The 110,785-nt window shown below is 60.9% G+C and carries 107 protein-coding genes and 2 pseudogenes (2 of these 109 only partly in view); 50 read left to right on the forward strand and 59 right to left on the reverse strand.

Annotated elements, in window-relative coordinates; genetic code table 11:
• Positions 1 to 148, forward strand: partial view of an ATP-binding protein gene (locus tag ACUUL3_RS15170; protein ID WP_448552765.1) — the end only. 1,625 nt of this gene lie to the left of the window's left edge; 148 of the gene's 1,773 nt are visible here — the last part of the coding sequence; its start codon lies beyond the left edge, outside the window; it ends in the stop codon at positions 146 to 148.
• Between the two features lie 66 nt (positions 149 to 214).
• Positions 215 to 2,293: a response regulator gene (locus ACUUL3_RS15175; protein WP_448552767.1), complete on the forward strand. Its 2,079-nt coding sequence runs from the start codon at positions 215 to 217 to the stop codon at positions 2,291 to 2,293.
• Between the two features lie 63 nt (positions 2,294 to 2,356).
• Here the strand turns inward: ACUUL3_RS15175 and ACUUL3_RS15180 are convergent, their stop codons facing one another.
• Complete coding sequence (locus ACUUL3_RS15180; RefSeq protein WP_448552769.1) at positions 2,357 to 2,926, reverse strand: chemotaxis protein CheW; 570 nt, start codon at positions 2,924 to 2,926, stop codon at positions 2,357 to 2,359.
• 237 nt (positions 2,927 to 3,163) lie between these two features.
• Here ACUUL3_RS15180 and ACUUL3_RS15185 point away from each other — a divergent pair, with 237 nt between their 5' ends.
• Positions 3,164 to 3,457 carry a hypothetical protein gene (locus ACUUL3_RS15185; protein WP_448552771.1) on the forward strand — a complete coding sequence of 98 codons (294 nt, stop codon included), beginning with the start codon at positions 3,164 to 3,166 and terminating at the stop codon, positions 3,455 to 3,457.
• 29 nt (positions 3,458 to 3,486) lie between these two features.
• On the opposite strand, the gene ACUUL3_RS15190 is transcribed toward ACUUL3_RS15185, so the two are convergent.
• Positions 3,487 to 4,164, reverse strand: a complete 678-nt coding sequence (locus ACUUL3_RS15190) for a response regulator (RefSeq protein ID WP_448552772.1) — start codon at positions 4,162 to 4,164, stop codon at positions 3,487 to 3,489.
• 356 nt (positions 4,165 to 4,520) lie between these two features.
• Between ACUUL3_RS15190 and ACUUL3_RS15195 the strand changes: the two genes are divergently transcribed.
• A complete protein-coding gene (locus ACUUL3_RS15195; protein ID WP_448552774.1) occupies positions 4,521 to 5,090 on the forward strand; it encodes a manganese efflux pump MntP in 570 nt (189 codons plus the stop codon).
• Between the two features lie 113 nt (positions 5,091 to 5,203).
• On the forward strand, positions 5,204 to 5,602 hold the full coding sequence (locus tag ACUUL3_RS15200; RefSeq protein WP_448552776.1) for a hypothetical protein: 399 nt from the start codon (positions 5,204 to 5,206) through the stop codon (positions 5,600 to 5,602).
• An 88-nt stretch (positions 5,603 to 5,690) separates the two neighbouring features.
• Here the strand turns inward: ACUUL3_RS15200 and ACUUL3_RS15205 are convergent, their stop codons facing one another.
• Together ACUUL3_RS15205 and ACUUL3_RS15210 are read right to left on the reverse strand one after the other, a co-directional pair.
• A complete protein-coding gene (locus tag ACUUL3_RS15205; protein WP_448552778.1) occupies positions 5,691 to 5,987 on the reverse strand; it encodes a hypothetical protein in 297 nt (98 codons plus the stop codon).
• On the reverse strand, positions 5,977 to 6,273 hold the full coding sequence (locus ACUUL3_RS15210) for an AbrB/MazE/SpoVT family DNA-binding domain-containing protein (RefSeq protein ID WP_448552780.1): 297 nt from the start codon (positions 6,271 to 6,273) through the stop codon (positions 5,977 to 5,979). Before ACUUL3_RS15210 ends, ACUUL3_RS15205 begins: the two co-directional genes overlap by 11 nt.
• 389 nt (positions 6,274 to 6,662) lie before the next feature.
• On the opposite strand from ACUUL3_RS15210, the gene thiC reads away from it, so the two are divergent.
• Genes thiC through ACUUL3_RS15225 form a run of 3 tightly spaced genes read left to right on the forward strand, consistent with a single transcriptional unit; the run spans position 6,663 to position 8,989 of the window.
• Positions 6,663 to 7,961, forward strand: a complete 1,299-nt coding sequence (gene thiC, locus ACUUL3_RS15215; protein WP_448552782.1) for a phosphomethylpyrimidine synthase ThiC — start codon at positions 6,663 to 6,665, stop codon at positions 7,959 to 7,961.
• A 24-nt stretch (positions 7,962 to 7,985) separates the two neighbouring features.
• On the forward strand, positions 7,986 to 8,318 hold the full coding sequence (locus ACUUL3_RS15220; protein ID WP_448552784.1) for a hypothetical protein: 333 nt from the start codon (positions 7,986 to 7,988) through the stop codon (positions 8,316 to 8,318).
• A gap of 26 nt (positions 8,319 to 8,344) precedes the next feature.
• On the forward strand, positions 8,345 to 8,989 hold the full coding sequence (locus ACUUL3_RS15225; RefSeq protein ID WP_448552786.1) for an endonuclease III domain-containing protein: 645 nt from the start codon (positions 8,345 to 8,347) through the stop codon (positions 8,987 to 8,989).
• Here the strand turns inward: ACUUL3_RS15225 and ACUUL3_RS15230 are convergent.
• A complete protein-coding gene (locus ACUUL3_RS15230) occupies positions 8,967 to 9,779 on the reverse strand; it encodes an RNA methyltransferase (protein WP_448552787.1) in 813 nt (270 codons plus the stop codon). The two genes, ACUUL3_RS15225 and ACUUL3_RS15230, sit on opposite strands and share 23 nt — an antisense overlap.
• Entirely contained in the window at positions 9,776 to 11,944 is a 2,169-nt protein-coding gene (rnr, locus tag ACUUL3_RS15235; RefSeq protein ID WP_448552789.1) for a ribonuclease R, read from the reverse strand. Before rnr ends, ACUUL3_RS15230 begins: the two co-directional genes overlap by 4 nt.
• A 425-nt stretch (positions 11,945 to 12,369) precedes the next feature.
• Between rnr and ACUUL3_RS15240 the strand changes: the two genes are divergently transcribed.
• Together ACUUL3_RS15240 and ACUUL3_RS15245 are read left to right on the forward strand one after the other, a co-directional pair.
• The gene (locus tag ACUUL3_RS15240) at positions 12,370 to 14,484 is read left to right on the forward strand and encodes an HD domain-containing protein (protein ID WP_448552791.1); all 2,115 of its coding nucleotides are present in this window, start codon (positions 12,370 to 12,372) and stop codon (positions 14,482 to 14,484) included.
• Positions 14,485 to 14,570: 86 nt separating this feature from the next.
• Positions 14,571 to 15,446 (forward strand): alpha/beta fold hydrolase, encoded by an 876-nt coding sequence (locus ACUUL3_RS15245; protein ID WP_448552793.1) that lies wholly within the window; start codon positions 14,571 to 14,573, stop codon positions 15,444 to 15,446.
• Between the two features lie 96 nt (positions 15,447 to 15,542).
• Here ACUUL3_RS15245 and ACUUL3_RS15250 read toward each other — a convergent pair whose 3' ends face one another.
• Entirely contained in the window at positions 15,543 to 16,232 is a 690-nt protein-coding gene (locus tag ACUUL3_RS15250) for a Crp/Fnr family transcriptional regulator (RefSeq protein ID WP_448552795.1), read from the reverse strand.
• Positions 16,233 to 16,235: 3 nt separating this feature from the next.
• Entirely contained in the window at positions 16,236 to 17,006 is a 771-nt protein-coding gene (locus ACUUL3_RS15255) for a 4'-phosphopantetheinyl transferase family protein (RefSeq protein ID WP_448552797.1), read from the reverse strand.
• Between the two features lie 90 nt (positions 17,007 to 17,096).
• Between ACUUL3_RS15255 and ACUUL3_RS15260 the strand changes: the two genes are divergently transcribed.
• Positions 17,097 to 17,669 (forward strand): CvpA family protein, encoded by a 573-nt coding sequence (locus ACUUL3_RS15260; RefSeq protein WP_448552799.1) that lies wholly within the window; start codon positions 17,097 to 17,099, stop codon positions 17,667 to 17,669.
• Here ACUUL3_RS15260 and ACUUL3_RS15265 read toward each other — a convergent pair.
• Positions 17,604 to 18,302: a TIGR04283 family arsenosugar biosynthesis glycosyltransferase gene (locus ACUUL3_RS15265; protein ID WP_448552801.1), complete on the reverse strand. Its 699-nt coding sequence runs from the start codon at positions 18,300 to 18,302 to the stop codon at positions 17,604 to 17,606. The genes ACUUL3_RS15260 and ACUUL3_RS15265 overlap by 66 nt on opposite strands.
• Positions 18,247 to 18,876 (reverse strand): TIGR04282 family arsenosugar biosynthesis glycosyltransferase, encoded by a 630-nt coding sequence (locus tag ACUUL3_RS15270; RefSeq protein ID WP_448552803.1) that lies wholly within the window; start codon positions 18,874 to 18,876, stop codon positions 18,247 to 18,249. The genes ACUUL3_RS15265 and ACUUL3_RS15270 overlap by 56 nt, the downstream gene beginning before the upstream one ends.
• Positions 18,877 to 18,977: 101 nt before the next feature.
• On the opposite strand from ACUUL3_RS15270, the gene ACUUL3_RS15275 reads away from it, so the two are divergent.
• Both ACUUL3_RS15275 and ACUUL3_RS15280 read left to right on the forward strand, forming a co-directional pair.
• Positions 18,978 to 19,751, forward strand: coding sequence for a UPF0280 family protein (locus tag ACUUL3_RS15275; protein WP_448552805.1), 774 nt, complete (start codon positions 18,978 to 18,980; stop codon positions 19,749 to 19,751).
• Between the two features lie 154 nt (positions 19,752 to 19,905).
• A complete protein-coding gene (locus ACUUL3_RS15280; protein WP_448552807.1) occupies positions 19,906 to 20,970 on the forward strand; it encodes a VCBS repeat-containing protein in 1,065 nt (354 codons plus the stop codon).
• 167 nt (positions 20,971 to 21,137) lie between these two features.
• Here ACUUL3_RS15280 and ACUUL3_RS15285 read toward each other — a convergent pair whose 3' ends face one another.
• Positions 21,138 to 22,253 (reverse strand): sensor histidine kinase, encoded by a 1,116-nt coding sequence (locus ACUUL3_RS15285; protein WP_448552809.1) that lies wholly within the window; start codon positions 22,251 to 22,253, stop codon positions 21,138 to 21,140.
• 257 nt (positions 22,254 to 22,510) lie between these two features.
• Between ACUUL3_RS15285 and ACUUL3_RS15290 the strand changes: the two genes are divergently transcribed.
• Positions 22,511 to 23,110: an FmdE family protein gene (locus ACUUL3_RS15290; protein WP_448552811.1), complete on the forward strand. Its 600-nt coding sequence runs from the start codon at positions 22,511 to 22,513 to the stop codon at positions 23,108 to 23,110.
• Positions 23,111 to 23,116: 6 nt separating this feature from the next.
• On the opposite strand, the gene ACUUL3_RS15295 is transcribed toward ACUUL3_RS15290, so the two are convergent.
• From ACUUL3_RS15295 to ACUUL3_RS15305, 3 genes are read right to left on the reverse strand one after another with little or no spacing between them, the layout of a single operon-like run.
• Entirely contained in the window at positions 23,117 to 25,219 is a 2,103-nt protein-coding gene (locus tag ACUUL3_RS15295) for a hypothetical protein (RefSeq protein ID WP_448552813.1), read from the reverse strand.
• Positions 25,220 to 25,240: 21 nt separating this feature from the next.
• The gene (locus tag ACUUL3_RS15300) at positions 25,241 to 26,404 is read right to left on the reverse strand and encodes a tetratricopeptide repeat protein (protein ID WP_448552815.1); all 1,164 of its coding nucleotides are present in this window, start codon (positions 26,402 to 26,404) and stop codon (positions 25,241 to 25,243) included.
• A gap of 35 nt (positions 26,405 to 26,439) precedes the next feature.
• Positions 26,440 to 27,699 (reverse strand): ATP-binding protein, encoded by a 1,260-nt coding sequence (locus tag ACUUL3_RS15305; protein ID WP_448552817.1) that lies wholly within the window; start codon positions 27,697 to 27,699, stop codon positions 26,440 to 26,442.
• A gap of 545 nt (positions 27,700 to 28,244) precedes the next feature.
• Between ACUUL3_RS15305 and sul2 the strand changes: the two genes are divergently transcribed.
• Both sul2 and ACUUL3_RS15315 read left to right on the forward strand, forming a co-directional pair.
• Complete coding sequence (sul2, locus tag ACUUL3_RS15310; RefSeq protein WP_001043260.1) at positions 28,245 to 29,060, forward strand: sulfonamide-resistant dihydropteroate synthase Sul2; 816 nt, start codon at positions 28,245 to 28,247, stop codon at positions 29,058 to 29,060.
• Between the two features lie 86 nt (positions 29,061 to 29,146).
• Positions 29,147 to 29,389: pseudogene (locus ACUUL3_RS15315) on the forward strand (phosphoglucosamine mutase); the annotation flags it as partial.
• Between the two features lie 235 nt (positions 29,390 to 29,624).
• Here ACUUL3_RS15315 and ACUUL3_RS15320 read toward each other — a convergent pair.
• The 3 genes from ACUUL3_RS15320 to ACUUL3_RS15330 form a co-directional block, all read right to left on the reverse strand.
• Entirely contained in the window at positions 29,625 to 31,118 is a 1,494-nt protein-coding gene (locus ACUUL3_RS15320; RefSeq protein WP_001120888.1) for an IS91-like element ISCR2 family transposase, read from the reverse strand.
• Between the two features lie 210 nt (positions 31,119 to 31,328).
• Positions 31,329 to 31,553: a hypothetical protein gene (locus ACUUL3_RS15325; RefSeq protein ID WP_000743213.1), complete on the reverse strand. Its 225-nt coding sequence runs from the start codon at positions 31,551 to 31,553 to the stop codon at positions 31,329 to 31,331.
• Positions 31,550 to 32,287 carry a recombinase family protein gene (locus ACUUL3_RS15330; RefSeq protein WP_001366550.1) on the reverse strand — a complete coding sequence of 246 codons (738 nt, stop codon included), beginning with the start codon at positions 32,285 to 32,287 and terminating at the stop codon, positions 31,550 to 31,552. Before ACUUL3_RS15330 ends, ACUUL3_RS15325 begins: the two co-directional genes overlap by 4 nt.
• Positions 32,288 to 32,434: 147 nt before the next feature.
• On the opposite strand from ACUUL3_RS15330, the gene ACUUL3_RS15335 reads away from it, so the two are divergent.
• The 5 genes from ACUUL3_RS15335 (at position 32,435) to ACUUL3_RS15355 (ending at position 35,416) form a co-directional block, all read left to right on the forward strand.
• Complete coding sequence (locus ACUUL3_RS15335; RefSeq protein ID WP_000447876.1) at positions 32,435 to 32,767, forward strand: ArsR/SmtB family transcription factor; 333 nt, start codon at positions 32,435 to 32,437, stop codon at positions 32,765 to 32,767.
• Positions 32,764 to 33,531 carry an arsenical resistance protein ArsH gene (arsH, locus tag ACUUL3_RS15340; RefSeq protein ID WP_001239389.1) on the forward strand — a complete coding sequence of 256 codons (768 nt, stop codon included), beginning with the start codon at positions 32,764 to 32,766 and terminating at the stop codon, positions 33,529 to 33,531. The genes ACUUL3_RS15335 and arsH overlap by 4 nt, the downstream gene beginning before the upstream one ends.
• Positions 33,528 to 34,034, forward strand: coding sequence for an arsenate reductase ArsC (locus tag ACUUL3_RS15345; RefSeq protein WP_000140066.1), 507 nt, complete (start codon positions 33,528 to 33,530; stop codon positions 34,032 to 34,034). The genes arsH and ACUUL3_RS15345 overlap by 4 nt, the downstream gene beginning before the upstream one ends.
• A complete protein-coding gene (arsB, locus tag ACUUL3_RS15350; RefSeq protein WP_001272375.1) occupies positions 34,031 to 35,098 on the forward strand; it encodes an ACR3 family arsenite efflux transporter in 1,068 nt (355 codons plus the stop codon). Before ACUUL3_RS15345 ends, arsB begins: the two co-directional genes overlap by 4 nt.
• Before the next feature lie 114 nt (positions 35,099 to 35,212).
• Positions 35,213 to 35,416 carry a hypothetical protein gene (locus ACUUL3_RS15355; RefSeq protein WP_000131871.1) on the forward strand — a complete coding sequence of 68 codons (204 nt, stop codon included), beginning with the start codon at positions 35,213 to 35,215 and terminating at the stop codon, positions 35,414 to 35,416.
• 36 nt (positions 35,417 to 35,452) lie between these two features.
• Here ACUUL3_RS15355 and ACUUL3_RS15360 read toward each other — a convergent pair whose 3' ends face one another.
• The 13 genes from ACUUL3_RS15360 to ACUUL3_RS15420 all read right to left on the reverse strand — a co-directional run bounded on the left by ACUUL3_RS15360 (position 35,453) and on the right by ACUUL3_RS15420 (position 47,618).
• On the reverse strand, positions 35,453 to 35,677 hold the full coding sequence (locus ACUUL3_RS15360) for a type I toxin-antitoxin system ptaRNA1 family toxin (protein WP_000211355.1): 225 nt from the start codon (positions 35,675 to 35,677) through the stop codon (positions 35,453 to 35,455).
• Between the two features lie 63 nt (positions 35,678 to 35,740).
• Positions 35,741 to 35,989, reverse strand: coding sequence for a hypothetical protein (locus tag ACUUL3_RS15365; RefSeq protein ID WP_000213809.1), 249 nt, complete (start codon positions 35,987 to 35,989; stop codon positions 35,741 to 35,743).
• A 4-nt stretch (positions 35,990 to 35,993) separates the two neighbouring features.
• Positions 35,994 to 37,421 carry a P-type conjugative transfer protein TrbL gene (gene trbL, locus ACUUL3_RS15370; protein WP_001405816.1) on the reverse strand — a complete coding sequence of 476 codons (1,428 nt, stop codon included), beginning with the start codon at positions 37,419 to 37,421 and terminating at the stop codon, positions 35,994 to 35,996.
• A 10-nt stretch (positions 37,422 to 37,431) separates the two neighbouring features.
• On the reverse strand, positions 37,432 to 37,668 hold the full coding sequence (trbK, locus tag ACUUL3_RS15375) for an entry exclusion lipoprotein TrbK (protein WP_000718002.1): 237 nt from the start codon (positions 37,666 to 37,668) through the stop codon (positions 37,432 to 37,434).
• 12 nt (positions 37,669 to 37,680) lie between these two features.
• Entirely contained in the window at positions 37,681 to 38,460 is a 780-nt protein-coding gene (trbJ, locus tag ACUUL3_RS15380) for a P-type conjugative transfer protein TrbJ (RefSeq protein ID WP_000836966.1), read from the reverse strand.
• A gap of 140 nt (positions 38,461 to 38,600) precedes the next feature.
• On the reverse strand, positions 38,601 to 38,789 hold the full coding sequence (locus tag ACUUL3_RS15385) for a FitA-like ribbon-helix-helix domain-containing protein (protein WP_000024442.1): 189 nt from the start codon (positions 38,787 to 38,789) through the stop codon (positions 38,601 to 38,603).
• A gap of 1,032 nt (positions 38,790 to 39,821) precedes the next feature.
• The gene (gene repC, locus ACUUL3_RS15390) at positions 39,822 to 40,703 is read right to left on the reverse strand and encodes a replication protein C, IncQ-type (protein WP_000743064.1); all 882 of its coding nucleotides are present in this window, start codon (positions 40,701 to 40,703) and stop codon (positions 39,822 to 39,824) included.
• Positions 40,690 to 41,517 carry a helicase RepA family protein gene (locus ACUUL3_RS15395; protein ID WP_001162384.1) on the reverse strand — a complete coding sequence of 276 codons (828 nt, stop codon included), beginning with the start codon at positions 41,515 to 41,517 and terminating at the stop codon, positions 40,690 to 40,692. Before ACUUL3_RS15395 ends, repC begins: the two co-directional genes overlap by 14 nt.
• Positions 41,518 to 41,521: 4 nt before the next feature.
• Positions 41,522 to 41,743, reverse strand: a complete 222-nt coding sequence (locus ACUUL3_RS15400; protein ID WP_001179606.1) for a helix-turn-helix transcriptional regulator — start codon at positions 41,741 to 41,743, stop codon at positions 41,522 to 41,524.
• A gap of 147 nt (positions 41,744 to 41,890) precedes the next feature.
• The gene (locus tag ACUUL3_RS15405; protein WP_000954590.1) at positions 41,891 to 43,093 is read right to left on the reverse strand and encodes a tyrosine-type recombinase/integrase; all 1,203 of its coding nucleotides are present in this window, start codon (positions 43,091 to 43,093) and stop codon (positions 41,891 to 41,893) included.
• A gap of 304 nt (positions 43,094 to 43,397) precedes the next feature.
• Positions 43,398 to 44,969, reverse strand: coding sequence for a glutamine-hydrolyzing GMP synthase (gene guaA, locus ACUUL3_RS15410; RefSeq protein WP_448552829.1), 1,572 nt, complete (start codon positions 44,967 to 44,969; stop codon positions 43,398 to 43,400).
• A gap of 61 nt (positions 44,970 to 45,030) precedes the next feature.
• Positions 45,031 to 46,491: an IMP dehydrogenase gene (gene guaB, locus ACUUL3_RS15415; RefSeq protein ID WP_448552831.1), complete on the reverse strand. Its 1,461-nt coding sequence runs from the start codon at positions 46,489 to 46,491 to the stop codon at positions 45,031 to 45,033.
• 173 nt (positions 46,492 to 46,664) lie between these two features.
• Positions 46,665 to 47,618, reverse strand: a complete 954-nt coding sequence (locus ACUUL3_RS15420) for a Ppx/GppA phosphatase family protein (protein WP_448552833.1) — start codon at positions 47,616 to 47,618, stop codon at positions 46,665 to 46,667.
• 108 nt (positions 47,619 to 47,726) lie between these two features.
• Here ACUUL3_RS15420 and ACUUL3_RS15425 point away from each other — a divergent pair, with 108 nt between their 5' ends.
• Positions 47,727 to 48,335: an L-threonylcarbamoyladenylate synthase gene (locus ACUUL3_RS15425; RefSeq protein ID WP_448552835.1), complete on the forward strand. Its 609-nt coding sequence runs from the start codon at positions 47,727 to 47,729 to the stop codon at positions 48,333 to 48,335.
• Between the two features lie 63 nt (positions 48,336 to 48,398).
• Here the strand turns inward: ACUUL3_RS15425 and ACUUL3_RS15430 are convergent, their stop codons facing one another.
• The 6 genes from ACUUL3_RS15430 to ACUUL3_RS15455 form a co-directional block, all read right to left on the reverse strand.
• Complete coding sequence (locus ACUUL3_RS15430) at positions 48,399 to 48,686, reverse strand: HU family DNA-binding protein (protein WP_448552837.1); 288 nt, start codon at positions 48,684 to 48,686, stop codon at positions 48,399 to 48,401.
• A gap of 15 nt (positions 48,687 to 48,701) precedes the next feature.
• Complete coding sequence (gene sppA / locus ACUUL3_RS15435; protein ID WP_448552839.1) at positions 48,702 to 49,622, reverse strand: signal peptide peptidase SppA; 921 nt, start codon at positions 49,620 to 49,622, stop codon at positions 48,702 to 48,704.
• A 30-nt stretch (positions 49,623 to 49,652) separates the two neighbouring features.
• Complete coding sequence (locus ACUUL3_RS15440) at positions 49,653 to 51,302, reverse strand: 30S ribosomal protein S1 (RefSeq protein WP_448552841.1); 1,650 nt, start codon at positions 51,300 to 51,302, stop codon at positions 49,653 to 49,655.
• A gap of 372 nt (positions 51,303 to 51,674) precedes the next feature.
• Entirely contained in the window at positions 51,675 to 52,613 is a 939-nt protein-coding gene (locus ACUUL3_RS15445; RefSeq protein WP_448552843.1) for a diguanylate cyclase domain-containing protein, read from the reverse strand.
• On the reverse strand, positions 52,579 to 53,010 hold the full coding sequence (locus tag ACUUL3_RS15450) for an NUDIX domain-containing protein (RefSeq protein ID WP_448552845.1): 432 nt from the start codon (positions 53,008 to 53,010) through the stop codon (positions 52,579 to 52,581). Before ACUUL3_RS15450 ends, ACUUL3_RS15445 begins: the two co-directional genes overlap by 35 nt.
• Positions 53,011 to 53,052: 42 nt before the next feature.
• Positions 53,053 to 53,640, reverse strand: a complete 588-nt coding sequence (locus tag ACUUL3_RS15455) for a 5' nucleotidase, NT5C type (RefSeq protein ID WP_448552847.1) — start codon at positions 53,638 to 53,640, stop codon at positions 53,053 to 53,055.
• 238 nt (positions 53,641 to 53,878) lie between these two features.
• Between ACUUL3_RS15455 and ACUUL3_RS15460 the strand changes: the two genes are divergently transcribed.
• The 5 genes from ACUUL3_RS15460 (at position 53,879) to ACUUL3_RS15480 (ending at position 58,775) form a co-directional block, all read left to right on the forward strand.
• The gene (locus ACUUL3_RS15460) at positions 53,879 to 54,856 is read left to right on the forward strand and encodes an NAD(P)H-dependent flavin oxidoreductase (protein WP_448552848.1); all 978 of its coding nucleotides are present in this window, start codon (positions 53,879 to 53,881) and stop codon (positions 54,854 to 54,856) included.
• A gap of 41 nt (positions 54,857 to 54,897) precedes the next feature.
• Positions 54,898 to 56,217, forward strand: coding sequence for a polynucleotide adenylyltransferase PcnB (pcnB, locus tag ACUUL3_RS15465; protein WP_448552850.1), 1,320 nt, complete (start codon positions 54,898 to 54,900; stop codon positions 56,215 to 56,217).
• 83 nt (positions 56,218 to 56,300) lie between these two features.
• Positions 56,301 to 57,224 carry a biotin synthase BioB gene (gene bioB, locus ACUUL3_RS15470; protein WP_448552851.1) on the forward strand — a complete coding sequence of 308 codons (924 nt, stop codon included), beginning with the start codon at positions 56,301 to 56,303 and terminating at the stop codon, positions 57,222 to 57,224.
• On the forward strand, positions 57,212 to 58,375 hold the full coding sequence (gene bioF / locus ACUUL3_RS15475; protein WP_448552853.1) for an 8-amino-7-oxononanoate synthase: 1,164 nt from the start codon (positions 57,212 to 57,214) through the stop codon (positions 58,373 to 58,375). Before bioB ends, bioF begins: the two co-directional genes overlap by 13 nt.
• 85 nt (positions 58,376 to 58,460) lie before the next feature.
• Complete coding sequence (locus ACUUL3_RS15480; RefSeq protein WP_448552855.1) at positions 58,461 to 58,775, forward strand: hypothetical protein; 315 nt, start codon at positions 58,461 to 58,463, stop codon at positions 58,773 to 58,775.
• Between the two features lie 369 nt (positions 58,776 to 59,144).
• Here ACUUL3_RS15480 and ACUUL3_RS15485 read toward each other — a convergent pair whose 3' ends face one another.
• The 7 genes from ACUUL3_RS15485 to ACUUL3_RS15515 form a co-directional block, all read right to left on the reverse strand.
• Positions 59,145 to 62,291, reverse strand: a complete 3,147-nt coding sequence (locus ACUUL3_RS15485) for an efflux RND transporter permease subunit (protein WP_448552857.1) — start codon at positions 62,289 to 62,291, stop codon at positions 59,145 to 59,147.
• A complete protein-coding gene (locus ACUUL3_RS15490) occupies positions 62,288 to 63,466 on the reverse strand; it encodes an efflux RND transporter periplasmic adaptor subunit (protein ID WP_448552859.1) in 1,179 nt (392 codons plus the stop codon). Before ACUUL3_RS15490 ends, ACUUL3_RS15485 begins: the two co-directional genes overlap by 4 nt.
• Positions 63,463 to 64,890, reverse strand: coding sequence for an efflux transporter outer membrane subunit (locus ACUUL3_RS15495; protein ID WP_448552860.1), 1,428 nt, complete (start codon positions 64,888 to 64,890; stop codon positions 63,463 to 63,465). The genes ACUUL3_RS15490 and ACUUL3_RS15495 overlap by 4 nt, the downstream gene beginning before the upstream one ends.
• Positions 64,887 to 65,519, reverse strand: a complete 633-nt coding sequence (locus ACUUL3_RS15500; RefSeq protein WP_448552863.1) for a TetR/AcrR family transcriptional regulator — start codon at positions 65,517 to 65,519, stop codon at positions 64,887 to 64,889. Before ACUUL3_RS15500 ends, ACUUL3_RS15495 begins: the two co-directional genes overlap by 4 nt.
• Before the next feature lie 164 nt (positions 65,520 to 65,683).
• Positions 65,684 to 66,517, reverse strand: coding sequence for a bifunctional DNA-formamidopyrimidine glycosylase/DNA-(apurinic or apyrimidinic site) lyase (gene mutM / locus ACUUL3_RS15505; protein ID WP_448552865.1), 834 nt, complete (start codon positions 66,515 to 66,517; stop codon positions 65,684 to 65,686).
• A 38-nt stretch (positions 66,518 to 66,555) separates the two neighbouring features.
• The gene (locus ACUUL3_RS15510; RefSeq protein WP_448552867.1) at positions 66,556 to 67,236 is read right to left on the reverse strand and encodes a TVP38/TMEM64 family protein; all 681 of its coding nucleotides are present in this window, start codon (positions 67,234 to 67,236) and stop codon (positions 66,556 to 66,558) included.
• A gap of 11 nt (positions 67,237 to 67,247) precedes the next feature.
• On the reverse strand, positions 67,248 to 70,427 hold the full coding sequence (locus tag ACUUL3_RS15515; protein WP_448552869.1) for a DUF5714 domain-containing protein: 3,180 nt from the start codon (positions 70,425 to 70,427) through the stop codon (positions 67,248 to 67,250).
• A gap of 216 nt (positions 70,428 to 70,643) precedes the next feature.
• Between ACUUL3_RS15515 and ACUUL3_RS15520 the strand changes: the two genes are divergently transcribed.
• From ACUUL3_RS15520 to ACUUL3_RS15565, 10 genes are all read left to right on the forward strand, one after another.
• Complete coding sequence (locus ACUUL3_RS15520; protein ID WP_448552870.1) at positions 70,644 to 71,285, forward strand: 5-formyltetrahydrofolate cyclo-ligase; 642 nt, start codon at positions 70,644 to 70,646, stop codon at positions 71,283 to 71,285.
• Positions 71,261 to 72,307, forward strand: coding sequence for a histone deacetylase family protein (locus ACUUL3_RS15525; RefSeq protein WP_448552872.1), 1,047 nt, complete (start codon positions 71,261 to 71,263; stop codon positions 72,305 to 72,307). The genes ACUUL3_RS15520 and ACUUL3_RS15525 overlap by 25 nt, the downstream gene beginning before the upstream one ends.
• A 102-nt stretch (positions 72,308 to 72,409) precedes the next feature.
• The gene (locus ACUUL3_RS15530; RefSeq protein ID WP_448552874.1) at positions 72,410 to 73,468 is read left to right on the forward strand and encodes an HD domain-containing phosphohydrolase; all 1,059 of its coding nucleotides are present in this window, start codon (positions 72,410 to 72,412) and stop codon (positions 73,466 to 73,468) included.
• A gap of 166 nt (positions 73,469 to 73,634) precedes the next feature.
• On the forward strand, positions 73,635 to 73,919 hold the full coding sequence (gene gatC, locus ACUUL3_RS15535) for an Asp-tRNA(Asn)/Glu-tRNA(Gln) amidotransferase subunit GatC (protein WP_448552876.1): 285 nt from the start codon (positions 73,635 to 73,637) through the stop codon (positions 73,917 to 73,919).
• A 176-nt stretch (positions 73,920 to 74,095) separates the two neighbouring features.
• Positions 74,096 to 75,553, forward strand: a complete 1,458-nt coding sequence (gene gatA, locus ACUUL3_RS15540) for an Asp-tRNA(Asn)/Glu-tRNA(Gln) amidotransferase subunit GatA (protein WP_448552877.1) — start codon at positions 74,096 to 74,098, stop codon at positions 75,551 to 75,553.
• A gap of 69 nt (positions 75,554 to 75,622) precedes the next feature.
• On the forward strand, positions 75,623 to 76,726 hold the full coding sequence (gene hisC, locus ACUUL3_RS15545; RefSeq protein WP_448552879.1) for a histidinol-phosphate transaminase: 1,104 nt from the start codon (positions 75,623 to 75,625) through the stop codon (positions 76,724 to 76,726).
• A complete protein-coding gene (gene cmk / locus ACUUL3_RS15550) occupies positions 76,719 to 77,399 on the forward strand; it encodes a (d)CMP kinase (protein ID WP_448552881.1) in 681 nt (226 codons plus the stop codon). Before hisC ends, cmk begins: the two co-directional genes overlap by 8 nt.
• 29 nt (positions 77,400 to 77,428) lie before the next feature.
• Positions 77,429 to 77,779, forward strand: a complete 351-nt coding sequence (locus ACUUL3_RS15555) for a PilZ domain-containing protein (protein WP_448552883.1) — start codon at positions 77,429 to 77,431, stop codon at positions 77,777 to 77,779.
• Positions 77,780 to 77,815: 36 nt separating this feature from the next.
• A complete protein-coding gene (gene yedF / locus ACUUL3_RS15560) occupies positions 77,816 to 78,430 on the forward strand; it encodes a sulfurtransferase-like selenium metabolism protein YedF (RefSeq protein ID WP_448552885.1) in 615 nt (204 codons plus the stop codon).
• A gap of 110 nt (positions 78,431 to 78,540) precedes the next feature.
• Positions 78,541 to 79,695: an aminotransferase class V-fold PLP-dependent enzyme gene (locus tag ACUUL3_RS15565; protein ID WP_448552887.1), complete on the forward strand. Its 1,155-nt coding sequence runs from the start codon at positions 78,541 to 78,543 to the stop codon at positions 79,693 to 79,695.
• A 67-nt stretch (positions 79,696 to 79,762) separates the two neighbouring features.
• Here ACUUL3_RS15565 and ACUUL3_RS15570 read toward each other — a convergent pair whose 3' ends face one another.
• From ACUUL3_RS15570 to ACUUL3_RS15580, 3 genes are all read right to left on the reverse strand, one after another.
• Positions 79,763 to 79,966, reverse strand: coding sequence for a hypothetical protein (locus ACUUL3_RS15570; protein WP_448552889.1), 204 nt, complete (start codon positions 79,964 to 79,966; stop codon positions 79,763 to 79,765).
• A gap of 144 nt (positions 79,967 to 80,110) precedes the next feature.
• Positions 80,111 to 81,283, reverse strand: a complete 1,173-nt coding sequence (locus ACUUL3_RS15575; RefSeq protein ID WP_448552891.1) for a hypothetical protein — start codon at positions 81,281 to 81,283, stop codon at positions 80,111 to 80,113.
• A gap of 21 nt (positions 81,284 to 81,304) precedes the next feature.
• Positions 81,305 to 82,468 (reverse strand): hypothetical protein, encoded by a 1,164-nt coding sequence (locus ACUUL3_RS15580; protein ID WP_448552893.1) that lies wholly within the window; start codon positions 82,466 to 82,468, stop codon positions 81,305 to 81,307.
• Positions 82,469 to 82,731: 263 nt separating this feature from the next.
• Here ACUUL3_RS15580 and ACUUL3_RS15585 point away from each other — a divergent pair, with 263 nt between their 5' ends.
• Positions 82,732 to 83,169, forward strand: a complete 438-nt coding sequence (locus tag ACUUL3_RS15585; RefSeq protein ID WP_448552895.1) for a rhodanese-like domain-containing protein — start codon at positions 82,732 to 82,734, stop codon at positions 83,167 to 83,169.
• A gap of 58 nt (positions 83,170 to 83,227) precedes the next feature.
• Here ACUUL3_RS15585 and ACUUL3_RS15590 read toward each other — a convergent pair whose 3' ends face one another.
• On the reverse strand, positions 83,228 to 83,641 hold the full coding sequence (locus tag ACUUL3_RS15590; protein WP_448552897.1) for a hypothetical protein: 414 nt from the start codon (positions 83,639 to 83,641) through the stop codon (positions 83,228 to 83,230).
• Positions 83,642 to 83,827: 186 nt separating this feature from the next.
• Here ACUUL3_RS15590 and ACUUL3_RS15595 point away from each other — a divergent pair, with 186 nt between their 5' ends.
• The 4 genes from ACUUL3_RS15595 to ACUUL3_RS15610 all read left to right on the forward strand — a co-directional run bounded on the left by ACUUL3_RS15595 (position 83,828) and on the right by ACUUL3_RS15610 (position 86,678).
• Positions 83,828 to 84,085, forward strand: a complete 258-nt coding sequence (locus tag ACUUL3_RS15595; RefSeq protein ID WP_448552899.1) for a glutaredoxin family protein — start codon at positions 83,828 to 83,830, stop codon at positions 84,083 to 84,085.
• A gap of 3 nt (positions 84,086 to 84,088) precedes the next feature.
• Positions 84,089 to 84,430, forward strand: coding sequence for a ferredoxin-thioredoxin reductase catalytic domain-containing protein (locus ACUUL3_RS15600; RefSeq protein ID WP_448552900.1), 342 nt, complete (start codon positions 84,089 to 84,091; stop codon positions 84,428 to 84,430).
• A gap of 20 nt (positions 84,431 to 84,450) precedes the next feature.
• Complete coding sequence (locus ACUUL3_RS15605) at positions 84,451 to 84,690, forward strand: hypothetical protein (RefSeq protein WP_448552902.1); 240 nt, start codon at positions 84,451 to 84,453, stop codon at positions 84,688 to 84,690.
• Positions 84,691 to 84,866: 176 nt separating this feature from the next.
• Positions 84,867 to 86,678 (forward strand): methyl-accepting chemotaxis protein, encoded by a 1,812-nt coding sequence (locus tag ACUUL3_RS15610; RefSeq protein ID WP_448552904.1) that lies wholly within the window; start codon positions 84,867 to 84,869, stop codon positions 86,676 to 86,678.
• Positions 86,679 to 86,702: 24 nt separating this feature from the next.
• Here ACUUL3_RS15610 and ACUUL3_RS15615 read toward each other — a convergent pair whose 3' ends face one another.
• Genes ACUUL3_RS15615 through ACUUL3_RS15630 form a run of 4 tightly spaced genes read right to left on the reverse strand, consistent with a single transcriptional unit; the run spans position 86,703 to position 90,757 of the window.
• A complete protein-coding gene (locus tag ACUUL3_RS15615; RefSeq protein ID WP_448552906.1) occupies positions 86,703 to 88,100 on the reverse strand; it encodes a glycosyltransferase family 2 protein in 1,398 nt (465 codons plus the stop codon).
• The gene (locus tag ACUUL3_RS15620; RefSeq protein WP_448552908.1) at positions 88,097 to 89,170 is read right to left on the reverse strand and encodes a HEAT repeat domain-containing protein; all 1,074 of its coding nucleotides are present in this window, start codon (positions 89,168 to 89,170) and stop codon (positions 88,097 to 88,099) included. The genes ACUUL3_RS15615 and ACUUL3_RS15620 overlap by 4 nt, the downstream gene beginning before the upstream one ends.
• On the reverse strand, positions 89,148 to 90,377 hold the full coding sequence (locus ACUUL3_RS15625; RefSeq protein ID WP_448552910.1) for a YaiO family outer membrane beta-barrel protein: 1,230 nt from the start codon (positions 90,375 to 90,377) through the stop codon (positions 89,148 to 89,150). Before ACUUL3_RS15625 ends, ACUUL3_RS15620 begins: the two co-directional genes overlap by 23 nt.
• Positions 90,374 to 90,757, reverse strand: coding sequence for a response regulator transcription factor (locus ACUUL3_RS15630; RefSeq protein ID WP_448552912.1), 384 nt, complete (start codon positions 90,755 to 90,757; stop codon positions 90,374 to 90,376). The genes ACUUL3_RS15625 and ACUUL3_RS15630 overlap by 4 nt, the downstream gene beginning before the upstream one ends.
• Before the next feature lie 342 nt (positions 90,758 to 91,099).
• Between ACUUL3_RS15630 and ACUUL3_RS15635 the strand changes: the two are divergent.
• The 3 genes and pseudogenes from ACUUL3_RS15635 to ACUUL3_RS15645 all read left to right on the forward strand — a co-directional run.
• Positions 91,100 to 91,237 (forward strand): annotated as a pseudogene (locus ACUUL3_RS15635) (hypothetical protein); the annotation flags it as partial.
• A gap of 137 nt (positions 91,238 to 91,374) precedes the next feature.
• Positions 91,375 to 92,775 carry a pyruvate kinase gene (pyk, locus tag ACUUL3_RS15640; RefSeq protein ID WP_448552914.1) on the forward strand — a complete coding sequence of 467 codons (1,401 nt, stop codon included), beginning with the start codon at positions 91,375 to 91,377 and terminating at the stop codon, positions 92,773 to 92,775.
• Positions 92,776 to 92,828: 53 nt separating this feature from the next.
• Positions 92,829 to 93,500 (forward strand): hypothetical protein, encoded by a 672-nt coding sequence (locus ACUUL3_RS15645; RefSeq protein ID WP_448552916.1) that lies wholly within the window; start codon positions 92,829 to 92,831, stop codon positions 93,498 to 93,500.
• A gap of 68 nt (positions 93,501 to 93,568) precedes the next feature.
• Here the strand turns inward: ACUUL3_RS15645 and ACUUL3_RS15650 are convergent, their stop codons facing one another.
• The 6 genes from ACUUL3_RS15650 to ACUUL3_RS15675 form a co-directional block, all read right to left on the reverse strand.
• Positions 93,569 to 96,172 (reverse strand): PAS domain-containing hybrid sensor histidine kinase/response regulator, encoded by a 2,604-nt coding sequence (locus ACUUL3_RS15650; protein ID WP_448552918.1) that lies wholly within the window; start codon positions 96,170 to 96,172, stop codon positions 93,569 to 93,571.
• A gap of 233 nt (positions 96,173 to 96,405) precedes the next feature.
• On the reverse strand, positions 96,406 to 98,937 hold the full coding sequence (gene acnB, locus ACUUL3_RS15655; RefSeq protein ID WP_448552920.1) for a bifunctional aconitate hydratase 2/2-methylisocitrate dehydratase: 2,532 nt from the start codon (positions 98,935 to 98,937) through the stop codon (positions 96,406 to 96,408).
• 189 nt (positions 98,938 to 99,126) lie between these two features.
• Complete coding sequence (locus tag ACUUL3_RS15660; protein ID WP_448552922.1) at positions 99,127 to 99,912, reverse strand: carbonic anhydrase; 786 nt, start codon at positions 99,910 to 99,912, stop codon at positions 99,127 to 99,129.
• 208 nt (positions 99,913 to 100,120) lie between these two features.
• Positions 100,121 to 101,890 (reverse strand): ATP-dependent zinc metalloprotease FtsH, encoded by a 1,770-nt coding sequence (gene ftsH / locus ACUUL3_RS15665; protein ID WP_448552924.1) that lies wholly within the window; start codon positions 101,888 to 101,890, stop codon positions 100,121 to 100,123.
• Positions 101,891 to 101,952: 62 nt separating this feature from the next.
• Complete coding sequence (locus tag ACUUL3_RS15670) at positions 101,953 to 102,372, reverse strand: MerR family transcriptional regulator (RefSeq protein WP_448552926.1); 420 nt, start codon at positions 102,370 to 102,372, stop codon at positions 101,953 to 101,955.
• 27 nt (positions 102,373 to 102,399) lie between these two features.
• A complete protein-coding gene (locus ACUUL3_RS15675) occupies positions 102,400 to 102,606 on the reverse strand; it encodes a hypothetical protein (protein ID WP_448552928.1) in 207 nt (68 codons plus the stop codon).
• Between the two features lie 293 nt (positions 102,607 to 102,899).
• Here ACUUL3_RS15675 and ACUUL3_RS15680 point away from each other — a divergent pair, with 293 nt between their 5' ends.
• Positions 102,900 to 103,595 carry a YkgJ family cysteine cluster protein gene (locus tag ACUUL3_RS15680; RefSeq protein WP_448552930.1) on the forward strand — a complete coding sequence of 232 codons (696 nt, stop codon included), beginning with the start codon at positions 102,900 to 102,902 and terminating at the stop codon, positions 103,593 to 103,595.
• Positions 103,596 to 103,819: 224 nt separating this feature from the next.
• Here ACUUL3_RS15680 and ACUUL3_RS15685 read toward each other — a convergent pair whose 3' ends face one another.
• A complete protein-coding gene (locus ACUUL3_RS15685; protein ID WP_448552932.1) occupies positions 103,820 to 104,515 on the reverse strand; it encodes an XTP/dITP diphosphatase in 696 nt (231 codons plus the stop codon).
• Between the two features lie 229 nt (positions 104,516 to 104,744).
• On the opposite strand from ACUUL3_RS15685, the gene ACUUL3_RS15690 reads away from it, so the two are divergent.
• The 4 genes from ACUUL3_RS15690 (at position 104,745) to ACUUL3_RS15705 (ending at position 108,637) form a co-directional block, all read left to right on the forward strand.
• A complete protein-coding gene (locus tag ACUUL3_RS15690) occupies positions 104,745 to 105,359 on the forward strand; it encodes a CBS domain-containing protein (RefSeq protein ID WP_448552934.1) in 615 nt (204 codons plus the stop codon).
• Positions 105,356 to 105,892, forward strand: coding sequence for an HPP family protein (locus ACUUL3_RS15695; protein ID WP_448552936.1), 537 nt, complete (start codon positions 105,356 to 105,358; stop codon positions 105,890 to 105,892). The genes ACUUL3_RS15690 and ACUUL3_RS15695 overlap by 4 nt, the downstream gene beginning before the upstream one ends.
• A gap of 179 nt (positions 105,893 to 106,071) precedes the next feature.
• Complete coding sequence (locus ACUUL3_RS15700) at positions 106,072 to 107,316, forward strand: glycine/sarcosine/betaine reductase component B subunit (protein ID WP_448552938.1); 1,245 nt, start codon at positions 106,072 to 106,074, stop codon at positions 107,314 to 107,316.
• A 1-nt stretch (position 107,317) separates the two neighbouring features.
• A complete protein-coding gene (locus ACUUL3_RS15705; protein WP_448552940.1) occupies positions 107,318 to 108,637 on the forward strand; it encodes a glycine/betaine/sarcosine/D-proline family reductase selenoprotein B in 1,320 nt (439 codons plus the stop codon).
• A gap of 66 nt (positions 108,638 to 108,703) precedes the next feature.
• On the opposite strand, the gene ACUUL3_RS15710 is transcribed toward ACUUL3_RS15705, so the two are convergent.
• A protein-coding gene (locus ACUUL3_RS15710) for a PAS domain S-box protein (RefSeq protein WP_448552942.1) crosses the window boundary here: on the reverse strand, positions 108,704 to 110,785 show its 3' portion. The gene runs 870 nt beyond the window's last position; 2,082 of the gene's 2,952 nt are visible here — the last part of the coding sequence; the start codon falls outside the window, past its right edge; its stop codon occupies positions 108,704 to 108,706.

The following is a 110,785-nucleotide window of genomic DNA, read 5'->3' on the forward strand; positions in this document are numbered from 1 at the left end:
GGAGCGGGGCAGCGGCTTCGGTTTGCATTCCTGTGCCAACTACATGATTGCCAACAACGGCTTCATCGAGGCGGAAAGCGAAGGACCTGACAAAGGAGCGCGTTTCAGCGCAGTGTTGCCTGCCGCGGCTTCGCCGGGGCAGGATTAAGGAGTAGAGCCGGGGCCGGGGGCCGGACGGCGGAAAACGGAGCGGAGCAGGGCAATGACACGGAACATGACGCAGCAACATCTGCGGATTCTGGTAATCGACGATGACCGGGATGTCTGGAAGGCATACCGGTTGGTTTTAACGCCGGAAACAGAGTCTTCCGGCGCTTCCGCCGAGAAGATCAGCCGGCTTCTTTCTCCGGGGAGCGAAGACGATCCGGCGGCGGCGAATTTTTTTCTTTCCTTTGCGGCGCAGGGACAGGAAGGCTTCGCCATGGTCGAGGAGGCGGTGCGCAAGAACGAACCCTTTGCCCTGGCCTTCGTCGATGTCCGGATGCCGCCCGGCTGGGACGGAATGGAGACGGCAAGAAGAATCCGCGCCCAGGACCCGGAGATCGAGCTGGTCATTGTCACGGCCTATTCCGATCATAGTATTGAGGAGATTGTCCGGGCGGTGGGGTCGTCGGAAAAACTGCTTTTTCTGCGCAAGCCCTTCGACCCCGACGAACTCCGGCAGCTCGCCCTTTCGCTCACGGCCAAATGGTATCTCTCCCGGCTGGCCGAACAGCAGCGCAGGGAGTTGCTCGCCTCGGAACATCGCTTCCGTTCCCTGGTGGAAACCACCAGCGATTTTGTCTGGGAGGTTGACCGCGAAGGCCGCTTTTCCTACTGCTCCCCGGTGAGCCGCGATCTGTACGGCTATGCCCCGGAAGAACTCCTGGGCAGGCATTTTTATGAAGTGCTGGCCGCCCCGGAAAACAAGGAGTCGCTCCGCCGCCTTTTTGCCGAGTGCGTTTCCGCCGGCAGCCGTTGCCAGGCCCTGGAGCGGCCCTTTCTCACCAGGGATGGGGCGAGGATCATCGTCGAGTCGAGCGGAGCGCCGGTTTTCGACGGCAGCGGCCAGGTCTGCGGCTATCGCGGCATCGACCGGGATATCACGGCCCGCAAGGCCAACGAGGAGGAGCGGCAACGTCTGGAAGACCGGTACCGGCAGGCCCAGAAGCTGGAAGCGCTGGGCACCCTGGCCGGCGGCATCGCCCATGACCTGAATAATATCCTGACCCCGATCATCGCCTATGCCGAGCTGGGCAAGATGCAGACCGAGAACAATCATGATCTGCACGGCAAGTTCGAGACCATCGAACACTGCAGCCAGCGGGCGGCGGAGCTGATCCGGCGCATTCTTTCCTTTGCCCGGAAACAGAAAATCGAGGTGCGGCCCCTTGATCTGCGGCAGTCGATTCAGGAATTCACCAAGATGCTGCGCAGGCTTATTCGCGAGGATATCACCCTCTCCACCGTGCTTCCGGAAAAATTGTGGACCGTCCTGGCGGATCGCAGCCAGATGGAGCAGGTGCTCGTCAATCTGGTGGTCAACGCCAGGGACGCCATGGAGGATGGCGGCGAGATCGTGATCAGTGCGGAAAACAGAAGTGTCGCGGCGAAGACGCTCTACGATGTGGATTTACGGGAGATTTGCGGTGATTTTGTCGTGCTCGCGGTCTGCGATCAGGGCTGCGGCATTGAGCCCAAAAAAATGGCCATGGTCTTTGATCCCTTTTTTACCACCAAGGAGGTGGGCAAGGGTACCGGGCTCGGGCTGGCCACGGTGCATGGCATTGTCGTCCAGCACGGCGGCCATATCCTTGTGGAATCCGAGGTGGGCAAAGGCAGCAGTTTCAAGATTTTTCTGCCGAAGAGCGAGGATGCCGTCGCGGCGGAAAGGGGTGCGCCCGCCTCCCCCAAACTTCAGAAGGGAACGGAAAGCATTCTCCTGGTGGAGGATGACGCCGAAGTGCTGCTGGTTCTCTCCGCAACCCTGGAAGACGTCGGCTACAGGGTGCTGCCGGCGGTGAACGGGCAGGCGGCTCTGGAGATTTTTGCCGAGCAGGGCCAGGACATCGATCTGCTCGTGACCGATCTGATCATGCCGGGCCTGGGAGGCAAGGCCTTGAGCGGGATGATCCGGGCGCGGCGGCCCGGGCTGCCGGTTCTCTATATGACCGGCTACGCCTTTGATGTGGCCACCTCGGCCCTGGAGGAGGAGCGGGGCTCCATTCTGCTGCAAAAGCCGTTTTCCCTTGATCATCTTACCAGGGTGGTGCGGGAGCTGCTCGATTCCTCCCGACAGGCGGCGATGGCATGAGAAGGGGGTCTGGAGCGGATTGCCGCGGCGGTTTTTTCCGGACACGGCATTTCCGGCGTTTTTCTAAAAAGCGCCGCTGAGCGCCACGGCTTCTTCGCTGTGCATGAGGCGGTCGATATCGAGGAGCAGGGTGACGCCCTCGCTCAACTTGGCCATGCCGAGCAGACACTGGCTGTCGGCGGCGACGCCGAATTTTAGCGGCTCCTCCACCTCCTGCTCCCTGACGTTTGCCACCTCGGACACCGAATCGACGATGATCCCCACCAGACGGGAGCCGTCCGCCCCGGAGAGCTCCACGACGATGATACAGGTGCGCGCGTCGTAAGCGACGCTTTCCATGCCGAACTTGCCGCGCATGTCCATGACCGGGATCACCTTGCCCCGCAGATTGATGACCCCTCTGTAGAAGAGCGGCATGTTGGGCAGTTCGTGGATTGCCATCAGGCCGATGATTTCCCGGACCTTGAGGATGCCGAGGCCGTAACGCTCCCTGCCCAGGTTGAAAATGAGGTATTTTCCTTCCCGGCTTGCCAGGTGCTGCCCAGCTTCCCGGTCGATTTCCCGCGCCTCCGTCCTGCGCATGGTGCCGGCGTCTTCTCCAGGGAGATTTTTCAATTGCGGATCAAGCGCCATGGTGCCACCTCCTGCTCACACTATAGAGGAAGAATGCTCTTTGGACAAGGAAGGAGAAATTGCCAATAAATTCTGTGGAATTGGGCTATTAGCATAAGAGCGGCACAGCAATGCGTCGCCGGATTGCACCGGTTCTGGACGAGCCAGGCAATTCGTGGGTGGCCAAGGGCTTCTTTGGCCTGTTCCGGAGAGCGGAGAGCCTTTGGCGGCCGGCGCCGAGCCGGAAGGAGGGGAGGGATGGGTTGTTGTCGCAGCCGGCCGCCGCGCGGCCGGCCGGAAAGAAGGGCGATCCTGTCGCGGAAAATGATCGGGCCGGTACGCTGGCTGGCCCTGCTGAATCTGCTTGGCAACAGCGCCTTTGTTCTGAGCCGTTTTCGGCAGCTTTCCGCCATTCTCCTTTTTGCCTGCGCCATTCATCTGCTCCTGATCTGGAGCCTGCTGGCGGAATGTCGGCGGAGTAGCGCCGCGCATCTGGCCCGGGAAAAAGGGGAGAGGGCGGCGAAAAACAGGGGCGGCGGCCGCCCGGACTGAAACAGGGGCGGCCGCCCGGCGAAAGGCTGTTAGCCTGCCTTCACCAGGCCGGTGCGGATGGCGAATTTGACCAGTTCCGCGGTGGAATGCATGTTGAGCTTGTTCATGATCCGTTCCCGGTGCCGGGAAATGGTTTTGGGACTTAAATTGAGAATTTCCCCGATTCTCGGGGTGGTGTTGCCTTCCGCCACCAGCTCCAGGACTTCCCGTTCCCGCAGGGTCAGGACATCAAGGCCGGTCTTGTCTTCCCCGCCCGGGCTCCCCTGGCTCTGGCTGGCCAGCACCGTATAATCCTCCAGGAGCCAGCGGGCCAGGGCGGGCAGGAGATGGACATTGCCGGCCGCCACCGAGCGGATGGCGGCGACCAGCTCGTCCGCAGCGGCCTCCTTGGTGATATAGCCCTTGGCTCCTGCCTGCAGCATCTGGAAAAAATATTGCTTGTCTTCGTGGACGGTGAGGGCGAGCACGGCTGACTCCGGATTGGCTGCCGCCAGCTTTTTCGTGGCCTCAAAGCCGTCCATCAGGGGCATGCTGATATCCATCACCACCACGTCGGGTTTGAGCTGTGCGACTTTCGCCAGGGCCTCAATGCCGTTGCCGGCCTCTCCGACCACCTGAAAGTCGGGTTCTGTTTCAAGCAGGGATTTCAGGCCAGTCCTGACCATCTCGTGGTCGTCGACAAGCACGATTTTAATTTTTGCAGCCATTAAAAAAAACCTCTCTTCTTCCTTGTATCGTTATCCTGCCGTCGCCTTTTCCTCGGGCCGGCGGCAGGGACGCTGTCCGCGGCGTTTTCCGCCTGCGTTGGAGCCGCTTGCCTTGGGCAAGGGATCACGCTGCCATCGGTTTTGGGGGAAAGTGGTCAGCCTGGCCCGGCAACCCGTAGGTAATGATACCAAACCCGCGGCGGTTTATCCCCTATGTTTTTTGTCGCAGGGGCCATTTTCTCGCAGGTGCCGGCAAGGGGTTTTCCCTTGCCAGTCCGCGAAAAAGATGGTCAAGTGCCGCTGTTTTCTTCAATTCCCGATGAACAGGCAGCGCAACCATTTCCCTTTCGTCCCTTATGGAATTCACCACGATCCTCCTCATCGCTCTTGCCCTGGCGGTGGATGCCTTTGCCGTGGCGCTCGCCGCCGGGGTCAGCCTGTGCCAGGTAAATTTCCGGCAACTCTTCCGGCTGGCCTGGCATTTCGGCTTCTTCCAGGCGGGGATGAATGTTCTCGGCTGGTTTGGCGGGCTGACGGTGCGAACCCTCATCGAAAGCGTGGACCACTGGATCGCCTTCGCGCTGCTGGCCTTTGTCGGCATCAAGATGATCATCGAGGCGGTCCGGGAGGAAAAGGAGGAGGGCGAGGGGAGCGACCCGACCCGTGGCCGCATGCTGATCACCCTCTCCGTCGCCACCAGCATCGATTCCCTGGCCGTGGGCTTAAGTTTTGCCGTCCTCAAGATCAGCGTCTGGTTCCCGGCGTTGATCATCGGCATTGTCGCCTCTCTGCTTACCGCGGTCGGTCTCAGGCTGGGCTGCCTGCTCGGGGCGGCCTCCCGGCTCGGGGCGAGGGCGGAGATCGTCGGCGGCCTGGTTCTTCTTGCCATCGGCTTTAAAATTCTTCACGAACACGGGGTTTTCTGACCGCAATCATCGCTGCGGAACACCTCCGGCCGAATCGTGTTATCGATTTCAAGCCGCTGGGCAATGACAACGACACGAAGGTGCTGGCCGTCGCTTTCATCCTGAATTGCATCATGCGTCAGTTGAATCGCGCGCTGGCGATCAAGAACGGCATCCAGCCTTTGCAGATGGTCCTGTTCGTTGATGAGGCACACTTGCTGTTGCCGAAGGAAGGAAAGTCCGGCCTACTCGGCTCTTTGGCTCGACAAGGGCGTTCTTGGGGGTTTCCGGTTTGGCTGGCTTCGCAAGATGCGGATGCCTTCCTCACCAAGGGGGCGAACGCTACCGACTTCGCCGAGTGCGGCATTCACTTTTCTCCGCAGACGCTCTCTGAAAACGAACAGAAAAAAGTACTCGGCCAAACTTTGCATAAGACCTTGCAGCGAGGTGAAGCTGTCCTTCGGCTATCGGGCAAGCTGTACACTGGCACCGCGCGTCAACTCTGGAAAGACAATGGAATTTTGCAAGAGTAGTCTGCCCGGCCGCATTGGAGAGCAGAAGGGGACCTTGTTGGTTGACTAACTCGTTCCGTCTGCTGTTGTGGGAAAGGGGGCAATGCCATCACCGCCGGTAAGCCTTGTCGTGCTGGACGTGGAGGCTGACCAGCACCAGGGTAGGCCCTTGGCGTAAACAGGCAATTGCTCTGGTCGCGCTTCCGAGGCGCAGAGAGTAGAGCTGTTCGCCGGAAGCGGGTTCGATCATGCCATGCAGCTTCTCGAAATTGAGGCCGGGGTAGCTCCAGAGTTGCGGCAGGTCGAGGGAGTGAAGAAGCTGGAGCAGCTTGGCTGCAGCCTTGCGGATGGGCAACTCGGCGGCCATGACTGCCTCGTCGAAGGCGGGGCGGACCTCAATCCTCACCAGCCCACCTCTTGGCGATGGATTCCGCCTGGTCCGGGGTGTCAACCTCAACGGAAGGGCGCGGGTCGGCCAGGGAAGCGGCAATGGCCTCTTTGCTTTCGGTGGTCCACGCCCACATCTGGTGTTTTGGTATCGCTTCTACCGGGATCAGCATGATTCGGCCATCCTCCATAACCTCCAAATCGATAGCATCTCCTGGTTGGATGCCAAGGGAAGGGGGTAAGGTGATGCGGCGTCTGGCGTCTGCTTGTACCAACATGGCTGGTTTCTCCTCTTTTATTATCATATAATATAATACATGGTTTCATTCGGGGCAATACCCATTTACCCCTTTGTGGATTTGGTGTTGATTCGTTGAGGCAAATATCCGGCGCAGAGCGCCTGGCGTTGGTCTCCCGGTTCGGGGCGAGGGCGGAGATCGTCGGCGGCCTGGTTCTTCTTGCCATCGGCTTTAAAATTCTTCACGAACACGGGGTGTTATATCCGCCTCCTGCCAGTTTTCTTTTACATTGCATTCTGCCTGTGCCGCTGGTAAAATTTCCAGTTTTTAGGGAAGCTCTTCCTTGAGAGCAAAAGCAAAACGACTTGCGCACGAACAGAGGAATGCCTGCAAGGACATAACCAGCCGCCCGCGCTTTTTGCCGTCGGGCTGTCGCTTACCGGAGATGATTGCGAATGAGTATTCGAGAAGATGCCCTCAACAACACCATGACCCCCCTCTTTGCCGACTGTGCCGCCACGGAGGGCGTCACTCCGGAATTTCTCATGCAGGGCGTGGCCCGGGGCAACATCTGCATTCCGAAGAACAAGAATCATAACTTCGCAAAGATCATGGCCGTTGGCAAGGGGCTCTCCACCAAGGTCAACGCCAATATCGGCTCCTCCCGGGATTATCCGGAGGTGGAACAGGAACTGCAGAAGCTCTGCGTCTGCCTCAAGGCCGGCGCCGATACGGTGATGGATCTGTCCATGGGCGGCGAGCTCGACGCCATCCGTCGGGAAATCCTCAGGAACTGCCCGATCCCCCTGGGAACCGTGCCCATCTATCAGTCCATCGCCGAGGTTGTGGAAAAGCAGAAAAAAAAGATCGGCGAGGTTTCGGTTGACCAGATGTTCAAGGTCATCGAGCAGCAGGCCGAAGACGGGGTCGATTTCATGACCATCCATTGCGGCATCACCAGAAGCACCCTGGAGCGGGTCCGCAATCACCAGCGCCTCATGGGCGTGGTCAGCCGCGGCGGCTCATTCACCATTGAGTGGATGAGCTACAATGGCAAGGAAAATCCCATGTACGAACGGTTTGACGACCTCCTTGCCATCCTGAAGGAACATGAGGTGACCTTGAGCCTTGGCGACGGCATCCGGCCGGGCTGCCTGGCGGACGCCACCGACCGCGGGCAGGTGCAGGAACTCATCCATCTTGGCGAGCTGACCCAGCGGGCCTGGGAGGCCGGGGTGCAGGTGATGATCGAAGGGCCTGGCCACATGCCCCTCAACCAGATCGAAGCGAATATCCTTCTTCAGAAGCGCCTCTGCCACGACGCGCCCTTTTATGTGCTGGGGCCGCTGGTCACCGATATCGCCCCGGGCTACGATCATATCACCGGTGCCATCGGCGGAGCCATTGCCGGGGCGGCCGGCGCCGACTTTCTCTGTTATGTGACGCCGGCCGAACACCTCAAGCTGCCCAGCGCCGCGGACGTGCATGAGGGAATCATGGCCTCCCGCATCGCCGCCCATGCCGCGGATATCGCCAAGGGCTTGCCCGGGGCCATCGAAAAGGATCATGCCATGGCCGAGCGCCGCAACCGCCTGGACTGGAAAGGCCAGATCGAGCTGTCCATCGATCCGGACAAGGCAAGACGTTATCGGGAAGAGGGGAGTTCTTACAAGGGCGATGCCTGCAGCATGTGCGGCTCCTACTGCGCCATCAAGGTATACAAGCAGGCCACCGCGCCGGATCGGCTCAAGTAATCAGCAGGGGAGGGGAGTGCCGCCATGACCGAATTCATCGGGACGATCGTCGATTTTATCAACAACACCAATGTGCCCCAGCAGTTCCGCGAGGTGGACGCCCAGGGGCTTTTCACCAATGGCTGGTTCCTGGGCCCCTTTATCGCCTTTATCTGCTACAACCTCTACAAGCAGGCGAGCAACACCCTGGTGATGACCGGCCTGGCCCTTGGCCTCTGGCTCTTTACCGGCAGCCCCTACATGGAAGGGCTCATCGTCAAGGGCGAGCTCCAGCTCGATAAGGTTCTGCCGGTGGCCATTGTCTTTGTCGTTGCCATTGCCATTGCCGTTTACTTTCTCTTCATGCGCGGGGACTGAGGTTCCTGCCGGATTCCTCCGCTACCGTGGCCAACCGCATTTTTGAAATCCATGAGGCGCTCTTCGCCCATTTCGGCCCCCAGCACTGGTGGCCCGGGGATGATCCCTTCGAGGTGATGATCGGCGCGGTGCTCACCCAGAACACCAGCTGGCGCAATGTCAGCACCGCCATCGCCGCCCTCAAGGAAGAGCAGCTCCTGAGCTTTGCGGCCATGGAGGCCCTGCCGGTCGAGGCGCTTGCCTGGAAAATCAAATCTTCGGGGTATTACAATCAGAAAGCCAAACGGCTCAAAGGGTTGCTGGCCGCCATCCGGCAGGAAAGCGGCGACCTCGAAACCTTTTTTGCCGCCCCCCCCTACACGCTGAGGGAAAGGTTGCTGGCCATCAAGGGGATCGGTCCGGAAACCGCGGATTCCATCTGCCTCTATGCGGCGCAAAAGCCCTTCTTCGTGGTGGATGCCTATACCTACCGCATCCTTTTCCGGCACAGCCTCATCGCCGAAGATGCGGGCTACGAGGAGATCCAGGCGCTGTTCATGGACAACCTGCCGACGGATACCCAGCTTTTTAACGAGTACCACGCCCTCCTGGTCCGCCTCGGCAAGGAGTACTGCAAGAAATCGACGCCCCTCTGCGGGGGCTGCCCGCTCAATCACCTGCGCCAGGACTAACCTCCTTCCGGCCCGGGTTGGGGCCGCCGGCGTCCCGCCTGCTTTCCCGCCAGAGCAGCTGCCGGCAAAAGCCGCGGATGATACGGATCTCCTTTGACCTCAGGCCCAGGCGCCCCAGAAACTGACGGATGCTCTGCATCCAGTAGTCGTCTTCCCTGTTTTTCAGAAAACCCACGGCCAGAAGTACCTCTTCCACATGGGCATACATCGCCTCAAGCTCGCCCTTTGCCGCCTGTCTCGGCCTGGCGGCCAACTCGCCGGCGGCCAGCTCCTCAAGCAGGCTGTAGTGCAGTTCATGACAGAGAATGGCCACGGCCTGGGCCAGGTTCAGGGAAGAGAAGTCGGCGGTGGGGATGGTGGTCACCTGATTGCAGTACCTGAGATCCTCGCTGGCCAGGCCGCTGTCTTCCGGACCAAAGAGCAGGGCCACCCGGTTTTTCGCAAGCTGCGGTTTCACCTCCGCCATGATCTGGCGCGGGCTTTTGCAGGTGGAACGTTTCCGCCCCTGCCGGGCCGAGGTGCCGATCACCCAGGCGAAGGGGGCAAGGGCCTCGGAGAGATCGTCGTAGCGCTCGATGGCGTCGATGAGGTGCGCGGCGTTATGGGTGGCAAGCCTGAGCATTTTCTCCCGTTCCGGCATCTCCGGAGCCACCAGGATAAGCCCGCCGATCCCCATGTTCATGGCGGTGCGCGCCGCCGAGCCGACATTTTCGGCAAACTTGGGCCGTACCATGACGATGGCCGCATTGGCCATGAGCTTTTTCGCCGCTTCCGGCGCCTCCTGTCTCATGGCGCCTTGGGTTCCCGTTCCTGTTTGGCGATGATGCTGAAATTGATGCGCCGGCGCGGTACCTCGACACTGGTCAGCCGCACCTGCACCAGATCGCCGAGCTGGAAGATTTTGCCGCTTCTCTGGCCGAGCAGGCGATGGCGCCGCTCCTCAAGCTGGTAGTAATCATCCTTCATCTCGGTGATGGGCACGGCGCCGTTGACAAAGACATCGATCAGCTCGATGAAGAGCCCGAAGGAGGTAACTCCGGAGACAATGGCATTGAACGTTTCGCCGATCTTGTCCGCCATGAAGTGAACCTGCAGTCGCTCCACCATCTCCCGTTCGGCATCCACCGCCACCCGCTCCCGCTTGGAAAGAAAGGTGCCGGCCTCCTCGCTGGAGACGGAGGTGCTGCCGGCCGCCGGGGCTTTCGCCGGGCCGCGGCTGAGGCTGGCGGCCAGGGCCCGATGCACCATGAGGTCCGGGTAGCGACGGATCGGCGAGGTGAAGTGGGTGTAATGGGTGGCGGCCAGGCCGAAATGGCCGACATTGTTGGGAGAATAACGGGCCTGCTGCATGGTGCGCAGCAGGAGGTTGCTGATGATATACTCCTGGGGCTGGCCCGCGACCAGGGTCAGGACCCGGCCGAACCACTGGGGGGAGCCGCCGCCGTCATCGACCTTGAGCCCCATGCTCCGGGCAAACTCGGTGAATTCCGCGACTTTGAGGGTGTCCGGCGGCTCGTGGATCCGATAGAGGCTGTCGATCCTGCCGGCGGCCAGGGTTTCCGCCACCGCCTCGTTGGCGGCCAGCATGAATTCCTCGATAAGTTTGTGGGCCTGGTTGCGCTCTGAGCGGATGATGTTGTCGACGCTGTTCTCTTCGCCAAGCACCACAAAGGGCTCCGGGATTTCAAAGCCGATGCTCCCCCGCTTCAGCCGCCGTTTTTCGAGGAGCAGGGCGAGCTGACCCATGCGCTCCAGGTCCGTCACCATGTCGGCGTACCGCTCCCGCACCGCTTCCTCCCGGTCCGCCAGAATCTGCTTGACGATGGTGTAGGTGAGGCGATGGCGGCTCCGGATGATGCTCTTCATGAAGTGCTTGCCCACCCGCTCGCCGTCCTGGTCAAAATCAAGGACCGCGGTGAAGGTGTAGCGGTCCTGGTGGGGCACCAGGCTGCAGAGATCGTTGGAAAGGCGTTCCGGCAGCATGGGCACCACCCGGGTGGGGAAATAGACGCTGGTGCCGCGCTGGTAGGCATCCAGATCCACCGGACTGCCCGGCCGGACATAGTGGCTGACGTCGGCAATGGAGACATAGAGGCGAAAGCCGCCGTCCTTGCGCGTCTCGATGGCCACCGCGTCGTCAAAGTCGCGGGCCGTTTCGCCGTCGATGGTGACATGGGCCACATTCCGCAGATCGGTGCGGCCGGCGGCAAGCTCCACCGTGCCGTCCAGGGTCTCGACCTGCCGGTTCACCTGCGGGGGGAAGAGATGGGGCAGTTCGAATTTGCGGATGACCATTTCGGTCTGCACCTGTAGATTCCTGGGGTCGCCGAGCACCTCGAGGACGATGCCGTCCAGGTTGCGCTGACCCGCGGCAAAGGAGGTCACCTCGGCCAGGACGGCATCGCCGTTCTTAGCCCCTTTGCTGTCTTCCCTGCGGATGACCAGATTGTATGGAAAGCGGCTGTCCTCGGGAATCACCAGCCCCTTGACGCCGCCGGCCATGTAAGTGCCGACCAGGCGGGTGGTGGCCCGGCTCAGCACCTTGATCACCCGGCCTTCATGGCGGTCGCGCCGCCGGCTGACCAGCTGGATGAGCACCCTGTCCCCGTGCGCCGCGCCACCAAGCCAGCCGGGCGGGATGAAAACGTCCTGGCTGATGGCGAGTTCGGCCGGGGCATTCTCGACGGTGACGAAACCGAAGCCGCGGGGATTCACGGAGAGCGGCCCTTGCAGCAGTTCGGTGGTTTTGCGGAGGCTGTAGGTTTCCTGCCGGCAGGAGAGCAGTTTGCGCCGGCAGAGATCCTCAAGGGTTCCCAGCAGGGCGGACCGCTGATTCCTGGGCAGCTCCAGAGCCTGGAAAATATCCTTCAGGGCCAGGGGCATGGCCGCGCCGTGGAGCTGGGCGAGGATATCCCCCTCCAGGCGACTGGCGCCTTCCTGTCTGGTCGCGCGCATCTCCCGACCGGCCTCCGGGACACCTCTGCCCGGACCCGGCCTGCCTTTTTTCTGTCTGTGCACTACTCTTCTCCGTGTCAAGGGTGTGCTTCTCCTTTAGAGGGGGTTCCTGGGAAAGACCGCGAGCCCTGCCGGGAATGGGCTATTTTCTGGGCATAGAGAAAAATGATTGCATAAAAGCGCAGCATTGCCTTAACTTCACTGGAGAACCGGGAAAAGGCCCCCTGGGCCGTTCTCCTGGCCAGTCACTCTGATTGTACCTTAATTGCCGCGACTGAGCATCCATGATTTCCATCCCGTCCCTGCGAAAGCAAGATGGTCCCGCAAGGGAGGTGGCTGGTGAATGTTTGCAGGCAGAAGCAAGAGACGAGAGGCAGTGCCCTGATTCGCGGGGCATTGCGACGGAAAGAGAGAAACGCCGCCCCATGGCCGCAGCCAAAAAATTTAACATAGCCGCATACTGCCAGCATATGGAGCGGTTTCTCGGCGGCCAGGAAGGCCCGGCCAAGGTCTTCTGGGAGGCGCTCTCCTTTGCGGTCTCCGCCCATCAGGACCAGCGGCGGAAATCCGGCGAGGCTTATGTGAGCCACCCCCTGCAGGTGGCGCAGATCCTGGTGGAGGAGCTGGAGATCCGCGACCCGGAGCTGCTGGCGGCGGCGGTGCTCCACGACACCGTGGAGGATGTGCCCGAGGTGACCAGCGAGGTGATCGGCGGCATATTCGGCAAAAATATCGAAGTTTTTGTCGATGCCTGCACCAAGATCACCCATTTTTCCGGCGACAAGCAGACTTTTTACAAGCTGGTCCACCGCAAGCTCTTCTCCGGCGCGGCGGCGCATCTCGAGGTGATGCTGATCAAGCTGGCCGATCGGCTGCACAACCTGCGGACCATGGAGTCCATGCCCAAGCACAAGCGGCAGAAGATCGCCGAGGAAACCCTGGACATCTATGCGCCCCTGGCCCGGGTCATGGGGCTGTACGGCATGAAGCGCGAGCTTTACAATCTCGCCCTGATGTACAAGTTTCCCCGCCAGAGCCAGAAGGTGCTGGCGATGATCAACAAGCTCAAGGACAGCGAGGAGGTTCTCGCCATCAAGCGGAACCTTGAGGAAAAGATGAAGGAAGCGTGGATCACCCACGAAATCCGCATCAAGCCCAAGGGCCTCTGGGCCTACTATGACCCGGCCCAGAAAGTGCTGCACAAAGTCATCGACAACCCCCTGGAATTCATCATCGTCACCAACGATATCCAGACCTGTTACCGGATCCTGGGGGTCATCAACCAGAATTATCCGCCCATCCCCCGCACCATCCGCGATTTCATCGCCAACCCCAAGACCACCGGCTACCAGAGCCTGCACGTTCGCGCCAACATCAAGGGGCGCAACTACCTGTTCAAGATCCGCATCGCCGAGATGACCACCTCCTCGCGCACCGGCCTGGTGCGCGAGTGGTTCGTCCACAAGAAGGTGCCCAGCGGCTTCGAGGTGGAGCTGCGCGAGATGCTGGACATCCTGGGAACGGATGAGGATCTCTCCTACCGGGACATGATCGCGGCCAGCGGCAAGAAGTCGCTTTATACCTACACCCCCAAGGGCGATCCCATCGAGCTTCCCAAGAACAGCATCGTCCTGGATTTCGCCTTCAAGGTCCATACCGATGTGGGCAAGCGCTGCATCCGGGCCATTATCGGCAACCGCCAGGTGGAGCCGGATGCCGTTCTCGAGGATGGCGATCAGGTGCGGATTATCTCCCAGAAGGAGCCGGTCCATTTCCAGCCGGAAATCCAGCAGCGCTGCCAGACCCCCAAGGCCCGCGCGGAACTCTCCAAGCTTTTCCGGCTGCGGCGGGAGGCACTCTCCCACCGGATCGGCCAGTCCATCATCCGCCAGGAGCTGAAACGCTACGGCCTGCCCTACGACATCCTGGAAAAGGAGGGCATGGAAAGCATCATGATCTATTTCGGGGTGAAGGATCTGGATGCGCTGTTTCTGGCGGTGGGGGAAGGAAGGCTGCGCCTGCGCGAGCTTGTCTTCGAGATCAAAAACGGCCTCTATGTGGGTCGGGAAACCCTGCAGCCTCCCACCGGCAGCCTGAACCGCATCGAACTCACCGATCTTGATCCGGCCTGCATCAAGCTCTCCCGCTGCTGCAATCCGATCCCCTCGGAAAAGGGGCTCTACGGGCTGCTCAGCGAGCGGGGGCTCTCCATCCACCACAAGGAGTGCGCCACCATTCCGTCCCTGAAGATCCAGCGGGAAGACGTGGTGGAGGTGCGCTGGCGCCTCAAGGAGACCCGGGTGAGCAAGCAGCAGACCATTCTCATTCTGGAGGCGCCCTCCCGCAACCGGGTGCTGATGATGCTCGGGGTGGCGCCCGAGGAGATGAAGATCGCCGAGATCGACCGCCTCTCGCCCCAGGAGTCGCGGACCTCGGCCTGGCAGATTTCCTTCCGGGTGGACACCCTGCAGGGGCTCAAGAACATCCTCGGCCACATCGCCAAGACCGGCATGGCCTTCGAGTTCGGCCTGGAGCTGTAGGGAGCTTTCGGCCTCCCATGGTCAGAGGTCGGGATGCTTGCGGTTTCCGGAATTGTGCGTTTTTTCACATAACGGCAGGAGATGAGATGAAGACGGCAAAGAATATCGCAACCACAGTGATTCACCTCGTTCTGGCGGCCCTGCTCGCGGGATGCGGCGCTCTCCAAAACATCGACAGGGAACAGGTCGCCACGGTCAACTCGGCCGACGGCAGCGCCATCAGTTACGGGGTGCGCGGCCGGGGCGATGTCGCCATTGTTTTTATCCATTGCTGGACCTGCAATCACGAGTTCTGGCAGCCGCAGATCGAGTACTTTGCCGAGAACCACCGGGTCGCCTGGCTCGATCTGGCCGGCCACGGCGCCTCCGGCAGCAACCGCCGCCTCTATACCATGGAGGCCTTTGGCCAGGATGTCGCCGCGGTGGTCACGGCCATGGGGAATGAACAGGTTATCCTGGTCGGCCACTCCATGGGCGGGCCGGTCGCCGTCGAGGCGGCAAAACTACTCGGCGACAGAGTCATGGGAATCGTCGGGGTCGACACCTTTTACACGCCATCGGCCATCCACACCCTGACGGAAGAGCAGGCCGCCGGGTTCATCAAGCCGTTTGCGGAAAATTTCGCCGGGGCCACGGAACAGATGGTGCGCTCCATGTTTCCCCCCAATGCCGATCCGGCCGTGGTGGATTCGATTCTCAAGCGGATATGTGCCGCGAACCAGGAAATGGGCCTCAGCGCCATGCAGGAAATCTTCCGCTGGCACGCCGCGAATGTCCCCGCCACCCTGGACCGGTTTGCCGACAGGCTCCGCAACATCAACGGCGCTCCCACGGGCCAGGAAACCCCGCTGCACCAGAGCGTGGTGCTGATCCCCGGGGTGGGGCACTTCGTGGCCCAGGAAAAACCCGACGCCTTCAACAAGGCCCTGGACGCGATCATCCGCGACCTGCGCCGGCAATAGGAAAGAGAGCTGAAAACAGCCGGCAGCCCCGCGGCCCGGGGTTCACCCGAGGGCAGCTTCGGTGAATTTTGAGGACCGGTTGCTTTTCATAGGAGCTCACTGATCCGTCAGCTTCTCACCCATGGCCAGGTCGGCGAGGCCGTCCCGGTCCAGGAGGGTGATCTGGGGGCCGTCGATGCCGATCAGCCCCTGCTTGCCGAGCTTGGTGAGAATCCGGGAAAGGGTTTCCGGGATGGTGCCCAGCAGGCTGGCCAGCTGGGCCTTGCCGATGTTGAGCTTCACGGTCTCCGCTTCGCCCTGCTGCTCGCTGAGGAAGAGCAGGTGCGCGGCAAGCCTGCCCGGCACCTCCTTGAGGGAGAGATCCTCGATCATGTGGGCGAATTTTTTGAGTCGCATGGAAAGGGCCGCCATCATGTTCATGGCCAGGGACGGGTTTTTCCGGATCAGTTCGGTGAAGGCGCGGCGCGGGATGAAAATGACCCTGCTTTTTTCCAGCGCCAGGGCATGGGCAGGGAAGGTCGAACCGGTAAAGACCGCAGCCTCGGCAAAAGGCTCGCCCGGCCCGAAGATGTGGAGAATCTGCTCCTTGCCGTCCACGGAAAGCTTGTAGATCTTGACCAGCCCCTCCATGACCACGAAAAAGCCGCTGCCGGCGTCGCCTTCGGCAAAGATGGCCTGCCCCCGCTTGTAATCCTGCAAGGTCATGATCATGGCCAGTTCATCATACTGCGGGGCGGTAAGCCCGCTGAAGAGCGGCACGGTTTTCAGGAATTTCAAGAGTTCCATCTGCTACTCCATAACGGTTGTCGGCAAGGCGGTGAGTGCCCAGGCCAGACCCTGCTCCAGCCAGGCATAGACAGTGATTTCTGCCGGCAGCCGGCCTTCCTTCCGGCCCGGCAGCAAGGCCAGCAGGAATGGCGCTTCAGGCGTGCCCGCGCCCTGGCGCACCGCAAAAAAACGCGTCTCCAGCAGGCCGGGCAGGGGGGCGCCCCCCGCCATCTTGCGGAGCGCCTCCTTGGCCGCCCAGAGGAGGGTGAGGGCTCCTGCCTCGCCGGTGAGCGGCAGGATTTCCCGGCCCAGAAGCTCTTCTTCTTTTTCGGCGAGAAAGCGGCCGCGCACGGCGCGGATTTTTGGCGTGATCAGCTGGAGATCGAGGCCGCATGAGGTTTCCGCCGCCATGGCTCCGGCAAGGGGGCCGCTGTGGGAGATGGAGAGAAAGAGGGCCGGGTGGCTCCGGGCGAACGGCTTGCCATCTGCCGCCGCCGCGATGATGATCCGCGGCCAGGCAGGCTCCGCGCCGCCCAGAAGGCGGGCCACCGCCCATTTGGCGGCCAGGCGGCCGCCAAACCATTCCCGCCGCCGTTTTTCCAGGGAAAAGCGGGCGAGCGTCGCTTCTTCCTCGCCGCAGAGAAACCGCCCTTCACCGCCGGGATACCTGCCGGCCGGCAAGAGGGCGGACACCTGCGCGAGGGAAACCGCCGCCAAGGCGAAACGGGGGCTGGCGGGAAGCGCCCCGGCTCCGGCAGGCGCCGCCTGAATAAAGGGGCAGGAGTGATTCATTTCCGGATCACCAGTGGAAAATGCTTGCCCTTGCCGGCAAGTTTTTGTAAGCCTGAACCATTATTATCCATTGAAACTCCGGAAAGAACCATGACTGCACTCGACCTCGGCGCCATCGCCATCGTTCTCATCTTTCTCGTCCGCGGCATCTGGGTGGGGTTTGTCCGGCAGCTGGCCTCCCTGGCCGGCCTGGTGCTGGGATTTTTCATCGCCGGCCGGTATTATGAAAAATTCAGCCCGGTGCTCGCTTCCTTCATCGCTTCGCCGCAGATCCGTTTTCTTATAACCTATACGCTGCTTTTTCTCGCGGTCTTTCTGGTCGTCATCGCCATGGGTTTTGTATTGAAAAAGGTCATGACCATTTCCCTGATGGACTGGTTCGATCGGCTCCTGGGCGGAATTTTCGGCCTGGGCAAAGCGTTTTTCCTCGTCACCGTCGCTTTCATGCTGCTCTCCTCGGTTCTGGACGGCTCAAACCCCGTGCTGAGCAAATCGTTTTCCGCCCACTATCTGAGACAAAGCGCGGGCTTTTTCCGTTCCTATATCACGGATCAGGATCTCAAGAGCCGGCTGCTGCCCAGGGAGCCGGCCATTTCCTTACCGGTTCTTGCCGTACCAGCGGGCAAGACGCCAGGGGCTGGCGCCGGCAAGATAGCCAAGTAAGATCGTCTGGTTGATGAGGGTGGCGCGCAACAGCCCCAGCCGTTGCCAGCGTCGGGCCGAGGTCACGGCCGCGGCCGGCAGCAGGATGAGCTTGCCGAGCCCGCGGAGTCGCCGCACCAGATCAATGTCCTCAAGCAAAGGGATCTCCTTGTAGCCGCCAACCGTCCGGAACAGCTCCGCGCTCAGAAAAAGAGCCTGGTCGCCATAGGGGAGTTGCAGGCAGCCGGCCCGCCAGTTGGTGAGGCGTTCGAGCAGGCGGAAACGCCAGCCCGCCCCGGGAACGGCGAAGCGGAAGGCGCCGGCGGCAACGCCTGGCCGCGCAAGGCCGCTGCTCACCAGCTCCGGGAAATTCTCCGGCAGGCTGGTGTCGGCGTGCAGAAAGAGCAGGATCCGGCCGCTGGCGGCGGCTGCCCCGGCATTGAGCTGAACGCCCCGACCGGCCGGCGCACTCAACACCCGCGCCCCTGCCTTCCCGGCCAGCGCCACGGTCCGGTCCGCGCTGCCGCCATCCACCACCAGCACTTCAAGGCCGGGCCGGCCCGCAAGCTGGGCGAGGGTGCGGGCAATGGTTCCTTCCTCATTGAGGGTGGGGATAATCACGGAAATGTCGCAGGTCTTCCGGTCGGTCAACATCAACGAGCTGCTCCAGGAGGCGGATTTTCAGGTTTAAGGCCTTTGCCCGGCAGAGGGTCTTGGTCAGCACCTCGCCGCTTCCCCAGGGAATGGCGTGAAAAAGCTCGGCCCATGGCCGGGTAAGGCCGACGAGGTAGTAGCCGCCGTCCGCGGCAGGGCCCAGGACCAGATCGGCCTGAGTCAGGGCGGCAAAGGCCTCGGCCAGGATCTTCGGGTCAAGCCCCGGGCAGTCGGCCCCGATGATCACCACCTGTTCCGCCCCTTCGGCAAAGGCCGCGGCAAAGGCCGCCTGCAACCGTTCGCCGAGGCTGTTTCCCTCCTGGGGCCGGCAGGGGAGGCGGCCGGCAAGCCACTGTTCCATGCGGTCCCGGTCGCCGCCGGCAAAGCGGATTTCTCCGGCAACCGGGGAAGCGGCCAGAAAACGGCGCATCTGCGCCACCGCCCGCTCGGTGAGGCGGCGGTGCAGGGTCGCCGCCCCTTCAGGGCCAAGGGCCGGGATCAGGCGGGTTTTGGCCCGGCCCGCTTCCGGGTAGCGGGTGAAAAGCACGAGTTTTGCCTGGGTTACCTTGGTCATGCCGCGAAAAACGCCAGGCGGCGATCGGTCTTGCCGTCCGCCCCGGGCTCAGATATAATGGGCCTTTGCCTAAAAAACATCCTTCACCATACCAGCCTCCCGTGACCGCCAAAAGAAAAAAAAATCGCTCCGCCCCCACCCCGGCCTCCTACCGGAAGCGAACCTATCGCAACCTGGGCGAGCAGGGGAACCTGGCCAGCTTTCTCGTCACGGTGCGGGAAACCGACCTGCAGATCCTTGCCTCGCAAGCCATGGAGGAAACCGCCTACGAGCGGGTATTTCATTATCGCGCACAGTTGGAGAGCTATCTGGGCGAGCATCCTCAATTTCTGGCCAGTCTGCGGCCGTTGCCCCTTGATGCCACGGCGCCGGCTCTGGTGAAAAGCATGCTCCGGGCGGGGCAGGCGGCCGAGGTCGGGCCCATGGCCGCGGTGGCCGGGGCAATCGCCGAGTATGTGGGCAGGGATCTGCTTGCCGCGGGAGCCGCCGAGGTGGTGGTGGAAAACGGCGGCGATATCTATCTGGCCAGGAAGGAGGAGAGCGTCATCGGCATCTTTGCCGGCCCCTCGCCGCTCAGCAAGAAAATCGGCCTGAAGATCCCCGCCGGCCTCATGCCCCTTGGCGTCTGTACCTCCTCCGGCACCGTGGGCCACTCCTTGAGCCTCGGCGAGGCGGATTCCGTCACCGTCCTGGCGGCCGACACCTCCCTGGCCGATGCGGTGGCAACCCGTCTCGGCAACGAGGTTTCCCCCGGCCGCGGTCTGGACGGCGTTCTGGCCATTGCCAGGGCCATCCCCGGCCTGCTCGGGGTGGTGATCATCCGTGGCGAAGATCTGGGCGCCTGGGGAGCGGTGGAGCTTGTCCCGCTTGCCTGAAGAGGCGCGGCGGCGCGCCTGTCTCCCGTTATTTTTCTTAATTTTTTCCTGCCGGGACCGAAAAGTATCGTATGGGGAATGGCGCGGCTATTTTTCGCGCGCGGATTTTTTTTTGCAGACCGGTCTGGCGGTTGCAAGGGAACGGGAGAGAACCATGAAAATCGTGGATGCCAGCATCAGTCTGGCCTGCCAGCACGGATTTCGGCAGGAAGAGAGCAGGGAAGAGTCGTTCCGATTCTGGCGGGGAAACGAGCGGCCCGATTTTTCCGGGGAGGCAAGGGGGGAGGCCGGCGGGGAGGGCGTTCTGGTGCGGATTTCTCCCGAGGCCCTGGTCCGGAAAAAACAGGAGCTGCTGCCGGCGGCGCCTGGCCAGGAGACTTCGGAAGCCGCTCTGCCGGGTGAGGATCCGAAACTTGCCGTCATGCGCCTTATTCTTGAAACCCTCACCGGCAAAAAGATCCGGATCGTGAGTTTCTCTCCCGGCACTTCCGGGGCGACCTCAGCGGCAGGCGCCGCTGCGGGCGCGGAAAGCGTCGGGCCTCCCCGGCAGGGATGGGGCCTGGAATATGACCTCGTGGAGCGTTTCAGCGAAGAAGAGACCATGCGGTTTTCCGCGGTGGGCCAGGTGCGCGGCGCGGACGGCAGGGCCATGGATTTTCAGCTCGCTCTGGTCATGGAGCGGCAATTTGCGCAGGAAACCGGCATCCATCTGCGGGCCGGCGATGCCCTGCTGCTTGACCCCCTGGCCATCAACTTCGCAGGGAATGCCGCGGAGTTGAGTGATATGCGGGTATCTTTTGATCTGGACGGGGACGGCCGGAAAGAAGAGATCTCCTTTCTCGGCCAGGGCAGCGGTTTCCTTGCCCTTGACCGCAATGGGGACGGGATTGTCAACAATGGCCTTGAGCTGTTCGGCCCGGCAAGCGGCCGGGGCTTTTCCGAGCTTGCCCGGCTGGACGGCGACGCCAACGGCTGGCTTGACGAAAACGATCCCCGCCATGCGGACCTGCGCGTCTGGATGAAGGATGCGGCAGGCGCGGATCATCTCTACTCCCTGGCGGAAAAAAATGTCGGCGCCATTTTTCTCGGGGCCGTCATGACCCCATTTTCTCTGAAATCCGAGGGAAACGCCTTGCTGGGCCGGATCAGGGAGAGTTCGATCTTTCTTGCCGAAACCGGCGGAGCAGGAACGGTGCAGGAAATAGATCTCGCGGTTTAGCCGAGAATCAAAAGGCCAGTTTTCATGTTTTCCAATGGCCCTCTGTGCCGACTTCCAAGCAGTTCCGTCAAGTTCCGCCGGGACGATCTCCGCGTGTTGCCGGGTTCTTTTGGCGTGACGCCTTGCCAGGCTGAGGGCGGCGGAGCGGCCGTTTCCCGGGCGTTCCTTCAGGTGGCGGGCAGGCTGAAGATGAACTGGGCGCCCTTCCCGGGCGTCGAGGTGACGGTGAGCTCTCCGTTGTGGGCCTGGGCCACGGTCTGGCCCAGGCTCAAGCCCAAGCCGATCCCGGAAACCGAGGCCTGTGTCGATCCGAGGGGGGCCTGGGCCCCCTTGGTTGTGAAAAAGGGGTCGAAGATCTTGTTGAGAAGCTCCGGGGCGATGCCGCAGCCGTTGTCGGCGACCCGCACAAACACCCGGTCGGCCATCACCCCGGTTTCAACGAAAATCTTGCGGGGATTTTTTCCCAGGGTGGCGTGCTGGGCGTTGTTGATCAGATTCATGATCAACTGCCTGGTCAGGCCGAAGTTGAGGACTGCCTCGCAGGGGGACGGGAAATGGGTTTCCACCTCGATCCCCTCCCGATCCAACTCTTTCCGGCAGAAGGAGAGGGCGTCCCGCGCCGTCTCGGTGAGGCTGCCCACGGAAAACCCCCATTTTGCGCTCTGATCGCTGAAGGCGGAAAGCTCCCGGACGATTTCGGTGCCGCGTTTGGCGAATTTTTTCACCTGTTCCAGCTCTTCCCTGGCCTGGGCCGGCAATTTCTTATGGGTCAGGGCCATCTGCGCGTAGCCGAGGATGCCGACATTGATGTTGTTGAACTGGTGGGCAATGCCGGCGACCAGATGGCCCAGGGCCACCAGCCGTTCGGTGCGCTGCAGCTGCTCCTCCACCTGGCGTCGCGCCGCCATGGCCTCATGGTACTGAAAGGCGTTGCGCACCGCCAGCCGCAGTTCCCGGTTGTCCTGCCACGGTTTGGTTATATAGCGCCAGACCGCCTCATCGCTCACCGCCTCCATGATGCTGTCGATATCGAGATAGGCGGTGAAGATCATGCCGATAAAGGTGTGGTTCCTGGCGCGGGCGTGATGGAGAAATTCAAGGCCGTTCATGCCGGGCATGCGCAGATCGCTGACAATGACCTGGGGGAGATCCTCCTCAACCAGGGCCAGGGCTTCCTCGCCGTTTGAGGCGAGGAGGAGGTCGTAATCCTCATTGGCAAAGGCCCGTTCAATGGTTTTCAGGATAACCGGGTTGTCGTCAACAAAGAGCACGGTATGGCGCATGCATGGTCCTTTTTGTCCGGCCGGGGAAATCTCCCGGAGCTGGGCGCTGCCATTCCCGCGGTGTGGGGTTTTGCAGACTGCCTGGCCTGAGATATGCGGATATAGTAATTGGATACAATGGAAAAAGAAGGATTGTCAAGGGATTGAACGCCTTTTGCCCCGGGAGTTTTGTCTTGACAGGTGGTTCGCGGCCGCGTTAAGCCTGGGAACGGAGAGGCGTTCTTTTTTGGGTTATCCATGCGTTAGGAGGAGTGGGGATGGAGCAGGATTCCTTTGCCGAAGCGGTCCGCTTTCATGGCCATGTCTGTCCGGGCCTGGCCCTGGGGTTTCGCGCCGCCGAGGTGGCGCTGGTCGAATTGGGCATCGCGCGGGCCCATGACGAGGAACTTGTCGCCGTCTGCGAAAACAGATCCTGTGCCGTTGATGCCATTCAGGTCGTCACCGGCTGTACCGCCGGCAAGGGCAATCTGCTGTTCGACGACCTCGGCAAACAGGTCTATACCTTTATCAAACGGCAAACCGGGGAAGCGGTGCGCCTTGCCGTGATCTGGGAGGCCTCGCCGGAAAGCGCGGAAATGCAGGAGGCGTGGGCGAGGTTTTCCCGGGGAGAGGCCGGGCCGGAGGTCATGCGCCTGATCAGGGCCCGCAAGGCGGAGAAGGTCAAGGAGATTCGCGCGGCAGCGCCGCAGACCCTCTTCCGCATCAGCCGCGGCAAGGGGCCGGTGCCTGAGGCGGCAAAGGTGTATGCCAGTGTGCGCTGCGAGCGATGCGGGGAAAAGGTCATGGAGCCGATGCTTTGCCTGAAGGCAGGGCAACGGCTCTGCATCCCCTGCGGCAGGGAGCCGGAAGCGGGGTAGGGTCGCTCAGTTCTCCATCATCTGCCAGAGGGTCTGGGCCAGGGCCAGAAACGGGGCCAGCAGGAGGGTGACGACAAGCAGGGCCTGCTTCTGCACCGAGGGGTTTTTTATCAGTTCAATGAGGCCGGCGAAATCAGTGCCGGCCAGCCAGAAGGCCAGAATCGGGACAAGGACCGCGCCGCAACCGAGGAGGATTGCCTCGGCAATCAGGAGCCTGCGTCCAAAAAGCTTGGCCCCGTCGAAAAAAATCTTTACCCAGCCCATTCTGACCGCAAGCGGTTTGAGCAGGTCAAAGCTTGTCCGGATCTGTTCCATCATTTCCTGGATGTTCCTGAACAACTGGCCGTGCATGTTCCGCTCGGCCTGTTTTTCGATCTCGTTGAGCCTGTCCCGGTCCGCCTGCAGCTCTTGCTGAAAATCCTGGAAAAAACGCTGGTAGGGGTAATTTTTCCAAAAGAGACGATAGGCCTCCCAGGTCGTCACCAGCTTGTCGATCTGGGCCTTCATCTCGTCGAGTTTGTTTTCCTGCAGTCGGTAACAGGCGTGCAGCAGGCTGCGCGCTTTATGGGCCACATCGAGATTGTCGAAATAGCTGCCCCGTTCAAACTGCTTTTCAAGACCGGCAAGATCCGCGAGAAAAGAGCGCAGCTCTTCCTGGTCTTCCGTGAACCAGGTGGCGAGATCCGCGCAGACCGCGCGCGCTTTGCCCAGTTGTTCCTCCGCCTCCTGCCGCTGGATCTGCTGGTGGGCGAGGAGGGCATCTTCGATCTGTCCGGCGATGGGAAGCAGCTGCGGGTCCATGAGGGCGGCCAAAAAAAGTTCTTTCTGGTCGGCAAAGAGGATCCTGAGCTGCCGCACCCCTTTTTCGCCCATGTCCCGCTGCGACATGAGCTGCAGCCGTCGGTAGAGCGCCTCGGGAAGATCGCGGCGAAGGGAAAAGACATTGTCCAGAGCGTGCTCGGCCTTCCAGGAATCTTCGTGCAGGGCGAAATAGCGTGACTGCAGGAGGGAGATATAGATCTTCTCCTTGTCGGAGTTGGCCATCAGCTGGGCGCTTTCCAGGAAATGGCCCATGTCGCTGTCCCGTTCCAGCTCCAGAGCGACAAAGGCGCGGCCGATGGTGGCGTAAAACTGGCGGCCCTTGGGGCGGCGGCACTCCTCGACGAAAAGCTCCTCGGCCTGGTTGTGCTGCCCTACCCGCAGGCAGTCAAGACCCATGTGCAGACCGTGGCTGTCCACGGAAAGCGTATCGGGCTTGGCCAACTCATCCCAGTTCGAGTAGGTGGTAAAGGCGATATTCCAAAGGAATCTGAGCTGGAAGGTGCGGTTGAGGTCAAAGTAGGAAACATAGACCTGCAGCAGCGGGTTCTGGCGGAGCTGGGAGGGGGTCAGGCCGGCGGCCAGGATGCTGTTCAGCTTCTCCTGGGCGGACATGGCCCTGGCAAAGAGTTCGGTAAAGTGTTCCAGGGGCAGATAGCCGGCCAGGAGAATGCCCTGGGTGGACATGGTCAGCATCTTGCTGGGGCAGCCGGCCGGTTTATGGCCGGTCATGCCGCAATAAAAACAGGGTCTGAGCTTGCCGGCGATGGGCAGGCCGCGGTGGGGAAACAAGGGCTCGCCGCGCAGGGGGACGGCTTCCGAGAGGGTAAGCAGAGACAAGCCGTTGTCCGCTTCGGCGAATGAATGGGCCGGCAGCGCGTCGCTGGTTGCCAATTGCGTCCATTGCAGCTTGAGGGGGCGCGTCACATAGGTCTGCTCGGGCTGGAGAAGATCCCAGAAGTTTGCTCCGGCCTCATGCATGGGACCCGGCAGATCGCCTGATTTTTCAAGGTGCAGCACGATCTGCAGCGGCACAGGCCCCAAGGCTTTCTGCCACTGATACTCCCTCTTGACATGGGCCAGCCCCTGGGCAAGGGCGTTCAGCGCCGCCGGCAGGGTGTCGAAATGAAAAAGGAGCAACTCCTCGCTGCTGGCCGCGCCTTCTTCTCCCATGCCCTGCAGGAGGTTACGCAGGTCCGCGCAGAGAGAGGCCCAATGTTCGGCGAGAATGTTTTCGCCCTGGTAGCGGAGGGGGTGAACAGCCAGTAAGATGGAATTGCTTGCGGCCATGGGCGGCGATGGACCCTCCGGTTAAGTGCATTTGGCGAGAATTTCCCTGGCCTCTTTGTGGCCGGGGTCGATGCGGAGCAGTTTCGCCGCAAACTTGTCGGCCCGCATGGGCATCTTCATGGCAAGATAGGATTGGGCCAGGACCAGGAGCAGTTCGATATCCTCGCTGAACTTGTCCGCGGCTTTTTCCAGCATCTTGACCGCCTCGGGGAGGTCGCCCGCTCGCACCAGGGCGATACCGATTTTTTTGTGCAGATAAAACCGCTCGGGGTCGGCCTTGAGCACCTCCCGGTAGGTTTTGGTCGCCAGGTCGGCCAGGCCGAATTGGTTGCAGGTGTCGGCAATGTCTTCCTTGAAGTCGATATCGTCGTTCTTGGTTTTCAGCACCAGCCGCAGCACCTTTTCCGCCTCGGGCAGCTGATTCTTTTTCAAAAGGATCTTGGCGAAGTTCAAGGCCCGGTCGGAATGGCGCGGGCTGATCTCCATGGCCCGGTTGAAATTCTCCAGGGCCTTTTCCACCTTGCCCTGCCGATAGTAGATCTGGCCCAGGGCATGGTAGGAGCTCACGTCGAGCCGGTTGATATCCGTGGCCTTTTCAAAACAGAGCTGTCCCTTTTTCAGGTCCCCTTTCTTGACAAAGAGGCGGCCAAGCTCCCGGTAGGGCCGGGAGGAGCGGTCGTTGAGCTTGGAGGCCTCCATGGCCGCGGCGATGGCGCCGTCGATATCCCCCTTTTCCTCAAGGGTGCGCGCCTGCAGCAGATTCCGGGTAAAGGGGGAAGGATTGTTGATCTGTTCGAGAAGCTCGTTGACCTTCTGCTCCAGGGTGGCGGTGACAAAGGGTTTGGTCATGTAGGCGTCAACATCGTGCTCTGCCGCCTCTGCCACGATATCCATGTTTGCTTCCGCCGTGATCATCAGAAAGGGGATGTCGCGCAGTTTCTTGGAGGAGCGGACCAGATTCAGGAGCGCGGTGCCCGACATGTAGGGCATATTGTAGTCGCAGATGATGAAATCAATGGCCACGTTCTCTTCCTGGAGGAGTTTCCAGGCGTCGCGGCCATTGGCTGCTTCGTAAAAATCCCTGCCATAGTGGACGAGCTTCAGCATGGCCTTGACCGAACGGCGCATGTTGTCGATGTCGTCCACGATGAGAAAAGTCATGTCCTTTGGTGCTTTCAGCTTCATGCGTTCCTGTCCAGGTTGCGTTCGTCTCAGCAGGCTTAGAGGGGGAGGGTGAAGTAAAAACGGGATCCCTGTCCCGGTTCGCTTTCCACCCCGATCCTGCCCCGATGGATCTCCACGGCCAGACGGCAGAAGTAGAGGCCCAGGCCGGTGCCGACCAGAGCGTCCTGCTTGTCGGAGATGCGGGCGTATTTTTCAAAAATGGTCCGCTGTTTTTCCCGGGGGATGCCGGGGCCCTCATCTTGGACATGGAATTCCAGCTGTCTTTTCCCGGGCACCTGCTTGCAGCCGAAGCGGATGGTGGTGCCTGCCGCGGCATATCCCAAGGCATTGGTGAGGAGATTCTGCAGGACCCGCAGGATCAGAATGCGGTCCAGCTCGATCCGGGGCAGATTTTCACCCTCCTCGCAGACCAGGGTGATGTTCTTGATGGTGGCCATTCCCTTGATGCCGCTCAGGCACTCGGCCAGCATGGGAGCCGGCGAGACGATCTCCTTGATGGGGGTGAGCTTGCCATCCTCTATCTTGCCGATGGTGACCAGATTCGAAACCATGCGCACCGCCCGGTCGCAGCCCATCTGCGCCGACTGCAGAAACTCCTTGGGCTCCTCGCCAACCATATAGGAAAGGATGTCCAGGTTGGCCACCACCTCGGAAAGGGGGCCCTTGAGGTCGTGGATCAGCATCCGGGAGAGTTCGCCGCGCAAAGTCTCCTGCCGCCGCAGTTCCTGGTTGCGTTTCCGCAGGGTCTGCTGCTGTTTGCGGAGTTCCTTCTGGAGATTTTCCTGGACCAGCAGGGAGAGGATGACGCTGCTGAAGTCGAAGAGACGGGTGATGTCTTCCTTGAGCAGGTCGCGCTCGCCGATTTTGTCCGTGGCATTGATGACGCCGACGACCTTGCCCTTGTGCAGCACCGGCACCGAAAGCAGAGAGTTTTTCTTATAGCTGCCGCGGCATTGTCCGCCAAAGCGCTTATCTTTGCAGATGTCCTTGATGAACAGCGGTTCCTGGTTTCTGGCGACCCAGGTGGCGACCGAAGTTCCCTGTTCGATGTTCTGGGCAAGGCCGATGAGCTCGGGCCTGCTGGCGGCATGGACCACCAGGTATTTTTTGCGTTCCAGCACCATGATGGAGCCCTGCTCCACCTTGAGATAGGCGAGAATAATGGAGAGAACCTTGCCCATCCTGGCCTTGTAGGCCAAATGTTTGTCATTGATGACCGCGGCGATCTGCGAAAAACTGTCAAGAAGCCGGTTGGCCAGTTCAAGATCCTGTATTTTTTCCCGGGCAGCGGTCACAGCGGTTCCTTTTTGGATGCGGGTTCATCGGCAACAACGCGGGTCTTTTCGCAACAGCGCATATTGGCAATAGTACCATAAAAAAAAGCAGTGGTGCAAAGAGCAAGCGCCGGGCGGCAAATTTTGTCTCCATGGATGGGACGCGGCCGGGAGGGCGAGGGAAAACGGCACAGGGGGTGGGAAACGGAGAGGGCAGCTGGCGCATGGCCCGCCGCCCCGGTCATGAGCGGGGAATGGGTTATTCCCACTCTATTGTAAACAAGACATTTTTATCTTTTATATTCAATGGCTTATTTTCCTGCTAATTGGTAATACCATGAAAAATACCATGCTCAGAAAAGGCTTAACAATATTTTGAAAAATTGCCTACTGAGCGCTGCCGCACAGCTCCATAGGCCGCTTTCCTGGCTTTGCTTCCAGATGTATGCTATTCTGCTCCTGCAGCTAATGGATCACCGCAAACAGGTTACTCGCCTGGGGATTCCCTTTCGACCCGAGCATCCGTATGAGACTCATGCTCGATTATTATTATTATAGAAGCCCCCATGAATAAATCGCTCATCATTTTCGGCATCGTCAACATAACCTCGGACAGTTTCTCCGATGGAGGCCGGTATCTGGCGCCAGACGCAGCCATTGCGCAGGCGCGTAAGCTGATGGCCGAGGGGGCAGATGTGATCGACCTCGGTCCGGCATCCAGCAATCCCGACGCCGCGCCTGTTTCGTCCGACACAGAAATCGCGCGTATCGCGCCGGTGCTGGACGCGCTCAAGGCAGATGGCATTCCCGTCTCGCTCGACAGTTATCAACCCGCGACGCAAGCCTATGCCTTGTCGCGTGGTGTGGCCTATCTCAATGATATTCGCGGTTTTCCAGACGCTGCGTTCTATCCGCAATTGGCGAAATCATCTGCCAAACTCGTCGTTATGCATTCGGTGCAAGACGGGCAGGCAGATCGGCGCGAGGCACCCGCTGGCGACATCATGGATCACATTGCGGCGTTCTTTGACGCGCGCATCGCGGCGCTGACGGGTGCCGGTATCAAACGCAACCGCCTTGTCCTTGATCCCGGCATGGGGTTTTTTCTGGGGGCTGCTCCCGAAACCTCGCTCTCGGTGCTGGCGCGGTTCGATGAATTGCGGCTGCGCTTCGATTTGCCGGTGCTTCTGTCTGTTTCGCGCAAATCCTTTCTGCGCGCGCTCACAGGCCGTGGTCCGGGGGATGTCGGGGCCGCGACACTCGCTGCAGAGCTTGCCGCCGCCGCAGGTGGAGCTGACTTCATCCGCACACACGAGCCGCGCCCCTTGCGCGACGGGCTGGCGGTATTGGCGGCGCTGAAAGAAACCGCAAGAATTCGTTAACTGCACATTCGGGATATTTCTCTATATTCGCGGTTCAGCAGGCATGTCCCCTTTGAGGGCGACCCGACGACAGGATAATCGACCTTATGGTGCGCAAATATTTCGGCACAGACGGTATTCGTGGCAAAGCCAACGAAGGCGCGATGACGGCGGAAACCGCCTTGCGCGTCGGCATGGCGGCTGGCCGTGTCTTTCGTCGCGGTGACCACCGCCATCGTGTCGTGATCGGCAAGGATACGCGCCTGTCGGGCTATATGCTTGAACCCGCGCTCACAGCCGGTTTCACCTCGATGGGCATGGACGTATTCCTTTTTGGCCCGCTGCCGACAACGTATAGGAAGAATAAACGCCCTTTTCACCCAAGTCCAACAGCTTTGGACCGCAGTTGACTCTTTCGACACCCCTGCGATGCAACCCAATCCGGCTGACGGGGAGCCAGCAACGCTGAAAATTTACCCTCCTCTTTCCCACTAGCGGCTCCTTTTCCGACAACCAGCACGGCGGATCCCTGCCGCGGCGCTGTGAACGCAGCATTTTGATTGGTATCGTTGGCCTTCAGGCTCGTCAGTCAAACAGACCCAGGAGCAGCTCAGCCGGTGGCGCCCGGCTTTCGGGTAACGCCCTGGTCCCGCTGGTTTCGGCTTTGTGCTTCAGGTGATCAAGGATCTGCTTGATCACTATAGGGTCTTCAATGCAGGCGATGACTTTCATGGCGCCGCCGCAGCCGCTGCAGGTCTCGATGTCGATATTGAAAACACGCTTGAGCCGTTGCGCCCATGTCATCGACGCTCGCCGTTGTGCTGGTGTTGCCGGTTCATCAGCCACCCTGACCTTGTTGCCCCTGCCCCGTTTTGCCGGCGTGACCAACGCCCGGTGCCGACTGTTGGGTGCGAACACCCCGTGGAAGCGGGTTAGGTTGACTCTGGGCTTCGGTACCAGGGCGGCCAGCCTTGCAATGAAATCCAATGGTTCGAAAATGACGTGCGTGGTGCCGTCCCGGTACGGCGTCTTGAGCTGGTAGCGCACGTTGCCGCCTCGTGTTAACGACAGCCGCTTCTCGGATACCGCCGGGCGGCTGATGTACCGGCACAGCCGTTCGAGCTTCTTGCGTTCATCGGCCCTGGCCGCCACGCCGGCGTGCAGGCTGGACCCGGCTACCTTGCCAATCCCGTCACCGAACGGATCACCACTGGTCGGCAGAGTTTGCAAAGTGAACACCTTTCGCCCCGCCTGTGAACCGACAGCGATACGGTAAGTGATCGAGTGCCCCAGCAGGGGTGTCATCGGGTCGTCATCCACCGCATCCGAGGCCAGATAGCTGTTTTCGACATCCCGTTCCAGCAGGCCTTGCCGTTCCAGATAGCGACCCACCCGGTGGGCGATGGTGTGCGTCAGCTGGGTGAGCTCTGGGCTGGTCGGCGCCTTGACCCAGCGGAAACGCGCTGAGCCGTGGGATTGCTCGACATACACACCGTCGAGAAACAGCATGTGGAAGTGAACATTCAGATTGAGCGCCGATCCAAAACGCTGGATCAGGGTGACCGCGCCCGTCTTGGCCACTTGGTGGGTATGGCCCGCTTTCTTGACCAGGTGCGTGGCAATGACGCGGTAAACGATGCCCAGCACCCACCCCATGATCTCGGGCCGGCTGGCAAACAGGAAACGCAGCTGAAACGGGAAGCTCAACACCCACTGACGCATGGGTTGTTCAGGCAGTACTTCATCAACCAGCAAGGCGGCACTTTCGGCCATCCGCCGCGCCCCACAGCTCGGGCAGAAACCGCGACGCTTACAGCTGAAAGCGACCAGGTGCTCGGCGTGGCAAGACTCGCAGCGAACCCGTAGAAAGCCATGCTCCAGCCGCCCGCATTGGAGAAATTCTTCAAATTCCCGTTGCACATAGCCCGGCAATTCCTTTCCCTGCTCTGCCATAAGCGCAGCGAATGCCGGGTAATACTCGTCAACGATCTGATAGAGAAGGGTTTGCTCGGGTCGGTGGCTCTGGTAACGACCAGTATCCCGATCCCGGCTGGCCGTCCTGGCCGCCACATGAGGCATGTTCCGCGTCCTTGCAATACTGTGTTTACATACAGTCTATCGCTTAGCGGAAAGTTCTTTTACCCTCAGCCGAAATGCCTGCCGTTGCTAGACATTGCCAGCCAGTGCCCGTCACTCCCACTCGATTGTAAACAAGCACACAAAACCCTTTAGTGACAACAATTTGCAAGAACTATCAGGCTCAGTGCCATGAAAAATACCATGACCAGATCATGAGGTTGAACACGGCTTGCGCCGGCAGCGTTCACGCTCCTGGTCGGCGATCTCGCCCGGCTGCAATGCTAGCTCAGCATCGGTCATGCGCTCCAGCACGTCGCGTAGGCGGATGGTGCAAGGAATGGGCGGCAGCTCGAACTCATAGCCGCCGGCGATCATTTCGGCCGCAATCTCCTCGGTGATGAAAAACGGCTCGTCGTCTTGGTTCGGCTTCTTCATGCCCTTTCCTCCTGGCGCTCATCCTGGCCGACAGCGGCCAGGGCATCGGCTTCCGTCAATGCGTCCTCCACGAACGCGCCGTGCTGCTTCGCTTCGGCCTGGCTGACCTCGGCCCATATCCGTTTCACCTGGGCCGCACTGTACCCGGCCAGCTCGGCGGTCTTGTTGATGCTGTAGCCGGACTTGCGCAGCGCGACAACTTGGGCGCGGCGCTTCGGATCAGCACGGCGGCCCTTGTACCGCCCGGCCTGGCGGGCCAACTCAATGCCTTGGCGCTGGCGTTCGCGCCTGTCCTCGTAGTCGTCGCGGGCCATCTGCAAGGCCAGGCGAAAAAGCATGATCTGCACGGCTTCCAGCACGATCTTGGCGACGCCCTGGGCCTCGGCCGCCAGGTCGGATAGATCGACCACGCCAGGGACGGCCAGGCGTGCGCCTTTGGCCTGTATCGAGGCCACCAGGCGCTCGGCCTCGGGCAAAGGTAGGCGGCTGATGCGGTCGATCTTCTCGGCAATGACCACCTCGCCGGGCTGTAGGTCGCCGATCATGCGCAGCAGCTCAGGCCGGTCGGCGCGTGCGCCGGATGCCTTCTCACGGTAGATGCCGGCGACGTAGTAGCCGGCGGCCTTCGCGGCCGTAGTGATCGCCTCTTGGCGTTCCAAGTCCTGCGCGTCGGTGCTGACGCGCAGATAGACCCGCGCCACCATCGGCGCGGCTACTGGCTTCGTCCTGCGCATACTTGCGGGCTCCTTTGGGCATACTCAAATGCACCCATCTTAAACTGGCAGGCCAATTTATCACATATCGATCTAAATGCGCCTAGCTCATTTTTACAGCTTAAATGAGCTATTGAGCACACTCCATATTTCGACTATTATTGAAACATGGAAACGATAAATGCTGTAGCCGCCCTGGCGGCCATCGCTCAAGAATCGCGCCTCGCGGTGTTCCGGCTTCTCGTCCAGGCCGGCCCCGCCGGCATGGCCGCCGGAAAAATCAGCGAAGCGGCCGGCATCCCGCCGTCTTCGCTATCCTTCCACCTGAAAGAGCTGGCACACGCCGGCATGGTCACGTCGCGGCAAGAAGGCCGATTTGTGATCTACGAGGCGAACTTTTCGACGGCCACTAACCTGGTGGCCTTTCTCACGGAAAACTGCTGCGGCGGCCAGGTGTGCAACCTGTCTTGCACCACGGAAGCCGGGAAGGTGTTGGCATGAGACTTCGCCATCTTTCCGACCCCGATTCTTTGCCCGCTTTGGACAAATCCTTTGCCATCGAGCGCCCGGCGCTCGGGCTGGCACCCGACGCCCCGCCGGTGCGTATCCTGCTGCTGTATGGCTCGCTGCGCGCCCGCTCGTTCTCACGGCTGGCCGTCGAGGAAGCGGCCCGGCTGCTGCAATTCTTTGGCGCAGAAACACGCATCTTCGACCCGTCCGATTTGCCGTTGCCCGATCAAGTGCAAAGCGACGATCACCCGGCCGTCAAGGAGCTGCGCGCCCTGTCCGAGTGGTCAGAGGGACAAGTCTGGTGCAGCCCGGAACGCCACGGTCAGATTACCAGTGTCATGAAGGCGCAGATTGACCATCTGCCGCTTGAAATGGCCGGCATCCGGCCGACCCAAGGCCGCACCCTGGCCGTGATGCAGGTATCCGGCGGCTCGCAGAGCTTCAACGCCGTGAACACCTTGCGTCTGCTCGGCCGCTGGATGCGAATGTTCACCATTCCGAACCAGTCGAGTATCGCCAAAGCGTTCCAAGAGTTCGACGCGGCGGGCCGCATGAAGCCCTCGCCGTACTACGACCGAATAGCCGATGTGATGGAAGAACTGGTGCGCTTCACGGCGCTGGTACGGCCGCACCGTGAAGCACTGACAGACCGCTATTCCGAACGGAAAGCGGCCGGCCACGTCATCGACGAGGCCACCGATCTTTCATCCATCGCCATTGCTCCCCAGCCACTACCAGAAAGCGAAACATCATGACCGAAAGAATCTATAACGTCCTCATCCTCTGCACCGGCAATTCGGCGCGCAGCATCATGGCCGAAGCTCTCATCAACACGATGGGGCAAGGGCGCTTCCGCGCCTACAGCGCCGGCAGTCACCCAACCGGCAAGGTCAATCCCTTCGCCGTCGAAAAGGTGGAGTCGGTGAATTACCCGACCGAGAATCTGCGCAGCAAGAGCTGGGACGAGTACGCCACGCCCGACGCACCGAAGATGGACTTCATCATCACCGTCTGCGACAACGCCGCCGGCGAAATGTGTCCGGTGTGGCCTGGTCAGCCGATCTCGGCGCATTGGGGATTTGAAGACCCGGCCGCCGTCGAAGGCACTGACGCCGAGAAGCGCCGGGCCTTCGAACAAACCTTCCGGCACATGATGAACCGCGTCCGCCTGTTCGTGAATCTGCCTCTCAAAATGCTTGACCAGACGGCCATCAAGCGCGAGCTGGCGAACATCGGCAAGACCGAGCAGGAAGCATGAGCGCCGGCGCACAGGCCATCGCCGCGAAGCCGCGCCAGGCCCCGATGAGCGGCTTCGAGCGTTACCTGACGCTGTGGGTGGCCCTGTGCATCGTCGCCGGTGTTGCGCTCGGCCAGGGCCTTCCTGACGTGTTCCAGGCCATAGGCCGCATGGAAGTGGCCCAGGTCAATTTGCCGGTGGGCCTGCTGATTTGGGTAATGATCGTCCCGATGCTGGTCAAGATCGACTTCGGGGCGCTGCACCAGGTCAAAGAGCATTGGCGCGGCATCGGCGTCACGCTGTTCGTGAATTGGGCCGTCAAGCCATTCTCGATGGCCCTGCTGGGGTGGCTGTTCATCCGACAAGTGTTCGCTCCGTTCCTGCCGGCCGATCAACTGGACAGCTACATCGCGGGCTTGATCTTGCTGGCCGCCGCGCCCTGCACGGCAATGGTGTTCGTGTGGAGCCGCCTTACCAACGGCGACCCGCTTTTCACGCTCTCGCAAGTGGCTCTGAACGACGCCATCATGATCGTGGCCTTCGCGCCCATCGTCGGCCTGCTGCTGGGCATGTCCTCGATCTCGGTGCCTTGGGACACGCTGCTGATTTCGGTCGTGCTCTACATCATCGTGCCGGTGATCCTGGCGCAGCTCTTGCGGCGGCATCTGCTCAAGCAAGGACAGGCCGCCTTTGAACGGGCCATGCAGAAGATCGGGCCGTGGTCGATGGCCGCGCTGCTGCTGACGTTGGTTCTACTGTTCGCCTTCCAGGGCGAGGCCATCATCCGGCAGCCGTTAGTGATCGCCATGCTAGCCGTGCCGATCTTGATTCAAGTGTTCTTCAATTCCGGGTTAGCCTACTGGCTGAACAAGCGGGCGGGGGAAAAGCACTCTGTCGCCTGTCCTTCGGCCCTGATCGGTGCCAGCAACTTCTTCGAGCTGGCCGTGGCGGCCGCCATCAGCTTGTTCGGTCTGCACTCCGGCGCTGCATTGGCAACCGTGGTCGGCGTCCTGGTCGAAGTGCCGGTGATGCTGCTGGTCGTGCGCGTGGTGAATCGCTCGAAGAGCTGGTACGAACGAGGTTGAACATGAGTAGGAAAAAACTGAGGAAATGATTGCAGATTGCCGCGCCGGCCGCTTCCTGGCGCATTCGATCACTGACCTGGAACACCTAGTATCCATGCTTGCTGAGGTCGCCCGATGACAGACCCAAAGAACCTAGAGAACAGGCTGCATGAGAAGGCCGACCCGGCCCGCGCCGTTTCCACTGGTCGGGTGCGCTACACACTGGCCGAACTACTGGCCGACGCGGAAGCATCCGGGGCTTACCCGCTGCCGCCGGAGGAACGCGAATGGATGGATGCGCCGTCTGTGGGTCGGGAATGGCCAAACAGTGAAGATTGAAAAAGGCGGCCAGTTCGAGTGGCCGCCCTTTCGTCATTAGCTGCACGCTTGGCGCAAGGCGTTCATTGCTTCTTGAAAATCAGCCTGTGTCGCCCGGCCCGTTTCAGCTTGGTAGTACACCACCATAAAAGCATTAGCGACGGCTTCGGCCAATGGCCCAAGGCTCCGCGCTTCCGCTTGGTTGATGTACTCCAAAGAAGAAAGAATAGCCGCTGCTTGATGCACTGCTTGCCCTGGTTCGATAATATGTTGTGTTGTCATAATTCACCTCTCCAGTAGGTGTTGATTGAAAGTGCCGGGCTGGTTGTGGCCAGCCCGGTGCGCCTACAGGTACAGCCCCGCCGCCTCCGCGAATGCTGACCGCTCATTCCTGCCGCCATTAACCTCAATACTTATCGGCTTAGTTTCGCTCTCTCTCATAGGGTCTGGCCGTGATACAAAAGCGGCTGTTTCTGTCTCTGCATCGACCTCGGTCGATTGATCACCCAGCGGCGAAATAAATACCTGGCTGACTTCTTCCCTTGGCGCTTCATCCAGGGCCGCCAATGCGGCCATGTATGTTGATGTCGTCATCGTGCTAACTCCTGACTTCGTTACTATCTGGGCCAGAATCGGCGCCCAAGCTATTGCCCTCGAACTGGCCAGATTGGCTTGCTTCTTTCGGCTCCATGCTTTCGCGTATCGAAGCAGCCAGTTTTCCGCCTGTGGTTTCGCTCACTCGCTCCTGGAATCCCTGCTTCACTTGAGAGCCGACACCCTTGGCTAACTCGGAGGCCGTGCCTGTGGCCAGCTTCGCGGCCTTGGCAAAGCCGCCACCGCTTGAGCTACTGCCGCTGTCACCAAAGCCAGCCGCTTGGGCGAATGGGCTACTGCCAGCAGTACCCGCTTCACCACCACCGTTTCCGCCACTGCTGACAACTGACCCCATGCTGGACATGTCACCGCCGGTTTCCATACTCGCTGATGCTTTCTGAAAAGCCGCTTGGAGTGCACTTGCACCTCCGGCTGCACCGGCTGCGGCACCCATAACCGCTTTACCTGCCAGGGCAGCGCCGCCAGTTGCCATACTGGCCGCCGTCACCGCCGCCCCAACTGCCGCACCCGCACCGAAGTTTCCAATTCCACCGGCTGCGCCAATACCACCACCAGACACAAGACCAGAAATCATCGGCGGAACTTTGTTGACCAAGAAAAGCAAGATGACCGATATAACCAACATCACGGCCAGTTCCTGGGATGCCATGTTCTCGCTGATTTGCGTGTAGTAGTGATTGATGAACTCTTTGCCAATCGCAACCAGAAGCACCATTGCCATAAGCTGTGCGGCCAGGCCCAGCACGGTCTTGTAGTAATTGATCGCCATGTCGGAAGTCCAACGACTTCCACCAAAGCCAAGGAAGAACACACCGGCATACAACAGAATCCAGGCTGATGCGAGCAACAGCAACAGGTTGACCGCAATCAACGCCAGGACAAACAAAACAGCCAGGGCCATTAGCTCCATGACCAGAGCAGTTGCCATCTGCCGCCATCCCAGCTCCGAGGTGGCCTGTACTGTGCGGTTGTATAACTCGAAACCAAGATCAAGGATGCTGGAGGGCCCAAGATTGCTATTGGAAAGTCCCCCCGCCTGCGCGCCCAGAGTTTGCAATGACTGAACAATCGTACCGGCGATATTCATGCCCTGGTTCGCATTCGTCAGCAACCACCAGAAAAAGCCGGTGAAGATCGTGAAGCGAACGAACTCCGCGAAGAACTCGCCAATGTCGGCCTTGCGCAAAGCCATCATGCCGAATGTCCAGACCATCGAAATCACAACCAGCGTCCAGAACAAACGCGATGCAGCGGACTCAATAGCTGGCCCCCATGTTGCGGCAGCATCATGAAAACGCTTGAGCACATCATTCATAACACCGCTGCTACTTAGCTCCTGCGCCATTGCAGGTTCAGCCAGCACCATTGTGGCGACCATCATCAAGCCACCTAGAGCAATTTTCTTTCTCATGGCGACCACCTCAATAATCATCTTTAGGGCTGGGCTTGAACTCCCACTGACGCATCTGCTTGGCCTTCTGGAATGCTCTGCATTCCTCGGTAAAGGCCTCTCGGTTCGCTTCGCTGCGCATTTCATTCAGTGCTGCCTGGAACGCATCGGGGGCACACGTCGCCGCATTTGGTTCGGGCATCCTTTCCTGTTCACATCCAGCCAACAACAGCAACGTAGCCGCGGTAGTAAAAAAGATTTTTTTCATCTCACCGCCTCCCTAGTAGTTGTCTGCCGGACTCGGGCGAAACGTCCAGGTACGCATTTGCTCGGCCCTGGCATCACCTCGCGCCTCGGCATCGAGTTCTGCTGCAATCCGGGCTGCCTCCGCGTTGTGTTGGGCGGTCAACATGGTGCGAATCTGCAAGAGCTGATTGGCCTGCTGGCTGGCGAGCTGGTTGGCGTAGCCGATGGCCTGTAGCTGGCCAGTTGCACCCTGGGCCGCGCCTTGCAGCCGCTCCAGGGTACGGGCGTCATCCTTCAAAGCCTTTTGCTGGTCGGCAACGGTCTGGAACAGGGCATCGTTGGCCTTCTTTTGCGACTCTGACGCCAGGCGGCGGTTCTCTTCCATCGCTGCCTTTTCGGCCGGCGTGCATCCGCCGCTGCCGTTGAAGCATGGCGAGCTGCGGTAATAGGCCACGTCCTGAAACTTGGCCAGGTAACGATCCAGGCTGCCTAGCTGGTTCTCGTAATAGGCCAGCGTGTTTTGCGCGGCAATCAGCCGGTTGATCGTAGTCTGCGCCTGATCCCAGATATACGCGGCTGGGGCCATCGTGTTCTGGAGCTGATTTTCGTACTGCTGCAACTGGGTCTGGTACTGCTCAATCTGCTTGAGCGTCTGCGCCACCGACTCGATGGCCGTCATGATGTTCTGGGCCAGGTTGCCGCCGTCGATGACGGGGATACCAGCTTGCACAGGGGCGGTGGTAGTGGTGATAAAGCCGGTTGCGAGTGCAACGGCTAGAGCGGTTTTTTTAGCCGCTAAAATTTTGGACTTCATGGTCGTACTCCGTCGATGAAAAGAAGGCATTGCCTTGACCAAGCGTTGTGCTTGTTCTCGGCAACGTTTCATCGAAGAGCTACGCCACTAGCTGATCGGTATTGCCCTTGGCGCTGAGGCCCGGACTTACAAACGTAAAACTACTCTGTTTTTTTATCGCTTTCGGACAAGCCAACTTCCCGGCCAATCTCTTCAAGCTCTAGCGGCTGTACTGCCGCCGTCAGTATTTCGCGTATTTCCGCGTCGGTGCTCCTATCGTTGAGCGCTGCTCGAACTTTCAACGCACGGTGCACCTCGGCGGGTAAATTCCTGATAAGCACATTTGCCATATCAATACCCTTTTGGTGTACCCGACAACCATGCTATCAAAGATATTAAAAATAGCAAGACCTATACTCTTGCAACCGGCGGTAGCCGATCAGCCCCGCAGGGCAGGATTCCCGTTGAGTGCCCCCGGCGCGAATAAGGGACAGTGAAGATAGATAACCGGCTTGCCGGTTAGCTAACTTCACCCATCCTGCCCGCATTTCACCCACTATTGAAAATCTAGCGCATATCGAACGTAAAGCGTTTTATCGTCAAACAAACACCGATTCTTGGCAACATAACCGTAATCGTCACCAAATCGGCCTGCAATCGACATAGTCGCTTCAAAATCGCTGCTCAATCGGCTTTAAATCGGAACCTAAAATGCCAACAATCGACACAAACCATTCGCCCCGATGGGGCGAGTTGGACGCCAAAAAAGAAGGGCATAACCCGCCCCTCAAGTGTCAATGAACACAAGAAATTTGCCTCCCCTCCCGTCATACCACTAAGGCGACGTATTGATACTTGAGGGGCAACCTTTCCTGATGTTGACACCTTCACGCAGGTTACTGGTTATGGGCGTCCAACACACACGGCTCATTCCTGCTTGGTAATAATAAGAATAATAATCTTCTTATTATTCTTACCGAACGAATGGGCACTGCTTAGCCATTTCACGTTTCGAGCCAAGGTTTCAGTACAGATAACTACAAGTGCACACAGCGGCCCTCCAGCACCGTTAGACGCAGATTCTGCTTCAGCTCATGGAATAAGGGACTCCGGGTTGTTTTCCCCTCTCACAAGGCGTTTCAGCGGCCACTGAAGCCGCCTTCTCTTCTTGGCGTTAAACCATCGGCCTATGGCCGATTGATAAAGCCCGCCAGGGCTTTATTGGCAAGGTCAGAACGCGCCCTCAAGGCGCGAGCTGCACCGCGCATGATGGATTATCTTTAGATAATCTTGGATGGATTTCCCAAACTGCCCGCAAAGCAGCGCACCGTCTGGGTTTTCCAAATTGGGACGGGGAACGTTACGACGGCAGAAGGGGAGCGTTACGACGGTAACAAGGGAACGTTACGACGGTAAACGGGTGCAGTTGCCGTGGGGCCAGGCCTCTTGATCTCCCATTTTCCCTTGGCGTATTCGTTCACTACCCAACCCACGGCGGCAAGTTCGGCCAGTGCCTTCCGGGCAGTCTGACGGCGTTTTTTCATAGCTTCGGCATTGGCTTCATCTGGCCAGACATAGCCGCAAAGCGTGTCCAGTTCCACGCGCCCGGATTTGCCGGGGTCGATCCAGCCGCATAGCCGTTGGTGCATCAGCCGTGCCGGATCAGTCTGTAGCACCCGCACTTCCGCCATGTCGATACGGGCATATGGACGATGCCCCAGGATCGCTTCGGCAATACGCGGATTCAGGGCAACCCATAGCCTGCCGTCCGTCTCGTCAAAAGCATGACTCATCAGGTGGAACGCGGCTTGCCGCCGTCCCTTCGTCACAAGGATGGTGACGTTCGACATGCGCAGCAGGCTGGCTTTGAGCGCCTTGATGTTGTCGCCGCTATCCGTCATGCCCGTTTCTGAGAGCAGTTTGGTCAGGCTCTCACGAACCACCAAGCCGTCTTGCTCAATGGCTTCGAAACGGGGTTCAAGGAATAGCCGTAGCTGTCGCCCCGTCTCACTGGTCGGTTCCGGGGTTAGCAAGATGCCGTTCGGGCCGCCAAGGGCCACGATGCCTTGCAAAAGACGCATATCATCGGCCCCGAGAGGTTCGAATCCGACGAAACGCATGGATTCGTCCTCGCCAAAGGTGTAGGTCACGTCCAGCTTGCAGCGTTTGCGATCGCCACGCTTGAGGCTGCGGAACAGGCCAGGTGCCAAACAGTGCGCGGGATCATGTCGGACGTGGGTCAGGTCATGCTTAGGCTTCTTCACGCTGTCTCCTTTTCACCTTGCACTGCCGCTCCAGTACAGCAGGCTTCAACACGCCGCCGTCGTGCCGTCTAAACCAGAGTTCTTGAAAAGGTGCGCCATAGTTGGCCTTGCTGACGCCAAAGCGGACAAAATACCCACGCTGACAATCATCGACCCCCAGTATCTCGGCCTCGCCTTGCGTCATGCCGGATAGGTACGATTGCCAACGGATGTTATCAACCAGTACGGACGATCCACGACTGGCCTGCTGTTGATCGCCCGACCCCATCATGGCTGCGCTTTTACTCGCGTGGTGCAGAAACACAATGGAGCAGCCTGTATCAGCGGCTATGGCCTCCATGTGCCCAACAACCTGCGCCATCGGCCCGCTAGCGTTCTCCTCCTCAATGTGGAAGCGCCGCAAAGTGTCCAAGATCATCAAGCGACGACCTTCAGCGGCTCGTTTGAGAGCATCGAACCAGCTAGCAGCCATGATGTTTGGGCATTTACCGATCAAGGGTTCAATGAGCAAACCATCAGCCACGGCTTGCCGTTCCGCTGCGCTGAGGTGTGCCCCAAGGGCGTGCAGACGATGGTGAATAGCGGCCGGTGGATCTTCAGCAGGCAGATAGACCACTTGCCCGGTGGGAAACTCGCCTATTTCAAGTAAATCAGGCCCGCCTGCAATCTGTGCAGCCAATTGAAGGGCCAACATGGATTTACCAGCCCCACCAGGCGACACAAGAGCACCAACAGTGCCAGCAACCATATTAGGCAGAACATAATCAATGGGTGGCGGCAATTCCGTGAAAGCCGCCATAAGATCAAGAGCCATATAACTAGCCCTCTATAGGGCCAGGTCGCGCAGCTTGATCACCCGATGATTTACGTGCCTCAATCCACTCTTCGACCTCTGACAAATCCCAGGCGACATTTCTACTGGTTAACGCGATACGGCGTGGAAAATCCCCTCGCTGCTCCAGGTTATAAATTGTTCGTGTCGAAAGCGGGATCATCTCCAGGAGCTTCTTCCTGTTGATGAGGGTCTTTATATTTTGCATGGGTCAATACCTCTCAAATGAATAGTTGCTATTCATCGAGTAGCTGCGCGAAGCAGCTAATCGGTAATTGACCTGCCCGATGCCAATGGCGGCCTTATTTATAAATTCACGGCATCAACTTCAATGCTATCAAAGATAGCAAAAACATCAACCCTTACTGCCTCCCGAAGTCCACTCATCAATCATATCGGCCCAATCCTGCAACATCGCCGCCCGCTGCTCGCGGTACTCAGCCTTGTTGTAGACAGCCCTCACGCCCTTCTGCTCGTGCGCCAGGCACTTCTCGATCCAGTCGGTGTTGTAGCCGGCCTCATGCAACAGCGTGCTGGCTGTGCGCCGCAAATCATGCGGTCCGAACTTGGTAAGTGACTTCCCATCTTTCTGCGCCGCCTTGTAAGTCAGCGTCAGCACCTGGTTAAGTGTGGCAGCGCTCATCGGCGCATCCGAGTCGTACCGTGATGGCAAAACGAAGTCGGAACCACCGGCAAAGGTTTTCATGGCAATGAAAATATCCAGAGCCTGCTGGGACAGAAATACCAGGTGCGGGTTACGGCGTTTCATCCGCTCCTTTGGAATCGTCCACAACGCTTCGCTGAAATTGATCTCGCTCCAGGTCGCATTGGTCAGCTCGCTCTTGCGCACCATCGTCAGCAATAACAGCTTGGCCGCCGCACGGTTTGTTGGGCTTGTGCCCACTCGCTCCATGTACTGGTACATCAGCCCAATTTCTTCTGGCGTCAACGCTCGGTCACGTGGCTCGAATCGAGCGATGCTTGTTGGGCGCACCAGTTCTGCCGGGTTTTCGACCTTCTGCCCACGCTCGATGGCCCAGCGAAATACCTGCAACACGATTTCACGCACATGAACGGCGGTGGCCGGTGCGCCTCGCTCAACAATGGCATCAGCCAGCGCCCGCAAGTCTTCGTGGGTGATCTCCACCAGCTTCTGATTGCTGAATTTCGGCTTCAGCTCACGCTCATAAACCGAGCGGCGCATATCGCGGGTGGAGTCGGCCATCTGGTAGCCACGCAGCCACTTCTCCGCCCAGGCACCGAACGTCTCTGCATCTTTCACCCGCGCCTTGTCTCGGGCTTTCTCCTTGGCCGGCGACTTGCCCGCCGCAACCATCTTCTTGGCGTCACCCAACAGCTCGCGGGCTTCGGCCAGGGTGATGCCACCGACACCATAACGCCCAAAGGTGATGGTCTCCTGCCGACCGTTGATTGAGTAGTTGTAACGGAACGAGATGGAGCCGGCTGGAGTCACTGCCACATAGAGACCTTCCCGGTCATTCACTTTGTAGAGTTTGTCCCTGGGCTTGAGATTGCGCAGCTTGGTATCGGTCAGCATGTACCTTGTCCTTCTTCGTCTCCGATACCATGCTGAAAAAATCTCGAATTTATCGTATTTTTTCTTACGAAACAGTAACTTATAGAATATTAATACCATGAACACACAAAAGAACGCAGCATGGTATCGGCATCAATCATGGCATCGCCAAACCATAATACCAGCTTTAATGCCATGCTCAAACGGTGCTTGGCGCTTCCTCCCGTTGCCAGATCGTGCCAAACACAAACAAAAAAAAGCCCGCAATTACGCGGGCTTAGCGGCATTTCATGCCATCAGGTGCCTGGCTGTGCCAGACGCGGAATCATTCCCACTCGATGGTGCCCGGCGGCTTGCCGGTCACGTCATAGACCACCCGGGAGATGCCCCGCACCTCGTTGGCAATCCGGCGGGAGACGTGGTCGAGAAACTCATAGGGAAGATGCGCCCAGCGGGCGGTCATGAAATCCACGGTTTCCACGGCGCGAAGGGCGACGACATGGGCATACTGCCGATTGTCGCCGATGACGCCCACCGATTTCACCGGCAGAAAGACGGTGAATGCCTGGGAGACCTTGTCGTAGAGTTCGTGTTTCCGCAGCTCGGCAATGAAGATGTCATCGGCCAGCCGCAGTGTATCGGCATAATCCTTGCGCACCTCGCCGAGGATGCGCACGCCCAGGCCAGGCCCGGGAAAGGGGTGCCGGTAGACCATCTCGTAGGGCAGGCCGAGTTCGACGCCGATCTTGCGCACCTCGTCCTTGAAAAGTTCCCGCAACGGCTCCACCAGGCCCAGCTTCATGTGCTCCGGAAGCCCGCCCACGTTGTGATGGCTCTTGATGACCTTGGCCTTGCCGGTCTTGGCGCCGGCGGATTCGATGACATCGGGGTAGATGGTGCCCTGGGCCAGCCATTTGACGTTGGTCAGCTTTTCCGCTTCCTGTTCAAAGACGTCGATGAAGGTGTTGCCGATGATCTTGCGCTTCTGCTCTGGATCTTCCACTCCCGTGAGGCGGGAGAGGAACTGCCCTTCCGCGTCCACGCGCAGCACCTTCACGCCCATGTGCTTGGCAAAGGTGGTCATGACCTGATCGCCCTCGTTGAGGCGAAGCAGGCCGTTGTCGACAAAGACGCAGGTGAGCTGGGGACCGATGGCCCGGTGCAGCAGGGCGGCGACCACCGAGGAGTCGACCCCGCCGGAAAGGCCCAAAAGCACCTCGTCTGTCCCCACCTGCGCCCGGATATGGCTGATGGCGTCGCTGATGATGTTGCTCGGGGTCCAGAGGCGGCCGCAGCCGCAGATTTCGTGGACAAAGCGTTCGATGATCCGCTGGCCCTGGCGGGTATGGGTCACTTCGGGATGAAACTGCAGGCCGTAAAAATGGCGGCTCTCATCCCCCATGCCGGCCAAGGGGGCGTTGCCGGTTTCGCAGATGACCTGAAAGCCGGGCGGCAGCCTGTTTACCCGGTCACCATGGCTCATCCATACATCGAGGAGGCCGAAGCCATCGGGGCTGGCGTGGTCTTCGATGTCGGCAAGCAGCCGTGAGTGGTTCCGCGCCCGCACCTGGGCATAGCCGTATTCCCGGTGGCTGGCCGCTTCCACTTCGCCGCCGAGCTGGGCGGCCATGGTCTGCATGCCGTAGCAGATGCCGAGAACCGGCACGCCGAGGGAGAAGACGATCTCGGCCGCCCGCGGCGTCTGGGCTTCATGTACCGACTGGGGGCCGCCGGAGAGGATGATGCCGTGCGGAGCAAAGGCACGGATCGCCTCCGGGTCGAGATCCCAGGGAAAGAGTTCACAGTAAACCCCGGCCTCCCGTACCCGGCGGGCGATGAGCTGGGTGTACTGGGAGCCGAAATCAAGGATGAGGATCTTTTCGCTATGGATATTCATTGGCTGGACCTGTGGTAATGCGGAATGAACAATTCTTCGCTCGTAATTCGTAATTGCCTCTTCACCCAAGACGGTAGTTCGGGGCTTCCTTGGTGATGATCACGTCGTGGACGTGGCTTTCCTTGAGGCCGGCCGCGGTGATCTTCACGAAGCGCGCTTTCCGGCGCAGCTCTTCGATGGTGGCGGCGCCCAGGTAGCCCATGCCGGAACGCAGACCGCCCATGAGCTGGTAGATCATATCGGAGAGCGGGCCACGGTAAGGGACCTTGCCCTCGATTCCTTCGGGCACGAATTTGGCCTGGCTTTCCACGTTTTCCTGGAAATAGCGGTCGCTGCTCCCCTTTTTCATGGCGCCGAGCGAACCCATGCCCCGGTAGCCCTTGTAGGTGCGGCCTTGATAGAGGAAGGTCTCGCCGGGGGATTCGTCGGTGCCGGCAAAGAGGCTGCCGATCATGACCGAACGAGCGCCGATACCGATGGCCTTGGTGATCTCGCCGGAATACTTGATGCCGCCGTCGGCAATGACCGGAATCCCATGTTTCTCCGCGGCCATGGCGCAATTGTAGATCGCGGACATCTGCGGCACACCCACGCCGGCGACAACCCGGGTGGTGCAGATGGAGCCGGGGCCAACCCCGACCTTGACGCAATCCGCGCCGGCCTTGATCAGCGCCTCGGCGCCCTCGGCGGTGGCCACGTTGCCGGCAATGATCTGCAGCGCCGGAAAGGCGTCCTTGATCCGGGACAGGGCGTTGAGGATATTCCGCGAATGGCCATGCGCGGAATCAAGGACCACCACGTCCACTCCAACCTTGATCAACTGCTCCACATGCGCAAGGGAGCTGTTGACGCCGATGGCGGCGCCGACCCGCAGGCGGCCGAGATCATCCTTGGCCGCGGAAGGGTATTTTTTGACCTTTTCGATATCCTTGATGGTGATCAGGCCCTGGAGATTGCCGTCGTCATCCACCACCAGCAGCTTTTCGATCCGGTGTTCGTGGAGAAGTGCCTTGGAATGCTCCAGGGTGATGCCCACCTTGGCGGTGACCAGATTCTTGCTGGTCATCACGTCGCGGACCAGAAGGTTTTCGTCGGAAACAAACCTGAGGTCGCGGTTGGTGACAATGCCGACCAGCTTTTTGCCGCTCAGGACCGGTACGCCGGAGATCCGGTACCCGCGCATGATCTCGTTGACTTCGCGCACAGTCTGGTCTTGGTTTACCGTGATCGGGTCAATGATCATGCCCGATTCGGATTTCTTTACCTTCTGCACCTCGCGAACCTGCTCTTCCACGCTCATGTTTTTGTGGATGATGCCGATGCCGCCTTCCCGGGCCATGGTGATGGCGGCCCGGTGTTCGGTCACCGTATCCATGGCCGCGCTGACCAGAGGGATGTTCAGGGTGATGGTTTTGGTCAACTGGGTGGCCAGACTCGCCTCGTTGGGAAGAATTTCGGAGGCGGCTGGCACCAGAAGCAGATCGTCAAAGGTATAGGCATGTTCGATTTTATCTAGCAACATCAAGGACTCCCTGGCAAAAGTTGGGGATAAAACGTTTCCGGCGCCGGGCAGGCCCATGGCCGGCCGCGTGAAGCGCCCCGAGAACCGTTTGATTTTTCACTATAAAAAACTTCCGGCACCGAGGTCAATGGCGAGTTGCAGGAGAACGACCTCTGGACCCAGTTTTCTCCCGGTCAAAAACCGCTCAGCGGGCCGGCGCGCGCCAGCCCGCTGAGCAGGATGCCTTCCAGCAGTCCGGCATCGCTGACCATGAGTTCCCTGCTCTTCAGCAAGCGCATCAGCTCCTGGCAGATCAGGGTGCCGGCCATGATGATTTCTCCCCGGCCCTGCGCCAGGCCGGGCAGGGCGTTGCGCTCCTTCGGCGGCAGGCTGGCCAGGCTCTTGGCCAGCGCCTCAAGGCGAGAAAGCGGCAAGGCATAATTCTGGACCAGCCGCGCATCGTACTTGTCCAGGACAAGGGCCAGGGCGGCGAGACTGGTGGCGGTGCCGCCGCAGCCCAAAAAAGAGGGGCAGCCGGCCAGGGCCGCGGCGGGAAAATTTTTCAGCCCCTCCTGTAGCGCCTCCCTGATTCCGGCACCCATGGCAGGAAGATCATCGCCGAACTCTTCGGTGAGCGCGACGGCGCCAAGGGGAAGGCTCACGGCCAGGGGCCGGGCGCCGGGGGATTCCTGCCAGATAAGTTCCGAGCTGCCACCGCCCACATCGGAGAGAAACAGCGGATAGCGGGCCAGTTCCCCCATGGCGGAAGCGACTCCGTCCAGGCTCAGGGCCGCCTCTTCCCCGCCGCTGATCACCTCCACCGCCTGGCCCAGGATCTCCGCGGCTCTGGCGAGGAATTCCTCCTGGTTTTTCGCGCGTCGGAGCGCGTGGGTGCCGCAGGCGCGGAGAGAGAGCGGGGCATGCTCGGCAAGGGTGCCGGCAAAGACGGCGAGCGTCTCTTCGCCGCGCAGGCAGGCGGCCCGGGAAAGCATGCCGGTTTTGCCGAGCCCTTCGCCGAGGCGGACGGTGACCAGCGCCTTGTGGAGGGGCATAAGGCCTTTTCCGGTTATCTGGGCGATGAGAAGGCGAAAACTGTTGGTGCCCAGATCGATGCCCGCCGCGGTGGTCATGCTTTGCCGTTGCCTCATCCAGGTGAATCCATTACAATAATAACAAATTCCCGCCCTTTTTCCCGGCAGGCATGGGGGGCGGCACTTCCCGTGGCCAGAATTATCCTATCTTTACAGAGAACCGAGATGCTGCTTGAAATCAATCCAGACAATCCGCAACCCCGGCTGATCCAGCAGGCCGCGGCAGCCCTGCGCAAGGGCGCGGTCATCTGCTATCCCACCGATACCGTGTACGGCATCGGCTGCGACATCTTCAACCAGAAAGCCATCCGCCGGATCTATCAAATAAAAAAGAGGCCGGCACACCAGCCTTTCAGCTTCATGTGCTCGAGCCTCAAAAACGTCAGCACCTATTGCCATGTCTCCAACGCCGGCTACAGGATCATGAAGAAGGATCTGCCCGGACCTTACACCTTTATCCTCCAGGCGGCCAAGCTGGTGCCGAAGATCATGATCACCAAGCAGAAGACCGTGGGCATCCGGGTGCCGGCCAACAATATCTGTCTTGCCCTGGTCGAGGCGTTGGGCAATCCCATCGTCAATACCAGCGTCATCCTGAACCCGGACGAGCCACCCATCACCCGGGCCTTTGAGATCGAAGAACGGATCGGCCGGCTGGTGGACATCATCATCGATGGCGGCTCCATTTATCCAGAGCCTTCTTCCGTGGTCTCGCTGCTCAACGATCCGCCGGAGATTCTCCGGCAGGGCAAGGGCGATACCTCGCATTTTTAAAAAAAGAGGCGTCGGCCCTTTGCTTCTCCTTTTCCAGGGAAAAAAGAGAAGAGGCGCGGATGGTCATTTTCCGTTCTGAATGAGCGCGTCCTTGAGCGATTTGCTCATGGTGAAGTGCAGATTCTTGCGGGACGGAATCTCCATCACCTTGCCGGTGCGGGGGTTCTTGGTGGTGCGGGCCTTGCGCGGCCGCACGGAAAAGCTGCCGAATCCCCGGATCTCAACCCGCCGATCCTCGGCCAGCGCCTCGACAATGGTGTCCAGCATGATATCAATGGCCTGGCTCACATCTTTTTTCAGGTAGCCGTCCATTTCGTCGGCCACGGCATTAACCAAATCGCGTTTCAACATCGTCCCCTAAGACTCCTATCGCAAAGTCCCGGTCCATTCATAGGCGAGGGCCGGGCCAGACACAGCGGTCTGTTGTAACAAAGATTGACTTTTCTTGCCGGTCATCAATCGCAGCAGGGAGAAATCCTCCTCCTCGGGATAGATGAGCTGCGGCATTCCTTCTTCCTTCAGGCCGGCCAGTCTGGCCGCCAGCATCACCGCGTCGGTGAAGTTGCCGAGCTGGTCGACGAGGCCATATTCCTTGGCCTGCTGCCCGGAAAAAATCCGGCCATCGGCGATTTTGCGGACCTCCTCTTCGGACACCGACCTGCTTTCCACGGCGGCCTGCACGAACTGGCCGTGCACGACGTCGATCAGGCCTTGGAGCATCTGCCGCTCCTCCTCGGTCATGGGCCGGGAGGAAGAACCGATGTCCTTGAGCCTGCCGCTTTTTACCACCTCGCTCTTGTAGCCGATCTTCTCAAACAGGCCTTCCAGGTTGGCAAATTTGAAGATCACCCCCATGCTGCCGGTCAAGGTGCCGGCATTGGCCACGACCTTTGCCGCGCCCAAAGAGACATAGAGTCCGCCCGAGGCGGCGACCGAGCCCATGGATGCCACCACCGGCTTGGTTTCGTTGGTGCGGCGGACCTCTTCGTAAATCTCCTGGGAGGCGCCCACCGTGCCGCCCGGGCTGTCGACCCGCAGGACAATGGCTTTCACCTTGGCGTCATCGCGGAAAGTGATCAGGTTGCCGATGATCTCTTCCGATTCGACAATGACGCCCTTGATGTCGATGACGCCGATGCCTTCCTTGCTGAAGATCTCGGCCTGGCTCGGGCGGGTGAGGCTGGAAACAAAAAAGGTTATTCCGCCCCAGAAGAACAGCATGATGGCGCCCAGGACCAACAACCCTGTGAACACCGGATGCCTTTGGCGGAATAACCTTTCTGACATGACAGACTCAAGTTGAAAAAAGTTTACCGGCTACTCCTGGGCCTTATTGTCCATCTCTTCCTTCAGGAGGTCGCCGATGGTGGAAGGACCGCTCTTGGCCTGCTTCTGCTTGTACTCCTCGTAGGAGCCTTCCCCGGAATCATCGGTGAGGGCCTTGATGGAGAGACCGATTTTGCGGTCTTTGGCGGAAACATTGATCACTTTTGCCTCAAGGCTGTCCCCGACATTGTACATGCCCACCGGGGTGGTAACCTTGTCCTTGCTGATCTCGGAGACATGCACCAGGCCTTCGATACCCTCTTCAACCTCTACGAAGATGCCGAATTCGGTGACATTGGTGATCTTGCCCTGCACGGTGGAGCCAACCGGATACTTCTCGATGGCGGCCTGCCAGGGATCGGGTTCGAGCTGTTTGACGCCCAGGGAGAACCGTTCGTTTTCACGGTCGATCTTGAGCACCACCGCCTGGATGGTTTCGCCCTTGCTGTACTTCTCGGACGGATGTTTGATGCGCTCGGTCCAGGAAAGATCGGAAACATGGATCAGGCCGTCGATGCCTTCTTCGATGCCGATGAAGACGCCGAAGTCGGTGATGTTCTTGATCTTGCCTTCGATGATGGAGCCCACGGGGTAGTTCTCGCTGACCAGATCCCAGGGGTTGGGCTGCAGCTGCTTCATGCCCAGGGAAATCCGCTTGGCATCCACGTCGATATTGAGAATGACCACTTCCACCGCGTCACCGACGCTGACGATCTTGGAGGGATGGCGGGTCTTTTTGGACCAGGACATCTCGGAAACATGGATGAGGCCTTCAACGCCTTCCTCAAGCTCGGCAAAGACACCGTAATCGGTGATGCTCACCACCTTGCCCTTGGTCTTGGCGCTGATGGGGTAACGGTCCTGCACGGTTGCCCAGGGATCGTCCTTGAGCTGCTTGACGCCCAGGGAAACCTTGTCGTTGTCGCGGTCGTACTTGAGAACCTTGACCTGGATCTCCTCGCCGACCTTGAAGAGCTTGGAGGGGTGGGAAACCCGGCCCCAGGAGAGGTCGGTGATGTGGCAGAGGCCGTCCATGCCGCCCAGATCGATGAAGATACCGTAGTCGGTGATGTTGGTAATGGTGCCGGTAACCACCTGGCCCTCGATGAGGTTGGACTGCATTTCTTCGCGCAGCTTCTTGCGCTCGTCCTCGAGAATCGCCCGACGGGAGATCACCACGTTGTTGCGCTTGCGATTGTATTTGAGAACCTTGAACTCAAAGGTCTGGCCGATGAGGCTGTCCAGATCCTTGACAGGGCGGAGATCGATCTGCGAGTAGGGCAGGAAGGCCGGAACGCCGATGTCGACGGAAAGTCCGCCCTTGACCCGGTTGTCGATGCGGCCGGAAATGGTGCCGTCCGCTTCCTGGATCTTGGCGATGTCTTCCCAGACCTTGATGCCGACGGCTTTCTCGCGGGAGAGTTTCAGGCCGCCCTCGGCCTCGCGCTTCTCCACGAACACGTCAAAGATGTCGCCTACCTTGACCTCGATTTCACCGTTTTCGTTCTTGAACTCGGAACAGTGGATCTCACTTTCCGACTTGTCGCCAATGTCAATCACGACATAATCGTTGGAAATGGCGATAACATTGCCGGGCACTACTTCGCCCACCTCCGCCACCTTGAGGCTTTCCTCAAACATCTGAGCAAAGCTCATTTCACCTGCATCGACACTGGACTTTGTTTTGGTTGTAGTTGTGCTTTTTGCCATGAAAACAATCCTCCTTTGATAGATCGGGGTTATATACCAGAGAAATTGCGCAAATACAAACCTTTTATGCAGCCGGTTTGCATGGGGGATTGTCGCCGTCGCGGGGATCTGCCGGAGCAGTTGTTTCGTAACGTCCTGAAACAGAAAGAATTTTCTCTGATGCGCTCCGGAGGCTGGGCAGGAGAAAAAAGGGGTATTGTTTGTTAAGGGTGTACGCGTTCAGCAGGATACGGAACAGGGCAGGGGGGATTTTTCGGAAAAATGGCGGCACGGCGTTGCCTGCCGACGGGGATGACGGCCGGGTCAGTCGAGGGCCGGCACCGAAGAGTCGGAAGCCACCCGGTTGCCGCCCTGGCTTTTGCTCGCGTAGAGGGCCTTGTCCGCCCTGGCGACAAAATCGGCGATATCCTCGGGCCAGGACCGGCCAGGGTGCCGGACAAACTGGGCCAGGCCGACGCTGAGGCTGGTGGAGGCATACTGTTCCTGCTGGCGGTAGCGGTCAAGGATGCGCGCGGCGATCTGTCCGGCCTGCTCAATGGTGGTGTAGGGGATGATGACCGCGAATTCATCGCCGCCGAAACGGAAACACCAATCCACGTTTTCCCTGGTGCAGTGCATGAGAATCCGGCCGATTTCCTGCAGGGCCCGATCGCCGGCCTGGTGGCCATACTGATCGTTGTACTCCTTGAAACGGTCCACATCGATCAGGGCGAGGAAGACGGGGTAGCCCTGCCGGTGGGCGCGGGGGATCTCCTCTTCCAGTTTCATCTCGAAGCAGCGCCGGTTGAAGAGGTCGGTGAGCACGTCGGACATGGAGAGGTGTTCGAGTTTTCTGATCAGCCGCTGCTCCCGGATCACCCGGCTCAGTTTGGCCTCAAGCTCATCGACGTTGAAGGGCTTGGAGAGGAAGTCGCTGGCTCCGGCCCGGATGACCTCGGTATAGGTGTAGGCATCTGTGTAGCCGGTAATGACGATGACCTCAAGCTGCGGGTACTCGGTCTTGATATGTTTGAGCAGCTGCATGCCGTCGCAGCGCGGCATGGTCATGTCGGTGATGACGATGGTGAATTCTCCCTCCTTGAGCTTCTCCATGGCCACCTGGCCGTCGCAGGCCGTATCGTAGCCGTAGCCGAAGGCCTGCATGGAAACCTTCAGCATCTCGAGGATGAAGGGATCGTCGTCCACCAGGAGGACGCGGGTGCTCACGTCAGTCGGATGTTCGGTTTGCCGTAAAATAGTCATTCAGTATCTTTTTGTGGTCAAAGGCCAGGGCCGGCAAGGTCTGTTCGGTGAATATCTTTGCCTCGCCGGCATCGTCGCCGGCCCGGGGCGTTCCGGTGGCGGTGGCGATGAAAACCGTGCTCACCGTGTGGAGGCGGGGGTCGCGGCTGGGGTCCGAGTAGGTGTGGAACTGGCGAAGCTGTTGCACGGCCAGGCCCGTTTCCTCCAGGGCTTCTCGGGCGGCGGCCTGCTCCAGGGTTTCGCCGTAATCGACAAAACCACCGGGCAATGCCCAGCCTGGCGGCGGATTTTTTCTTTTGATCAGCACGATCCCGCCGTTTGTTTCGATTATTATATCCACAGTCGGCACAGGATTTCTATACGGATTTATCTCCTGACCACATTTGTCGCAGCGCATGTTTTTGTTCTCCTCGTTGACGGGCACGAATTTTCGGCGTTTTCAGGGCAGGCGGAATTCGGCGAAGCAGAGGCTGCGGATCCCGAGCCAGCTTTCCACTTCGGGCAGCGCATGTTTGCCACGGTTCCAGGGCTGCCGGAAGACAATGGGGGAAATCCCCTCTTCGCGGGAGAGCTGCAGGCAGGTCTGGGCCCGGTCATCCACGAAAACGCCAAGACCCATTTCCCGGATATGTTCGGCCTTCGTGTCATGCTCGCCGGTGGCGATCAGGCGCACCCGCCCGTAAACCTGGGGACCCAGTTCCTGTTTCAGCCAGCGGGCGATGGGTTTTTTCCGGGGCCGCGCGGTGATGAAGGTGAGCGGCGCATGCCGGGAAAATTCGCTGAGCACCTTTCGGGCATCGGGCATCATCGTGAGGCTGCAGGCAATGGGTTCTTCCATGAGGCGGCCGAATATTTCGCCAATGGCCTTCGGGTCCATCGCCAGGCAATCCTCCACCTGGAATTCGGTGATCTCCTCGGGGTGCACGGTGGTGTCGTAGTCGTGCTTGGCGATGCGGATGAAGGCCTCCATGGTGTCGGCGACAACGCCGTCGATGTCAAAACCGATCAGGCCGGGATGGATGCGCATGGCGGTTCCCCCACAGGGCGGAGATATTAATGTTGCATAATTGGCTGAAAATCGGTTACACCTTGGCCCCACACAATTTCCGGTGGTAACTGTAATACGGAATCGGGAAAAGGGCAAAAGATCTCCGCTTCTCCCTAAAAAGACGTACTTTTCCGGCCGGGAAGGTTTTCTTGACAAAAAAAAAGAAAAAAAGCATAGTAGCTATTTCGATTTTCATTCAAATGGAGCACAAGAGAGCATGAAGCTACCTCCCCTCAAGATCGGCCGGTTCACGGCCCCGGTGCCTCTCGTTCAGGGCGGCATGTCCATTCGGGTTTCCACCTCCGCTCTGGCCGTTCCCGTTGCCGAATGCGGCGGTATCGGCACCATTGGCGGCTCGGCCATCCCGGTGGAGGAACTGCAGGCGGATATCCGGAAGGCCAAAGCCGCGACCAAGGGGATCATCGCGGTGAACATCATGTTCGCCATGAAAAATTTCTACAATCTGGTCATGGGTTCCATCGAGGCCGGGGTGGACATGATCGTCACCGGCGCCGGTTTTTCCCGGGATATTTTCAAGATCGGCAAGGACACCAATACCCCCATTGTTTCCATCGTCTCGTCGCCTTCCTTCGCCCAGCTTGCCGAAAAGCTTGGGGCCGCGGCCATCGTTGTCGAGGCCAAGGAGGCCGGCGGCCATCTTGGCACCGATGTGGCCCTGCGGGACCTGTTCCCGGAGATCCGCAAAGTGGTCAAGAAGGTGCCCCTCATCGCTGCGGGCGGCATCAGCAACGGCTTTGAAATGGCCGAAATGATGGACAAATACGGCGCCGACGGGGTGCAGATCGCCACCCGTTTCGTCCTCACCAGGGAATGCTCGGTTTCGGAAAATTTCAAGCAGGCCATGCTGCATGCCAATAAAGACGACATCGCCCTGATCAAGTCGCCGGTTGGGTTGCCGGGGCGCGCCATCAAGACACCCTTTGTCGAACAGCTCCTCAAGAAGGAGGCGCTCACCGCCAAGGACTGCAAGTACAAGTGTCTGAAAAAATGCGATCATGTCTATTGTATCAGCGAGAGGCTCATCAAGGCCTGCGAGGGCAATATAGAGGAAGGCCTGGTCTTTTCCGGGGAAAATGTTTTCAAGATCAAAGACATCCTCTCGGTCCGCGAGGTGTTCGATCAGTTTGTTTCCCAGGCTGAATCCATGTACAAGGAACCGTCTGCCGTTTATTAAGACGAGAGAGCGCCACATTGCACGCCAGCCCAGAGTCTGCCATGGGGCCCGCCCCAGACCTGCCGGAACCCCTGATAATTCCGCGTTCCGAGCATTCCATCTCCCGCAAGGATATTGATCGAGAGGCGCTCAAGGTCATGTATCGCCTGCGCGATGCCGGTTTTTCCGCCTATCTGGTCGGTGGGGCCGTCCGCGACCTGTATCTCGGCAAGACCCCCAAGGATTTCGACATCAGCACCAATGCGCGGCCAGGCCAGCTGCGCACCCTCTTTCGCAACAGCCGCATAATCGGCCGGCGCTTCCGGCTGGTGCAGGTTTTCTTCTTCGGCGGCAAGATCGTCGAGGTGTCCACCCTGCGCTGCCGCAGCGAGTATGACGATGAGGCCGAGGACGAGGTGCTGGCCCACAACAATTCCTTCGGTTCCGAGGCGGAAGACGCCTTCCGGCGCGACCTCACCATCAACGCCCTTTTTTACGAAATCGAAAACTTCACCATCATCGATTACACCGGTGGGGTGAGCGATCTCAACAACAGGATTGTCCGCATTGTCGGCGACCCGGAGCGTCGCATTGTCCGTGATCCGGTCCGGATCATGCGGGCCATCCGCCATGCGGCGAGAAGCGGCTTCACCATTGAGGAGCAGACCTGGCAGGCGATTCTCAAGCATCTCGACACCCTGAAGCTCTGCCCGGATTCCCGGGTGCGTGATGAGCTCTTCAAGGATCTCTACAGCGGCGCCACCGCCCCCTGGCTTGAACTGGCCCGCGCCTGCGGCCTTTTTTTCCTGCTCTTCCCCTTCTATGAGGGGGTGATCAGCAGGGAGGGCGAGGCGGCCGGCGAAGAGACCGAACGCCTGGTGCGGCTCTGCCGGGTGGTTGACCGGCTGCAGAAGGAAAAACCGCTGGCCGAACAGATCCTGCTCGCGGTGCTGATGCTGCCCTGGGCCCAGGCCAAATTTTCCCTGCTCAGCCTGGACCTCAAAGGCCAGGATGCCTTTGCTTTTTCCCGAAAGATGCGCAACCAGATCGACGCCGAACTGACCCATCTCAACGTCAAGCGCGCCTCCAAGGAGGCCATTGCCTCTCTTTTGGTCAATCTGCCTGTTTTTCTCCGTCAGGGCAAGGAAAAGGACTGGCCGGGCTGGCTCAGGAAAAAAAGCTATTTTGGCGACGGCCTGCTTTTTTACCGGATTTATCTGGAGGCGACCGGCGGACCTCTTGTCGAATCCCTGCCCGCCGCCGAGGCTCTGCCCGCGCCGGAAAAGACGAAGAGCCGGGGCAGGAAACGCCCCCACCGTCGGGGAAACCGTACTCCGTCGCTGGCACGGCGCAAGGGCTCGATTTTCGGCCTGAAGGGTTGAGACGCTTTGCCCTGGCGGGAGCCAAGGAGGCGGCCCGGCCCGCACCGATCATTTCCCCCTTTGAGGCGGTATTGTAAGCAAACATGCATCCCCTGCCCCCCGACATCGTCGCCCTTCAGGCGCTTCCGCTTTCCGAACTGATGCGGCGGGCGCTCGCCGTCAAGCTTGCCGAGCGGGGCAAGGCCTTTTCCTTTTGCAGCATCATCAACGCCAAGTCCGGCAAATGCAGCGAAGACTGCCGTTTTTGCGTGCAGTCCGCCCACTACCGCACCGATACGCCCGTCTACCCCTTGAAAAGCAGGGAGGAGATCCTGGCGGCCGCAGGCGAAGCCAAAAAAATCGGGGCCAGCCGCTTTTCCCTGGTCACCAGCGGCAGAGGCCTTTCCGGCAAGGATCTGGAGAAGGTCAAGGAAATCATCGCGGCAATCCGCTCCGAGGTGGGCATCAAGGTCTGCGCCTCCCTGGGGATTCTTGCGGAAAAGGATCTGCGCGAGCTGAAAGAGGCGGGGGTTTCCCGGTACCACCACAATTTGGAGACCTCGGCGGAATATTTTGCCAAGGTTTGCACCACCCACAGCTTCGCCGAGCGCCTTGATACCATCCATGCCTCCCATGCCGCTGGGCTCACGGTTTGCAGCGGCGGGATCTTCGGGTTGGGGGAGAGCGAGGACGACCGCCTCTCCATGGCCTTGAGCCTCAAGGAGTGCCGGGTGGAATCGGTGCCCCTCAACATCCTCATTCCCCTGCCGGGGACGCCTTTTGCCGGCAACGCGCCTCTGGGCCTGGCGGAGATCCTGCGGGCAATAGCCCTCTACCGCCTGATTCTGCCCGCGGTGCCCATCCGTCTCGCAGCCGGCCGGGAAACAGCGCTGGCCGATTTTTTGAGTTCCGCCTTCATGGCCGGGGCCGACGCCATGATGATCGGCGGCTACCTGACCCAGCGGGGCCGCGACCCGGAAGCGGATCGCCGGTTTGCCCGGGAGATGCAGCGGATATGGTCGATCTGACTGCCTGGCTTGCCGGGCAAAAGCGGAAGGGCGGCCTGCGCACCCTCCGTCCTCTCCTGCGCGACGAAGAAGGCCGGCTCATCCTGCTTGAGGAGAAGGCCGGCCCCCCTCTCAGTGATTTTTCCTCCAACGATTATCTGGGGCTGGCCCGCCATCCGGCCCTGGCCGCCGCCGCCCGTGAAGCGCTGGCCAGGTATGGTACCGGCTCTGGGGCTGCCCGTCTGATGAGCGGCGACCTTGCCATCCACCATGAACTGGAGGAGGCGGTGGCCCGCCTCAAGGGCAAGGAGGCCGCGCTCACCTTCGGCAGCGGCTACATGGCCAATGCCGGCATCATCTCTGCCCTGGTCGGCCGCAACGATGTCATCTTCTCCGACCGGCTGAACCACGCGTCCATCCATGACGGCTGTCGGCTTTCCGCGGCCAAACTCATCCGTTTCCGGCATAACGACATGGGGCATCTCGAGGAGTTGCTCAAGGAAAAGCGGGGCAGCGGCACCGCCCTGGTCGTGGCGGAATCCATCTACTCCATGGATGGTGATCGCTGTCCATTACCGGCCCTGGTGGAACTCAAGGAGCGCTACGACTGTCTGCTCATGGTGGACGAGGCCCATGCCACCGGCGTTTTCGGTGCCAATGGCGGCGGAGTGATCGAGGAGGAAGGGTTGAGCAGGAAAGTGGATCTGGCCATGGGAACTTTCGGCAAGGCCCTGGGCAGCTACGGCGCCTATGTGGCGGCCAGCCGGGAGATGGTCGAATATCTGGTCAACCGGGCCCGCAGCTTCATCTTTTCCACGGCCCTGCCGCCGGCAGTGGCGGCGGCATCCCTTGCCGCCGTGCGCCTTATCCAGGAGGAGCCCAACCTGAGGCATGAGCTGTGGGAAAAGATCGCCCTGTTCAAAGAGGCCTTGCGTTCCGGGGGGATGACCGCGGATCTGGGGCCATCCCAGATAATTCCCGTTGTCCTCGGCGAGAGCGGCACAGCGTTGGTCAAGGCGGAGAGACTTCGGGAAAGGGGTTTTTATGTAACCGCCGTTCGGCCGCCCACCGTGCCGGAAGGCAGCGCCCGTCTGCGGTTTTCCATCACCCGCGCCCATGGCCGGGAAGATCTGTTGGGCGCGGCAGCGGCCCTGCTGGCTCTATTGCCCTGAGACGAGTCTCGAGTATTGCGGAAGAAAAAAGAACTGGGGGGGGAACCCGGCAGGGAACCGGGCGACAGCCCGGCTCCCTGATGGGATGCTGCAATTACTGCTGCTGGCCGGCGGGAGCAGCCTGCTCAGCGGCGGGTGCAGCCTCTTCGGCGGCCGGGGCGGCCTGCTCAACAGCGGGAGCGGCCTCTTCGGCGGCCGGGGCAGCCTGCTCAACAACGGGAGCGGCCTGTTCGGCAGCGGGCGCAGCCTGCTCAACAGCGGGAGCGGCCTGTTCGGCCGGAGCAACAACAGCGGTCTCTTCTTTCTGTTTGCAGGCGAGCATGCCGGCAGCAAGTACGGCCATAAGGGCAAAAGCAACGATCTTCTTCATGTGGTTTTTCCTCAAATAAATAAGTTGTGATAAATAGGATTGCTGGCCCCGCAAGCAGCGCGGGCCAACGGTTGCCTCCTGGTAGCGCACGCAAGGGGCATGGCGTCCCGCGTGTTTTTCTCCCGCCGGGGTTATTCCCCATAAACAAGGAGATAAATCAGCGGGACTCTACCTCTGCTTTCGGCGGCCGTAAAGGAAAATAACTGCATCGTGGCATAATAAATTTCTTGCTTTTTTCCAGGCGCCGGCTCTCTGTTGTCTGGCGCGTCCGTCCGGCCGTCATTATTATTCGGGCGCGAGGGCGGGTTTGGGGAATTTTTTTGGAAAAAGTGCGGCCAGGAGCGGAAAACAAAAAAGAGAGGGAGGGCCTGGTTGCCGGGAGCCTCCCTCTTCTCCGCCTCAGAGCGGAGACGGCCTGCCCCTGACGAGTTCCTTGATCTCCTCAAGGGTGACATAGAGAGTGGGAACCAGCAGCAGGGTGATGCCGGTGGCGAAAAGGATGCCGCAGCCGAGGCTGATGGCCATGGGGATAAGGAATTGCGCCTGCACGCTGGTTTCAAAGATCATGGGCATCAGGCCGAAAAAGGTGGTGAGCGAGGTGAGAAGGATGGGCCGGAAGCGGCGCTGGCCGGCATCGAGGACTGCCTGGGCCAGCGGTTTTCCTTCCCGGCGGTGGCTGTTGATGAAATCGATGAGCAGGAGGGAATCGTTGACCACCACGCCGGAGAGCGCCACAATGCCGAACAGGCTCAGCATGCTCAGGTTGAAGCCGAGGAACAGATGGCCGAGCACCGCGCCGACAATGCCGAAGGGGATGGCCACCATGATGAGCAGCGGTTGGGAATAACTGCGGAAGGGAATGGCCAGCAGGGCATAGATGCCGAACAGCGCCAGAGCAAAGCCGCTCAGCATGCTGCGCATGGAATCGCGCCGCTCCTTTTCCTCTCCCTCCAGGCTGTAGGTCATGCCGGGGTAGTCGGCGCTCAACTGCTTCAGGGGGCCTTCCTTCAGTTCGGTCAGAATCTCTTCGGTGTTGGCCTGCTTGCTGTCCACGGTGGCCGTGACATTGATGACCCGCTTGCGGTCCATGCGGTTGATTTCACTGTAGCCGCGTCCTCCCGTGAGCAGCGCGGCCCGGCCCAGAGGCAGCTCGCCGCCGGCCGGAGTCCGGATCCGCATGGATTCCAGATCCCCAAGGCTGTTTCGTTCCTGTTCCGGATAGCGCACCATCACCTTGACCTCGTTGCGCCCCCGTTGCAGGCGAAGGGCTTCGGCGCCGTAAAAGGCGCCGCGGATCTGCCGGGCGAGATCCTCTTCGGTGATGCCCAGGGTTCTCGCCTCCGCGGTGAGCATGAGTTTCACCTCCCGCTTGCCCAGGGGGTAGTTGTCCGCAATGTCGGTGACCCCGGGGTACTGGCCGAGAACCTTTTTCAGCCGATCCACGGCGGGAATCAGCGCATTGATGTCGTCATGGGCCAGCTGCACGTCGATATTGGCGCCCATGCGTATCAGATTGGAGGTGAAGGTCAGGGTGTCCGCCCCGGGGATTTCTCCGATCTTTTCCCGCCAGCGGTTGGAGATTTCCGTTGCCGCCACTCCGCGGCTTTCGCTGGGGGCAAGGAGCATGGCGATGTTGACCAGATGGGTGCCGGTGCTGGCGCCTCCGCCCACGGGGCCGCCATCCTCGATGGTGCCGCCGACCACGGAATAGATATGACGCAGAATGCTTTGCTCCTCCTGGTTCCGGGTGTCGTATTCAGTCACCACCTCCTTGCCTTTTTCGACGATCAGCGCCTCGATGCGGCCGGTCTCGCGGATCAGGGTGCCGCGGGGCATTTCCAGGTTCACGGTGATGATGTCGCCGTCCACCTCGGGCATGAAGCGGAATTTCACCACCCCGCCGCGGATGATGCCGATGGTGATGAAAAGCAGGGCCAGGGCGGCGGCCAGGGTGGCATAGCGGTAGGCGAGGCACCAGTTGAGCTGCCAGCGGTAAGGCCCCTGGACAAACCGCGCCAGGCTCCGGCTCACGGTGGTCCGGAGCCGGTCCAATCCACCGGTGAGTCCGTGGCTTTTTTTCTCCCTGGCCTTGCCCAGGCTCAAGTGGGCGGGCAGAACAAAGAGGGATTCGATCAGGGAAACCATGAGGATGGTAATCACCACCAGGGGGATCACCTTGATGAATTTGCCCAGCACTCCCTCAATAAAGAGGAGGGGGAGGAAGGCGGCCACGGAGGTCAAGACCGAAAAAACCACAGGCCCGCCCACCTCCCTGGCGCCATCGATGGCGGCCTGCAGGTGGCTCTTCCCCTGCTGCCGGTGTTCGTAAACATTTTCGCCCACGACAATGGCGTCGTCCACCACGATGCCCAGGGCCATGATAAAGGCGAAGAGGGCGATCATGTTGATGGAGGCGTCCAGGGCTGGCATGAGGAAGAGGGCGCCCAGAAAGGAGATGGGAATGCCGAGCATGACCCAGAGCGCCAGGCGCATCTGGAGAAAGAGGCTTAAGGTGATGAAGACCAGCACCAGACCTAAGAGGGCGTTTTTCAGCAGGAGGTTGATGCGGCTCTGGAATATTTCGGAGGAGTCGTTCCAGACCGCGACCTTGATGGAATCCGGCAGCTCCTTGCCTTTGGCCGCCGCATAGCCGCGGACCAGATCGGCTATGGCCAGCGGCTTCTGATCTCCGACCCGGTATACCCGGACCATGGCGGCGGGCATGCCGTCGAAGGTGGCGTAGGTGTCGGTTTCCTCGAAGGTGTCGCGGACCGTGCCGATATCCTTGATCCGAACCCGGGTGGCGTCCGCGTTGACCTTGACCACGATCTCCTCGTAGCCGGCTCCATGGTAGCGCCGTTCCTTGGTGCGGATCAGGATTTCCCCGCCCGCGGGCTTGATGGAGCCGCCGGGCAGGTCCAGGGATGCCTTGCGTACCGCCTGGGCGATCTGCTCCAGGGTCAGGTTATAGCGACGCAGGTTGGCCTCGGGCACCTCGATGGAAATCTCATAGGGCCGCACCCCGGAAAGATCCGCTTGGGTGATGTCGTCCAGGGCCAGCAGGTCGTCGCGCATGGTTTCCGCCCATTCGCGCAGGGTGCGTTCCGAGGCCTTGCCGTACACCACCAGGGAGACAACCTCATGGCGGTTGACCAGCTTTGAGGTCACCGGCTTTTCCGCATCTTCCGGAAAGGTGGTGATCCGGTCCACCTCGCTCTTGACATCCTGCAGCACCTTGTCTGCGTCGGCGCCGGTGTCAATGGTGGCGGTGACCGTGCCCACCCCTTCCAGGGCCAGGGATTTGAGTTCCTTGATCCCGTCCACGCCGCTTAAGTTTTCTTCGATCTTGAGGATTATGCCCTCCTCGACCTCCTCGGGGCTGGCGCCGGGATAGAGCACGGAGACCTGCACCTTGTCGAGGAGGATCTCCGGAAAGACCTCCTGCTTGATGGAATAGCCCAGGACCAGGCCGCCAACCACAAAGACCATCATCAGGAGATTGGCGGCCACATGGTTATGGGCCATCCACGCTATCGGCCCTTTCATCGCCCGGCCTCCTCAAGGGGGCGCAGGCGCATGCCGTCCGCGGCGCCGGACAGATAGGTGAGCACGACCCGGTCGCCTTCGCTCAGTCCCTTGCCCAGGAGAACCCGTTCCTTTTCAAGGCGGAGCACCTGGACGGGGCGGATCCGCAGTTTGTTCTCCCTGTCCATGAGCCAGACCGTATCGCCTTCCCGCAAGGCCGAGCGGGGGAGGGTAAACACCTCTTTGAGCGCCCTGCCGCGCAGCCGCACCCGGACAAAGGTATTGGGGGCAAGTTCAGGCCGGGTCGGTTGATCGGCGGAATCGGCATAGGGCTCGGGCACCTCAACCACCACCCGGCTCATGCGGCCCTGGACATCCGCCTCGCCCAGGGAGCGCACCAGCCGCCCGGGCCAGGAATATTCCCGGCCGGAAACAGTGAGCAGCACCGTGGCCTCTCCTTCCGCATTCCGCTGGCCGGCCCGGGGAACATTCAGCCAGGCCATGTCCGGCAAGGCGAGAGGAACCACGATCTCCGCGGCATCGGTCCCGGCGATGGCGGCATAGCCGGTGCCGCTTTTCACATACTGGCCCAGATCAATGCTTTCGTTGCGGATCCGGCAGTTGAAGGGGGCCGTGAGCCTGGTCCGGTCCAGGTCCAGCTCGGCCTGACGCAGGGCCGCCCTGGCCGAAGCAAGAACCGCTTCGGCTTCTTTGCGTTGCGGTTCGTGCAGCACCAGAGGATTGGCCTCCTGACCCTGGTTTTTCAGCTGCTCCCATTCGAGCCGGGCTATTTTCGCCCGGCCCTGGGCCGTGGCCAGGGCGACCTCGGCCTGGGCCAGGGCCGCTCTGGCACGCTCCACCGCCAGGGCGTAATCCGCCGCTTCGATGGTGAAAAAGAGTTCGCCTTCCTGAAAGAATCCGCCGGCCACGAAGCGCGGGTCGACAAAATCAACCCGGCCGCTGATCTGCGGGGTGATGGAGACCTCCTGTCGGGGCTGCACCGTGCCGGTGCCTTCGATCTCAAGATGCAGATTCCGGGGCTTGACGGTGAGAAGCTGCACCAGGGCGCCGTTGTCCGTCTCCACCTTTTTCGCCGGCGCCGGCCGGCCCTTGATGAGCAGGACGGTGACAACCAGGCCGGCCAGAATGATGGCAATGGGCAGCAGGATCTTTGTGGCTTTGTGCTCGGGACTCATAAATCCGACTCCTTTCCGCTGGCCAGGTGTTGTGCCAGGGTTGTCTCAAACCAGCTGCCGCCCAGGCTGCGGGCCAGACTGATCCGGCCGGCCAGAAGCTGGCGGCGGGCGGCAAGCAGGGTGCTCTGGGTTTTGAAATGCAGCTGCTGGGCAACCAACACCGGCAGATACTCGCTCAAGCCTTCAAAATAGTTGTATTCGGAGAGGCGCAGGCTGGCTTCGGTCGCCTCGTTGCGGGCGGCGAGCAGGGCCAGGCGCTCCTCGCTTGCTCTATTCTGCGCCAGGGCGTCCTCCACCTCCTGGACGGCCCGCAATACCGTCTGCCGGTAGAAGGCAACGGCCTCGGCAAAGGCGGCCTGGCTGCGTTCCACCTCGGCCCGGCGGCGGCCGGCATCGAAAACCGGCGCGCTCAACTGGGCGAGCAGGCTCCAGAAGGGTCCGGAGGTGACCAGGCTGCCGAGGTCGGTTCGACCGGTGCCATAGCTGGCCAGGAGGTTTACGGTCGGAAAGCGTTCGGCGACCGCCGCGGCCACTTCAGCGTCTTTCGCGGCGAGGCGCAGAAAGGCGGCGGTGAGATCGGGCCGGTTTTTCAGCAGGCTGGCGGGCAGCCCGGCGCGAAAAGCCTCCGGCGCCATGGGCAATTCCGCCAGGTTGCCGGCCGGGGCGTTGTCGGGAAAGCGGCCGAGGAGGACGGAGAGGGCGTGGTTGCTGGTGGCCAGGGCCGCTGCGAACTGCGGTCGGCTTTCCTTGGCTTCAAGCAGGTTCTGCCGGGCCTGGTAGAGATCAAGCGGCCCGACGATCCCGGCCTGGTAGCGCCGTTCCACCCGGGTCAGGGTGTCGGTGAGGGTGGCGATGATGCGGTCGCTCAAGGCCAGTTGCGCACGCTTTTCCACGCCCAGGTAGTAGAGATCCGCCACCTGGGCGGTGAGCCTCATGTAGAGAGCCTTGAGGTCTTCCCGGGAGGCGCGGGCGGTGAGGCCGGCCGCCTCGCTTTTTGCCCGCAGTTTTTGCCAGAGATCCACCTCATAGCCCGCGGCCACCGAGAGGCTCTGGCTGCCCACCGTCACCTCGCCGGCCGTCCCCTGCTGCTGGTCGCGACCGGCCTTGCCGCCCACGTTCAGGGTGGGGAAAAGGGCCGCGCTGCCGATCCTGGCCAGGGCCTCCGCCTGGCTGAGCCGCGCCTGGGCCTGGGCCACATCGAGGTTGTGGGTCAGGGCCTCTTCCTGGAGCCGGTTCAGGGCGGCATCGTCGAAAATTTCCCACCAGCGGCCCAGGGCCGGGCTTTCCGCCTCGGGGGCCTGGGTCTCAATGAAGACCTCGGGCAGGGTCATTGCGCCCTGATCAGCCTGGGGGGCATGCAGGCCGCAGGCCGCGAGGCTTAAAAAAAGGAGGGAGGCCAGCGTGGTTTCAAGCAGGGTTTTCATGGCGCAGCCTCCATGCCGGCGGTCAGAAAGTTCAAGAGCATCTCCACCAGAGCGTCCGGCTCTTCCGGCAGCATTTCCCTGGGGAAAAGATCCTTTTTGTCAAGGCCGTGCATGACGTGGGCCAGGGAACCCATCATGAAGTGGAAGCGCCAGAAGAGTTGGCGTCCGTCAAGGTGGGGTAGGGCCGCGGCCAGGCATTCGCTGAAATAGGTCATGAGCGGCATGATCTGACTGAGGAAGCTGGCCCGCATCGTCTGGTCCGGGTCGCCCAGGGCCCGGCTGATGATAATGATGAAGGCCTTGGCTCCCCGGCCCGAATTGCGGAAGGCCATGGTCGGCTCGATGAAGGCGCGGAGGATCTCGCGGGCTTCGGGCGGCCGGTTTTGTTGCCGGGCCAGGAGCATGGCCGCCTCCAGCCGCTGCCTGCGCAGACGATTCAAGGGCTGCAGCCGGCGTGCCAGGACAGAGGTGAGCAGCGCCTCCTTGCTGCCGAAATGGTAATTGACCGAAGCCAGATTGGCTTCGGCCCTGCCGGTCACGGCGCGGAGCGAGGTGTTGGCGTAACCGTTTTTGGCAAACAAGGCCTCGGCCACATCCAGGAGCCGGGTTTTGGTATCCTTTTGCGTCATCGGGTGCTCCCTGGGAAAAAATCAGCCCCCACGGGCGAAGGGCCGTCCGCGCATTAAAACAATCGTTTGAGTTAAGGTCAAGATCTTTGTCGCGGGGCGGCGGGGAGAAAGGGAACTTGACGACCGGCGGTGGCGCAGATCTGACGGTTTGCCGAGAGCAGGGATTATTCCGCGATATTCTGGCAGACGGCACAGAAAAAGGTGGCGCGGCCGCCGAGGACCGTGCGGCGCACCGGCTCGTGGCAGCGCGGGCAGGGCTTTCCCTGTCTGCCATAGACCGCAAGCTCCATCTGGAAATAGCCGGGCCTGCCGCTGGCGTTTTCGTAGTCGGAAATGGTGGACCCTCCCATGGCAATGGCCTTGGCGAGGATGATTCGGCTCATCCTGACAATGAGTTGCCAGTCCATCTTCAGCAGCCGGCGGGCCGGGGTCTCGGGATGGGTGCAGGCGGCAAACAGGGTCTCGTTTGCATAGATATTGCCGAGCCCCACCACCACCGCGTTGTCCATGAGAAAGCTTTTTACGGGCAGTTTCTTGCCGCGCGCCTTCGCGAAAAGATAGTCGGCGGAAAACGCATCGGAAAAGGGCTCCGGACCGAGGCCGGCAAAGGGGTCGCTCCTGCGCAGCTCTTCCGCCGTGAAAACTTCCACCGAGCCGAAGCGTCGCACGTCGTGAAAGCGCATCTCCCTGCCGTTATCAAGGAGAAAGCGCAGATGGTCATGCTTTTTGCGGGGGGAATCTCCGGGGAAGAGGCCGATCTTGCCGGTCATGCCCAGGTGGAAGACCATGAGTGCCTGGTTGGTGAGGTGGAGAAGGATGTATTTTGCCCGCCTGCTCACCTTCAGGATGAAGGCGCCTTCCACATGCGCGTACATTTTCGCCCTGGGAAAGGGCTTGCGCAGCTTTTTGTTGCTGTAGGAGACGGCAAGGATCTTTTTGTTGGTCACCAGGGGGGCAAGGCCCTGGCAAACCACCTCCACCTCGGGAAGTTCCGGCATCAGCGCTTCTCCCCTGCATGGTTTCGCGGAAGCCGCATCTATATCTCCGGCGTAAATCGTTTTACCAGCCTGGGGATGAAAAAAGAGCCGCCAAAGAGAGCGACGGAGAGCAGGGTCTGCCAGTTGGCCAGTTGCAGCCAGTCTCCGGATTTCCAGACCTCGGTCAGGGAGGCGAAGAGGAAGGTCAGCACGAAGCCGCCGGCGATAATGCCCAGCAGGGTGCCGAGAAAGTAGTCCTTGAAGGTGACCCGGGTCAAGCCCATGCCGAAGTTGAGCGGGGTGAAGGGGAAAAAGACCAGGCGCAGGTAGAGGACCGTGGCAAAGCCGTTGGCCGCGATTTTATCGTCGTAGCGCTTGAGCCGGTCGCCGATGAGGCCGGCGGCGAAGTCGCGGCCCAGGTAGCGGCCGATGTAAAAGGCCAGGGAGGCGCCGAGCATGGCGCCCACTTCATTGTAGAGAAAGCCGTGCAAGGTGCCGAAGAGCACGGCGCCGATGCCGGTGAACAGGGTGGCCGGCAGAAAGAGGCAGATGCCGCCGGCATAAAGGAGGATAAAGGCCAGCGGCCCCCAGGGCCCGAAGGATGCGACCAGTTGCTGCAGTCGCGCGGGCGAGACATATTCCCTGGCCGGCGTATAGCGGAACAGGGCGACAGTGCCCAGGAGAAAGAGGAGGAAGATGAGGGCCTTGCCCGCTCCTTTTTTTCGGATCTCGTCTGCCATGGTGCCTTCCCTCAGCGCTCGGCCGTCAGTTCGGTTTCTTGCTTCTTCCACAAGGGGCATTGGCCGCGAATGCACTCCCGGTTGGCGGCGAATTGCCGGCAATAAAAATCCGCCTCGGCGAGAAGGGGAGTCGGCAGCAGGCCGTGGGAGATGACCGCCGCCTCCCTTAAGGCGGTGACCGTTTCCCGCTGGCAGCAGCGCGCGCCTTTGATATGGGCGATCTCGCCCAGAACCCGCGAGGTGATTTCCTGGGCCAGTTGCCGGGCCTGGGGGGTGAGAGGGGTGGCGGCAAGCAGGACGCTGTAAGCGATGCCCACCCCGGTCGCGGCTCCGCAATTGCCCCAGAAGCCGCAAACTCCGCCGGGCACCTTGCTGCCCCGCTCGATGCCGGTGAGGATCGATTCCTTGCCGATCGCTCCGCCCCGGTTCCGATACGTTGCCAGGATGATGCCGGGGACCATGGCATGATGCTCCGGGCCGTGCATGGGCACGGCCGGGTGGCGGCGGATCTTGGCGAGCAGGGCCAGCATATCCCGCTCCCCGGTTTCGGTGCAGATCACCCGGATGGCGGAAAGGCCGTCCTCCTGGTGGCAGTCATCGCAGATAAAGTGGCCTGCCGTGCAGATGGCGCTGGTTTTGTGCGCTCCCCCGCAGTAGTAGCAGGAATGAGCCTCTTCGTGGTGGAGATAGGTGATTTCCCTACCGCAGGCCATGCAGCCGGACTGGTGGCGACCGTTTCCCCTGCCCGGAGCCGACAGGGTCACGATCTTGGCGGCGTTTCTCCCTTTCGGGGCAACCGTGCAATCGCAGCCGTCGGCAGGAGGGATGATCGGCGGGGGAGCGGCCATGGGCAGAATCTTTCCCGCCGGGGAGGGCGGGCAGCAGCTGTTTTCCATCTTCACATTGGTCACGGCTCCATCCGCCGCCAGGATGAAGACCGAATCCCCGAGGCCTTCCGCCTCGGCAAGGCTTAATCTGGTCCGTTTCCCGGCCAGAAGCAGGGCGCCGCTTTCGGTGTGCGCCGCGCTGAAGGGACCCCGGTAGATCACCTCCACCTCCTGCGCGGCCACGGGTTTGACGACCCGGAAGGTAAGGGAGTAGAACTGTACGCCGCCCTCCCTGCGATAGGGAAAGCGTTTTACCAGCCTGGCCCCGCTGAAGCCGCAGCCACGGAGCATGGCGAGCAAGTCCTCCTGCAGCAGGGCGCCGCCCAGGCATTCGCCCCGGAATTTTTCGTTGTTCCTGATCCGGACCGGGATTGGCCGGTCGGTGACGATGTCGGAAACCACCATGCGGCCACCAGGCTTGAGTACGCGGAACACCTCGTGGAAGGTGCGGCGCTTGTCGGGGCTTAAGTTGATCACGCAGTTTGAGATCACCACATCGGCGCAATTGTCCGCCAGGGGCAGGGCCTCAAGAAAGCCTTTTTTGAATTCCAGGTTGTCGTAGCCGAGGCGGGCGATCACCTCTTTTTTTGATTTGTTTGCCAGGTTGAGCATTTCGTCGGTCATGTCGATGCCGTAGACCCTGCCCCTGGGCCCCACTTCCGCCGCGGCCAGAAAGCATTCGACCCCGCTGCCGCTGCCCAGGTCCACCAGCACCTCGCCGGAACGCGGAGCCGCGTCCTGAACCGGGCTGCCGCAGCCGTAGGATTTCTTTCTGGACTCCGCCGGGATAAAGGTGGCCAGGGCCTGCGCCGGGGCAAAGGGGTTGGCGATATCCTCCTTGGCGGTGAGGGCCGCGGCGGCATAGAATTCGCGCACCGTGCTGTGGCCCAGGTCATCGGAGAGCGAGATCACGCAATTGCAGTGGGTCAGGCTGACCGGGCCGCCCTCGGGGCAGTCGTGGCGGACATCGCCCATCCTGAGCAGGAGGCCGCCCCGCGAGGCGCCGGGATATTGGCGGGCCTGTTCGGCAATGAGCCAGAGGGCGAGGCCGTTGTAGAGGGGCACATAGGGGTCGTGGCCGACGAAGTCGCCGCCCGCGAGAAAGCTGTGGTCGATATCGCCGCCGCCGATGATGAACTTGAGAGGATTTTTCCGGTAGGCCTCGCTGTCGATGAGCGAGGCCCGCCGGATTTTCTTGAGCACGGGGCTGTGCCGCCACGCCTGGGCAAGGCCGTCGCGCAGGTTCCCGCAGGCGAGTGCCGGAATGCCCACCAGGGCCGGCGAGGGGTAGATGTTGGCGTCGGGCCCCACGGCCAGGGATTCCCAGGCGGTGTTGGCAAGATCGAAGCGGGTGCCCGGGGAGCTGAAGATCTGGCTCTTCAGGGTTTCCACGTTGTCGATGAGCACGCCGTGGATCTGTGCGGCCGCCTGTGCCCGGATGAGCTCGGGGAGAATCTCCTCCGGCGGCACGAACTGGTCCCGGCTGCCCTTGCCGCGGACAAAGTGCCAGAGCAGATGGATATTCCTTACGCCCCGGCTGCCGGCAAAGGCGACCAGTTCCGCCAGGTCGAGAACGTTGGCGCGGTTCACCGCGACAGAGAGGGTGGCGTTGAAGCCCGCCTCTTTGAGCAGGTCCAGGCTTTCCTGCAGGCGGGCAAAGGTGCCGGCCCCCCGCAGTGCCTCATGCTGCTCCTTGCGGCCGTCCAGGCTGAGCTGGAGGTGGAGGCGCTCTTTGGGCAGGCCGGCAAGGGAGGCGAGGTGGGCGCCGATGAGCAGGCCGTTGCTGAGCACCACCGCATGCAGCAGCGGATCCCGCAGCAGCTCGGCGAGAATCTCGGGAAAGCCTTCATAAAGAAAGGGTTCGCCGCCGGTGAAATAGAAGAGGGTGCAGCCCAGGTCTTTGGCCTCGGCGATGGCCTGGGCGAGCAGCTCCCTGGGCAGGGTGGCGGCCTGGGCCGGCGAGGAGGCGAAGAGGCAGTGCCGGCAGGCCAGGTTGCAGCGGTCGGTGAGGTGGATCCAGCATTCCTTGAGATTTGTCAAGGAAAGCGCTTCGGCGCGGCCGTGGTAGGGCGCGATGCTGTCCGGGGCGAGTTGGGAGGCAAGGCGGTGCGCGGTCAGCAGCCGGGCCGCCAGGGAGGTTTCTTCGGCGCCCATGGCGCAGGCGGCGAGATCCGGCGAGTCGCACCGCCGCAATTCGGCAAGGCAGCGGTCCGCCCCGGCATCGGGGACAAACCAGTCCGGTTTTTCAGGATGTACATACACCGCCATGCCGGCGGTTTCCAGGCGTTGCCATTCTTCAAGCATAAGGGATCCTTCGTGGTGGCAAGAACAATCAGGGTGGCTTACTGCGCAGCAAACAAAATACCGACCCGCACTCCCAAGATCAAGGGGATAACGCCGTGGACCGGGGCGCAGTGCCCTGGGTTTGCATGATCCTGGGCCGGAGAAATCGCGGTATGTGGAAGTGATGATTGGCAAAGTCGGCGCAATATGGTTAGCTGAATGGAGTCGCGATTGCCCATGGAAAAAGAGAGGGATGAGAAAGAAAATATGCATGCCGAGGAAAGGGCCGCCCTGCGCAAAAGAATCCTGGCCGCCCGGGATCGCCTGCCTGTCGGGGAAAGGGCCGCAAAAAGCCTGGCCATTGCCGGTCGCCTCTGGGCCCTGCCTGTTTTTGCCGAGGCGAAAAGCATCCTGGTCTATGTCAATTTCCGCAGCGAGGTGGAAACCCTGCCTCTGATCAGGGATTGCCTGGCCCGGGGCAAAGCGGTGAGCGTACCCCTGACCGTTACCGCCGGCCGCCGGCTCGAAGCGTATTCCCTGGCCGATCCTGACCGCGATCTGGTGCCAGGCTACTGCCGGATTCCGGAGCCGGCCAAAGGATTGCCCCTGGTCGCGCCGGCCGGCCTCGAAGTGGTCATCGTGCCCGGCAGCGTCTTTGATGCCCAGGGAGGGCGGCTGGGCTACGGCGGCGGCTACTATGACCGGTTCCTGGGCAACGAGGCGGCCCGGGCCCTGCGCATCGGCTTGGCCTATGACCTGCAGGTAATCAGGCGCGTGCCCGTCGAGGCCCATGACCAGCGACTGCACTATCTGGTCACGGAAACAAGAACCATTCATGTTGGGAGCGATACGCCATGCGCAGAAAAACCGCGGTTCTGAAGGACCGTCTCTTTCTTGAGCACGATCCGGGCTATACCCATGTGGAGTGCCCGGAGCGCCTTTCGGTCATCTACGAAGAGCTGGACAAGCCGGAAAACCGGGAACGCTTTCTTTTCCCGGAGTTTGCGCCGGCAAGCTTCGGCGAGCTGGCTTTGAACCACAGCGAGGACCATATCAACCGTGTTGCCGAGACCGCGGGCAGCCAGTTTGCCGCTCTCGACCCGGACACCCACACCTCGCCCCGCTCCTATGACGCGGCCTGCCTGGCGGCCGGCGCCGTCATCGCCGGCCTCAAGCTGGTGGCGAGCGGCGAGGCGGACAATGCCGCCGCCCTGGTGCGGCCGCCCGGCCACCATGCGGAAAGGGATCATGCCAGCGGGTTCTGCCTGTTCAACAATATCGCGGTGGGCGCCCGTTACGCTCTTGCCCATCTCGGCATGGAGCGGATCTTCATCGTCGACTGGGATATCCACCACGGCAATGGCACCCAGCACTCCTTTTATGACACCGACCAGGTTCTCTACTGTTCGACCCACCAGTACCCCTATTTCCCCGGGAGCGGCGGCCTGCAGGAAGCGGGGCGGGGCAAGGGCGAAGGCTACACCGTCAACGTGCCCCTGCCCGGCGGCCAGACCGATGAGTCCTTTGCCCGCATCTTCAACGAACTCTTCGTTCCCATCGCCCGCCGGTACAGGCCTGATTGTATCATGATCTCGGCCGGGTACGACACCTATGTCTCCGACCCCTTGGGCACCATGGCGGTCACCGTCAACGGCTTTGCCTACATGAGCAGGGTGCTGGTCGAGCTGGCCGAGGAGCTCTGTCATGGGCGGCTGGTCATGGTTCTGGAAGGGGGCTATAATTTGCAGGGGCTGAGGGAGGGAGTGCTGGCAACCCTGAAGGAAATGGCGGGGGAAAGCGCCCTGGCCGGCGCGACTCTTAATGCTTTGCGGGAGGCGGATAAACCGCTGCCGGCCCTGGATGATGCCCTGAAGGCCGCAAAAAAATACTGGACTTTTTAGAGGAAAATCGGTGTTATTAGGAAGGGTGGCGGCGGATTTCGGCCGCCATCTCCTCGTTACGGCACATTTCATACGATTGCAAAGGCAGGTGCATCCATCATCATGGCGCAGGCAAAGATTCTCATAGCGGACGACGACAGCCTGGTCCGGGAAGCGGTTCACAAAATCCTCAATATGTTCGGCCACGAGGTCACCCCCTGTGCCAGCGGTGAAGAGGCCATCGCCGCCATCAACAGCGAGTTCGACCTCATCATCCTCGATATCAACATGCCGGGGCTGGACGGCTTTGAAACCTTGAAGCTCCTCAACGAAAAGGATCTGGGCATCCCGGTGATCTTTCTCACCGGCGCAGGCTCCATGGAGTATGCGGTCAAGGCCATCAACCTCGGGGCCTACGATTTCATCCCCAAGCCCATCGAGGATCTCGACATCTTCAATATCAAGGTGAAACGGGCCATCGAGAAACGGATGTATGTCTTGCAGGAGAAGGCGTACAAGGAAAATCTCGAGGCGGAGGTGCGCAGCAAAACCAGGGAGCTGGCGGAAAAAAACATGCTTCTTGAGGAGTACAGTCATAACCTCGAGGTCTCCGCCCTCAATACCATGCTCACCCTGCAGACCGCCCTCGAAGAAAAGGATATGTACACCGCCGGCCATACCACCCGGGTCACCCACCATGCCATGATCATCGGCCGGGCCATGCGCCTCGGTCATGATGAGCTGGTGGTGCTGGAGCGGGCCTGTCAGGTGCATGATATCGGCAAGCTGGTCGTCGATGTCAACTACATCAGAAAGCCGGGGCCGCTTTCCGACGAGGAGTGGATCCTCATGAAAAAACACCCCGAGATCGGGGCCAACATCATCAAGCCCCTGGCCTTCATGCAGCAGGAACTGTTCATTGTCCGCCATCATCACGAACGCATGGACGGCAAGGGGTATCCCGACGGCCTGCTCGGCGACGAGCTGGACCATCTGACCAAGATCATCACCGTGGCGGACAGCTACGATGCCATGACCTCCAAGCGCAGCTACAAGCAGAACATGGGCACCAGGGATGCCATCGCCGAGCTGCAGCGCTGCGCCGGCAGCCAGTTCGACCCGGAGATCGTCAAGGTCTTTGTCGAGGTGCTGCAGAGCCAGGGCAAGTCGGGAACGGCCTGATTTCGCGGGGCAAAAGGCGATCGCTGCCGGCCTGCTTGTTGTCGAAGGGATGTTCTGCATTTTCTCATCGCCGCCGGCCTCACCCCTCCCCGGAAGCCCGGCGGGTCCCTTTCTCCGCCGCCATTAGCGATTGACTTGCATTGCGGAATGCGGTAAGAGTCAACACATGAAAATCACCCCGGAAGAAGTGACATACGTGGCCAAACTGGCGCGGCTCGAATTGAGTCCGGCTGAGGTGGAAAAAACCACCGCCCAGCTGGACCGTATCCTGAGCTATGTGGAAAAACTGAACGAACTGGACACCACGGGCATCCCGGTCACCACCCATGCCCTGGCGGTGCGGAACGCCTTCCGCGCCGACGAGGTCAAGCCCTCCTTGCCCCAGGCGGAAGCCCTGGCGAACGGGCCTCTGCAGAACGGCGAGGCCTTTGTGGTGCCCCGGGTCATCTGAGCGTTTCGCCTTTTTTCGCTGCTCTGCTTACGGCGCAGCGCAGTTCCGGACGGACCTCCTGCGCAGAGGTCCTTTTTTGTTGGCTCCATCGGTCATGCGCAACGGCCCATCCGTTGCGGCGATAGAAATTCAGCGTAAGAGGCGCTGCCGGTTTTGTGGCCGATGGCGTAAGAGTTATGGAACTTCACAGCCTCACCATTCATGCCCTGCAGGATCTTCTCGCCAGGAAAGAGGTCACTGCCGTGGAGATCACCCGTTCGGTTCTTGACCGCATTGAGGCGGTCGAGCCCAGAGTGAACGCCTTCATCACCCTCGACGGAGAGGGGGCTCTGGCCCAGGCGGCGGAAGCGGATGCGCGCCGCGGCCGGGGAGAGGCGGGGAGCCTTTGCGGTATCCCCGTTTCCGTGAAGGATGTGCTCTGCACCAAGGGACTGCGCACCACCGCCGGTTCGAAGATCCTCGCCCCCTTTATCCCGCCCTACGATGCCACCGTGGTGGCCAGGCTCAGGGAGGCCGGGGCGATCATCGTCGGCAAGGCGAGCATGGACGAGTTCGCCATGGGCTCCTCCAATGAAAACTGCGCCTACGGCGTGCCGAAGAATCCCTGGAATCTCGCCCATGTCTGCGGCGGTTCCAGCGGCGGCTCCGCCGCCTCGGTGGCGGCGGACGAATGCATCGCCTCCCTGGGCTCCGATACCGGCGGCTCCATCCGTCAACCCGCCTCCCACTGCGGGGTGGTCGGCATCAAGCCCACCTACGGCCGGGTTTCCCGTTTCGGCTTGCTTGCCTATGCCTCATCCCTCGATCAGATCGGTCCGCTCAGCAAGGATGTCCGTGACGCGGCCATCATGCTGAATGCGATCAGCGGCTATGACCGGCGCGATTCCACCTCGGTGCAGCAGCCGGTGCCCGATTATACCGCGGCCCTTGTCCCGGACCTGAAAGGGCTTACCATCGGCATCCCCCAGGAGTATTTCGGCGCCGGTCTTGCCCCCGAGGTCGAGGCGGCGGTCAGGAACGGCATCGCCCTTCTGGGTGAAGCCGGGGCCAGGACGGTGGAAATCTCCCTGCCCCACACCGAGTATGGGGTGGCGGCCTATTACATCATCGCGCCGGCCGAAGCCAGCTCCAACCTGGCCCGTTACGACGGGGTGAAATACGGTTTCCGCGACATGGAGCAGGACACCCTGCTGGACATGTACCGACACACTCGCTCCCTGGGCTTCGGCGAGGAAGTGAAGCGGCGGATCATCATCGGCACCTATGCGCTTTCCTCCGGCTACTACGATGCCTATTACAAGAAGGCCTCCCAGGTGCGCACCCTCATTGTCGAGGACTACCGCAAGGCCTTCAGCCAGTGCGACCTGCTGGCCTCCCCGGTGACTCCGGCCCCGGCCTGGAAGATCGGGGAAAAGGTCGACGACCCCTTGAGCATGTATCTTTCCGATATCCTCACCATCTCCACAAACCTGGCCGGCCTGCCTGGCATGTCGGTGCCCTGCGGGATGAGCGAAGGAGGGCTGCCCATCGGTCTGCAGCTCCAGGCCGGCCATTTTGCCGAGGAAAAGCTCCTGCGGGCCGCCTATGCCCTGGAGCAGCGCCTCGGGCTTGCCGGCCGGAAACCGGGATTATGAATGGCCGGGGGCGGAATGCAATTCCGTCTCCCCACCCTTTTGCCTCTTTTTTCTCTTGAGGATCTTTCCATGAAGCTTCCCATCCGTGACAACATAGCCAGCCTTATTCCCTACCCGCCGGGCAAGCCCCTGGAGGAGCTGGAGCGCGAATACGGCATCACCGGCTCCATCAAGCTTGCTTCCAACGAGAACGCCCTGGGCCCCTCGCCCAAGGCCGTGGCCGCCGTGGCCGACTGTCTGGGGAATCTGCACCGCTATCCGGACGGCAGCTGCTACTACCTGGGCCAGGCCCTGGCGGAGAAGATCGGGATTGCCCAGAACCAGCTCGTCTTCGGCAACGGCTCCAACGAGATCATCCAGCTGCTGATCGCCGCCTTTCTGGCGCCCGGAGAGGAGGTGATCACCAGCCACCCCACCTTCCTCGTCTACCAGAAGGCGGTTCAGGCCCAGGACGGCATCAACATTGTGGTGCCGCTCAAGGACATGCGTCATGATCTGGACGCCATCGCCGCGGCGATCACCGAGAAAACCAGACTCATTTTTCTGGACAACCCCAATAACCCCACGGGCACCATCTTCAGCGCCGCGGATTTCAGCACTTTCCTGGCCAAGGTGCCCGAGAAGGTCATCGTCGCCCTGGACGAGGCCTATGTGGATTTTGTCGACGCCGAAAAAAAGATCGACGCCCGCAGGTATCTCGACCACCGGGTACCGGTGGTGGCCCTGCGCACCTTTTCCAAGGCCTACGGCCTGGCTGGTCTCAGGGTGGGCTACGGCATGATGCATCCGCAGATCGCCGACTACCTGCACCGGGTGCGGCAGCCTTTCAACGTCAACCTGCCCGGTCAGGCCGGCGCCCTGGCTGCCCTGGCCGACGAGGCGCATTACCAAAACACCCTGACCCTCACCAGGGAGGGAATCGCCTGGTTGAGCAGGGAGGTGGAGAAGTTGGGCTGTAAAGCCTTCCCCAGCCAGACCAACTTCTTTCTCATCGACGTGAAGGGGGACGGAAAACGGCTCTATGAGCAGATGCTCGGCAAGGGCGTCATTGTCCGGCCCATGCAGGCCTATGGTTTCCCTGACTATATCCGCATCACCGTGGGAACCCCCGCCGAGAATCAGCGCTTTGTCTCCGCCCTGGCCGCGGCCTTAAAAGAGCTGCGCTATGGTTGACCGGCATGCCATCGTCACCATCGACGGCCCTTCCGGCGCCGGCAAGAGCACCATCAGTCGGGGGCTGGCGGCCCGGCTCCATTTCACCTATCTGGACACCGGCGCCATGTACCGGGCGGTGGGGCTTCAGGTTGAGCGGCAGGGGATCGCCCTGGATGACGACGTGGCGCTGCGGAACTGTCTGGCCGCCATCGAGCTGCGCCTTGAGCCCAACGGCGATGACGACATCAGGGTCTTTCTCAATGGCGAGGACGTTTCCGCGGCCATCCGCACCCCGGCGATGGGGCTGGTCGCTTCGCGGGTTTCCGCCAATCCGCTGGTGCGGGAAAAGCTGACCAGGCTCCAGCAGAAGCTCGGTGAAGAGGGCGGCATCGTCGCCGAGGGCCGGGACATGGGCACGGTGGTTTTCCCCGGGGCGGCCCACAAGTTTTTCCTCGACGCCAGCCCCGCAGAGCGGGCCCGCCGCCGGCATGCCCAGCTGAGGGAAAAGGGGCAGGAAACCGACTATCAGGAAATTCTGGACCAGATCGAGAAACGCGACTATGATGACAGCAGGCGTGCCCTGGCCCCTCTCAAGGCGGCGGACGACGCAATCGTGATCGACTCCTCCGGCATGACCCCTGCCGAGGTTATCGATTTCATGCTGGAGCGCATTGGCCAAAAAGCCCGGTAACCTTCGCGAGCAAGAGGAGGGAGGATCTCATGGCGGAAGATGATGCACGGTCCTTGAAAAGAAGGCATCTTGTCTATTATCTCGAAGTGTATGACGACGAGGCCAACCAGCTCCTGGGCCACCTCGTCGATATCACCACCGGCGGGCTCAAGCTGGTGAGCAAGCAGCGCATTCCCACCAACCGCGTCTACCGCCTGCGCATGATGCTGCCCGAAGGCTATTTTGCCCAGAAAGACCTTTATTTCGAAGCAAAGAGCATGTGGAGCAGCAATGATATCAACCCGGATTTTTATGATACCGGTTTTTCCGCGCCCACCATTGACTCCGACACCAAGGAGGTTGTCCGTTCCCTGGTGCGTCGGCTCAGCTTTAACGATTGACATGAATGCCCCGGCCAAGTTTTTAGAGAAAATGCCATGCGTACCGTGATCGATTGCCGGGGGATGGTCTGCCCCCAGCCCGTGATCAAGACCAAGGAAGTCCTCGATGAGCTCGCCCATGGCACGGTGGAGGTCATTGTCGACAACGATGCCTCGAAAAGCAATGTGGCCCGTTTCGGCAAAAGCCAGGGCTGCGAGGTGGAGATCCGTTCTTCGGGCAAAACCCATCACGTGACCATCAACAAGGGCAAGGGGGCCGAGCCGGCCACGGATGCCCAGCCGGTGGAAGCATACACCTGCGAGGTGGCGGGGCACGGCAACATCTATGTCATTCCCGCCGACACCATGGGCCGCGGCAACGACCCGCTGGGCAACGTGCTGATGCGGGCCTTCATCAAGACCATCAAGAGCATCGCGCCGCTGCCGCGAAAAATATTTTTCTACAATACCGGGGTAAAAATCACGGCCACGGAATCGGACCTCATTGAGCCGTTGCGGGAGCTTGCCGAACGGGGGGTGAAAATTTACTCCTGCGGCACCTGCCTGGATTTTTTTAATCTTTCGGAAAACCTGCTGGTGGGCGAGGTTACCAACATGTTTGACATCATGGACTCCATGCGCAACGCGGACAAGGTGATCAGTCCCTATTAGCCAACAGGGCGGCGGGTGGCGAGTGACGAGGGCGGAAGATACACAATCTGGTCCGACCGTCATCAAGCCGTTTCTCTTGTCGTCCGCATCCCTTGCCGTGATCGTCCCCCATGCAGAGCGATAACAGGATCTATCTCGACAACGCCGCCACCTCCTTCCCCAAGCCGCCTGAGGTGGAGGCGGCCATGTCCCGGCTGCTCAAGGAAATCTCTCTCAGCCCCGGCCGGTCCGCGCACGCCTTTTCCCTTGCCGCCAGCCGGGTGATTTTCGAGGCCAGGGAGGCGGTGGCCGAATTTTTCGGCTGTTCGGATTCAAGCAGGGCGGTGTTCACCAGCAATGTCACCGAATCCCTCAACGTCGGTCTCTTCGGCCTGCTCAATTCCGGGGATCATGTGCTGACTTCCGGCCTGGAGCACAATTCGGTGATGCGGCCCCTGCGCCATCTTGAAAAAAAGCGGGGGGTCGCCGTCGAGATCCTGCCCGCCACGGCCAGCGGCGAAATCGACCCCGATGGTATTCCGGCCCGGCTCAGAAAAAACACCCGCCTCATCGTCGTCAACCATGCCTCCAACGTCACCGGCGCCCTGGCGGATCTCGCCGCCATCGGCAGCCGCAAAGGCGGCGCGCTCTTCATGGTGGACGCGGCCCAGTCCGCCGGCGTTTTCCCCATTGATGTCGAGGCCATGGCCATTGATTTTCTCGCCTTTACCGGCCACAAGGCCCTGTTCGGCCCCACCGGCACCGGCGGATTCGTCTTTGCAAAAGGGTTGCCGCTGTCGCCGTTGATGATGGGCGGCACCGGCAGCAATTCCGAGGAAGAGCAGCAGCCGCTGCTCGCCCCGGACTGCTATGAGCCGGGCACTCCCAACACCTTGGGGATCGCCGGTTTGGCGGCAGGGCTTGCCTTTATCAACAAGACAGGGATGGAAACCATCCGGAGGCATGAGGAAAAGCTTACCCGCCTCCTGCTCGCGGGGTTGGCCCGGATTCCGACCCTCACCGTTTACGGGCCGCCGGCCGGCCCCGGCCGCGGGTCGGTGGTCTCCCTGCGCATGCGGGGCAAGAGCGTTGCGGAACTGGCCTTCCTTCTTGACCGCCGCTACGGGATCATGGTCAGGGCCGGTCTGCACTGCGCGCCGGCCGCCCATCGCAGCATCGGCACCTTCCCCGAGGGGACCTTGCGCCTTTCGCCGGGTTTTTTCAACAGCGAAGGCGATATCAAGGCCGTGCTCGCCGCCCTGCTCAGCATCAGCGCCGGTCCGTGAGCCGGGCAGAAAAAAAGGCGGACGCGAAAGCCGCATCCGCCAGAAATTCGTGTGCCCGCCCGGAAAACTACTCTTCCTCGCGGTAGACATCCTTGTACTTGAGTGGCTTTTTCTTTTTTTCCGGCAGGAAGAGGAGGGCAAGGCCGAACACGGCCATGACGCTGCCCGCGAAAAAGACGGTGACCAGATAGATCCCCTGCCGTTCCCAGCCCCATTTCATGCAGTAAAGACCGAGAGCGATATTGGCGAGGGCGAAGAGTTTTTTGAGCATTGCTCTCCTTTTTTTCGGCTTCTTTGTTTCCTTCCCAAAAAAGTATAGCAGCGACAGCCAGTTCTGGCCAGAGCCAAAAAAAACAGGCGGCCAATCCTTGCGGATCAGTCGCCTGTTCATTGCGAAAATTGGGGGCGCCATTGCTTACAGGCTTCTTGCCGCGATGATGGTGATCGCCAGGTTCTGGGCCGCCAGGATCGAGGCCTGGGTGGTGGCCACGTTGGCGCTCTGCAGCTGTTGGCTGACGAGGATCTGCTCCGCTTCCATGCCGATGTTGTCGGCCATGCGCAGGATCTGGTCGCCCATCTCCAGGATGCGGTTGGCCATGACCCCGATGTCGGCGGAAAGCTGGAGCAGGCTGGCCAGCGAGGCGGAGAGGGTGGTGCTGGAGGTGAGATTTTTCAGGCCGTCGATGGCGATGACATAGCCGTCCACCGCGGTGGCCAGGGAGGTGAGCATGAGGGAGAGATTGGCCAGGCTGGTCAGGGTGGTGGCGTTGATGTACATGGTGCTGGTCGCCGACTGCTGGGCAATGGTGGCGTAGGCGGTGGTCACCTGGCCGAGAAAGGCGTGTACATCGGTGGCAACCGCGGCCAGCTCGGTTTTCATGGTCAAGGGATTCAAAATCACGGCCGCCATCCGCGCGGCAAGCAACTGCCCCTCCACCGTCAGCGTGTCCAGGCTCAGGTTGTAGCTGCCGGTTTCCACCAGGGAAACCACGGCGAGCATGTTGGTCTGGGTCTGCAGAATGGATTGCTGGGTAAGGAGCACGTTCTGGTTCTGGATCTCCTGGGTGAGCAGAATCCGATCCGCCATGAGGCCGATGTTGTCGCTCATCACCAGGATCTTGTCGGCCATCTCGCCGATCCGGTCGGCCATGGCGCCGATATCGTCGGCAAGCTGCAGCATGGCCACGATGCCGTCCTTGATGGTCAGTGCCTGGGCGGTCTGGGACAGGTACTGGAGGTCGGTGGCGAGGCGCAGCCCCTCATTGGCAAGACTCAGGTTGAGGAAGGTGAGCTGGGCAAGGGCGGAAAGCACATCGGCATCCACCTGCAGAGGGGCGGCAAGGCTCTGGTCCACCAGGGCGATGCTGCCGACCAGATTGCGGGCGGCCTGGTTTGCCTGCACCAGGGGGCCGCACACCGAGTCGGCGGCAAGGGTGATTCCCTTGAGTTGGCCATCGAGGGCCTCGGCCTCGATCACCAGGGTGTTCATGTCGTCAAGCAGGGCTGCCCGGGCCTGCGCAGGCTGAAGCCAGATCCCGAGCAAAAGGATCAGGGCCGTGATAACGCTGTTGCGGGTAATGGAAGTCATGGCTGTTCTCCTCGGGGTTTCTTATTGGCCCAGGTAGTTCTCGATAACGGTGATGGTGACGTTCTGCGCGGTGAGCAGCGAGTTTTCCGTGAGTTCGATGTTGCTCTGCTGCAGTTCCTGGGTGGCCACGATATTGTCGGCCATCAGGCCGATATTGTCCGCCATGACGATGATCTTGTCGGTCATCTCCATGACCCGGCCGGCCATCAGACCGATGTCGGCGCTGAGGCGCAGCATGCTGGCGGTGGCATCGGCAAGAACCGGAGTTTCGGTGAGCGGCGCGAGCTGGTTGATGGCGTGGGCATAGGTTTCCAGGGAAAAGGCCAGGGCCTGGTGGATGGCGGAAAGGTCGCCCAGAAGGGTGAGGGTGTCGCCGTTGAGGTAATGGCTGGCGCTCCCGGCGTTCACGCTCATCCAGGCATGGAGATCCACGGTGGTGGTGAGAAGGGTGCCGGTCATGGTCTCCAGCCGGGCCAGCTCCGAGGCCATGTTGCTGGCGGTCAGGGTGAGGGTGCCCATTTCGTAGCCCAGCAGGTCGGCGCTGTTTGCCACCTGGCCCAGGGTAAGGTTGTAGGTAATGGTGGAAAGGCTGTCGCTGAGGCTCACCATGTTCTGCTGAGTGGCAAGGAGCGAGGCCTGGGTCAGGGCAATGTTGCTGTTCTGCAGTTGCTGGCTGACGAGGATGCGGTCGGCCATGGCGCCGATGTTATCGGCCATGACCAGGATGCGGTCCGCCATTTCCAGGATGCGGTTCGCCATTTTGCCGATGTCGTCGGAGAGGCGGAGCATGGCGCTCAGGGCTGAACGGTACTCAAAGAGTTCCGCCAGATTCTCGATGCCCGTCAGCTCCCAGGAAAGGCGCACCGAGTCGGCGGCCATGTCCTTGGCAAGCCCGGCAAGGGCGTCGAGGGAGGTCAGATCGGTGCTGGTGACAATCAGGGGGGCTTCCAGTTGGCCGGTCACCGCGTCGAGGAAAGCCAGGAAATCCTCAAGGGAGGTGTTGAGGGCGCCCAGTTGCGTGCAGGTGCTCCCTTCGCCGACGCTGATTGCCGCAAGCTCGCCGCGCAGGACGGTTCCCTGGGCCAGCAGATTTTGCAGGTCCGTGCTCAGGTCGGCCCTGGCCGGCAGGGCGGAAAAGGTGAGGGTGAGGGCAAGCGCGAGGCCGGCCAGAAATTTGTGCGTCATCGTCTTCTCCGTCCTGGAATGTGGGCCTGCCGAAATAACAGTATATAATAAAATTATTAAACACTTAATAGCCTGGGGAGAAGTTCCGGTCAAGGGTTTTTTGAAATAGCGCAATTGCAATGAGATGGTAAGGTGGCGGCCGAGGGGGCTGCCAAAAACAGGAGCTTGCCAAGGGGCTCCGGTGGAGGTAGAGTGCCCTATTAAAGGAGCGTCAGCCGGTTAAGGTCCGGCCGTGATGAAGAGAGAAAAAAAGAGGGTTTCAGATGAAAAAATTTATGCCGCTTTTTGCAGCCTTGGCTCTGCTGCTGACCATTGTTTCCTGCGGGGACGGAGGCTCGGCCGAAAACAGGCAGACAGCCGTAACCGGCCAGCAGCAGGGGCCGATCTTCCGTTCGCTGGGTCCCAGGGAGGCCAGGGAGCTCATGGAAACCCGCAAGGACCTGCTGCTCATCGATGTCCGTTCCCCTGAGGAGTTGTGGGAGGGCGTGATCCCCGGCTCGCAACTGGTGCCCTTCGGCGAGATCGCCCGCGGGAGAATGACCCTGCCCACGGGCAGGCCGCTGCTTTTGATCTGCGCGGTGGGCGGTCGCAGCTATGCGGTGGGTCAGTATTTTTACCGTAAGGGATATCCGGAGATCTACAATCTGCAGGGCGGAATCAGCGCCTGGAAGGCTGCCGGCCTTCCCTTGCAGCGGAACTGATTGTTCGCCAGCAGCAAGAGGGGGCGGCGGCAGCTCCCCCATGCGGATCGGACCGGCATCAGGTCGCCCCCGCATTCCGGCAGGCTTCCGTAAGCCTTGCCTCCACATAGGAGAGAGAGGCACCATCATACCCCTCCAGGTCGAAGCAGCGGGCATTTTCCCCCAGGAGGCCGCCGGGCACGACGTCGCCCCGTTCCTCCGGATCGCTGATCAGTTCGTCGTAAAAACAGACCGAGAGCCAGCGCGGATCGGCCTCAATCACGTCCACCATGGCGAACATGGCCCTGTTTTCCCGAGTGGCGTGGCTGGCGCGCAGGGAGTAGGTGAGCCCCGGCCGGGCCTGGAAGTCGATGGTTATTCCGGGCTGCGCGGCAAGATGCCCGACAAGCCTTACGAAGCTGGCCTTGCTGCCTGCGGCCATTTCCTGCCAGGCCGCCATAAAATCCTCAAGCTGTTTTCGTGCTTCACCCATGCGGATCCTCTTCTGTGGTCAGTCCTGCCTAACATGAACAGCGCCGGTAAAATTTCAGGCAACTCTATACCATGGCGGAAAATTTTTTCACAGGCGGAAGTGCGGCAAGGCTAATGGTTGACAACCCTCCAGCGCATGCTCTCTAATAGCGGTAAGAACAATTCCGTCCGTCGACAAGGAGTGGCCATGTCCAGCGACAAAGCAGTCCGGCTCTACACCCTGAGCACCTGCCTCCACTGCAAAAAGGCCAAGAGAATGCTTGATGCCCGCGCCGTTCGCTACACCGCCACCGACGTGGACCTGCTTGCCGGCCCGGAAAGGGAAAAAGCCCTGGCCGAGGTGGAGAAAGTCAATCCGCGCTCTTCCTTCCCCACCATCATCGTTGGCCCAACAGTCATCGTCGGCTTCCGGGAAGACGAGATCCTGAAGGCCTTGGGAGGGTAAGGCATGGATCGGGAAACGCTTTACGAAACCTTACGGAACAGCCAGGAGGAAAAGGGGTATTTCTTTGGCCAGGACAAGGAAAGCACCCTTGAGCTGCTGGACGGGCTCCTGATCAACAGGAAGCGTTACGGCTACATGTCCTGCCCCTGCCGGCTTGCCTCGGGGAACCGGGAAAAGGACCAGGACATCATCTGCCCCTGCGCGTACCGGGAGCCGGATGTCAGGGAGTATGGCAGCTGTTACTGCAATCTTTATGTTTCCAAGGAGTGGCGGGAGGGGAAGCTGGTGCAGCAGTATGTGCCGGAGCGGCGGGAAAAAAATGTTTCGCAGCCTCCGGGAAGATAACCCCGGAAAGGAGGGACGGCATGGAAAGGACACTGGTCTCTGAAAAGGAACTGCTCTCGTATCTGAACAAGGAGCTGCAACGGGCCGGCCAGCTTGAGGAGTGCCGCTTCGACGCCATAGTGCGCATGAGGATAGATGATCGAAGCGGCTGCAATTGGGCTTCCGCCACTGTCTGTTGCGGGCAGGCGACCGGGAATGTCTGCCCGCCGGCTGCCGAGCGCATCGTCAACGAGGCAAAGAAGAGATTCAATCTGAAATAGGGACTGCCTCCGGAAAATGCGCGGAAATTTTCCGGGCTTGACTTATATCAATTCTTTTTTTGAATAAATTAAGTCAGTTATTTAGGTGACGGCATGGCCGCCATCTCGTGCGGTTGCGCTCTTTTCCCTCTGCGGGCGCAAAACCGCTTCCCCCTCACCAGCCGGAGGTTTCGCGCATGTCCTTCCTCAAGCGGTTTTCCATTAAAAGTCAGATGCGGATTCTCGTCTCGGTCCCGGTTTTTTTTCTTGTCGGCATCCTTATCAGCAATGGGGTGGAGCGCTATGGAACGTTGAAGGAGGCGACGGCCCTTCAGGAGCTTGCCGCCATCGCCGGCATGATCACCGAACTCGCCCATGAAGCGCAGAAAGAGAGAGGGATGACCGCGGGGTTTCTGGGCAGCCAGGGCAATAAATTCGCTGACAGACTGCCGGCCCAGCGCAAGGAGACGGACCAGCGCCGGGCCGTTCTCAAGGAGTATCTCGCGGACTCCACCGCGGACAAAGGGGATGCCGGCTTTGCTTCGGCCTTGCAAAAGGCCTTGCTCGGGCTGGACGAATTGGCGCCGCTTCGGGAAAAGGTGGACAGTCAGAGCATTGGCGGCCCTGAGGCCGTTGCCGTTTACAGCGGGGCCATCGAGAAGGCGCTGGCCGTCATTCCCCAGATCGCCCGGATCAGCACCGATGCCGGCCTCATGAAATCCCTGGTCGCCTATTATAATTTCGTGGAGGCCAAGGAGCGGATGGGGATCGAGCGGGCGGTGCTGAGCAACACCTTTGCCAAAGACGCCTTTGCTCCGGGAATGCGGCGGAAGTTCGTGCAGCTTCTTTCCGAACAGGCTTCGCTCTTGAACAATTTTTTCATCTTTGCGGATCCCGCGCTCCTCGGCTTGTACGAGGAGAAAATGCAGGGGGCCGCAGCGCTTGCGGTGGCGGACATTGAGAAATCCGTGCTGGCGAAACTGAAAGAGGATGTCGAGAGCGGCTTCGGGGTCGAAGCCGAGCGCTGGTTCAACACCATGACCGGGAAGATCGACCTGATGAAGGAAGTGGAAAGCAGGGTGGCCAGCGCGCTTGCGGCGCAGGCTGAGATCATCATCGCCGCTTCGAGAAACTCGCTTCTCTTTACCACCGCGACAGGCTTGGCGATCATTGCCTTCAGCCTCTTGCTGGCGACTCTGCTTTCCGCCCGGATCAGTTCCGCCCTGGAAGGAATCAGCGCGGACCTGGACAACGGGGCCCTGGAGGTGAATTCCGCCGCGGGCCAGGTTGCCTCGGCCAGCCAGGCCGTGGCGGACGGCGCCAGCAATCAGGCGGCGGCCATCGAGGAAACGTCCGCCTCCATGGAAGAGGTTTCCAGCATGACCCGGCAGAATGCCGACAATGTCAGCCAGGCGGATTCCCTTGTCAAGGAGGCGCGACAGACCATTGAAAACGCCAACGAGTCCATGGCGCAGCTCACCCGCTCCATGGCCGAAATACGCCAGGCCAGTGAGGAAACCTCAAAAATCATCAAGACCATTGACGAAATCGCCTTCCAGACCAATCTGCTGGCCTTGAACGCGGCGGTGGAGGCGGCGCGGGCCGGGGAGGCCGGCGCGGGTTTTGCCGTGGTCGCCGATGAGGTGCGGAACCTTGCCATGCGGGCCTCGGAGGCGGCAAGAAACACGGCCGGACTCATCGAGGGAACGGTGGAGAAGGTGCAGGCCGGCTCCAGGCTGGTGAACGCCACCAATGATTCCTTTCAGGCAGCCGCAGAAGGCACGGCGAAAATCGCCTCTCTCATGGACGAGATCGCCGTGGCCTCACGGGAACAGGCCACCGGCATCGGCCAGGTCAACCTGGGGATCAGCGCGCTGGACACGGTGACCCAGCAGAACGCGGCCACCGCCGAGGAGGCGGCCAGCGCCGCGGAGGAGCTGAGCGGCCAGGCCGGGCAGATGCATGAAACGGTACGGATGCTGAGGGCCGTGGTGCAGGGCGGCCAGTGAGGCGGCCGGCCCCGGAGAACCGCGTTAGCCCAGGGTGCGGCGGCGCATGCGCCCCCAGCCGGACTTGGTCCTGAAAAGGCTCTGCAACAGACCGTAGAGCCGAAAGAGGGTGATGAGCTGCCGGTAGCCGAGATTTTCCAGCACGGCGACGAAGAGCAGGACCAGCACCTGGCGGCCCTTCGGATAGATGTGAAAGGAGCGTTCCTCAAGCAGCAGGGAGCTGGTGGAAAGCAGAACCCCTATGCCGACGGCCACCAGGAGAAAGGCGATCATCGCCTCCTGGTCGAGCACGCCCATGCTGTAGGCCCAGAGCATGAACAGGTAGCCGGCGAATTCGAAAAGCGGGCCCCACCACTCGAAGAAGGCCATGAACGGGAAGGCGACCCAGCCCGGGAATCCGCCCCTGCGGCTGAAAAGCAGAGGCCAGTTCATGGTGAGGCTTTCCCCCAACCCGCGCTGCCAGCGGATCCGTTGATTTTTCAGGGTGGCGAGATCCTCGGGCGCGGAGGTCCAGCAGACCGGGTCGGGCACGAAGGTGATCCGGTAGGGCCGTCTCTCCCTGCGCAGGGTCCGGTGCAGTCGCACCACCAGTTCCATATCCTCCCCCACCGTGTCGTGGCGGTAGCCGCCGGCCCGGACCACGGTTTCCTTGTGGAACAGACCGAAGGCGCCGGAGATGATCAGCAGCGCATTGAGCGGCACCCAGCCGAGGCGGCCGAAGAGGAAGGCGCGGAGGTATTCGACGATCTGGAAGAGGGCGAGCGGATTCCTGGGCAGGCCGGTCCGCTGCAGAACGCCGCCCTTGATCTCGCAGCCGTTGGCGAGCCGGACCGTGCCCCCGCAGGCCACGGTGCGCGGATCCTCCAGAAAGGAGCGCACCAGAAGCCGGAGGCTTTCCGGATGCAGCATGGAGTCGGCATCCACTCCGCAGAAGAGCGGATAGCGGGCCGCATTGATGCCGGCGTTCAACGAGTCGGCCTTGCCGCCGTTTTCCTTGTCGATGACCCGCAGGTTGGGAAAGTGGCGCGAGCGGTAAATGGCGCGTACCGGTTGCGTTGTCAGGCGGACCCGGTACGCTTCCGGGATCTCTTCGAGCAGGAAGGCCGTCTTGAGAACCTGGAGGGTGTCATCCCCTGAGCCGTCGTTGATGACGATGATTTCGAATTCCGAATAGTGCAGCTGCAGGAGGGAGCGCACCGAATCCTCAATGGTGAGCGCCTCGTTGAAGGCCGGCACCAGGAGGCTGATGGGCAGTCCCAGGTCGCTGTATGCCTGGGGCCGGCTGGTGATGTCGCTGGCTTCCATGTAGTCGCTGAGCCGGAAGGAGGCCAGGAAATTCAAGAGCAGGTAGCCTGAGTTCAGAAAAAAGAAGTAGATGAAGAAAAACCACTCGGCACAGAGGATGATCTGCTGCCCGCTCATCGGACACTCCTCCCCTCTTCCGCCATGGTTTGCGCCAGCATGCTCCTGGCGAACAGATCCTCCAGGTTGTCATGGATCAGCCGCAACTCCTCCCGGTTCATGCCGGGCATTCTGATCAGGGCCTGGGCGGCCCGGTAGCGCACCCACCACTGTTCGTCGGAAAGCCCCTGCAGCAGAAGGGGAAGATCCTGGCGCTGGCCGATGCGGCCCAGGGCGGCCATGGCCTGCATGCGGATGTGCCAGCGTTCGTGGCCGATATAGTGGCGAACCAGATCGAGCTCATGGCTGCATTCAATGTGTTTGAGCAGGCGTGAGGTCAGCCGGTCCGATCGGCTGCGCTCAAGAAGGATGCGGAGGATGCGGTTTTTTTCCTCATTGTACATCTGCGCCACATAGGGCAGGAGCTTGACGGCCTGGGAATCGCTGCTGGTTTGCAGGGTATCGAAGAGGTGGCTGGTCAGCAGTTCCGGAACGAGAACGCTGCGGAGCAGCAGTGCCACTCTGGTCTCCGGCCAGTCTTCCCTGGTTGTCAGCTCGGCAAAGACCAGGGGCAGGGCGCGGTCCTGGTCAATTTCCAGCAGTGAACGGGCCGCCAGGATGGAGAGCAGGGTGTTTTCGTGGCGCAGCATTTTTTCAAGGGTTGGCCAGCTGAGGCGGTCCCGCAAATGGCCGAGAAAAACGACGGCTGCCAGGCGGTGCCTGATTCCGCGTTTCTGAAGAAGCCTGTGCGCGTACTCCTGCATCTTCAAACGGCGCGCCAAGGCATTCAACCGGAACTTGCCCGGGCCGGAATGGGTTTCCTGAAAGCCGAGCCAGTAGTGGATGAAGAGGAGGAAGTCCCTTGGCTTGAGAGGGGGCAGGACAGCGTTTTTGCAGGGGGTCTGCAGGGAGATTTCCGTGAAGATCGGCAGCCAGATTTCCCTGAACCGCGCCTGATGGCGCTGGCCAAGCTGCAGCTTGATGCGCAGCGAGATGATGCGCAGAACCATGAGCAGGGTGACAAGGCCGACAAAAATAACGCTCACATAGGCGTGAGCGACCATTGTCTCAGAACTGAAGGCGGATCCCAAGGGCTCCTCCCCAGCGGGTGTAACGGTCCCCCTGTTCGTGGCGCCAGAGCTCGTAACTGAGTGCCCATCTGTTTTCGGCAAACCAGTGGCGGCCGACCAGCCCCAGGCTGAGCACGCTGCTGCTTACCAGCTGGGTGGGTCCTGGCTCTCCGGAGTTTTCCGTTTCCTGGCCTGCCGCCGCATAGAGGGCAAAGCGGTTGCGTTCCCCGTAAAATCTGGTCCACTGCAGGCGGTGGGTATAGGTTTCGGCGGCATCCTCGGCCTTGCCGACATAGAGGGTGTAGTCGAGGCGCTGGTCCGCGAAATAGCGGCCCAGGCTCGCGCTGTACAGATTGCTGTAAGTCGCGTTGTACTCCGAGTGGCGGGCGGCAAGGGTCGCGTCCCACTTTTCGGGAAGTTTCCGGGTGAGACCGGCAAGGAGGGAATACTTGGGAAGAATTTCGTGGTCGGGGCTGCCGCTCAGTTCGAGCTGACAGTCGTAAAGGCTGCCCAGGGGCTGGTAAGTGCCGAGGACCAGTTCTTCGTCACCCAGGGAAAAGCGGTCGGTGAGACGGGTTTTGGCATAGAGAACCCGGCGGGGGGCCGGAAGCCATTCGCCTTCCAGATAGAGGCTTTTCCATTCGTCATAGCCATTGCTGAGGTGTTCGTAGGTGAAGCCGGCCTCCGCCTCTTTTCTGGGGACAAAGTCGTTGCCGGCGGCAAGAACGTTCTGCTGCCGACTGCGCAGATCCGCCAGCGCTTCGGCGGAAAAGCGCTGTTCCGCCTCGGTAAGCAGGGCTTCTGCCCGGTCGGAGTCAGCCTCGCTCCCCCGGGCCAGGAGAATCTGGATTTTGAGCCGCCGGAATTCGAGAGAATCCGGCGCCACGGCCAGCCCTTGCTCCGCCGTGGCGAGGGCGGCCCCGTGCTCGCCGCTCCAGAAAAGGGTCTGGGCCTGACCCAGCAGATAATCGCCATTGGCCGGTTCCTGGTCGAGGAGTCGCCGGTAGATGGCCAGTGCTTCCTGGTGTTGGCCCTGCCAGGCCAGAAGGCGGGCGAGGAGGAAATTGAGATCCGCATCCCGGGGAGCGTTCCGCAATTGGTTGCGCACCATGGCTTCGGCAGCGGGAAAATCCTTTTCTTCCACGGCTTGCCACGGATTTTCATAGGCCCGGGCCGGAGCGGGCAGTAAGGCGAGCAGAAAGAGGCCGGCAAGAAGGAAGCGCATCATGACGGTTGCTTGAGGAGACGCCGGAGGCGGGCGGCCAGCTCCATGGGCCGCAACGGCTTGATGATATAATCGTCCGCCCCGAGGTCCAGGGCGCGGACCACATCCCTTTCCTGGGATTTGGCGCTGAGCATGATGATCGGCACCTTCCGCCAGGCCGGCATGGTCCGCATCTCGGCAAGCAACTCGAAGCCATCCACGTACGGCAGGAGAATGTCGAGGATCACCGCATCCGGCACCACGCCGCCCGTGAGAAACTCCCTTGCGGCCCGGCCATCCTCGGCAACCAGGGGTTCATGCCCTTCCCGCCTGAGCATGAAGCTGAGCATGCCGACAATGACGGGAGAATCTTCTACGATCAGGATCTTGAATTTTTCAGCCATACGCTCCTGGCGGTCATGGTGGCGGGGTGCAGAAAAGTGCCGCTTATCATACACAGACCGGCAGTTCATGGCAAGAGCGGCATGGGGTTGCCGAGAGCAATTGCCCGGAGCACCCCTGTTTACCGGCGACTTCTTGTCTGGGCGCGGAAATTTGTTGAAACCGTTTGACAACGGGGAGGGTTCTGGCAAAGTAATGGAGCATGAAAAATGAGGCGGCTCAGCGAGGATCGAAGACCGGAAGCAAGAAGGGGCGGCCGCTTAGGCGGCTGGCCACCAATTTTCCCGGCGGGGCGCACCGGCCGCCAGCCCTGTTTCGTGAATTTTTCAAAAGGAGATATGGCCATGGCGGCCAGTAAATCCCTGGTGGCGGGAATGCACCTGCCCTTTCCCGGCATCGGCCATGTCCGGGCGGAGGGCAAGGGAGGTTACCGCTGGGTGCCCGTGGAATTCGGGCCGCTGGCCGCGGAGGCGAGGCAATAACCCCTATCGGCGCGCAGCCTCGCTTTTCGCGGGCAGGCCGCCGCCAGGCGCAACTTCTTTGCTTTGTCTCCTCGATGCGCGCTATACTGTGTTTTTCGGAGAAACCCCACCCACCCCTGGACGAGATTTGACAAGGCATGCGAAACACTAAAATCATCTGCACCATCGGCCCGGGCACCGCCTCTTTCGACATGCTGAAGCAGCTTGCGGAAAACGGCATGAATGTGGCGCGTCTCAATCTGTCGCACGGTTCCCATGACTGGCACCGGACGGTGATCCAGCACATCAAGAGGCTCAACAAGAAGATGGGCTGCGCGGTGGCCATTCTCCTGGACACCAAAGGCCCTGAGGTGCGAACCGGCGACGTGAGTCGCGACATCATCCTGAAAAAAGGCGACCCTCTGATCCTCACCGTCCGTCGACAGGCGGAGCTTGAGGCCAATACGGTGGAGGTGAGCTACGACGGCTTTGTCAACGATGTGGAAGTGGGAGACACGGTGTTGATCGACGGCGGCATGATCAGTCTGCAGGTCCGCCGGATCGCGGGCAAGGATATTCACTGTGCGTGTCTTGACGACGCCATTCTCACCTCCAGACGCCACGTCAATATCCGCGGCAAGAGCGCGGACCTGCCTTCGATCACCGAAAAGGACTGGCAGGATATCAGGTTCGGCATCGAAAACGGCGTCGATTTCTTCGCCCTCTCCTTTGTGAGGACCGCCGAGGCCATCACCGAGTTGCGGAAATACCTCCAGGCCGAGAACGCCTCCATCGATATCCTGGCCAAGATAGAAAGCGCGGAAGCCGTGCCCCATCTCGACGAAATCATCGCCAGGGCGGAAGGGATCATGATCGCCCGCGGTGACCTGGGGGCGGAGCTGCCCTTTGAGGAAGTGCCGTTGCTGCAGGAAGAGATTGTCCGCAAGTGCCGGGCGGCGGGGAAGCCGGTGGTGGTGGCCACCCATATGCTGGAGTCGATGATCGTCAATCCCACCCCCACCAGGGCGGAGGTCACGGACATCACCCAGGCGGTGCTGCAAGGAGCGGATGCCACCATGCTTTCCGGCGAGACCGCCACCGGCAGGCATCCCCTCAAGGCCCTTGCGGCCATGGATACCGTGGCGCGGAGAATTGAACGGAAGCTGGGGCTCGACACCACGGTGCGGGTGGCGGCCTCTGAAAATCCCAAGTATGAGATTGCCCGCAGCGCCGCGATTTTGAACAACAATCTGCATGCCGGCGCCATCCTGGTCTTTACCCGGCGGGGGCTGATGGCGATGCTGTTGTCCAGGTGCCGCCCCAGCGCGCCGATTTACGCGTTCACCAACACCACCCATGTCCGGCGGCGACTGGGCATTTTCTGGGGGGTGCATCCCTTCTTGATCAAGCTGTCCAAGGATCCCGAGGTTTCCATCAAGCGCGCCATTGACAAATTGCTGCGCAGGCAACTGCTCAAGGTGGGGAGCCGGGTGATCGTGGTTTCGGATATCCTGGTGGATGGGATGTTCGTGGAGACGGTGCAGGTGCGGGTTATCTGAGCGTGCCCGTTTGTTTTCGGGCCTGGCCTGGCTTTCCGCCGGGAAAAAGGAGAATGATGGCCTTGAGGGAAAAGAGCGGCTCCGGCCTCCTGCCCGCGGAATTCGGCCTCGCCATGCCCATGCCCCCGGAAGAGGGCTTCGTCAAAGGTGTTTACGCCGCCGTGGACGAGGCGACCGCCGGCGAGCTGGCGCGGCTGCGCAGGGAGGAGGGCGTTGTTCCTCCCTGCGGATCGGGCTGTTGCCACTGTTGCCGGTATCATATCCTGACCAACATTGCCGAGGCCCATACCCTGGCGCAACACCTCAAGCGGGAATGGTCAGCGGCCCAGCTCGACGGGCTGCGGCTGCGGACGCAACAATGGCATGCCTGGGATAATTCCAGGCCGGGCAGGCCGGCGGTCAGGAGCATGGGGCGGACGGAGCTCGCCGGCTACGAACATTGCTGCCCCCTGCTGGTAAATGGCGCATGCGGGGCCTATCCGGTGAGGCCGGTGGTCTGCCGGGCGCATTTCGTCTCTTCGCATCCCGACCTCTGCTCGGCGGCAAACGATCCGGCTGCGGCCGTTCCGACGGTGCTCGCCTCGGTGGCAATGGCGGCAATGCCTTCTGCCGGGGCGATCAGGGGGCATCTTGCCGACAGAGGTTGGGAGTCGTCGCGGACAATGATGCTTTTGCCGCAGTGGCTGGCCATTGAGATGGGGTGGGATTTCGCCATCCCTTTGTAGGCCAACGTAGCTGCCGCGGCCCGGCCCCATGTTCTTCAGGGGTGCGAAATCGGCTCGCGGGAAGCCTCTCAGTGCGCGGTCTCGTCCAGGAGGCGTCGCACGGTTTTCGTCCAGAGCACCCTGTCGATGGGCTTGAGGAGAAACGCCCTGATGCCGAGCTCCTTTGCCTGCTCTTCCGAGATCATGGAGCTGTAGCCGGTGCAGAGAATGACGGGCATTTCGGGCCTGATGCGCAGCACGGCTTTCGCCAGTTCGGCTCCGGTCAGGTCCGGCATGGTCTGGTCGGTAACCAGCAGATCGTACTCGGCCGGAGCTTTCTGGAAAAGATCCAGGGCGTTCAGGCTGCTGGTGGTGGCGGTCACCCGGTAGCCGAGATGCTCCAGCATGGATTTCTGCATGCCGGCGAGCATGTTCTCATCATCAACGACCAGAATGTGCTCGTTGCCGCCGGGAAGGAGCTGTTCCGGTGTTTTGTCCTGCTCCGGGCCGGGAGTCGCCGTTTCCAGCGCCGGGAAATAGACCCGGAAGAGCGTGCCCGCCCCCACGGTGCTGTCGACCTTGATCATGCCCCCGAAGTTTTTGACAATCCCGTGCACCAGGGCAAGGCCCATGCCCGTGCCCCGGCCCGGCTCCTTGGTGGTGAAATAGGGCTCGAAAATGCGCTGCATGGTGGCCGGGGCCATTCCGCGGCCGGTGTCAGCCACCATGAGTTCCACATAGGGGCCGGGCGCGAGGGCCGGCTCTCCCTTCAGGTCGGCCGGGCCCAGTTCCCGGCGGCTCAGCTTCACGCTCAACACCCCCTGCTCGTTTTCCATGGCGTGCAGGGCATTGGTGCAGAGGTTCACCAGCACCTGCTGCACTCTGGTCGGGTCGGCAAGAATCTTGCCGCTTTCAGGATCGATATCCTCCTTGATCTGGATGGTGGAGGGCAGCGAGGCGCGCAGCAGCTTCAGGGATTCCTTGACGATAAGATAGGGCGCCAGGGGTTCGAGGCTTTCTCCGCCCTTCCGGCTGAAGGTGAGAATCTGTTTCACCAGCTCGGCTGCCCGGTGTGCGCCGTTCAGCACGGCATCGAGATCGGCGGCCGCCTGGTTTTTGTCGTTTTCGATATCCATTCTGGCCAGCTCCGCATAGCCGATCATGGCGGAGAGGATGTTGTTGAAATCATGGGCGATGCCGCCGGCCAGGGTGCCGATGGCCTCCATCTTTCTGGCCTGGAACAGGTCTTCTTCAAGTTTCAATTTTTCCGAGATGTCCTTGGCAAAGTGCACGAGGTATTCCGGCCGCCCGTCCTTGTCCAGCACCGCCGCCGTCGAGACCTGAAAAGTCCTGCCGAGCTTCTCGTGGGTGATCGTCTGGGAATGGTTCCGCAGGTCGGCCAGGGTTTCGAGTTCCGGACAGCCCGGGCATGGTTCGGAAGTGCCGGCGAACACCTCATGGCAGTATCGGCCCACCAGTTCCCCGGCCGGGATGCCGAGCAGTCTGGCGGCTGCCTTGTTGGCCCGGATGATCCGCATGTCCATATCCTGGATGGTGAGAATATCCTCAATGGCGTTGAACGATTTTTCCCATTGTTCCTTGCTTTTCAACAGCTCCTTTTCCACCTGACGCCGGGCGGAGATGTCATGAAAAACCATGACAATGCCCATCATGTTGCCCTGATCGTCGATGATGGGGGCGCCGCTGTCGGCAATGGGATACTCGTGGCCGTCCCTGGAGAGAAGCAGGGTGTGATTGGCCAGGCCGACAATGTATTTCTTCTTGATGACCTGTCGGACCGGATGTTCGGCGGGTTGTCGGGTGGTTTCGTTGATGATGTGAAAGACCTTTTCGATATCCTCGCCCTGCGCCTCCTCCTGAGGCCAGCCGGTAAGGTGTTCGGCGATGGGGTTCAGATAGGTCACCTTGCCGCGGGTGTCCGTCACGATCAGCCCGTCGCCCAGGCTCCGCATGGTCGTCTTCAGCCAGCGTTCGCTGTTCCTGATGGTCTGGTGGGCTTTACGCAGGGCGATGAAACTCGCGGCCCGCCGTTTTTCCAGCCGGTAAAAAACCATCCCGCTGAGAAAAAACAGGGCCAGGCAGGCGGACAATAAAATTGTTCTGGTCGAGCGGAAACGGCTCAGATCGCCCTTGATCGATTGCTGCAGAGAGGCTTCAACCAGGTCGGCCTGATTGATGAATTCGGCGAAAAGGGCATCATAGCGCTGGTCGATTTCAGTCCCGATGCCGGAGGTTTCCATGGCCTTCCAGCGTTCCGTCGTGGCCTCCCGGAAGCGCGCTATCCGGTCGCGGATCGTTTTGATGTTCTCCCGCAGCTGGGCGTCGTCCATGGCGAGCAAAGGCCCTCCCGGTCCGGATTCGTCTTCGAGCATTGCCTCGGCATGGCGGTCGGCGGCGTCGAGATGGCCCAGCACGCTTTCAAAGCTTTCATGCCGGTCGCCGCTGATAACCTCCTCGAACCAGAGATGGGCCGTGGTGGCCTCAAGGCGGATTTCCATGGCGGCGTCGACAAGGGGGGCGTAGTGGCCGGTCATCCGCAGGCCGAGCTGAAATGCGTAGTTGATGGAAAAAAAGAGAAAGACGATGAGTCCGGCCATCAGGCCGTAGGCCCACCAGGGAGCTTGGTAGTTTTCCGGAGAAAAGCCCTGGCTGGGCGATTCGGTTGGACTCATGGCGGCACCTGACTGCAAGGAGGGGACAACAAATCAAAAAAACATTGTTGACACGTTGCCATTGTACGTCAGGCGGGAATCTTTTTCCAGAAAACTTCCGAGCGGGCGTTGCCGGCATGGCGGCGCCGCAGAGAACTTCCGGTCCGGAGCGGGGCCGGGGCGCACAAAAAAATGGGAAGACCTTGAGCCTCCCCATTTTTTTGCCGCAGTCACGGGCCCAAAATGCAATGAGGTCACCAGCCCTGTTTTTCGTAGCCAGGGATTTTGTCGAAGCTTAAATAGCGGTAGATCTCGGCCGCCTTCGGCGCCACCCGTTCGGCCATGATGGCGCTGTATTCGGCCGGGGTGGGCAGTCGGCCCAGCCTGGCCGAGATGGCCGCCAGCTCGGCCGAGCCGAGGTAAACCCTGGCGCCGTTGCCCATGCGGTTGTCGAAATTGCGGGTGGAGGTGGAGAATACCGTGACGTTGTCGCGGGTTCTGGCCTGGTTGCCCATGCAGAGCGAACAGCCGGGAATCTCGGTGCGGGCGCCGGCCTTGCCGAGGATGCTGTAAAGGCCTTCGTCCTTGAGCTGCGTTTCATCCATGCGGGTGGGGGGTGCCACCCAGAGACGGCCGGCCACCTGGGACGCTCCTTCGAGGATTCTGGCCGCAGCCCGGAAATGCCCGATGTTGGTCATGCAGGAGCCGATGAACACTTCGTCGATCTTGGTGCCGGCCACTTCGGAAAGGGGCCGCACGTCGTCCGGGTCGTTGGGGCAGCAGAGCAGAGGTTCCTTGATCTCGTTCAGGTCGATCTCGATCACGGCTTTGTAGTCGGCATCCGTATCCGGCGCCAGGAGTTGCGGATCGGCCAGCCAGGCCTCCATGGCGGCGATGCGTTTTTCGATGGCGGTTGCATCCTGATAGCCGCGGATGAGCATGTTCTTGAGCAGGACGACGTTCGAGCGCAGGAACTCGATAACCGGCTCCTTGTCCAACCGCACGGTGCAGGCGGCGGCAGAGCGTTCCGCCGAGGCGTCGGCCAGCTCGAAGGCCTGCTCCACGTTCAGGTCCAGCCCCTCGATTTCGAGGACGGTGCCGGCATAGACGTTTTTCTTGCCTTTTTTCTCCACGGTGAGCAAGCCCTGGCGCAGGGCTGCATAGGGAATGGCATTGACCAGATCTCGGTAGGTGATGCCGGGCTGCATCGTGCCCGTGAAACGGACCAGGACCGATTCTGGCATCACCAGCGGCATGGAGCCGGTGGCGGCGGCAAAGGCCACCAGGCCGGAGCCGGCCGGAAAGGAGATGCCGATGGGAAAGCGGGTGTGACTGTCGCCGCCGGTGCCCACCGTGTCGGGCAGGACCAGATGGTTGAGCCAGGAGTGGATGACGCCGTCGCCGGGGCGCAGGGCCAGGCCGCCGCGCTCGCTGAAAAAACCGGGCAGGGTTTTGTGGGTGAGCACGTCCACCGGCTTGGGGTAGGCCGCGGTGTGGCAGAAGGACTGCATGACCAGATCGGCGGAAAACTTCAGGCAGGCCAGTTCCTTGATCTCGTCGCGGGTCATGGGGCCGGTGGTGTCCTGGGAACCGACGGTGGTCATTCTGGGTTCGCAGTAGGTGCCGGGCCGTACCCCGGGAAGACCGCAGGCCCTGCCGACGATCTTCTGGGCCAGGGTGTAGCCGCGGCCCGTGTCCCTGGGCACTTCGGGTTCGCGGAAAAGAGTGGAGGGCGGAAGGCCCAGGGCCTCGCGGGCCTTGGCCGTAAGCCCCCGGCCGATGATGAGATTGACGCGGCCGCCGGCCCGGACCTCGTCGGGCAGGGTGGAGGGGGCAAGATTGAAGGTGGTGAGCAGTCTGCCCTCCCGGCTGATGGTGGACTCCCTGGTGTTGATCGTGATCACGTCGCCGGTCTCAAGGGCCGAGACATCGCACTGGATGGGCAGCATGCCGGAGTCTTCGGCGGTATTGAAATAGATGGGCGCGATGGTGGAGCCGATCACCACGCCGCCGGTCCGCTTGGCGGGCACATAAGGGATATCCCGGCCGATATGCCAGAGCATGGAGTTGACCCCGGACTTGCGGGAGGAGCCGGTGCCGACCACGTCGCCCACATAGGCGACCGGAAACCCCTTTTTCTTAAGCTCCTCGATCACCGCCAGCGAGCCGGGCAGCCGGTTCATCAGCATGGATTGGGCGTGCAGGGGGATGTCGGGACGGCTCCAGGCCTCGGAGGCAGGCGAAAGGTCGTCGGTGTTGGTTTCGCCCGGCACCTTGAATACGGTGACGGTGAGCGATTCCGGCATGGGCTCGCGGCCGGTGAACCAGGTGGCCTCGGCCCAGTTCGCGAGGACCTGTCTGGCGTGGGGATTGGTTGCAGCCTTGGCCACCACATCCTTGAAGGAATCATAGACCAGCAGGGTCTTGGAAAGCGCGGCAACCGCTTCCGCGGCCAGGTCGGCGTCATCAAGCAGGGTGATGAGCGGGACCACGTTGTAGCCGCCCATCATGGTGCCCAGCAGCCTCACCGCCGCTTTTTTGTCCAGCAGGGGCGAGGTGGCCTTCCCTTGCGCCAGGGTGGCAAGGAACTCGGCTTTGACCCTGGAGGCGTCGTCCACCCCGGGCGGCACCTGATTGGTGATGAGATCGACCAGGGTTTTCTCTTCGCCTGCCGGCGGGCTCTTGAGCAGTTCCACCAGAGCGGCGGTCTGCGCGGCGGAAAGAGGCAGGGGCGGCAGCCCCTTGGCTGCGCGGTCGGCAACATGGGTATTGTAGGCGGCAAGCATCTGAAATCCTCCGTGGCTATGACAAGCGGGCAGGGCCCTGCAAATTTTTCCTGAAACAGTCTCCTAACCTTGCCGGCCGCCACCTGTCAAGCAGAACCTCTTGCAAAAAAACAGAACGCTGCCCGGCAAAAAAAGGGCGGCGCCGCCATCAGGCAGCGCCGCCGCATCATTTTCCGGCAGGGGAAAACTTCAGTGGCCGCCGGCCATGGCCTCGGTCGCCCGCTTGGGATCGGCTTCCGCCTTTTTGAGAATTTCAGCGGTCCTGGCCTCTGCCAGCCAGTTGATCTTGCCGGTTGCCACATCGTAGATGGCGCCCACCACCTTGGCCTTGCCGCTTTTCACCAGGGCACGGGTCGCCGGGCTGTTCAGGAAGAGGTCTTCGATCCCCTGCCAGACGTTCTCCTCAATGCCGTATGGGATCACCTCCTTGCCATGCGCCTCGGGGTGCTGGGCAATGGCGCGCTGCACCGCCGGGGCGATGTTGTCCACCAGGGGCGGGATGTTCCGCTCCAGGGCGTGACCGTGGCCCTGGAGCGCATCGGTGACCGCGGTGACCGCGCCGCACTGGGTATGGCCGAGCACCACCAGCACCGGGGTGTTGACGTGGGCCAGGCCGTATTCGATGGAGCCTGCTTCGTCAACATCCACCACGTTGCCGGCCACCCGGACCACGAAGAGGTCCATGACGCCCGCGTCAAAAACACGCTCCACCGGCACTCGGGAATCTGAGCAGGTGATGACGGTGGCGTAGGCATGATCGCCCTGATTTTCCTTGCCCGCCTGGATCAGCCGGGCGCTGTCGCTGTGGGGATGGGCCGATTTGCCGGCGACAAAGCGGGCATTGCCCTCTTTCAGCATGGTGATTGCGGCGTCCGGGCTCGGTTTGGCTGCCTTGCTGCCACTGGCAAGGGACGGGGCGGCGGTGAGCAGCAGCAGGCAGCCTGCCGCGGCGGCGGAACGGATCAGTTTTTTCATTTCGTTTCTCCTTTTGGGCATTGAAAAATGGTAGTGCCGTCGCAGGGACGGGCAACGGGAAAGAACCATCTGTTCTACTGACACCATCGGGCAGTCATGTCAAGGGGTAAATTGAAGAAAAACAACATGATAGGTATCTTTGCCCAGACAAGAAAAGCGCCCTGGAATATCTCCGGAGGGCGCTTTTTGAGGGTGGGGGAGAGAAAAATTACGCGGTCATCAGCCGGTCGATGTCGTCGCCGCTGATGGTTTCCTTCTCCAGCAGGGCATCGGCCATGGCCTGCATGGCCGCCCGGTTTTCGGAAAGCAGTGTCGTCGCCGTTTCCCTTGCCTCCTGGACCAGAGCGACCACGGCCTTGTCGATTCTGACCGCGGTCTCGCCACTGTATGCCTGCTTGCCGCGGCCGTGTTCATCCGGGCCGGCCACGTTGATGAGCCCGATCTCCTCGCTCATGCCCCATTCGCAGACCATCTTCCTGGCGATGGCCGAGGCCCGTTCGATGTCGTTGGCCGCGCCGGTGGTGACGTCGCCGAAGATCAGCTCTTCCGCCACCCGGCCGCCCAGGAGGATGCAGAGGTTGTTCATGAGAAACGATCTGGACTGGGAATGCTTCTCGTCGGTGGGCAGTTGCATGGTCAGACCCAGGGCCCGGCCGCGCGGGATGATGGTCACCTTGTGCACCGGATCGGTGCCGGGGAGGAGGCGGGCGACCAGGGCGTGGCCCGCCTCGTGGTAGGCGGTGATCGCCTTGTCTTTTGCGGTCAGGATCATGCTGGTGCGTTCGGCGCCCATCATCACCTTGTCCTTGGCCCGTTCCATGAGGTCCATGGTGATCTTGCCCACCTTGAAGCGGGCCGCCATCAGGGCCGCCTCGTTGACCATGTTGGCCAGCTCGGCGCCGGAAAAGCCCGGGGTACCCTTGGCGATGATGGCGAGATCCACATCGGTGTCGAGCTGCACCTTGGCGGCGTGCACCTTGAGAATCTTCTCCCGGCCGCGCACGTCGGGAATGGGAACGATGACCTGACGGTCGAAGCGGCCCGGCCGTTTCAGGGCAGGGTCAAGGATGTCGGGCCTGTTGGTGGCCGCGACGATGATGATGCCGGCGTTGGCCTCGAAGCCGTCCATCTCGACCAGGAGCTGGTTCAAGGTCTGCTCCCTTTCGTCGTTGCCGCCGCCCACGCCCACGCCGCGCTGCCTGCCCACCGCGTCGATCTCGTCGATGAAGATGATGCAGGGCGCCTTTTTCTTTGCCTCCTTGAAGAGATCACGGACCCGGCTGGCGCCCACGCCCACGTACATCTCGACAAAGTCCGAGCCGCTGATGGAGAAGAACGGCACCTTGGCCTCGCCGGCAATGGCCTTGGCGAGCAGGGTCTTGCCGGTGCCCGGTTCGCCCGAGAGCAGCACCCCCTTGGGAATGCGGGCGCCCACCCGGGTAAACATCGCCGGGTCGCGGAGAAAATCGACGATTTCTCCCAGTTCGTCGCTGGCCTCTTCAATGCCGGCCACGTCGGCAAAGGTGATCTTGGATTCCTCCCCTTCAATGAGGCGGGCCCGGCTCTTGCCGAAGGTCATCAAGCCCTTGCCGCCGCCGGCCTGGGACTGGCGCATGAAATAGATCCAGACCCCCATGAGCAGCAGCATGGGCAGCCAGGAGATGAGGATCTCCATATACCAGGGCGCCTTTTTTTCCTGTTCCACCTTCACCTTGACCCCATGCGCGAGGAAAGGCTGTACCGTCTCGAGGTTTTCCGGCATCACGGTTTTGAAGCGGTTGCCGGCCAGATCCTGGGCCGTTGCCTCATTGCCGTTGATGGTGACCTGGCTGACCTTGCCCGATTTAATGCTGTCCAGAAAATCGTTGTAGTTGATCTGGTTGATCGCCTCGGTGGGAGGATTGAAAACATTGATCAGCGCAAAGCCGATGAGGCAGATAACCAGCCAGATGGACAGGTTTTTATAAAATTGGTTCAAGGCATACCTCCAGGTTATTTTTCTAAACGTTGTACACGAAACAGGGGCAAAGCCGCAAGCAATCAGGCGGAAATCGACCGGTTCCGGCCGGGGTCGGCGATATCGATCTTCTTGGGCACCAGGGCGCTGGACATGAAAGCCGTGCAGAGCTTGCGTTTTTCAAAGGGGCAGTCGGCGATATTCCAGCAGGGCGTATACTGGAGCAGCTTGTGGATGGCCGCCACGCTGATGCCGTGCTCGTGGATCATGTTGCGCAGGCAGGTGATCCATTTCAGGTTGTCCATGCTGTAGTAGCGCCACTTGCCGTGGCGCAGGGGTTTGATCAGGCCGTCCCGCTCGTACATGCGCAGGGTGCGGGGGGTGACATTCAGCATCTCCGCGGCGGCGCTGATGGTGAAGACCGCCTGGTTGTCGGCCAGCAACGGCTTCTGGCCGATGGGGAGCGGGAGGTTCTGGCTGGGGGCTGCTGTCTCGGTAATCATGGCGCGCTCTCTTTTTTTTATGAATGGCTATTTGGCCGCGGACATGGGCAGGGGGCTCTGGCAGTCCAGGGAAAAAAGGGCGACCAGAGCGGGCAGGGCCGAAAACGGACCCAAGGCAACGGACATGACAAAGGAGCTGACAAACCAAAAGGTTTCGGCTAGCGTAGCAGGGGTGATGCGAGCCAGGGCTGAAGCTGTTCTTGTCGCGTTTTGTGCTGTGGCCTTTTCTTTCATCTCGGACCTCCTTTGTTGAGGTGCTTGGCAGCGCAGAATCCTTTTCTGTGGCCTTTGCTTGTATGGAGGAGCAAGGGGCGTGCCAGAACGGCCGGCCGGCATGGGGCGGATGGTTTATTTGCAAAGAAAACAAGCAGATAAAAGTATAATAAAATTATTTCCAAGGGCATCTCTCTTGTCGAGAGGTAGAAAACCATACCCATTCGGGCTAATAGTGCTGCATTTTGGGGGTGGGGTAGGGAGTATTTTGCGCCATTTTAATCGGTGGGCATGATGGGATGGGAAGAGGCAGGATGAAAAACAAGAGCGCGAAACCCGGCGGCAAGGGACCGCAAAGGCAATGCAGGCAGTGCGGCACCTGCTGCCGCAAGGGAGGCCCGGCCCTGCGGCGGGAGGATCTGGAGCTGCTGCGCAGAGGTATTGTCAGACATGAGCAGCTCGTCACCATCCGCAAGGGAGAGATGGGCTTCAACCCGGCCGGCAACCGTCTTGAACCGGTGCCTGTCGAGCTGCTGAAGATCCGCGGCCAGGGGGGGGATTGGACCTGCCTCTTTCTGGATCAGGCAAACAACAGCTGCGCAATTTACGCCCATCGCCCCCTGACCTGCGCCCTCCTGGAATGCTGGCAGCCGGCAGCGCTTTTCGCCGCCATATATCAGGACACCCTGAGACGCACCGACCTGATCAACCCGGACGATCCGATCCTGGAGCATATTGCCCGCCACGAGCGGCAATGCCCCGGGGAGGAGTGGACCGCACTCCTCGGGCAATACATGGAAAGCGGCGCAGGCGCACTTCTCGCCCGCCTCAACGGGCTGGTCCGGGCCGACCTCGTCCTGCGGCAGGAGATCGCCGCCAGGACAGGGATGACGGTGGATGTGGAGTTCTTCCTCCTGGGGCGGCCCTTTGTGACCCAGTTGGCCGGCTCAGGACTTGTTTGTGTTGAAGAGGGTGGAGAGATTTGTTTGCGGAGAGGGGAGGGGGCCTGATTTTTTAACTCTTTCTTCTTTTGCTTGCCCAAAAGAAGAAACAAGAAAAAGGCTCCCGTTTGTCCTGGCCCTTCGGGCTTCCCTTGCTTCTCGACAAAGGCGGGACGCTGAAAAACTCGGGCTTCGCCCGCAAACACTTTCAGCGCCTTTTTCCGCCCCTGCCCGCGAGGCGCGGCAGGACAAAATGGGCGGAATTCTGGCGGTAAACCAGTTATTGCTGGGCGCTATTTCACCTCCCGCACCATGATTTCCTCGGACCAGTCATTGTGCTCAAACTGCTCGTGGTCCGGCTTGGGCGGCTTTTCTTCGTCAAGGCGCTGCTTGAGCCACTTGAGGATCATCTCGAACTCGGCGGCCACCTCGGCCATGGCGCGGCCCCGGTGGCTCACCTTGTTTTTTTCCTCCATGCTCAGTTCGGCAAAGGTCTTGCCCAATTCGGGATAATAGAAGACCGGATCATAGCCGAAACCGTCCGTGCCGCGCGGCTCCTCAAGAATCTCGCCCTCGCAGCGGCCCTCGTAGGTCAGGGCCGGACCGCCGGGCACGGCGATGGAGATGACGCAGTGGAAGGCGGCCTTGCGATTTTTCACCCCTTGCATCTCCTTGAGCAGCTTGGCGATGTTTTCCGCGTCGCTTGCCTTTTCTCCGGCATAACGGGCCGAGTAAACGCCGGGCGCGCCGGCCAGCGCCTCGACCACCAGGCCGGAATCATCGGCAATGGCGGGCAGCCCCAATACCTTGGCGGTAAAATGCGCCTTTTTGTAGGCATTGTCGTCAAAGGTCTGCCCGTCCTCCACCGCTTCCGGGATCGGACCGAAATCCGCCAGGGAGCGGATCTCCACGGGAAAGTCCTTGACCAGTTCCTGGAACTCCTTGAGCTTGCCCTTATTCTTGGTGGCCAGAACCAATATATTGAACATGATTTTTCTCCTCGCCTGAAAAAGCTGCGGACTGCCGCTTTTGCCGAAAGTCACATTTACCCCCTGCGCGGCCGGAAGTCAAGGCAGGCGAGCGGCGACGATCCTGCCCGAAGGGGACAAAAATGCGCAAACTTGATATAAGTCAATGAGAAGGATCTTTTTTTGCGATAGTTATGAGAAAATCCTCTCCCCCGGGAGGAGAACATTCAGCAGAAGGGAGGAGACGTTCATGACGCAGCCGAGCACAGCCAAACTCAATCCCGCGGAACTTCTCAGCGACGAGGATGTCTTCGCGGCAATGCAGGAGATCCCGGGGTATATCGACATCTCGCCGCCCGATTTCAAGCAGCTCTATCTCCTTGCCTACAGGCATGCGGAAAGCCGCCTGTACCGCAGCACCAAGGCCGACGATATCATGAGCCGGCAGGTGATCACCGCCTCGCCGGCGACTCCCCTGGCCGAGGTGGCCGGTCTCTTGGCCGAAAACCATATCACCGGTCTGCCGGTGGTGCGGTCTGACGGAAGCGTGGCCGGCATTGTCTCGGAGCGGGATTTCTTCCGGAACCTGAGTTCCGGAAAGCAGACCTCCTGCATGGCCCTGATCGCCGAATGCCTTGCCGGCGGAGGCTGCGCCGCCCTGGCTGTCAAGGGGCGGACCGCGGAGGCGATCATGACTTCGCCCGCGGTCACCGTCTCCGGGAGCGCCCTGCTGCCGGAGATAAGCAGGCTGATGCGGGAAAAGGGAATAAACCGGCTGCCGGTCATCGATGACCGGCAGCAGCTGCGCGGCATCATCACCCGCAGCGACCTCATGCTCGCCTTTCCGGAGAGGGAGACGCCATGAAGTATTTCCACAAGATGCTGGGTATCACCACAAGCCCGCCCCGGGTGGGAATGTCCGAGGTCTTCTGGTCGTGGCTCGGCGCTTTTCTCGGTATTGCCGCGGTGGCCTATATCAACTACGATCTGCTGCCGGAATCGGATCTCATCATGCTCATCGGTTCCTTCGGCGCCTCGGCCGTGCTGCTTTACGGCGCGCCCAAAAGCCCCCTGGCGCAACCGCGCAATCTGCTTGGCGGCCATCTGCTCTCGGCGCTGATCGGCGTGGCCTGTTATCAGCTGCTGGCCCCCCATCTATGGCTGGCCGCGGCCCTGGCGGTGGCCACGGCCATCGCGGTGATGCACCTGACCAAGACCCTGCATCCGCCGGGGGGCGCCACCGCCCTTATCGCCGTGATGGGCAGCGGGAAGATATACGCCCTGGGCTATCTCTATGCGATTTTTCCCGCCGGCGCCGGGGCCTGCATCATGCTGCTCATCGCCCTTCTGGTGAACAATATTCCCAAAACGCGGAGGTATCCCGAATTCTGGTGGTAGGGCCGTCCCCGCTTTCCTCTTTCCCTCCTTCCTCCCCCCTGCCGGGCCGGCAACGGCGTTCCGCCGGCCCGGCAGGGAACCCGCGAGAAGCCGCTTTACCTTTCCCTTGCTTTCCTTCATACTTTTTTTGAGTGGTACTTTCTGGTTACGCGTTATTTCCGTCAACCGCGACGAGGGCGATGATGCTGACCCTGGCCAGTTTTTTCGTCAAGGATGTGGTGTTCGGGGAAAAAACCCGGCTTGCCGCGAGGACGCTTGTCATCGAGCCGGAAGGGCTCAAGGAGATGCTCAGGCGGGCAGACTCCCGCATTGCCGCTCTTGCTGTCGCCCTGGCCAGGCCCGGCGAGGCCACGAGGATTCTCTGCGTCAAGGATGTGGTCGAGCCCCGCTGCAAGGTGTCGGGAGAGGTGGCCGGTTCCGGGGAGATCCGTATCCTCAGGAACGTGGCCGTGGTCACCTGCGGCAAGATCGTCGGCTTTCAGGAGGGGATCATCGACATGCGCGGCCCCGGAAGCGCGCATACGCCCTTTGCCCGCACCCTCAACGTGGTCCTGGAGGTGGCGGTTGTCCCGGGTCTTGACCCGCATCAGCACGAAGAGGCGGTTCGCCTGGCCGGCCAGCGCGCCGCGGCCTTTCTTGCCGAAGCGGCCAGGGGCGGCGCGGCGGACAACCTGGAAGAGATCGTCCCTTTGGAGCCGGAAAGGGTCAGGCCGGAATTGCCCCGGGTGGCCTATGTCTATATGCTCTTGAGCCAGGGGCTTCTGCACGACACCTATGTGTTCGGACAAAACGCCAGGGAGGGGCTGCCGAGGCTCTTTGCCCCCCACCTCCTCTTTGACGGGGTGATCACCTCGGGCAACTGCGTGAGCGCCTGTGACAAGAACACCACCTTTCATCACCAGAACAATCCCCTGCTGCGCGAACTCTACTCCCGTCACAACCGGGAGCTCAACTTCGTCGGCGTGGTCCTGACCAACGAGCCGGTGCGCCTTGCCGGCAAGCAGGCCTCGGCAGCGCAGGCGGTGGCCCTGGTCAGGGGGCTTGCCGCCCAGGCGGCGGTGCTCAGCAAGGAGGGTTTCGGCAATCCCGATGCCGACCAGATGATGCTGATCCGGGGCCTGGAGCAGGCCGGGATCAAAACCGCCGGGCTCACCGACGAGTATGCCGGCCCGGACGGGGCCTCCCAGTCCCTGGCCGATTCGACCCCTGAGGCGGACGCCCTGGTCTCGGTGGGGAATGCCAACGAACGGATTCTCCTGCCGCCACTGGCCCGCATCCTCGGTCCCCTCGATGATCTTGCCAGGCTGGCCGGCGCCTATCCGCAGAGCCTCAAGGAGGACGGCTCCCTGGAAATCGAGTTGCAAGGGATCATCGGCGCCACCAATCAATTGGGCATGCAGAAACTTTCCTGCCGGGAGGTGTGAGTTGCCTGAAAGCTACAGGGTCATCCACTGTCTCAATCAGTTTTTCGGCGGCCTGGGCGGCGAGGAGCAGGCCAATCTGACGCCCACCCTGGCGGCCGGCCCGCGCGGCCCAGGGCTGCTCCTGGAGAAGCTCCATCCGGAACTCGCCATCACCGCGACGATCATCTTTGGCGACAACTTTGTCGCCGAATACACCGAGGCCGCCGTGGAGGAGGTTCTTGCCTTGCTTGCCCCTTCCTTTGCCGGCCGGGAAAAGCCCCAGCTGCTTCTGGCCGGGCCGGCCTTCAATGCCGGTCGCTACGGACTTGCCTGCGCGGCCATCTGCAAGGCGGTGGCGGCCCGGTTCAATATTCCCGCCCTTGCCGCCATGTTTCCCGACAATCCGGCCGTGGCACAGTACAGAAAAGAGGTCTATCTCGTCTCCTGCGCGGAAAACGTCATGGGCATGCGGGAGGGGCTGCTGAAGATGGGGGCCCTGGCCAAAAAACTGGTCGTCGGCCAGGCCGTGGATCCTGGCAGCGACGGCTATATTCCCCAGGGGCTGCGGCGGAACTATTTTGCCAAGGAAACCGGAGCGAAACGGGTGGTGGACCTGCTCCTCAGGAAGGTGATGGGCGGGCCGTTCGCAAGCGAATACGCCATGCCGGTTTTTGACCGGGTCGCGCCGGCGCCGGCCGTTGCCGATCTGCGGCGGGCGCGTCTGGCCCTGGTCACCTCCGGCGGCATCGTGCCGCTGGGCAATCCGGATCGGATCGAGGCGGCCAATGCCCGGAGATTCGGAACCTACAGCCTGGAAGGTCTTGCCGCCTTTTCCGCCGCCACCCACCAGAGCGCGCATGGCGGCTATGACCCTTCCTTTGCCAACGAAGATCCCAACCGGGTTCTGCCCCTCGATGCGGTGCGCGAGCTGTTGGCCGCGGGCCGCATCGGTTCCCTGCACCCTTTCTACTACGCCACCGTGGGCAACGCCACTTCGGTGGCCAGTGCCATGGCCTTTGGGCAGGCCATTGCCAGGAATCTCATCGCCGATGGGGTCCAGGCGGTGATCCTCACCTCCACCTGAGGAACCTGTACTCGTTGCGGGGCAACGATGGTCAAGGAGATCGAACGGGCCGGGATCACCGTGGTGCACTGCTGCTCCATCGTGCCCATCTCCCTGACGGTGGGCGCCAACCGGATCGTTCCCACCGTCGCCATTCCGCATCCTTTCGGCGATCCTGAAAAAAGCGGGGCGGAGGAAAAGGTTCTGCGGAAAAGCCTGGTGGAAAGGGCGCTTGCCGCCCTCGCCACGGAGGTGACGGGGCAAACCGTTTTCAAGTGAACCGTCGCCATGGCCACACCTTTCGCGGCCCCCGTCCGTTGACAAGGACCGGGGCAAGGGGCTGCCTCATGTCCGTCCCGCCGGGGGCGTCTCCTTCGCTTCGAAGATTTCCCGGACCAGTTTGGCCAACTCCTGCAGACCCACCGGTTTCATGATAAATTTTCTGATCCCCAGACTGAGCGCATCTTCCTCGGAAATGACGTTGCTGTAACCCGTGCAGAGAATAATGGGCAATTCCGGGCGGAGGCGCAGCATCTGCACGGCCATGTCCGCCCCGGACAGATTCGGCATGGTCTGGTCCGTGATCACCAGATCGAAGCGATGCGGCGTGGCCTGGAACCTTTGCAGGGCGGTGCGGCTGTCCGTGACCGCCTCCACGGCATAACCGAGTTCAGCCCAGAAGACCTTGTGGATATCGACGATGGCGTTTTCGTCGTCCACGAAAAGAATCCGCTCCCGCCCGGGAGGCAGAAGATCGGCCAATTCACTCTCCTCGTTGGCTTCGGAGGCAGGCGCGTCGACAACCGGCAGGTAGATGCGGAACACGGAACCTTTGCCCGGGCTGGAGGAAACCCTGATCGTGCCGCCAAGGCCATGGACGATGCCGTGCACCACCGACAACCCCATGCCCGAGCCTTTGCCCACTTCCTTGGTGGTGAAATAGGGGTCAAAGATATGTTCCATGGTTTCCTCGTCCATGCCATGGCCGGTGTCGCTCACGCACAGTTCGATAAAATCGCCGGAGATGGTGATGTCTTCGGTGTCAAGGCGCCTGTTGCTGAATTTCCGGCGGGCAAGAATCACCCCGAGCTGGCCGCTTTCCTTTTCCATGGCATGCACCGCATTGGTGCAGAGGTTCATGATGATCTGCTGGATCTGGGTGGGGTCCGCCAGGGTGATGCCGCATTCCATGTCGAGATCCGAGACGATCTCGATGGAGGAGGGAATGGAGGAGCGGAGGAGCTGCAGAGCTTCGTGGGCAAGGGGATAAAGCGACAGGGGCCGCAGCTTGCTTTCGCTTTTCCGGCTGAAGGCGAGGATCTGGTTGACCAGCTCCTTGGCCCGGTGGGTGGCCTTGGAGATCTGCTCCAGATATTCGCTGAGTTTGGTCTGGCCCTGGGAGAAACGCCTGCCCAGTTCGGCATAGCCGAGGATCACGGTGAGAATGTTGTTGAAATCATGGGCGATGCCGCCCGCCAGAGTGCCGATGGCCTCCATTTTATGCGCCTGGCGCAGGTCGATCTCCAGTTTCTCCTTTTCCTCTTCCGCGCGAATGCGTTCCGAGATATCCCTGCCGATGGAAACAACGAATTTTTCCTTGTCCTTGCCATCCTCAAAAAGGGTGGCATGGTATTCAAAGGGGATGGTCTCGCCTTTCTTGGTGAGAAGCTGCAACTGGTAGGTGGCGCTTTTGTTCAGATAGAGATCCACCAGGGCCTCTTCCGCTTTCTGGAGATCCTCGTCGCGATAATAGCTGTGCGGGGCCAGAAGTTGAGCGATTTCCGCATCGCTGTAGCCGCAGGCCTCGCGAAAAGCCTTGTTCCAGCGCACGGCCCGGCCCGAGGAGCTGTTGAAAACGAAAAAGCTGTCGGGCTGGGCGTTTAGGGCGAAGTCGGTAAATTCCTTTTCCGCGGAGAGGGCCGCTTCGGCCTTTTTCAAGGCGGTGACATCGTTGCCGATGCTCAGGATCTCGGCAAGTCCCCCGTCCGGGCCAAGAATCGCCTCGTTGGTCCAGGAAATCCAGACCCGTTCCCCGGACCGTTTGCAGTTCTGATTGATGTTGTTCTTGTACTTGCCCGGGTAGTGCAGGATGTCCTCGATCATCACGCTCAGGTCCCGGCCGGACGTTTCCGTTTCCGGAACAATGGAACCCATCACGTTTCTGCCGATGATCTCCTGTTCGCTGAACCCGAAAAAATCCAGGCCGTAGGGGTTGAGATAGAGGATGTCGCCGTTGGGGTCCCAGCGGAGAATGATGCTGTTGGCGCTCTCGACCAGCTGTCTGTAATCCCGCCTGCTTTTTTTGAGGGCGTCGAGGGCTCTTTTTCTTTTGTCGGTCTCCCGCGTCGCGGCCCAGGCCTTGAGGATCAGGCCGGCATAAGTCAGGGCGCCGAGGAGCAGGGCCCCGAACAGAAAGAGCCATTTGCT

It is taken from the genome of Thiovibrio sp. JS02 (assembly GCF_053485635.1).

Coding starts and splice junctions, on each gene's coding strand:
- ACUUL3_RS15570 (WP_448552889.1), bottom strand. CDS start 79,966: ATGCTCAAAAAACTCTTCGCCCTCGCCAATATCGCTCTCGGTCTTTAC.
- bioB (WP_448552851.1), top strand. CDS start 56,301: ATGCATCCCCTGCCCCCCGACATCGTCGCCCTTCAGGCGCTTCCGCTT.
- mutM (WP_448552865.1), bottom strand. CDS start 66,517: ATGCCGGAACTTCCCGAGGTGGAGGTGGTTTGCCAGGGCCTTGCCCCC.
- pyk (WP_448552914.1), top strand. CDS start 91,375: ATGCGAAACACTAAAATCATCTGCACCATCGGCCCGGGCACCGCCTCT.
- ACUUL3_RS15460 (WP_448552848.1), top strand. CDS start 53,879: ATGAAGCTACCTCCCCTCAAGATCGGCCGGTTCACGGCCCCGGTGCCT.
- arsH (WP_001239389.1), top strand. CDS start 32,764: ATGAGACTTCGCCATCTTTCCGACCCCGATTCTTTGCCCGCTTTGGAC.
- acnB (WP_448552920.1), bottom strand. CDS start 98,937: ATGCTTGCCGCCTACAATACCCATGTTGCCGACCGCGCAGCCAAGGGG.
- ACUUL3_RS15395 (WP_001162384.1), bottom strand. CDS start 41,517: ATGGCTCTTGATCTTATGGCGGCTTTCACGGAATTGCCGCCACCCATT.
- sppA (WP_448552839.1), bottom strand. CDS start 49,622: ATGTCAGAAAGGTTATTCCGCCAAAGGCATCCGGTGTTCACAGGGTTG.
- ACUUL3_RS15430 (WP_448552837.1), bottom strand. CDS start 48,686: ATGTTGAAACGCGATTTGGTTAATGCCGTGGCCGACGAAATGGACGGC.
- ACUUL3_RS15300 (WP_448552815.1), bottom strand. CDS start 26,404: ATGAAGCTGAAAGCACCAAAGGACATGACTTTTCTCATCGTGGACGAC.
- ACUUL3_RS15500 (WP_448552863.1), bottom strand. CDS start 65,519: ATGACGCAAAAGGATACCAAAACCCGGCTCCTGGATGTGGCCGAGGCC.
- ACUUL3_RS15515 (WP_448552869.1), bottom strand. CDS start 70,427: ATGCTTGAAGAATGGCAACGCCTGGAAACCGCCGGCATGGCGGTGTAT.
- ACUUL3_RS15265 (WP_448552801.1), bottom strand. CDS start 18,302: ATGTTGACCGACCGGAAGACCTGCGACATTTCCGTGATTATCCCCACC.
- ACUUL3_RS15675 (WP_448552928.1), bottom strand. CDS start 102,606: ATGAAAGAAAAGGCCACAGCACAAAACGCGACAAGAACAGCTTCAGCC.
- ACUUL3_RS15585 (WP_448552895.1), top strand. CDS start 82,732: ATGAAAAAATTTATGCCGCTTTTTGCAGCCTTGGCTCTGCTGCTGACC.
- ACUUL3_RS15405 (WP_000954590.1), bottom strand. CDS start 43,093: ATGCTGACCGATACCAAGCTGCGCAATCTCAAGCCCAGGGACAAACTC.
- ACUUL3_RS15610 (WP_448552904.1), top strand. CDS start 84,867: ATGTCCTTCCTCAAGCGGTTTTCCATTAAAAGTCAGATGCGGATTCTC.
- ACUUL3_RS15180 (WP_448552769.1), bottom strand. CDS start 2,926: ATGGCGCTTGATCCGCAATTGAAAAATCTCCCTGGAGAAGACGCCGGC.
- ACUUL3_RS15425 (WP_448552835.1), top strand. CDS start 47,727: ATGCTGCTTGAAATCAATCCAGACAATCCGCAACCCCGGCTGATCCAG.
- trbL (WP_001405816.1), bottom strand. CDS start 37,421: ATGAGAAAGAAAATTGCTCTAGGTGGCTTGATGATGGTCGCCACAATG.
- ACUUL3_RS15295 (WP_448552813.1), bottom strand. CDS start 25,219: ATGGCCGCAAGCAATTCCATCTTACTGGCTGTTCACCCCCTCCGCTAC.
- sul2 (WP_001043260.1), top strand. CDS start 28,245: ATGAATAAATCGCTCATCATTTTCGGCATCGTCAACATAACCTCGGAC.
- ACUUL3_RS15490 (WP_448552859.1), bottom strand. CDS start 63,466: ATGAGTCCCGAGCACAAAGCCACAAAGATCCTGCTGCCCATTGCCATC.
- ACUUL3_RS15565 (WP_448552887.1), top strand. CDS start 78,541: ATGCAGAGCGATAACAGGATCTATCTCGACAACGCCGCCACCTCCTTC.
- ACUUL3_RS15320 (WP_001120888.1), bottom strand. CDS start 31,118: ATGCCTCATGTGGCGGCCAGGACGGCCAGCCGGGATCGGGATACTGGT.
- ACUUL3_RS15645 (WP_448552916.1), top strand. CDS start 92,829: ATGATGGCCTTGAGGGAAAAGAGCGGCTCCGGCCTCCTGCCCGCGGAA.
- ACUUL3_RS15450 (WP_448552845.1), bottom strand. CDS start 53,010: ATGCGCTGCGACAAATGTGGTCAGGAGATAAATCCGTATAGAAATCCT.
- ACUUL3_RS15260 (WP_448552799.1), top strand. CDS start 17,097: ATGACTGCACTCGACCTCGGCGCCATCGCCATCGTTCTCATCTTTCTC.
- ACUUL3_RS15580 (WP_448552893.1), bottom strand. CDS start 82,468: ATGACGCACAAATTTCTGGCCGGCCTCGCGCTTGCCCTCACCCTCACC.
- ACUUL3_RS15210 (WP_448552780.1), bottom strand. CDS start 6,273: ATGATAATAAAAGAGGAGAAACCAGCCATGTTGGTACAAGCAGACGCC.
- hisC (WP_448552879.1), top strand. CDS start 75,623: ATGAAGCTTCCCATCCGTGACAACATAGCCAGCCTTATTCCCTACCCG.
- ACUUL3_RS15695 (WP_448552936.1), top strand. CDS start 105,356: ATGAAGTATTTCCACAAGATGCTGGGTATCACCACAAGCCCGCCCCGG.
- ACUUL3_RS15690 (WP_448552934.1), top strand. CDS start 104,745: ATGACGCAGCCGAGCACAGCCAAACTCAATCCCGCGGAACTTCTCAGC.
- ACUUL3_RS15355 (WP_000131871.1), top strand. CDS start 35,213: ATGACAGACCCAAAGAACCTAGAGAACAGGCTGCATGAGAAGGCCGAC.
- ACUUL3_RS15520 (WP_448552870.1), top strand. CDS start 70,644: ATGGAAAAAGAGAGGGATGAGAAAGAAAATATGCATGCCGAGGAAAGG.
- gatA (WP_448552877.1), top strand. CDS start 74,096: ATGGAACTTCACAGCCTCACCATTCATGCCCTGCAGGATCTTCTCGCC.
- ACUUL3_RS15700 (WP_448552938.1), top strand. CDS start 106,072: ATGATGCTGACCCTGGCCAGTTTTTTCGTCAAGGATGTGGTGTTCGGG.
- ACUUL3_RS15680 (WP_448552930.1), top strand. CDS start 102,900: ATGAAAAACAAGAGCGCGAAACCCGGCGGCAAGGGACCGCAAAGGCAA.
- ACUUL3_RS15230 (WP_448552787.1), bottom strand. CDS start 9,779: ATGAGACAGGAGGCGCCGGAAGCGGCGAAAAAGCTCATGGCCAATGCG.
- ACUUL3_RS15185 (WP_448552771.1), top strand. CDS start 3,164: ATGGGTTGTTGTCGCAGCCGGCCGCCGCGCGGCCGGCCGGAAAGAAGG.
- ACUUL3_RS15400 (WP_001179606.1), bottom strand. CDS start 41,743: ATGCAAAATATAAAGACCCTCATCAACAGGAAGAAGCTCCTGGAGATG.
- ACUUL3_RS15175 (WP_448552767.1), top strand. CDS start 215: ATGACGCAGCAACATCTGCGGATTCTGGTAATCGACGATGACCGGGAT.
- ACUUL3_RS15240 (WP_448552791.1), top strand. CDS start 12,370: ATGGCCGCAGCCAAAAAATTTAACATAGCCGCATACTGCCAGCATATG.
- yedF (WP_448552885.1), top strand. CDS start 77,816: ATGCGTACCGTGATCGATTGCCGGGGGATGGTCTGCCCCCAGCCCGTG.
- ACUUL3_RS15480 (WP_448552855.1), top strand. CDS start 58,461: ATGCTGCAATTACTGCTGCTGGCCGGCGGGAGCAGCCTGCTCAGCGGC.
- ACUUL3_RS15345 (WP_000140066.1), top strand. CDS start 33,528: ATGACCGAAAGAATCTATAACGTCCTCATCCTCTGCACCGGCAATTCG.
- ACUUL3_RS15220 (WP_448552784.1), top strand. CDS start 7,986: ATGACCGAATTCATCGGGACGATCGTCGATTTTATCAACAACACCAAT.
- ACUUL3_RS15660 (WP_448552922.1), bottom strand. CDS start 99,912: ATGAAAAAACTGATCCGTTCCGCCGCCGCGGCAGGCTGCCTGCTGCTG.
- ACUUL3_RS15590 (WP_448552897.1), bottom strand. CDS start 83,641: ATGGGTGAAGCACGAAAACAGCTTGAGGATTTTATGGCGGCCTGGCAG.
- ACUUL3_RS15335 (WP_000447876.1), top strand. CDS start 32,435: ATGGAAACGATAAATGCTGTAGCCGCCCTGGCGGCCATCGCTCAAGAA.
- ACUUL3_RS15615 (WP_448552906.1), bottom strand. CDS start 88,100: ATGAGCGGGCAGCAGATCATCCTCTGTGCCGAGTGGTTTTTCTTCATC.
- ACUUL3_RS15595 (WP_448552899.1), top strand. CDS start 83,828: ATGTCCAGCGACAAAGCAGTCCGGCTCTACACCCTGAGCACCTGCCTC.
- guaA (WP_448552829.1), bottom strand. CDS start 44,969: ATGAATATCCATAGCGAAAAGATCCTCATCCTTGATTTCGGCTCCCAG.
- ACUUL3_RS15455 (WP_448552847.1), bottom strand. CDS start 53,640: ATGCGCATCCATCCCGGCCTGATCGGTTTTGACATCGACGGCGTTGTC.
- ACUUL3_RS15330 (WP_001366550.1), bottom strand. CDS start 32,287: ATGCGCAGGACGAAGCCAGTAGCCGCGCCGATGGTGGCGCGGGTCTAT.
- ACUUL3_RS15650 (WP_448552918.1), bottom strand. CDS start 96,172: ATGAGTCCAACCGAATCGCCCAGCCAGGGCTTTTCTCCGGAAAACTAC.
- ACUUL3_RS15670 (WP_448552926.1), bottom strand. CDS start 102,372: ATGATTACCGAGACAGCAGCCCCCAGCCAGAACCTCCCGCTCCCCATC.
- guaB (WP_448552831.1), bottom strand. CDS start 46,491: ATGTTGCTAGATAAAATCGAACATGCCTATACCTTTGACGATCTGCTT.
- ACUUL3_RS15195 (WP_448552774.1), top strand. CDS start 4,521: ATGGAATTCACCACGATCCTCCTCATCGCTCTTGCCCTGGCGGTGGAT.
- ACUUL3_RS15255 (WP_448552797.1), bottom strand. CDS start 17,006: ATGAATCACTCCTGCCCCTTTATTCAGGCGGCGCCTGCCGGAGCCGGG.
- ACUUL3_RS15510 (WP_448552867.1), bottom strand. CDS start 67,236: ATGGCAGACGAGATCCGAAAAAAAGGAGCGGGCAAGGCCCTCATCTTC.
- ACUUL3_RS15605 (WP_448552902.1), top strand. CDS start 84,451: ATGGAAAGGACACTGGTCTCTGAAAAGGAACTGCTCTCGTATCTGAAC.
- ACUUL3_RS15485 (WP_448552857.1), bottom strand. CDS start 62,291: ATGAAAGGGCCGATAGCGTGGATGGCCCATAACCATGTGGCCGCCAAT.
- ACUUL3_RS15625 (WP_448552910.1), bottom strand. CDS start 90,377: ATGATGCGCTTCCTTCTTGCCGGCCTCTTTCTGCTCGCCTTACTGCCC.
- ACUUL3_RS15245 (WP_448552793.1), top strand. CDS start 14,571: ATGAAGACGGCAAAGAATATCGCAACCACAGTGATTCACCTCGTTCTG.
- ACUUL3_RS15190 (WP_448552772.1), bottom strand. CDS start 4,164: ATGGCTGCAAAAATTAAAATCGTGCTTGTCGACGACCACGAGATGGTC.
- ACUUL3_RS15365 (WP_000213809.1), bottom strand. CDS start 35,989: ATGACGACATCAACATACATGGCCGCATTGGCGGCCCTGGATGAAGCG.
- ACUUL3_RS15420 (WP_448552833.1), bottom strand. CDS start 47,618: ATGAGGCAACGGCAAAGCATGACCACCGCGGCGGGCATCGATCTGGGC.
- rnr (WP_448552789.1), bottom strand. CDS start 11,944: ATGCGCGCGACCAGACAGGAAGGCGCCAGTCGCCTGGAGGGGGATATC.
- ACUUL3_RS15495 (WP_448552860.1), bottom strand. CDS start 64,890: ATGAAAACCCTGCTTGAAACCACGCTGGCCTCCCTCCTTTTTTTAAGC.
- ACUUL3_RS15630 (WP_448552912.1), bottom strand. CDS start 90,757: ATGGCTGAAAAATTCAAGATCCTGATCGTAGAAGATTCTCCCGTCATT.
- pcnB (WP_448552850.1), top strand. CDS start 54,898: ATGGGGCCCGCCCCAGACCTGCCGGAACCCCTGATAATTCCGCGTTCC.
- trbK (WP_000718002.1), bottom strand. CDS start 37,668: ATGAAAAAAATCTTTTTTACTACCGCGGCTACGTTGCTGTTGTTGGCT.
- ACUUL3_RS15440 (WP_448552841.1), bottom strand. CDS start 51,302: ATGTTTGAGGAAAGCCTCAAGGTGGCGGAGGTGGGCGAAGTAGTGCCC.
- trbJ (WP_000836966.1), bottom strand. CDS start 38,460: ATGAAGTCCAAAATTTTAGCGGCTAAAAAAACCGCTCTAGCCGTTGCA.
- ACUUL3_RS15280 (WP_448552807.1), top strand. CDS start 19,906: ATGAAAATCGTGGATGCCAGCATCAGTCTGGCCTGCCAGCACGGATTT.
- ACUUL3_RS15685 (WP_448552932.1), bottom strand. CDS start 104,515: ATGTTCAATATATTGGTTCTGGCCACCAAGAATAAGGGCAAGCTCAAG.
- gatC (WP_448552876.1), top strand. CDS start 73,635: ATGAAAATCACCCCGGAAGAAGTGACATACGTGGCCAAACTGGCGCGG.
- ACUUL3_RS15530 (WP_448552874.1), top strand. CDS start 72,410: ATGGCGCAGGCAAAGATTCTCATAGCGGACGACGACAGCCTGGTCCGG.
- ACUUL3_RS15325 (WP_000743213.1), bottom strand. CDS start 31,553: ATGAAGAAGCCGAACCAAGACGACGAGCCGTTTTTCATCACCGAGGAG.
- ACUUL3_RS15385 (WP_000024442.1), bottom strand. CDS start 38,789: ATGGCAAATGTGCTTATCAGGAATTTACCCGCCGAGGTGCACCGTGCG.
- ACUUL3_RS15555 (WP_448552883.1), top strand. CDS start 77,429: ATGGCGGAAGATGATGCACGGTCCTTGAAAAGAAGGCATCTTGTCTAT.
- ACUUL3_RS15200 (WP_448552776.1), top strand. CDS start 5,204: ATGCGTCAGTTGAATCGCGCGCTGGCGATCAAGAACGGCATCCAGCCT.
- ACUUL3_RS15525 (WP_448552872.1), top strand. CDS start 71,261: ATGCGCAGAAAAACCGCGGTTCTGAAGGACCGTCTCTTTCTTGAGCAC.
- ACUUL3_RS15290 (WP_448552811.1), top strand. CDS start 22,511: ATGGAGCAGGATTCCTTTGCCGAAGCGGTCCGCTTTCATGGCCATGTC.
- ACUUL3_RS15270 (WP_448552803.1), bottom strand. CDS start 18,876: ATGACCAAGGTAACCCAGGCAAAACTCGTGCTTTTCACCCGCTACCCG.
- arsB (WP_001272375.1), top strand. CDS start 34,031: ATGAGCGCCGGCGCACAGGCCATCGCCGCGAAGCCGCGCCAGGCCCCG.
- ACUUL3_RS15285 (WP_448552809.1), bottom strand. CDS start 22,253: ATGCGCCATACCGTGCTCTTTGTTGACGACAACCCGGTTATCCTGAAA.
- ACUUL3_RS15445 (WP_448552843.1), bottom strand. CDS start 52,613: ATGACTATTTTACGGCAAACCGAACATCCGACTGACGTGAGCACCCGC.
- thiC (WP_448552782.1), top strand. CDS start 6,663: ATGAGTATTCGAGAAGATGCCCTCAACAACACCATGACCCCCCTCTTT.
- ACUUL3_RS15600 (WP_448552900.1), top strand. CDS start 84,089: ATGGATCGGGAAACGCTTTACGAAACCTTACGGAACAGCCAGGAGGAA.
- bioF (WP_448552853.1), top strand. CDS start 57,212: ATGGTCGATCTGACTGCCTGGCTTGCCGGGCAAAAGCGGAAGGGCGGC.
- cmk (WP_448552881.1), top strand. CDS start 76,719: ATGGTTGACCGGCATGCCATCGTCACCATCGACGGCCCTTCCGGCGCC.
- ACUUL3_RS15575 (WP_448552891.1), bottom strand. CDS start 81,283: ATGACTTCCATTACCCGCAACAGCGTTATCACGGCCCTGATCCTTTTG.
- ACUUL3_RS15250 (WP_448552795.1), bottom strand. CDS start 16,232: ATGGAACTCTTGAAATTCCTGAAAACCGTGCCGCTCTTCAGCGGGCTT.
- ACUUL3_RS15360 (WP_000211355.1), bottom strand. CDS start 35,677: ATGACAACACAACATATTATCGAACCAGGGCAAGCAGTGCATCAAGCA.